The organism is Gluconacetobacter tumulicola (assembly GCF_014174215.1).
Classification (GTDB): Bacteria; Pseudomonadota; Alphaproteobacteria; order Acetobacterales; family Acetobacteraceae; genus Gluconacetobacter; species Gluconacetobacter tumulicola.
Window position 1 is genome coordinate 1 of record NZ_JABEQL010000011.1, and the last position, 112,682, is coordinate 112,682.

Annotated in this window: 109 protein-coding genes, 4 tRNA genes and 1 riboswitch (1 of these 114 running past the window's edge); of the genes, 45 read left to right on the forward strand and 68 right to left on the reverse strand. The window is 66.5% G+C overall.

Annotation, left to right across the window (positions count from 1 at the left end; genetic code table 11):
• Positions 1-196 precede the first annotated feature (196 nt).
• Together HLH29_RS09615 and HLH29_RS09620 are read right to left on the reverse strand one after the other, a co-directional pair.
• Positions 197-862, reverse strand: a complete 666-nt coding sequence (locus tag HLH29_RS09615) for a histidine phosphatase family protein (RefSeq protein WP_182966173.1) — start codon at positions 860-862, stop codon at positions 197-199.
• Positions 863-876: 14 nt separating this feature from the next.
• Positions 877-2,988: a hypothetical protein gene (locus HLH29_RS09620; RefSeq protein ID WP_182966175.1), complete on the reverse strand. Its 2,112-nt coding sequence runs from the start codon at positions 2,986-2,988 to the stop codon at positions 877-879.
• A gap of 191 nt (positions 2,989-3,179) precedes the next feature.
• On the opposite strand from HLH29_RS09620, the gene rfbA reads away from it, so the two are divergent.
• Positions 3,180-4,079: a glucose-1-phosphate thymidylyltransferase RfbA gene (rfbA, locus tag HLH29_RS09625; RefSeq protein WP_182966418.1), complete on the forward strand. Its 900-nt coding sequence runs from the start codon at positions 3,180-3,182 to the stop codon at positions 4,077-4,079.
• A 133-nt stretch (positions 4,080-4,212) separates the two neighbouring features.
• On the opposite strand, the gene HLH29_RS09630 is transcribed toward rfbA, so the two are convergent.
• The 3 genes from HLH29_RS09630 to HLH29_RS09640 form a co-directional block, all read right to left on the reverse strand.
• The gene (locus HLH29_RS09630) at positions 4,213-7,536 is read right to left on the reverse strand and encodes an efflux RND transporter permease subunit (protein WP_182966177.1); all 3,324 of its coding nucleotides are present in this window, start codon (positions 7,534-7,536) and stop codon (positions 4,213-4,215) included.
• A gap of 30 nt (positions 7,537-7,566) precedes the next feature.
• Positions 7,567-8,916, reverse strand: coding sequence for a purine-cytosine permease family protein (locus HLH29_RS09635; protein WP_246374073.1), 1,350 nt, complete (start codon positions 8,914-8,916; stop codon positions 7,567-7,569).
• A gap of 78 nt (positions 8,917-8,994) precedes the next feature.
• Positions 8,995-9,813, reverse strand: coding sequence for an SDR family NAD(P)-dependent oxidoreductase (locus HLH29_RS09640; protein WP_182966180.1), 819 nt, complete (start codon positions 9,811-9,813; stop codon positions 8,995-8,997).
• 101 nt (positions 9,814-9,914) lie between these two features.
• On the opposite strand from HLH29_RS09640, the gene gmk reads away from it, so the two are divergent.
• The 3 genes from gmk (at position 9,915) to HLH29_RS09655 (ending at position 12,850) form a co-directional block, all read left to right on the forward strand.
• The gene (gene gmk, locus HLH29_RS09645; RefSeq protein WP_182966182.1) at positions 9,915-10,577 is read left to right on the forward strand and encodes a guanylate kinase; all 663 of its coding nucleotides are present in this window, start codon (positions 9,915-9,917) and stop codon (positions 10,575-10,577) included.
• A gap of 79 nt (positions 10,578-10,656) precedes the next feature.
• Positions 10,657-12,180 (forward strand): replicative DNA helicase, encoded by a 1,524-nt coding sequence (locus HLH29_RS09650; RefSeq protein ID WP_408871959.1) that lies wholly within the window; start codon positions 10,657-10,659, stop codon positions 12,178-12,180.
• A 34-nt stretch (positions 12,181-12,214) separates the two neighbouring features.
• Positions 12,215-12,850, forward strand: a complete 636-nt coding sequence (locus HLH29_RS09655) for a LysE family translocator (RefSeq protein ID WP_246374075.1) — start codon at positions 12,215-12,217, stop codon at positions 12,848-12,850.
• A 41-nt stretch (positions 12,851-12,891) separates the two neighbouring features.
• Here HLH29_RS09655 and HLH29_RS09660 read toward each other — a convergent pair whose 3' ends face one another.
• From HLH29_RS09660 to HLH29_RS09670, 3 genes are all read right to left on the reverse strand, one after another.
• Complete coding sequence (locus HLH29_RS09660) at positions 12,892-15,525, reverse strand: HWE histidine kinase domain-containing protein (protein WP_182966186.1); 2,634 nt, start codon at positions 15,523-15,525, stop codon at positions 12,892-12,894.
• Positions 15,526-16,112: 587 nt separating this feature from the next.
• Entirely contained in the window at positions 16,113-16,460 is a 348-nt protein-coding gene (locus HLH29_RS09665) for a DUF3147 family protein (RefSeq protein ID WP_182966189.1), read from the reverse strand.
• Positions 16,461-16,580: 120 nt separating this feature from the next.
• Positions 16,581-16,657 (reverse strand) — tRNA-Arg (locus HLH29_RS09670).
• Between the two features lie 211 nt (positions 16,658-16,868).
• Between HLH29_RS09670 and HLH29_RS09675 the strand changes: the two genes are divergently transcribed.
• Entirely contained in the window at positions 16,869-17,756 is an 888-nt protein-coding gene (locus HLH29_RS09675) for a S1/P1 nuclease (protein WP_246374077.1), read from the forward strand.
• Between the two features lie 13 nt (positions 17,757-17,769).
• On the opposite strand, the gene HLH29_RS09680 is transcribed toward HLH29_RS09675, so the two are convergent.
• Together HLH29_RS09680 and HLH29_RS09685 are read right to left on the reverse strand one after the other, a co-directional pair.
• The gene (locus tag HLH29_RS09680; RefSeq protein ID WP_182966191.1) at positions 17,770-18,264 is read right to left on the reverse strand and encodes a PaaI family thioesterase; all 495 of its coding nucleotides are present in this window, start codon (positions 18,262-18,264) and stop codon (positions 17,770-17,772) included.
• A gap of 105 nt (positions 18,265-18,369) precedes the next feature.
• Positions 18,370-19,524, reverse strand: coding sequence for a serine hydrolase domain-containing protein (locus tag HLH29_RS09685; RefSeq protein WP_182966424.1), 1,155 nt, complete (start codon positions 19,522-19,524; stop codon positions 18,370-18,372).
• A gap of 113 nt (positions 19,525-19,637) precedes the next feature.
• Between HLH29_RS09685 and HLH29_RS09690 the strand changes: the two genes are divergently transcribed.
• The 7 genes from HLH29_RS09690 to HLH29_RS09720 all read left to right on the forward strand — a co-directional run bounded on the left by HLH29_RS09690 (position 19,638) and on the right by HLH29_RS09720 (position 27,540).
• Positions 19,638-19,844, forward strand: coding sequence for an entericidin A/B family lipoprotein (locus HLH29_RS09690; RefSeq protein WP_182966192.1), 207 nt, complete (start codon positions 19,638-19,640; stop codon positions 19,842-19,844).
• Between the two features lie 94 nt (positions 19,845-19,938).
• Positions 19,939-20,105: riboswitch (FMN riboswitch) on the forward strand.
• Between the two features lie 140 nt (positions 20,106-20,245).
• Positions 20,246-21,301, forward strand: coding sequence for a bifunctional diaminohydroxyphosphoribosylaminopyrimidine deaminase/5-amino-6-(5-phosphoribosylamino)uracil reductase RibD (gene ribD / locus HLH29_RS09695; RefSeq protein ID WP_338030211.1), 1,056 nt, complete (start codon positions 20,246-20,248; stop codon positions 21,299-21,301).
• Complete coding sequence (locus HLH29_RS09700) at positions 21,283-21,903, forward strand: riboflavin synthase (RefSeq protein ID WP_182966211.1); 621 nt, start codon at positions 21,283-21,285, stop codon at positions 21,901-21,903. The genes ribD and HLH29_RS09700 overlap by 19 nt, the downstream gene beginning before the upstream one ends.
• The gene (ribB, locus tag HLH29_RS09705) at positions 21,900-23,150 is read left to right on the forward strand and encodes a 3,4-dihydroxy-2-butanone-4-phosphate synthase (protein ID WP_408871960.1); all 1,251 of its coding nucleotides are present in this window, start codon (positions 21,900-21,902) and stop codon (positions 23,148-23,150) included. Before HLH29_RS09700 ends, ribB begins: the two co-directional genes overlap by 4 nt.
• 10 nt (positions 23,151-23,160) lie before the next feature.
• Positions 23,161-23,643 carry a 6,7-dimethyl-8-ribityllumazine synthase gene (gene ribH, locus HLH29_RS09710; protein ID WP_182966215.1) on the forward strand — a complete coding sequence of 161 codons (483 nt, stop codon included), beginning with the start codon at positions 23,161-23,163 and terminating at the stop codon, positions 23,641-23,643.
• Between the two features lie 68 nt (positions 23,644-23,711).
• Entirely contained in the window at positions 23,712-24,716 is a 1,005-nt protein-coding gene (locus HLH29_RS09715; RefSeq protein WP_182966224.1) for a lysylphosphatidylglycerol synthase domain-containing protein, read from the forward strand.
• Between the two features lie 229 nt (positions 24,717-24,945).
• Positions 24,946-27,540 (forward strand): MMPL family transporter, encoded by a 2,595-nt coding sequence (locus HLH29_RS09720; RefSeq protein ID WP_182966226.1) that lies wholly within the window; start codon positions 24,946-24,948, stop codon positions 27,538-27,540.
• A gap of 12 nt (positions 27,541-27,552) precedes the next feature.
• Here HLH29_RS09720 and HLH29_RS09725 read toward each other — a convergent pair whose 3' ends face one another.
• The 4 genes from HLH29_RS09725 to HLH29_RS09740 form a co-directional block, all read right to left on the reverse strand.
• Positions 27,553-27,873, reverse strand: coding sequence for a nucleotidyltransferase family protein (locus HLH29_RS09725; RefSeq protein ID WP_338030212.1), 321 nt, complete (start codon positions 27,871-27,873; stop codon positions 27,553-27,555).
• Positions 27,870-28,271 carry a nucleotidyltransferase substrate binding protein gene (locus HLH29_RS09730; RefSeq protein ID WP_182966228.1) on the reverse strand — a complete coding sequence of 134 codons (402 nt, stop codon included), beginning with the start codon at positions 28,269-28,271 and terminating at the stop codon, positions 27,870-27,872. The genes HLH29_RS09725 and HLH29_RS09730 overlap by 4 nt, the downstream gene beginning before the upstream one ends.
• Entirely contained in the window at positions 28,271-29,527 is a 1,257-nt protein-coding gene (locus HLH29_RS09735; RefSeq protein ID WP_182966230.1) for an NAD(P)/FAD-dependent oxidoreductase, read from the reverse strand. Before HLH29_RS09735 ends, HLH29_RS09730 begins: the two co-directional genes overlap by 1 nt.
• Before the next feature lie 101 nt (positions 29,528-29,628).
• Positions 29,629-29,871, reverse strand: coding sequence for a DUF3297 family protein (locus HLH29_RS09740; protein WP_182966232.1), 243 nt, complete (start codon positions 29,869-29,871; stop codon positions 29,629-29,631).
• Between the two features lie 198 nt (positions 29,872-30,069).
• On the opposite strand from HLH29_RS09740, the gene HLH29_RS09745 reads away from it, so the two are divergent.
• The 5 genes from HLH29_RS09745 (at position 30,070) to HLH29_RS09765 (ending at position 35,321) form a co-directional block, all read left to right on the forward strand.
• On the forward strand, positions 30,070-31,320 hold the full coding sequence (locus HLH29_RS09745) for a multidrug effflux MFS transporter (RefSeq protein WP_182966234.1): 1,251 nt from the start codon (positions 30,070-30,072) through the stop codon (positions 31,318-31,320).
• Between the two features lie 275 nt (positions 31,321-31,595).
• Positions 31,596-32,381 (forward strand): MlaE family lipid ABC transporter permease subunit, encoded by a 786-nt coding sequence (locus tag HLH29_RS09750; RefSeq protein ID WP_182966236.1) that lies wholly within the window; start codon positions 31,596-31,598, stop codon positions 32,379-32,381.
• Positions 32,378-33,169, forward strand: a complete 792-nt coding sequence (locus HLH29_RS09755; RefSeq protein WP_182966238.1) for an ABC transporter ATP-binding protein — start codon at positions 32,378-32,380, stop codon at positions 33,167-33,169. Before HLH29_RS09750 ends, HLH29_RS09755 begins: the two co-directional genes overlap by 4 nt.
• Positions 33,170-33,321: 152 nt before the next feature.
• Positions 33,322-34,725 carry a DNA repair protein RadA gene (gene radA, locus HLH29_RS09760; protein WP_182966240.1) on the forward strand — a complete coding sequence of 468 codons (1,404 nt, stop codon included), beginning with the start codon at positions 33,322-33,324 and terminating at the stop codon, positions 34,723-34,725.
• Entirely contained in the window at positions 34,722-35,321 is a 600-nt protein-coding gene (locus HLH29_RS09765; protein ID WP_182966242.1) for an IMPACT family protein, read from the forward strand. The genes radA and HLH29_RS09765 overlap by 4 nt, the downstream gene beginning before the upstream one ends.
• Positions 35,322-35,412: 91 nt before the next feature.
• Here HLH29_RS09765 and HLH29_RS09770 read toward each other — a convergent pair whose 3' ends face one another.
• From HLH29_RS09770 to HLH29_RS09785, 4 genes are all read right to left on the reverse strand, one after another.
• The gene (locus tag HLH29_RS09770) at positions 35,413-36,315 is read right to left on the reverse strand and encodes a DMT family transporter (protein WP_182966244.1); all 903 of its coding nucleotides are present in this window, start codon (positions 36,313-36,315) and stop codon (positions 35,413-35,415) included.
• Between the two features lie 105 nt (positions 36,316-36,420).
• On the reverse strand, positions 36,421-38,364 hold the full coding sequence (locus HLH29_RS09775) for a putative bifunctional diguanylate cyclase/phosphodiesterase (RefSeq protein ID WP_246374079.1): 1,944 nt from the start codon (positions 38,362-38,364) through the stop codon (positions 36,421-36,423).
• Between the two features lie 207 nt (positions 38,365-38,571).
• Entirely contained in the window at positions 38,572-39,453 is an 882-nt protein-coding gene (gene purU, locus HLH29_RS09780; protein WP_182966246.1) for a formyltetrahydrofolate deformylase, read from the reverse strand.
• A 69-nt stretch (positions 39,454-39,522) separates the two neighbouring features.
• Positions 39,523-39,786, reverse strand: a complete 264-nt coding sequence (locus HLH29_RS09785; protein ID WP_182966248.1) for a hypothetical protein — start codon at positions 39,784-39,786, stop codon at positions 39,523-39,525.
• Positions 39,787-39,937: 151 nt separating this feature from the next.
• Here HLH29_RS09785 and HLH29_RS09790 point away from each other — a divergent pair, with 151 nt between their 5' ends.
• Positions 39,938-40,426: a DUF2721 domain-containing protein gene (locus tag HLH29_RS09790; RefSeq protein ID WP_182966250.1), complete on the forward strand. Its 489-nt coding sequence runs from the start codon at positions 39,938-39,940 to the stop codon at positions 40,424-40,426.
• A gap of 320 nt (positions 40,427-40,746) precedes the next feature.
• A complete protein-coding gene (locus HLH29_RS19865) occupies positions 40,747-40,878 on the forward strand; it encodes a hypothetical protein (RefSeq protein ID WP_275943815.1) in 132 nt (43 codons plus the stop codon).
• A gap of 243 nt (positions 40,879-41,121) precedes the next feature.
• Here the strand turns inward: HLH29_RS19865 and HLH29_RS09795 are convergent, their stop codons facing one another.
• From HLH29_RS09795 to HLH29_RS09875, 17 genes are all read right to left on the reverse strand, one after another.
• Positions 41,122-42,078 (reverse strand): ABC transporter substrate-binding protein, encoded by a 957-nt coding sequence (locus HLH29_RS09795; RefSeq protein ID WP_182966252.1) that lies wholly within the window; start codon positions 42,076-42,078, stop codon positions 41,122-41,124.
• 147 nt (positions 42,079-42,225) lie between these two features.
• Positions 42,226-43,884 carry an ArnT family glycosyltransferase gene (locus HLH29_RS09800; RefSeq protein ID WP_182966254.1) on the reverse strand — a complete coding sequence of 553 codons (1,659 nt, stop codon included), beginning with the start codon at positions 43,882-43,884 and terminating at the stop codon, positions 42,226-42,228.
• Positions 43,885-44,057: 173 nt separating this feature from the next.
• Positions 44,058-44,765, reverse strand: a complete 708-nt coding sequence (locus HLH29_RS09805) for a glycosyltransferase family 2 protein (RefSeq protein ID WP_338030213.1) — start codon at positions 44,763-44,765, stop codon at positions 44,058-44,060.
• Between the two features lie 62 nt (positions 44,766-44,827).
• Entirely contained in the window at positions 44,828-45,322 is a 495-nt protein-coding gene (locus HLH29_RS09810) for a F0F1 ATP synthase subunit B family protein (protein ID WP_182966256.1), read from the reverse strand.
• Positions 45,323-45,353: 31 nt separating this feature from the next.
• Positions 45,354-45,965: a F0F1 ATP synthase subunit B family protein gene (locus HLH29_RS09815; protein ID WP_182966258.1), complete on the reverse strand. Its 612-nt coding sequence runs from the start codon at positions 45,963-45,965 to the stop codon at positions 45,354-45,356.
• A gap of 14 nt (positions 45,966-45,979) precedes the next feature.
• Entirely contained in the window at positions 45,980-46,204 is a 225-nt protein-coding gene (locus HLH29_RS09820) for an ATP synthase subunit C family protein (RefSeq protein ID WP_012224283.1), read from the reverse strand.
• A gap of 56 nt (positions 46,205-46,260) precedes the next feature.
• Positions 46,261-47,010, reverse strand: coding sequence for a F0F1 ATP synthase subunit A (locus HLH29_RS09825; protein ID WP_182966260.1), 750 nt, complete (start codon positions 47,008-47,010; stop codon positions 46,261-46,263).
• Between the two features lie 13 nt (positions 47,011-47,023).
• Positions 47,024-47,365 carry an AtpZ/AtpI family protein gene (locus HLH29_RS09830; protein WP_246374081.1) on the reverse strand — a complete coding sequence of 114 codons (342 nt, stop codon included), beginning with the start codon at positions 47,363-47,365 and terminating at the stop codon, positions 47,024-47,026.
• A gap of 215 nt (positions 47,366-47,580) precedes the next feature.
• Complete coding sequence (locus tag HLH29_RS09835; protein ID WP_182966262.1) at positions 47,581-48,297, reverse strand: hypothetical protein; 717 nt, start codon at positions 48,295-48,297, stop codon at positions 47,581-47,583.
• A 112-nt stretch (positions 48,298-48,409) separates the two neighbouring features.
• Positions 48,410-49,987 carry a bifunctional phosphoribosylaminoimidazolecarboxamide formyltransferase/IMP cyclohydrolase gene (purH, locus tag HLH29_RS09840; RefSeq protein WP_182966264.1) on the reverse strand — a complete coding sequence of 526 codons (1,578 nt, stop codon included), beginning with the start codon at positions 49,985-49,987 and terminating at the stop codon, positions 48,410-48,412.
• Between the two features lie 222 nt (positions 49,988-50,209).
• Complete coding sequence (locus HLH29_RS09845) at positions 50,210-51,007, reverse strand: aminotransferase class IV (protein ID WP_182966266.1); 798 nt, start codon at positions 51,005-51,007, stop codon at positions 50,210-50,212.
• Positions 51,004-52,371 (reverse strand): anthranilate synthase component I family protein, encoded by a 1,368-nt coding sequence (locus tag HLH29_RS09850; RefSeq protein WP_182966268.1) that lies wholly within the window; start codon positions 52,369-52,371, stop codon positions 51,004-51,006. Before HLH29_RS09850 ends, HLH29_RS09845 begins: the two co-directional genes overlap by 4 nt.
• A gap of 5 nt (positions 52,372-52,376) precedes the next feature.
• Positions 52,377-54,236, reverse strand: coding sequence for a phosphoenolpyruvate--protein phosphotransferase (gene ptsP, locus HLH29_RS09855; protein WP_182966270.1), 1,860 nt, complete (start codon positions 54,234-54,236; stop codon positions 52,377-52,379).
• Entirely contained in the window at positions 54,223-54,543 is a 321-nt protein-coding gene (locus HLH29_RS09860) for an HPr family phosphocarrier protein (RefSeq protein ID WP_182966272.1), read from the reverse strand. The genes ptsP and HLH29_RS09860 overlap by 14 nt, the downstream gene beginning before the upstream one ends.
• A 6-nt stretch (positions 54,544-54,549) precedes the next feature.
• Complete coding sequence (locus HLH29_RS09865; protein WP_182966274.1) at positions 54,550-55,002, reverse strand: PTS sugar transporter subunit IIA; 453 nt, start codon at positions 55,000-55,002, stop codon at positions 54,550-54,552.
• Positions 54,999-56,054, reverse strand: coding sequence for an RNase adapter RapZ (rapZ, locus tag HLH29_RS09870; protein WP_182966276.1), 1,056 nt, complete (start codon positions 56,052-56,054; stop codon positions 54,999-55,001). Before rapZ ends, HLH29_RS09865 begins: the two co-directional genes overlap by 4 nt.
• 129 nt (positions 56,055-56,183) lie before the next feature.
• On the reverse strand, positions 56,184-56,636 hold the full coding sequence (locus HLH29_RS09875; RefSeq protein WP_182966278.1) for an HPr kinase/phosphorylase: 453 nt from the start codon (positions 56,634-56,636) through the stop codon (positions 56,184-56,186).
• A gap of 183 nt (positions 56,637-56,819) precedes the next feature.
• Between HLH29_RS09875 and HLH29_RS09880 the strand changes: the two genes are divergently transcribed.
• Positions 56,820-57,053 (forward strand): RidA family protein, encoded by a 234-nt coding sequence (locus HLH29_RS09880; RefSeq protein ID WP_246374083.1) that lies wholly within the window; start codon positions 56,820-56,822, stop codon positions 57,051-57,053.
• A 6-nt stretch (positions 57,054-57,059) separates the two neighbouring features.
• Here the strand turns inward: HLH29_RS09880 and HLH29_RS09885 are convergent, their stop codons facing one another.
• From HLH29_RS09885 to HLH29_RS09900, 4 genes are all read right to left on the reverse strand, one after another.
• The gene (locus HLH29_RS09885; RefSeq protein ID WP_338029285.1) at positions 57,060-57,572 is read right to left on the reverse strand and encodes a UPF0262 family protein; all 513 of its coding nucleotides are present in this window, start codon (positions 57,570-57,572) and stop codon (positions 57,060-57,062) included.
• A 155-nt stretch (positions 57,573-57,727) separates the two neighbouring features.
• Positions 57,728-58,477 carry a fumarylacetoacetate hydrolase family protein gene (locus HLH29_RS09890; protein ID WP_182966282.1) on the reverse strand — a complete coding sequence of 250 codons (750 nt, stop codon included), beginning with the start codon at positions 58,475-58,477 and terminating at the stop codon, positions 57,728-57,730.
• Positions 58,478-58,529: 52 nt separating this feature from the next.
• Positions 58,530-58,961: a YjjA family protein gene (locus tag HLH29_RS09895; RefSeq protein ID WP_246374085.1), complete on the reverse strand. Its 432-nt coding sequence runs from the start codon at positions 58,959-58,961 to the stop codon at positions 58,530-58,532.
• Between the two features lie 102 nt (positions 58,962-59,063).
• Complete coding sequence (locus HLH29_RS09900) at positions 59,064-59,372, reverse strand: YggT family protein (protein WP_182966286.1); 309 nt, start codon at positions 59,370-59,372, stop codon at positions 59,064-59,066.
• A 127-nt stretch (positions 59,373-59,499) separates the two neighbouring features.
• On the opposite strand from HLH29_RS09900, the gene HLH29_RS09905 reads away from it, so the two are divergent.
• Both HLH29_RS09905 and HLH29_RS09910 read left to right on the forward strand, forming a co-directional pair.
• Positions 59,500-59,575, forward strand: a tRNA-Ala gene (locus HLH29_RS09905).
• A 191-nt stretch (positions 59,576-59,766) separates the two neighbouring features.
• On the forward strand, positions 59,767-60,111 hold the full coding sequence (locus HLH29_RS09910; RefSeq protein WP_182966288.1) for a hypothetical protein: 345 nt from the start codon (positions 59,767-59,769) through the stop codon (positions 60,109-60,111).
• Positions 60,112-60,342: 231 nt separating this feature from the next.
• On the opposite strand, the gene HLH29_RS09915 is transcribed toward HLH29_RS09910, so the two are convergent.
• The 5 genes from HLH29_RS09915 to hemE are packed head-to-tail and all read right to left on the reverse strand — an operon-like array spanning position 60,343 to position 64,163.
• Entirely contained in the window at positions 60,343-61,008 is a 666-nt protein-coding gene (locus tag HLH29_RS09915; RefSeq protein ID WP_182966290.1) for an SOS response-associated peptidase, read from the reverse strand.
• A 3-nt stretch (positions 61,009-61,011) separates the two neighbouring features.
• A complete protein-coding gene (locus HLH29_RS09920; protein WP_182966292.1) occupies positions 61,012-61,896 on the reverse strand; it encodes an aldose 1-epimerase family protein in 885 nt (294 codons plus the stop codon).
• A gap of 37 nt (positions 61,897-61,933) precedes the next feature.
• Complete coding sequence (hemJ, locus tag HLH29_RS09925) at positions 61,934-62,383, reverse strand: protoporphyrinogen oxidase HemJ (RefSeq protein WP_182966294.1); 450 nt, start codon at positions 62,381-62,383, stop codon at positions 61,934-61,936.
• Positions 62,380-63,099 (reverse strand): HAD family hydrolase, encoded by a 720-nt coding sequence (locus tag HLH29_RS09930; RefSeq protein WP_182966296.1) that lies wholly within the window; start codon positions 63,097-63,099, stop codon positions 62,380-62,382. Before HLH29_RS09930 ends, hemJ begins: the two co-directional genes overlap by 4 nt.
• Entirely contained in the window at positions 63,096-64,163 is a 1,068-nt protein-coding gene (gene hemE / locus HLH29_RS09935; RefSeq protein ID WP_182966298.1) for a uroporphyrinogen decarboxylase, read from the reverse strand. Before hemE ends, HLH29_RS09930 begins: the two co-directional genes overlap by 4 nt.
• Before the next feature lie 431 nt (positions 64,164-64,594).
• On the opposite strand from hemE, the gene HLH29_RS09940 reads away from it, so the two are divergent.
• Complete coding sequence (locus HLH29_RS09940; protein ID WP_182966300.1) at positions 64,595-65,233, forward strand: Maf family protein; 639 nt, start codon at positions 64,595-64,597, stop codon at positions 65,231-65,233.
• A gap of 248 nt (positions 65,234-65,481) precedes the next feature.
• Positions 65,482-65,557: transfer RNA gene (locus tag HLH29_RS09945), tRNA-Ala, on the forward strand.
• A 73-nt stretch (positions 65,558-65,630) separates the two neighbouring features.
• On the opposite strand, the gene HLH29_RS09950 is transcribed toward HLH29_RS09945, so the two are convergent.
• Together HLH29_RS09950 and HLH29_RS09955 are read right to left on the reverse strand one after the other, a co-directional pair.
• Positions 65,631-68,186, reverse strand: coding sequence for an FtsX-like permease family protein (locus tag HLH29_RS09950; protein ID WP_182966302.1), 2,556 nt, complete (start codon positions 68,184-68,186; stop codon positions 65,631-65,633).
• Positions 68,183-68,944, reverse strand: a complete 762-nt coding sequence (locus HLH29_RS09955; protein WP_182966304.1) for an ABC transporter ATP-binding protein — start codon at positions 68,942-68,944, stop codon at positions 68,183-68,185. The genes HLH29_RS09950 and HLH29_RS09955 overlap by 4 nt, the downstream gene beginning before the upstream one ends.
• Between HLH29_RS09955 and HLH29_RS09960 the strand changes: the two genes are divergently transcribed.
• Positions 68,943-69,629, forward strand: coding sequence for an arylesterase (locus HLH29_RS09960; protein WP_182966306.1), 687 nt, complete (start codon positions 68,943-68,945; stop codon positions 69,627-69,629). The genes HLH29_RS09955 and HLH29_RS09960 overlap by 2 nt on opposite strands.
• Before the next feature lie 169 nt (positions 69,630-69,798).
• On the opposite strand, the gene HLH29_RS09965 is transcribed toward HLH29_RS09960, so the two are convergent.
• The 6 genes from HLH29_RS09965 to mnmE all read right to left on the reverse strand — a co-directional run bounded on the left by HLH29_RS09965 (position 69,799) and on the right by mnmE (position 75,498).
• Positions 69,799-69,874 (reverse strand) — tRNA-Lys (locus HLH29_RS09965).
• Positions 69,875-69,959: 85 nt separating this feature from the next.
• A complete protein-coding gene (locus HLH29_RS09970) occupies positions 69,960-70,853 on the reverse strand; it encodes a ParB/RepB/Spo0J family partition protein (protein WP_182966308.1) in 894 nt (297 codons plus the stop codon).
• Complete coding sequence (locus tag HLH29_RS09975; protein WP_408871829.1) at positions 70,850-71,692, reverse strand: ParA family protein; 843 nt, start codon at positions 71,690-71,692, stop codon at positions 70,850-70,852. The genes HLH29_RS09970 and HLH29_RS09975 overlap by 4 nt, the downstream gene beginning before the upstream one ends.
• Positions 71,658-72,287, reverse strand: a complete 630-nt coding sequence (gene rsmG, locus HLH29_RS09980) for a 16S rRNA (guanine(527)-N(7))-methyltransferase RsmG (protein ID WP_246374107.1) — start codon at positions 72,285-72,287, stop codon at positions 71,658-71,660. The genes HLH29_RS09975 and rsmG overlap by 35 nt, the downstream gene beginning before the upstream one ends.
• On the reverse strand, positions 72,287-74,149 hold the full coding sequence (mnmG, locus tag HLH29_RS09985) for a tRNA uridine-5-carboxymethylaminomethyl(34) synthesis enzyme MnmG (protein ID WP_182966312.1): 1,863 nt from the start codon (positions 74,147-74,149) through the stop codon (positions 72,287-72,289). The genes rsmG and mnmG overlap by 1 nt, the downstream gene beginning before the upstream one ends.
• A gap of 14 nt (positions 74,150-74,163) precedes the next feature.
• Positions 74,164-75,498 (reverse strand): tRNA uridine-5-carboxymethylaminomethyl(34) synthesis GTPase MnmE, encoded by a 1,335-nt coding sequence (mnmE, locus tag HLH29_RS09990; protein ID WP_182966314.1) that lies wholly within the window; start codon positions 75,496-75,498, stop codon positions 74,164-74,166.
• Between the two features lie 132 nt (positions 75,499-75,630).
• Here mnmE and HLH29_RS09995 point away from each other — a divergent pair, with 132 nt between their 5' ends.
• Together HLH29_RS09995 and HLH29_RS10000 are read left to right on the forward strand one after the other, a co-directional pair.
• Positions 75,631-76,104, forward strand: a complete 474-nt coding sequence (locus tag HLH29_RS09995; protein WP_182966316.1) for a methylated-DNA--[protein]-cysteine S-methyltransferase — start codon at positions 75,631-75,633, stop codon at positions 76,102-76,104.
• Between the two features lie 35 nt (positions 76,105-76,139).
• Positions 76,140-77,111, forward strand: coding sequence for a quinone oxidoreductase family protein (locus HLH29_RS10000; RefSeq protein WP_182966318.1), 972 nt, complete (start codon positions 76,140-76,142; stop codon positions 77,109-77,111).
• Positions 77,112-77,314: 203 nt separating this feature from the next.
• Here the strand turns inward: HLH29_RS10000 and rho are convergent, their stop codons facing one another.
• A complete protein-coding gene (rho, locus tag HLH29_RS10005; protein ID WP_182966321.1) occupies positions 77,315-78,625 on the reverse strand; it encodes a transcription termination factor Rho in 1,311 nt (436 codons plus the stop codon).
• A 239-nt stretch (positions 78,626-78,864) separates the two neighbouring features.
• Positions 78,865-79,839 carry a magnesium/cobalt transporter CorA gene (gene corA / locus HLH29_RS10010; protein ID WP_182966323.1) on the reverse strand — a complete coding sequence of 325 codons (975 nt, stop codon included), beginning with the start codon at positions 79,837-79,839 and terminating at the stop codon, positions 78,865-78,867.
• Between the two features lie 168 nt (positions 79,840-80,007).
• Between corA and trpB the strand changes: the two genes are divergently transcribed.
• The 8 genes from trpB (at position 80,008) to HLH29_RS10050 (ending at position 87,702) form a co-directional block, all read left to right on the forward strand.
• Positions 80,008-81,261, forward strand: a complete 1,254-nt coding sequence (trpB, locus tag HLH29_RS10015) for a tryptophan synthase subunit beta (protein ID WP_338030214.1) — start codon at positions 80,008-80,010, stop codon at positions 81,259-81,261.
• On the forward strand, positions 81,258-82,085 hold the full coding sequence (trpA, locus tag HLH29_RS10020; protein ID WP_182966325.1) for a tryptophan synthase subunit alpha: 828 nt from the start codon (positions 81,258-81,260) through the stop codon (positions 82,083-82,085). The genes trpB and trpA overlap by 4 nt, the downstream gene beginning before the upstream one ends.
• Before the next feature lie 22 nt (positions 82,086-82,107).
• Positions 82,108-82,863, forward strand: coding sequence for a class I SAM-dependent methyltransferase (locus HLH29_RS10025; RefSeq protein WP_182966328.1), 756 nt, complete (start codon positions 82,108-82,110; stop codon positions 82,861-82,863).
• 119 nt (positions 82,864-82,982) lie between these two features.
• Complete coding sequence (gene accD, locus HLH29_RS10030; protein ID WP_182966330.1) at positions 82,983-83,858, forward strand: acetyl-CoA carboxylase, carboxyltransferase subunit beta; 876 nt, start codon at positions 82,983-82,985, stop codon at positions 83,856-83,858.
• A gap of 9 nt (positions 83,859-83,867) precedes the next feature.
• On the forward strand, positions 83,868-85,181 hold the full coding sequence (locus HLH29_RS10035; RefSeq protein WP_182966332.1) for a bifunctional folylpolyglutamate synthase/dihydrofolate synthase: 1,314 nt from the start codon (positions 83,868-83,870) through the stop codon (positions 85,179-85,181).
• Between the two features lie 143 nt (positions 85,182-85,324).
• A complete protein-coding gene (locus HLH29_RS10040; RefSeq protein ID WP_182966334.1) occupies positions 85,325-86,290 on the forward strand; it encodes a nucleoside hydrolase in 966 nt (321 codons plus the stop codon).
• Between the two features lie 73 nt (positions 86,291-86,363).
• Complete coding sequence (locus HLH29_RS10045; protein ID WP_182966336.1) at positions 86,364-86,822, forward strand: carboxymuconolactone decarboxylase family protein; 459 nt, start codon at positions 86,364-86,366, stop codon at positions 86,820-86,822.
• Positions 86,815-87,702 carry a sigma-70 family RNA polymerase sigma factor gene (locus tag HLH29_RS10050; protein ID WP_182966338.1) on the forward strand — a complete coding sequence of 296 codons (888 nt, stop codon included), beginning with the start codon at positions 86,815-86,817 and terminating at the stop codon, positions 87,700-87,702. The genes HLH29_RS10045 and HLH29_RS10050 overlap by 8 nt, the downstream gene beginning before the upstream one ends.
• A gap of 135 nt (positions 87,703-87,837) precedes the next feature.
• Here the strand turns inward: HLH29_RS10050 and HLH29_RS10055 are convergent, their stop codons facing one another.
• The 4 genes from HLH29_RS10055 to HLH29_RS10070 form a co-directional block, all read right to left on the reverse strand.
• Positions 87,838-88,350, reverse strand: a complete 513-nt coding sequence (locus HLH29_RS10055) for a peptide deformylase (RefSeq protein WP_182966341.1) — start codon at positions 88,348-88,350, stop codon at positions 87,838-87,840.
• A 17-nt stretch (positions 88,351-88,367) separates the two neighbouring features.
• Positions 88,368-89,366, reverse strand: a complete 999-nt coding sequence (locus HLH29_RS10060; protein WP_182966343.1) for an asparaginase — start codon at positions 89,364-89,366, stop codon at positions 88,368-88,370.
• Between the two features lie 19 nt (positions 89,367-89,385).
• Positions 89,386-90,108, reverse strand: coding sequence for a hypothetical protein (locus tag HLH29_RS10065; RefSeq protein WP_246374087.1), 723 nt, complete (start codon positions 90,106-90,108; stop codon positions 89,386-89,388).
• Between the two features lie 125 nt (positions 90,109-90,233).
• The gene (locus HLH29_RS10070) at positions 90,234-90,725 is read right to left on the reverse strand and encodes a transcriptional repressor (protein ID WP_182966347.1); all 492 of its coding nucleotides are present in this window, start codon (positions 90,723-90,725) and stop codon (positions 90,234-90,236) included.
• A gap of 170 nt (positions 90,726-90,895) precedes the next feature.
• Between HLH29_RS10070 and HLH29_RS10075 the strand changes: the two genes are divergently transcribed.
• Genes HLH29_RS10075 through HLH29_RS10085 form a run of 3 tightly spaced genes read left to right on the forward strand, consistent with a single transcriptional unit; the run spans position 90,896 to position 93,535 of the window.
• Entirely contained in the window at positions 90,896-91,819 is a 924-nt protein-coding gene (locus HLH29_RS10075; RefSeq protein WP_246374089.1) for a metal ABC transporter solute-binding protein, Zn/Mn family, read from the forward strand.
• On the forward strand, positions 91,816-92,661 hold the full coding sequence (locus tag HLH29_RS10080) for a metal ABC transporter ATP-binding protein (protein ID WP_246374090.1): 846 nt from the start codon (positions 91,816-91,818) through the stop codon (positions 92,659-92,661). Before HLH29_RS10075 ends, HLH29_RS10080 begins: the two co-directional genes overlap by 4 nt.
• 58 nt (positions 92,662-92,719) lie before the next feature.
• Complete coding sequence (locus HLH29_RS10085) at positions 92,720-93,535, forward strand: metal ABC transporter permease (RefSeq protein ID WP_182966349.1); 816 nt, start codon at positions 92,720-92,722, stop codon at positions 93,533-93,535.
• Positions 93,536-93,568: 33 nt separating this feature from the next.
• On the opposite strand, the gene HLH29_RS19870 is transcribed toward HLH29_RS10085, so the two are convergent.
• The gene (locus HLH29_RS19870) at positions 93,569-93,694 is read right to left on the reverse strand and encodes a hypothetical protein (protein WP_275944166.1); all 126 of its coding nucleotides are present in this window, start codon (positions 93,692-93,694) and stop codon (positions 93,569-93,571) included.
• Between the two features lie 37 nt (positions 93,695-93,731).
• A complete protein-coding gene (locus HLH29_RS10090) occupies positions 93,732-94,229 on the reverse strand; it encodes a flavin reductase (protein ID WP_182966351.1) in 498 nt (165 codons plus the stop codon).
• A 105-nt stretch (positions 94,230-94,334) separates the two neighbouring features.
• Here HLH29_RS10090 and HLH29_RS10095 point away from each other — a divergent pair, with 105 nt between their 5' ends.
• From HLH29_RS10095 to HLH29_RS10105, 3 genes are all read left to right on the forward strand, one after another.
• On the forward strand, positions 94,335-95,390 hold the full coding sequence (locus HLH29_RS10095) for an enoyl-CoA hydratase/isomerase family protein (RefSeq protein ID WP_182966353.1): 1,056 nt from the start codon (positions 94,335-94,337) through the stop codon (positions 95,388-95,390).
• Between the two features lie 69 nt (positions 95,391-95,459).
• Positions 95,460-96,878: a protein adenylyltransferase SelO gene (locus tag HLH29_RS10100; protein ID WP_182966355.1), complete on the forward strand. Its 1,419-nt coding sequence runs from the start codon at positions 95,460-95,462 to the stop codon at positions 96,876-96,878.
• A 101-nt stretch (positions 96,879-96,979) separates the two neighbouring features.
• The gene (locus HLH29_RS10105) at positions 96,980-98,428 is read left to right on the forward strand and encodes a sugar porter family MFS transporter (RefSeq protein ID WP_182966357.1); all 1,449 of its coding nucleotides are present in this window, start codon (positions 96,980-96,982) and stop codon (positions 98,426-98,428) included.
• 207 nt (positions 98,429-98,635) lie between these two features.
• Here HLH29_RS10105 and HLH29_RS10110 read toward each other — a convergent pair whose 3' ends face one another.
• Positions 98,636-99,154 carry an EamA family transporter gene (locus tag HLH29_RS10110; RefSeq protein ID WP_182966359.1) on the reverse strand — a complete coding sequence of 173 codons (519 nt, stop codon included), beginning with the start codon at positions 99,152-99,154 and terminating at the stop codon, positions 98,636-98,638.
• A 461-nt stretch (positions 99,155-99,615) separates the two neighbouring features.
• On the opposite strand from HLH29_RS10110, the gene HLH29_RS10115 reads away from it, so the two are divergent.
• On the forward strand, positions 99,616-99,903 hold the full coding sequence (locus HLH29_RS10115; RefSeq protein WP_182966361.1) for a hypothetical protein: 288 nt from the start codon (positions 99,616-99,618) through the stop codon (positions 99,901-99,903).
• 61 nt (positions 99,904-99,964) lie between these two features.
• Here the strand turns inward: HLH29_RS10115 and HLH29_RS10120 are convergent, their stop codons facing one another.
• Entirely contained in the window at positions 99,965-101,953 is a 1,989-nt protein-coding gene (locus tag HLH29_RS10120; RefSeq protein ID WP_182966363.1) for an alpha/beta hydrolase family protein, read from the reverse strand.
• A 100-nt stretch (positions 101,954-102,053) separates the two neighbouring features.
• On the opposite strand from HLH29_RS10120, the gene HLH29_RS10125 reads away from it, so the two are divergent.
• The 3 genes from HLH29_RS10125 (at position 102,054) to HLH29_RS10135 (ending at position 105,576) form a co-directional block, all read left to right on the forward strand.
• Positions 102,054-103,838 carry a DUF7168 domain-containing protein gene (locus HLH29_RS10125; RefSeq protein ID WP_182966365.1) on the forward strand — a complete coding sequence of 595 codons (1,785 nt, stop codon included), beginning with the start codon at positions 102,054-102,056 and terminating at the stop codon, positions 103,836-103,838.
• Between the two features lie 218 nt (positions 103,839-104,056).
• Positions 104,057-104,638 (forward strand): DedA family protein, encoded by a 582-nt coding sequence (locus tag HLH29_RS10130; RefSeq protein WP_182966445.1) that lies wholly within the window; start codon positions 104,057-104,059, stop codon positions 104,636-104,638.
• A complete protein-coding gene (locus tag HLH29_RS10135; protein WP_182966367.1) occupies positions 104,635-105,576 on the forward strand; it encodes an SDR family oxidoreductase in 942 nt (313 codons plus the stop codon). Before HLH29_RS10130 ends, HLH29_RS10135 begins: the two co-directional genes overlap by 4 nt.
• 117 nt (positions 105,577-105,693) lie before the next feature.
• Here the strand turns inward: HLH29_RS10135 and trmB are convergent, their stop codons facing one another.
• The 6 genes from trmB to HLH29_RS10165 all read right to left on the reverse strand — a co-directional run.
• The gene (gene trmB / locus HLH29_RS10140; protein ID WP_182966369.1) at positions 105,694-106,443 is read right to left on the reverse strand and encodes a class I SAM-dependent methyltransferase; all 750 of its coding nucleotides are present in this window, start codon (positions 106,441-106,443) and stop codon (positions 105,694-105,696) included.
• A 16-nt stretch (positions 106,444-106,459) separates the two neighbouring features.
• Positions 106,460-107,647, reverse strand: coding sequence for a methionine adenosyltransferase (gene metK, locus HLH29_RS10145; RefSeq protein ID WP_182966371.1), 1,188 nt, complete (start codon positions 107,645-107,647; stop codon positions 106,460-106,462).
• Positions 107,648-107,814: 167 nt separating this feature from the next.
• The gene (gene dapB, locus HLH29_RS10150) at positions 107,815-108,591 is read right to left on the reverse strand and encodes a 4-hydroxy-tetrahydrodipicolinate reductase (RefSeq protein WP_182966373.1); all 777 of its coding nucleotides are present in this window, start codon (positions 108,589-108,591) and stop codon (positions 107,815-107,817) included.
• 158 nt (positions 108,592-108,749) lie between these two features.
• The gene (gene dnaJ, locus HLH29_RS10155; RefSeq protein WP_182966447.1) at positions 108,750-109,874 is read right to left on the reverse strand and encodes a molecular chaperone DnaJ; all 1,125 of its coding nucleotides are present in this window, start codon (positions 109,872-109,874) and stop codon (positions 108,750-108,752) included.
• Positions 109,875-110,064: 190 nt separating this feature from the next.
• Positions 110,065-111,966 carry a molecular chaperone DnaK gene (dnaK, locus tag HLH29_RS10160; protein ID WP_182966375.1) on the reverse strand — a complete coding sequence of 634 codons (1,902 nt, stop codon included), beginning with the start codon at positions 111,964-111,966 and terminating at the stop codon, positions 110,065-110,067.
• Positions 111,967-112,168: 202 nt separating this feature from the next.
• A protein-coding gene (locus tag HLH29_RS10165; protein WP_182966377.1) for a nucleotide exchange factor GrpE crosses the window boundary here: on the reverse strand, positions 112,169-112,682 show its 3' portion. 116 nt of this gene lie beyond the right edge of the window; 514 of the gene's 630 nt are visible here — the last part of the coding sequence; the start codon falls outside the window, past its right edge; it ends in the stop codon at positions 112,169-112,171.

The following is a 112,682-nucleotide window of genomic DNA, read 5'->3' on the forward strand; positions in this document are numbered from 1 at the left end:
GCTTTCTTCATATCGCCCAGAAGGGCGTCCGCGTCCGACATAGTGCGGACCACGCGACCAGCCAGAACCTGGTCCAGAACATCGTCAGGGATCACCGGCTTCTTGCGTCGGGCCATGATGCTTCTCCTTCCTCAGCATCACACCAAACACACGAAATTCAGGATAGGCCCCCGATACCGCCATGCCGGTCAGGCTTTCACACGCCCGGCAGTTCGTTGACGGCCACGATGCGCCACGCTTCCGGAAAGCGCTCGATGATCGTGAGGGAAAGATTCTGGATCGAAAAATGCAGCGCGGTATCCGCATGCACGCGCAGCGCATGCGCCAGCGCCGCACGGATCGCCCCGCCATGGCTGACCACGACCATATTCCGGCCCTCATGCGCCGCCGCCATGCGGTCCATCGTCCCGCCCACACGGGCACAGACCTCCAGCATGCTCTCGCCGCCGGGCGGCCGTTCCGAGGCCGCGACCGACCAGAACAGATGCGGCGCCAGCTTCAACTGGTCCAGCAATTCATGATGCCGCAGCCCATGCCATTCACCCAGCGACTGCTCGGTAAATCCGGGCTCCACCGTCCAGTCCACCACGCCATATCCCGCGTCCTGAATGGTACGCGCGGTATGCTGCGTGCGCCCCAGCGGCGAGGTAAACCATTGCGCATTGCGCGGCAGGCGCGCGGCCAACGCCTCATACATGCCCCGCTGCGCCACCAGGCTGTCCGGGCACAGCGGCACATCCAGCGTGCCATATACCCGCATGCGGGCATTTTCCTCGACCACCGCATGACGGATCAGCCAGAAACGGGTGACACCATCCGTCAGCTTGGGGGTGTCGAGGAAATGACCGTGATTCTGGTTCATGCAAGCCGGTCCAATCAGGGCAAGGTGACGGGTACTCCGCTATCCATAGCCTGAAGCGGCGCGTAGGTCTGTACCGGGTCCGCCGCCGCCAGCGTCTCCCAATAGCGCAGGATCAGCCCGATCTTGGCCAGAACCCGCCGCGCATCGCCGATTTCCCGATCCATGCGCAGATCGGGCACCAGCCCGTCATGCGACGGCTCGCCCGAAACCAGCCGCGCCCCGGCCGACAGGCGCAGCGCCCCCGCCACCCCGCCACGCAGCATGGGATGCGGCAGCGGCACCGGCTGGCCGACATGGCACAGCAGCCCGGCCAGGGCACGATCCGCCCCCTCGGGCACCACCCGCGACAGGTCGGCATTCAGCCAGCGATAGAGCGCCCGCGCGGGCTCCAACGCCAGCGGCACGAAATCCTCGCCGGACGAGGCCAGCGGATCGCGCACGAAAAAGCTCAAAATGGTGCCCCGATCGTCCCACGCATCGGCCAAAGGCGGCCGCGCCGGATGCGGCACCGGCAGGCGCCGCAGGTCCGGGTCGCTATCGATCGCCGCTTCCAGCGCGGTCAGGAACCGCGCCAGCCGGGCCCGCACCACCGGGCGCGGAATCTCCCGCAGCGCCGTCATTTCGGCCAGCGCGGCATACCAGCGCAGCATCAGCCCCACATTCTCGCCCACCGGCAGCACCTGAGCCGCCGGTGCCTCCGGCCACGCGGCGCGATGGCAGTACTCCGCCAGACCGGCCGGCAGCCCCCCGCCGCGCAGCCGCGCAGCCACATTTTCCGGCAGCAGCAGCGCCCCGCAGAAAGGCGGCCCGGTGAAGAATTTGGAGCCGGTGATCATCACCATCCAGCCCCGGTCCAGATAGGCCCGCACCCGCACCGGGTCCAGCCGCGCCTGACAGGCATCCACCACGATATCGGGCACCGTCGCGCCGTCGGCACGGGCCGCATCGGCCAGCCGGTCCAGCATCTCCAGCCCCGGCGCCAGCAGCCCGGTCTTGGACAGGTCCAGCCGGTGCAGCAGCACATGCCGCCCCGCCTGCCAGCTCCGCCGGGCCAGTTCGATACAATCCCGGTCGATCTCGACATTCGTGCGCGCCGCACCATCCGGCCGGCGCAGGGGCACGGACAGCAGCAGCGTTTCCGCCGGAAACCCCGCGATCAGCCCGCCCTTTTCCACCTGCGCGCCCAGCGCTGTGTCATTCGCGAAATGGCAACCTTTTGCCGCTAACGGTACGCCGCTCCCGGTTTCCTCAGGGGCCAGAAGGATGTTGCTGACCGGATGTCCACCAGAACCCAGCATCGCCAGGGCCAGGGCATACAATTCGCAATCGGTCCCCGACGGCGCCAGGACGACGCCTTCGGCCCCGGTCATCCCGTAATGCTCCGCAATCCGACGGCGAACCTCCGCGACCATGCCCGCCCGGACCTCGGCCCCCTTCCCCGTCAGACCGCCCTGCACCAGCCGCACACGCGCCGCCTCGGCCCCCGCAAACCCGCGCTCGGACACCGAGGACGCGGTCGACGACGCATAGGTGACAGCCCACGGCCGCGGCCGGTGGGACGAGCCATAATGATTCAGCCCGGTCGCCGGGTCGATCGCCAGCCTGGCATCGCCGCCTTCGGCCATCAGCTTTTCCGCCGGCCCCAACAGCGGCCACAATGCCTCCAGCCGGACCGCCAGCCGGTCGAATGCCCCCTCCCCGGCACATTCCGGGGCAACCGGCGGCTGCAACGGCGCCAGCTCGCCCCAGATCTGCCGCAACCGGGCAATGCCCGGCGGATTGGCAGCCGCCATGTCGGCATGCCAGTCCGGTCCGGGCGCCCCCTCGGGCCCATCCAGTTCCGCGAACAGCGCGGCCGTCCGGGCCGCGCACAGCCCCGCCAGCACCGCATCCTCGGGCACGGCCTCGATCAGCCGGGCCAGTTCCAGCGCGTGACGCAGCACGACCGGCGCACAGGCAGGTGCCATCAGGCACGGCGCCCCCAGCACCACCATCCCGTCGGCCCGCACCACGAACGGCCCGGCCAGCGCCGTATCCAGCCCGATGCGCCGCCCACCCGCGATCACGCGCAGGTCGGGACGTTCGAGGACGCAGGCTAGGTCATGGGTCAATCGTTCGGCGAGCACGCAAAAATCCCTGTTGCCATCATCACTATGCGCGCAGGTCCCCGGCGCGGCAATCGCGTCACCGACCACCAGGAAAAGAGCGAACCATGCGGACCCCCGGATCGGAACCGACCCCGATGACCAACCTGTCGCACCTGCACCCCTATCGCGCGAACATCCCGGCGGCAAACGACCGCACGACCGAAACCGGGATGAAGGGCATCCTGCTGGCCGGTGGATCGGGCACGCGGCTGCACCCCATGACGCTGGCGACCAGCAAGCAGTTGCTGCCGGTCTATGACAAACCGATGATCTACTACCCGCTATCGACGCTGATGCTGGCCGGCATCCGCGACATCATGATCATCTCCACGCCCGACGACCTGCCGCAGTTCCAGCGCCTGCTGGGCGACGGGGCGCAATATGGCGTGCGCTTCAGCTACCGCGTCCAGCCCAGTCCCGACGGCATCGCCCAGGCCTTCCTGATCGCCGAGGACTGGCTGGCCGGCGCCCCCTGCGCCCTGGCGCTGGGCGACAACCTGATCTTCGCCGACCATCTCGGCACGCTGCTGCAAGGGGCAGCCAGGCGCGACAGCGGGGCGACGGTGTTCGCCTACCAGGTGCGCGACCCCGAACGCTATGGCGTGGTGACCTTCGACGCCGAAGGCCGCGCCAGCACCCTGGTCGAGAAACCCGCCCATCCGGCCTCGCACTGGGCGGTCACCGGCCTGTATTTCTACGATGCCCGCGTCAGCACCTTCGCCCGGCAGATCCGCCCCTCGCCTAGGGGCGAGCTGGAAATCACCGACCTGAACCGGATCTATCTCGAGGAAGGCTCGCTCCAGGTCGAAAAACTGGGAAGGGGCTGCGCGTGGCTCGATGCCGGCGTCCCCGACGCCCTGCTCCAGGCCGGCATGTTCGTGCAGACCATCCAGTCCCGGCAGGGCATGCTGGTCGGGTCACCCGCCGAAATCGCCTTTCGCATGGGCTTCATCGATTGCGACCAGTTGCGCGAGATCGCCCGCAGCGTGTTCAAGACCGAACTCGGCCGGCAATTGCAGGACATGGCCGGGCCAGCCGAACCGTCCACGCCCCTGCCGATCCCGGCATAGTCTTCGTTCTTTTTTGAAAAAAAAAGAACCAAAAAACTTTGATTCGTTCAGGCGTTTTTATGCTGGGCCACACGACGGCCCAAAACGAACAAAAGTCTTTTTGCTTCTTTTTCTTCAGAAAAAGAAGAACCTCTTATCCAACCGGCCGATCCCGCATATCAGCCGGCCGAATATGCCCCCGCCAGCGGCGCGAAGCCTGCCGCGTCACCCACGCCCGAATACGCTCCAGCAGCAGATACACGACCGGCGTGGTGTAGAGCGTCAGAAGCTGGCTCATCAGCAGCCCACCGACCACTGCAATGCCCAGCGGGCGGCGCAGCTCGATCCCGTAGCCGCCGCTGAGGATCAGCGGCACCGCCCCGAAGGCGGCGGCCAGCGTCGTCATCAGGATCGGGCGGAAACGCTTGGCGCAGGCCTCGCGGATCGCCTCCTCGGGCGACATGCTGCCGTCACGCTCGGCATGCAGCGCGAAATCCACCATCAGGATCGCGTTCTTCTTCACGATGCCCACCAGCAGGATCACCCCGATCATCGCGATCAGCGAGAATTCCTCACCCGTCACCCACAGCGCCAGCACCGCCCCCACAGCCGCCGACGGCAGGGTGGAAAGGATGGTCAGCGGATGCACATAGCTTTCGTACAGAATGCCCAGCGTGACATACATCGTCGCCAGCGCGGCCAGGAACACCAGCAACTCGTTGATCAGCGCGGTCTGGAATTGCGCTGCCTGGCCGGTAAAGCCGCCCTGGATCGACGCCGGCACATGCAGCCTCACCATCGCGGCACGGATTTCCGCCGTGGCCTCGTCCAGCGACCGCCCCTTGGCCAGGTTGAAGGAAATGGCACCGGAGACGAAGCCGTCACGATGCCCGACCGAGATCGAGGTCGGGCGTTCCCCGATCGCGGCCACCACCGGCAGCGGCACCATCGTCTCGATGCTGGACGACACGGCCGACCCGCTCGAGGCCCCGGCCCCGCCCGCCAGGCGGTTGGCGATGGCGTTGCGGAAGGATTGCTGGCTCAGCGACGTGGCCTTCGACGTGCTGCCCGTATCGGGCGTGGGCACGCGCACCGTGTTGGACGCCGTGCCGCCCCCGGCGGTCCCGCCCGAGGTCGAAACCCGGAACGCCTGCATGATGTCGGGCGACTGGCGATAGGGCGGCGCCACCTCCATCACCACATGATAGGTGGCCAGCGGGGTGGAAATGTTCGAGGCACTGCGCTGGCCATAGGCGTCGAACAGCGCCTGGCTGACCAGTTGCGGCGTCACCAGGTAGCGCGCAGCCGTATCGCGGGCGATGTCGACATGGGTCGCGACCGCATGGTCGGTCAGGTTGGTGGTGATGTCGGTCATCACCTTGCTGTCCTTCAGGGCATCGACGATGCGCGGCGTCCATTCATAGATCTGCTCGGCATTGTCGCTGCGCAGGACGTAGCGATAGGCACCCTGCTGCTGGCGGCCGCCACCACCGTTCACATCCCCGGCCGAGAACAGCGACAGCCGCACCCCCGCCAGGCCCTTCAGGCGCTCGCGCACGCGGGCAATCATCTCGTCCGGCCCGTCGCTGCGTTCGTGCTTGCCGATCAGCTGCGCGAAGGCCTGGCCCTCGACCCGCGTATCGCCCGAGAAGGCCGCCACCGATTCCGTATCCTTGTCGGCCATCATCGCGGCGCTGACGGCCCGGATCTTCTCGTCCATCTTCTGGAACGACCCGGATTCGTCACCCCGGAAAAAGCCGACGATCAGCGCGACATCCTCCTTGGGGATGATGTTCTTGGGCATCACGACGATAATGGCCACCGTCGCCACCAGGCTCAGCGGCAGGGTGGCCAGGATCAGCCACCGATGCCGCAGCGCGCGGTCCAGCGAGCGGACATAGGCGTTCAAAATCGCCTCGAACACCGCCTCGAACCCGTCCGACAGGCGGCGCAGGCCCCGCCGGAGCGCCGACGCATCGGCGGGCAGCGGCGCCCCATGGGCCACATCCAGCAACAGCCCGCACATCATCGGCGTCAGCGTGACCGACAGGAACAGCGAGACCGTGACGGCGGTGGCCAGCGTCATCGCGAATTCGAAGAAGATCTTGCCCGGCGTGCCTGGCATCAGCAGCAGCGGCAGGAACACCGCGACCAGGGCGATGGTGATCGACAGCACGGTAAAGGCGATCTCGCCCGAGCCCAGCAGCGCGGCCTCGTGGCGAGGCATCCCGTCTTCCATGTGGCGGGCGATGTTCTCCACCACCACGATCGCATCATCGACCACGAAGCCGGTGGCGATCGTCAGCGCCATCAGCGACAGCGTATCCAGCGAGAAGCCCAGCAGGTACATCACCGCCAGCGTACCCGCCAGCGAGATCGGGACCGTCACCGCCGGGATCAGGGTCGAACGCGGCGCGCGCAGGAACACCAGCACCACCCCCACCACCAGCAGCACCGAGATCAGCAGCGTGACCTGCGTGTCGGCCAGCGAGGCCCGGATGGTGATCGACCGGTCCATGCCCGGTATCAGCGTGATGCCCGACGGCAGGGCGGCCTGCATGCTGGGGATACGAGCCTGGATCTCGTCCATCACACGGATGACATTGGCGCCGGGCTGCGGCCGGATAACGGCCATGACCGCGCGATGCCCGCTGAAATAACCGCTCTGCCGCTCGTTCTCCACCCCATCGACGACCGAGGCAACATCGGCCAGCCGCACCGGCCGCCCGCCGCGGTACCCCACCACCAGGTCGCGATACTCCGCCGCGTGCCGGGCCTGGTCGTTGGTCGCGATCGTGTAGCGCTGCGGCCCGACATCGATATAGCCCTTGGGCGTGTTGGCATTGGCCGAGGCCAGGGCCGAACGGATATCCTCGAAGCCGATTCCGTATTTGAACAGCGGGTAGGGATTCATCTCCACCCGCACGGCCGGCGCCGAGCTGCCCGCGATCTCGATCCAGCCCACGCCCTTGATCTGCGACAGCATCGGCTGGAGATGCGTCTTCATGACATCGTACAGATCGGCCATCGGCCGGCTGTCCGACGTCAGCGCCATGATCATGATCGGATTGTCGGCCGGATTGGCCTTCCAGTATTGCGGCACCAGCTGCAGCGTGGTCGGCATGTCCTGCATCGCCGCGCGCAGTGCCGCCTGCACGTCGTTGGCCGCGCCGTCGATGTTCCGGCTGTCGTCGAAGGTCAGCAGGATGAAGGCTGTGCTGTCGGTCGAATCCGATTCGATCGAACTGATTCCGGCAATCTGGCCCAGCCGCCGTTCCAGCGGCGTGGTGACCGACGTCGCCATCTGCTGCGGCGAGGCCCCCGGCTGGGTCGCCACCACATAGATGACCGGCACCGAAATGTTCGGCAGATCCCCGACCGGCAGCGCGCGGTAGGCGAACAGGCCTGCAAGCACCAGCGCGAGCGCGATCAGCGTCGTCGTCACCGGGCGCAGAATGAAAGGACGGCAGGGATTCATACGGGGATGCGCATAGCGGATGACGACGGCCTATGCATCAGCTTTCCACCCCCGAGGCCGTGCCCCGCTCCGGCCGTACCACAACGCCGCGACGAAGAAGCCCACATAATAGCCGATATCGGCCCCGCCCAACCATCGGGCGACCGGACCGGTATAAAGTTGGCTGGTCGAGAAGAGCAGGATGGTCGCCACCGAAACGATCATGAAGATGCTCGCCCCGCGCGTCCAGCCCGGAGGAACCGGATGCACCGTACGGTCGCCGAAATACCAGTCCGCCAGCACGATTCCGATCCATGGCGCGATCCAGTACATCGTCACCACCAGATAATCGGTATAGAGCGCCGCATACCGCCCGGCCCCGGCCACCGCCAGCCCATAGCCCAGCAGGGCGGTGACGATAGCGGCCAGGACCCGGGGAATATGCACGCCGGCCGAAATCAGGCTGTAGCTGGCGGTATTGTCGTTGAAGGCATTGCCCGTGATCGAAGACAGGGCAATGACGGCCAGCACCATCGGCCCCAGCGGGCCCGCCGCGTGCTGCAGGCTGGCAATCACTGCCGTCGGCGACGGCTCGGCGATGCTGGCGGCCGTCAGCAGGCCCAGGATCTGGAACGGCACGGCAGACCCCAGCAACCCGGCCAGTGCCAGCCACACCACCCGCCTCGGCGGGGTCTCCGCCGGCAGGTAGCGCGTATAATCCGATGAATAGGACGCCCAGGACAGGTTGAAACTGGCCAGGATCGCCACCGCCAGCAGCATGGTCGCAAGCGCGGGCGGATGCGCCGCGTGCGGCAGCGCCACCCCATGCCAGGCCGATTGCAGCCCGATCACCGTAAAGGCCGCCAGCAATGCCGCGCCCAGATATTTCTGCAACGCCTGCACCATGTCGTGGCCATAGATGCTGGCCACCATCTGCAGCGCGGCCAGCACGCCCAGCGCCAGCCAGAAGGGCGGTGCGGCCCCGGCCACGATCGACAGGAACGCGATCAGCGCCGTGGCGGCGGGCACGTTGTTCACCGCGTCCCAGCCGACGCAGTAGATCCAGTTGAGAAAGGCCGGCGGGCGCACGCCCAGCCGCCCCAGCGCGCGGCGCGAGGCCTCCATCTGCGTCAGCCCCGTGGGCGGGCCGATCGCGGCGGCCAGCGCCACCGGCAGCGCGCCGACCACATTGCCGATCACGATCGCCAGCAGGCCGAAGCGGAAATCCAGCCCCAGCGAGACCAGCAACGCCCCCGTCACCCAGCCGCCGGGGCCGAGATTGGGCGAAAAATGGCTCCAGAACACCCGGTCGATGGGCATGGTCTTGCGTTCGGGCGCGACCGGGCGGGAAACGGCGGCAGCGCCAAGCTCCTCCATGGACGGGGGACGCAGAAAGGACATCGGCAACAGTCCGGACCCCCGATCATGATGACGCCGCGGCAATCGTGGCGTGAACCCACACCGGTGGCAAGCCGTCCGTCAGGACGACATGCCGCCCGTCTCGGGCATCGACCCGGCCTGGCCGGCCGGCTGGCGATTGTAATAGGCCTCGGCCCAGCGCGGCGGCAGCAGATCCATCAGCCGCGACCCGGCCACCAGCCACCACGGAAAGACGATCCGCCGCCGGCCGGCCGCGACCCCGCGCAGGATCGCGGCGGCGGCTTCATCGACCTCGGTCAGGCCCGGCATCGGAAAATCGTTGGCCGCCACCATCGGCGTGCGGACAAACCCGCAGCAGACGCTGGTCAGCAGAATCCCGTCACCTGCCACATTGCCCCCCGTCGCGACCATGAACCGGTCCACCGCCGCCTTCGACGCGCAATAGGACGGCGTGCCGGGAAACGAGACCAGCCCGGCGACCGAGGCAATGGCGCAGATCCGCCCGCGCACTCCCTGCCCGTCCGGCGCCTGCCCGCCCATCACCTCCAGCGCAGGCAGCACGGTGTTGATCACCCCACCCAGATTGACGTCCAGCATACGCCGGACCTGCCCCTCGGACTCGCGCGGCGCGCCGACGGAGCGCGGCGACGTGGAAGCCGTGATGCCGGCGCAGGCGAACACCAGATTCAGCGGCCCGGCATCGCCGATCCATGCCGCCATGCCCTCCGCGTCACGCACGTCCTGGCGCCGGGTCACCACCCGCGCGCCCCGTGCGGCACAGTCCCGCTCCACCGCCTCCAGCCGCCCCGCATCGCGCCCGCCCAGATGCAATACGGCGCCGGGGGCCGCCAGATGAAGGGCGATCGCCCGCCCGATGCCCGACGAGGCCCCGGTGATCAGAATCATGTCCCGTTTCATATTCGCCAGAATAGAGACTGCCTGATAAAAGACCGCAAATCCGTGCCCGGCCGGCGCGGAATCGTATCGGAACGGACGAGGATCAGGGGGATATGCCGACGATGACGCCCAGCAGGGAACGACACGGCCCGTCCGCCCGGCCGCATGTGGCGCGGCGCGGGGTCTGCCTGGTGATCTCGGCGCCCTCGGGTGCCGGAAAATCGACCATCGCCAACGCCCTGCGCGCGGCCGAGCCCCAGTTGCTGCATTCCGTGTCGGTCACCACCCGCCAGCCCCGTCCGGGCGAAAGCGACGGCGTGCATTATCATTTCCGCACCATGGAACAGTTCGAGCAGATGGCCGCGACCGGCGAACTGCTGGAATGGGCAACCGTGTTCGGCCGGGGCTACGGCACCCCGCGCGGCCCGGTCGAGGCCGCCCTGGCCGAAGGGCACGACATGGTCTTCGATATCGACTGGCAGGGCCACCGGCAGATCCGCGCGGCGCTGCCCCATGACGTGATCAGCCTGTTCGTGCTGCCGCCCTCGCTGGCGGAACTGGAACGGCGCCTGCACGGCCGCGCCTCGGACCACCCGGAAGAAATCGCAAAGCGCATGACGGCGGCACGCGACGAAATCGCCCATTGGCAGGAATTCGACCACGTCATCGTGAATTCCGACCTGGACCAGGCGATTGCCGAGGCCCGGTCGATCCTGGTGGCGGCCCGGCTCCAGACAGCACGCCAGAAGGGCCTCCCCGGCTTCGTCGCCAGTTTCGAAGGCTGAGTCTTTCGTCAACCATGCCGTCACGCATCGGTCCCTGTGTCATCACCCTCCTGTCTGCTAGGATGGACGCGTGAACCAGATCGATACCACCCAGACCGAGTCCCGCGCCGGGGACGGCTCCCTGCTGGGCCTGACCCAACGCCAGCCCCCCGCCAACATGCAGGCGGAACAGGCCCTGCTGGGCGCGCTGCTGACCAACAACCGCGCCTATGAGCGCGTGTCGGACTTCCTGACCGGCGCCCATTTCGCCGACGCGGTGAACGGCCGGATCTTCGATGCCATCGCGCGGCGGATCGAGGCCGGGCAACTGGCCGACCCGGTCACCCTGCGCGGCGAGTTCGAACATTCCGGCGTGCTGGAGCCGGTGGGCGGCATGGCCTATCTGGCCCGCCTGCTGACGGCGATGGTCGGCATCATCAATGCCGGCGATTACGGCCGGGTGATCCACGATGCCTGGGTCCGCCGCCAGCTGATCGAGATCGGCGAGGAGGTCGTGAACAACGCCTTCGGCGCCCGTCCGGAACTGGACGGCGTCGACCAGATCGCGGCGGGCGAAGAGGCGCTGTTCCGCCTGGCCACCGACAAGGGGCAGGATGGCGGCTTCACCAGCTTCGACCGTGCCCTGGCCGACGCGCTGGACGTGGCCGAAAAGGCCTTCCACCGCACCGGCGACGTGGTGGGCCTGACGACCGGCCTGCGCGACATGGACAAGAAGACCGGCGGCCTGCACCCGTCCGACCTGCTGATCCTGGCCGGGCGCCCCGCCATGGGCAAGACGGCGCTGGCGACCAAGATCGCCTTCAGCGCCGCCCGCGCCCTGATGCGCGAGGCCCAGGAGGCGCCGCCGGGCACCCAGACCAAGGGGTCGGTGGCAATCTTCTCGCTGGAAATGTCGGCCGAGCAGCTGGCCACCCGTATCCTGTCCGAACAGGCCAGCGTGTCGGGCGAACGTATCCGTCGGGGCGAAATCGGGCAGAGGGAATTCGACCGCTTCGTCCAGGTCACCCGCGAACTGGCGCAACTGCCGCTGCATATCGACGATACGCCCGCCATCTCGCTGTCGGCCATGCGCACGCGCTGCCGCCGGCTGGCCCGCACCAAGGGGCTGAGCCTGGTGGTGGTCGATTACCTCCAGCTGATGCGCCCCTCGGTGGGTACGCGGCCGGAAAGCCGCGTGCTGGAAATTTCCATGATCACCCAGGGGCTGAAGGCGATCGCCAAGGAACTGAGCGTACCGGTGATCGCGCTGTCCCAGCTCTCGCGCCAGGTCGAAAGCCGCGAGGACAAGCGGCCGATGCTGTCGGATCTGCGTGAATCGGGCTCGATCGAACAGGACGCCGACGCGGTGATGTTCGTCTATCGCGACCAGTATTACCTGCAACAGCGCCAGCCCAAGGAAACGGCCTACGATTCGACCGAAAAATACCAGACGGCGCTGGAAGACTGGCAACGCAAGATGGACCTGGCGCATAACCGGGCCGAACTGATCCTGGAAAAACAGCGTCACGGCCCCACCGGCACCGTGCATCTGTTCTTCGAGGGCGAATTCACCCGCTTCGGCGATCTCGATCTTGTTCATGAGGGCGGATACCCGCCTTCGTAACTCTCCGGCTCATCCCGCAATCGGCAAGATTTCCATGCAGACCATCACCATGTCCCTGGCCGCCTTTACGGTATCGGCGGCCGTTTTCACGATGTCACCCGGCCTGGACACGGCAACCGTCCTGCGCACCTCGACCATATCGGGGGCAAAAAGCGGGCTGGGCGCATCGCTGGGGATCACGGGCGGCCTGCTGGTCTGGGGCGTCAGCGCGGCATTCGGGCTGACGGCGCTGCTCGCGGCTTCGACGCTCGCCTTCAATATCGTGAAATGGGCCGGCGCCGCCTATCTGTTCTATCTCGGTATCGGCATGCTTCTGCGTCCGCGCACGGTTTTTTCGGGGGACGCCACCGAAGCAACCCGCAGACTGTCGCCCGCCGCCGGCTTCCGGCAGGGCTTCATGAGCAACATCCTCAACCCGAAGGTCGGGATTTTCTACATCACGTTCCTGCCCCAGTTCATTCCCCACGGCGTCAACGTGATTCTGTTCTCGCTGGTGCTGGCGGGCCTCCAGGTCGTCATGTCCATGTCCTGGCTGTCCCTGCTCGTCGCCCTGACGGTTCCGTTCAGCCACATTCTTTCACGCCCCGCCGTCGTCCGGCGGCTCGATCGCCTGACCGGCTGCATCTTCATGGGCTTCGGCCTCAAGCTGGCCCTGACCGACAGGCACTGAAAGAACGGACCGCCAGGTCTTTCTGCCGCCACGGTTTCCCGTCAGCCACCGCGACGCATCATTTTATCCAGGGCAGCGACAACGCTGGACATCGTATAGGGTTTCGCAAGGACCGAAACACCCGGAAAAGCTTCGATCGCCGATGACGCCGATCCGTAGCCGGTGGCGAACAGGAACGGAATCCCGCCTTCGGACAGGGCCCGCGCGACGGGCAGGGAACTCTCCCCGTCGATATTGACATCGAGAATGGCCAGATCGACCGCGTGATTGTTCAGGATATCGAAGGCATCCTGAAGCGTCGACGCAATGTGGACACGGGCCCCATGCTCCGTCCCCAGCACGTCTTCCAGCTCCATCGCGATGATGAATTCGTCTTCCAGGACAAGGATGCTCTGGTCTTTCAAGGTCGCGGGCCCCAATTCTTCATTCCGCTTTTCAGCAGAAAAAAGAGCGTCGGCGGGCAGACGTTCCACGATGGCGGCCAACGGAAGGCGAATATCCAGGCTCACCCCTTCCGGATCGAAATGGCGGGTCGCCGTTCCCTTGAGGTCATGGCTCACGGCACGGTCGATCAACAGGCTGCCGAAGCCCGACCGTTCGGGCGGCCGGACCGGTGGGCCACCCCGCTCCTGCCAGCGGATCGCGCAGCTATCGGAGAGCGCATCACGCTGCCATGTCACCTGCAGGTCGCCGGCAGGCACGGAAAGCGCCCCATATTTGACGGCATTGGTGGTCAGTTCGTGAAACAGCAGCGCGAGAAAGGTCAAGGCGCGTCCATTCAGCCGGATGTCGGGCCCGCCCACCGAGACCTGGTTCGTGCCGATGCGATAGGGCGCGAGTTCGATGGTCAGAAGATCCCACAACGACGTTCCGGCCGTGCCGCTGACAGCAAGATCATGGGCATTGGCAAAGGCATGGATGCGTTTCCCGATTGTCTCGCGATAGCTGGCGGCAGTGTCGCCCTCTTCCGGCAGGCGGGAGACAAGCGACCGAATGACGGCCAGAATGTTTCTGACGCGATGGTTCAATTCATCGTTCAGCATGCGCTGCATGGCTTCCGCCTGCGTGCGTTCCTGCAGCTTCTGCTGGCTGGCACGGGCGACGACTTCCATCAGCGCGGAACGGTACTGCGCGGCAAGTTCAAGATCGTCGGCCGTCCAGCTGGCGGAGCGGCCACGGACTTCCTCGGTCCAGATCTCGAAACCTCTGCGTGGAGGAAAGCGCGGCCCCCGAAAGGAGGGTTGACAGGTCCTGGCCGGGTCACCACCCCATTTGACGGTCTGGATGATCTCGCGACGAAAGAGGATCAGGCAATCCTCCTGCTCCGGCCACACGGGGATGATCATGGCGCCGCAGAGATCGGGCACGGTGGGTGTAAAGCCCGGACAGTCGCGGGTCAGGCAGTCGGTGTACCAGATCTGGTTGGTCGTGGCCGTTCCAGCATGCTCCAGAAGCATCCGGATATCGGCTTCCGGCAGGGCAAGTCCTGATACATACCACTGCCGATCCATCCAGAGGCCACTGCCGTCACAGGGCAGGAGCTTCAGCAGTTCAGGCAGGTGGCCATGGGTATAATGGGCAAGGCCCGCCGTACCCGAAGCGTCCCTGATGAGGCGGGAAAAGAACAGGTGCGCATCGCGTACCAGGCTGAGCCTCCGGGAACGGTTAAGGCCCATGATCTGCAGGGCGAGATATTCGCCAAGCATTTTCGCCGCGATCCGCTCCGCCATGAACATCCCACGCGGCGTGTAATGATGGCAGATAACCAGCCCCCACAGGGCGCCATCGACGATCAGCGAAAGGAACATGGAGGCCCGTACCCCCAGGTTGGCCAGATATTCGTAATGGACATGCGAAATGCCGCGCAGATGCATGAACGACATGTTCAGCGCTGCCAGTCCGGCCTCCTCGACCAGCGCAACGGAAGGGAGCAGCGCATCCCCGATGACACGGATCAGCAGCCATCTGTAGAGGTCCCGAGCCTGCACGGGCATGTCGCTGGCTGGAAAATGCTGTCCGAGAAAACTCTCCAGCCCGTCCTTCCGGTCTTCGGCCACGACCTGGCCCGACCAGTCCGGAGCGAAGCGGTAGATCATCACGCGGTCATAGTCGAACGCCTCGCGGAGCGCCGTGGCGGCATTTTCCAGAAGGGTCCGAACATCCGCCGGGTCGCGCAGGCATTCCAGGACCATGCGCTGCTGCGCGGCCAGATGCGCGTGAAGCCTTGCTGGCGCCGGCGCCTCGAACTCGATGACGATTTCGTCCCCCGTGCGGTGAACGGTAACGTCCCGGCGCAGGCCGGTCGGCAGTTCGACATCGAAGCAGATAGCCGGCCGGCCGACATGCTTGTAGAATGGCAGGCCCTGGATCGTGGCCTCGGCCGCCCCGACGCATTCCCCGAGGGACATGCCGATCCGAAGCGCCGGCAGATTCAGACCGACGGCCGCGTTTTCAGAGAAACGGGTCAGGCAATGCCCGGACTCGGAGAATGCCAGCAGACAGCCATTGGGCTGTATATGAGCCGGCAAATGGATAGGTTCGCAATCACAACCGGTCAGGTCCGCCTGGTGGCAGAAACGCCGATCGTCACCACTCTCCGTCATGAGGTGCTTCGCGGTTGCGCTCCGATGGGTGGCCGGCAGGTCCGGCCCGCCGCGTGCCCATCCGTTCGCCATCCCGATAGACCAGGGACCCTGTTGCCTGCCATCCGGCGTCCTCCCTCATACCCATCGCAACCCTACCGCCCCCACGACGTTTCCCCGATGCTGACGCCAGGCACTACATTCGTGACATTGGCGGAACTCATCGGTACCGCACCCCGGCCGGAACCTGAAGCCACGCCCAACGTGACCTGACCATGCATCTTGCCGTCGTCAGCCATGCCGGCAGACCCGTCCACGGAGGGGGCCCCATCCACGTGACGAAACAGGACAGCACGAGGGTCATCGTGCCGAGCAGCAGAATACGCGCAACCTGACAGCGCAAATGCGACCATGGCAACGACCGCAGCTCGTTTCATTATGGCACACATTTCTTTTCAGGGCGCCCTATTCCGCCACCATTTCCGGACACAAGCTCGGCGACAGATCATGCCGATTTCCAATACCCAGGATATTTATAGAGAACATTATAAATACCAACGATGCCGAACAGGGTCTGGTTGGCCGTATTATATTCTTTTTTAAAGAATAAAAATTTAAGGCGGTTCGCGAATTTTTTTCCTTTCTTCAGAAAGACAAGAAATCAGCGCAGCATTTCGTTCTTACAAGCCTATACTCATTCGTCCCGCGCACCATACGCTCAGTCCGTAAAGCAATACTGTAACACCGCATCCCACTGCCAGCGCGCCATAGAAAGGGATGCCATGCCGCATCATCCACGGAATCAGCAGAAACATCGGCAGCGACGGAATGACATACCAGAAGGTGGCACTGACATGGGCCTCCATCCGCACCGGGTCCCGGGTCTCCTGCCAGAGCCAGAGCATGCCCAATATCGAAATCAGCGGGAGTGACGCGATCAGGGCGCCGAAGCCAGGATACCGTCGCGCTACGGTCGAAACCACGGCAATGATGATGCCGGACAATGCCGCCTTGAGCACGAAGAACATCGGACTTCGCCCTTCTCCTGCCTCACGCATGCCGCGCCCTTCCCGAGCATAAGACCGGCGAAGCCCGCAAGAGTCCACCCCTCGAACACCGAGAACCAGGCATCTGATTTTTAAGGAGAATGGCGCACCCGAAAGGACTCGAACCTCTAACCCCCAGATTCGTAGTCTGGTGCTCTATCCAATTGAGCTACGGGTGCGTCGTGGGGCGCTGTTTAACCGAGAGGTCGGGAAACGACAACCCCCCTTGAGCGATTTTTTTCATCTCCATGACAAGAACCAGATGCGGTTCCAGAGGGCGAGCGGGCATGGCAGAGTACCGCCACCTTCCGGCGGTGGGCACCGGACGGGTGAAAGCTGCGAGGGGGAAGCATGGCCGACCGGGTGTGGAGAAACAGCAGGCGCGCGGGCATGGGCGTGATTGGGGCGGCTTCGCTGCTGCTGGGATTTCTGGCCATGCCGCAGAAAGCCGACGCATGGGGCATCGAGGGCCATCAGGTGATCGCGGCCCTGGCCTGGGATTACCTGACGCCCGCCAGCCGACACACCGTCGATACGATCCTGGCCAGCGACCATGACACCCTCACCGGCCCCGACCTGATGGCGCGCGCGGTCTGGGCGGATGTCTGGCGCCGCACGCATCCAGAAACCGGGGAGTGGCATTTCGTCGATATCGAGATCGAACATCCCGACCTGGCATCGGCCTGCCATGGTTTTCCCGCCTCCTCGGTGCCCGCCAGCGCCGGGCCGACAAAGGACTGCGTCATCGACCGTCTGGATGCCTTCGAACATGAACTCGCCGATCCGGCGACCAGCCCGGACGAACGCGCTCTGGCGCTGAAATATGTCGTTCATTTCGTGGCGGACATGCATCAGCCGCTGCATGCGGCCGACAATCACGACAAGGGCGGCAATTGCGTGCGTCTGGCGCTGGGCGGCCCACGCACCGTCAACCTGCACAGCTACTGGGACACGGTGGCGGTGTCCGAAGTCGATCCGAATGCGCAGCACCTGGCCGAGCAGCTGTTCCACGAAATCACGACCGGCCAGAAACAGGAATGGGAACAGGGCGATCCGAAGGCATGGGTCCTGGAGAGCTTCGAACTGGCCCGCGCTGACGCATACAGCCTCGGCTCACCTCCGGGATGCCAGCAGGACGCCGCCCCCATGGCCCTGCCGCCGGGATATGACGCCATGGCGCGCGGTGTCGTCACGGAACAGTTGAAGAAGGCGGGAGTCCGTCTGGCCCTGCTGCTCAATCGTGCGTTCGACCCCACGACGGTTACCGCCGCCCACTAAAGGCGGTGTCCCATTACAGAAGGGCGCGCAGGATCGCGCCCATGGAATTCGCGCTGTCGCGGGCGGGCGGGGTGCGGTGATAGACGGCACTGGCACGCGCGGCCGGGATGCCGTCCACCGTCACCAGCCCCTGCGCGAAGACCAGGCTGCGGGTAATGCGCAGCGTATCCGCCTGCAATTCTGCCCAGACCCCCCGGGCTACCGGCGCCATGAAATCCATCGTCAGCGACACGGTGGGCAGGAAATCGTCGCGCAGATCCTCCCGAAAGACGACCGCCAGCGCCAGGAAGATATCGCACACGGTCGCCAGCCGGCCGCCATGACAGAAACCCGCCCGATTGCAGCACGCAGCGGTCACACGAAAACCGCCAATCAGCGCGCCCGCTTCCTGAGCGACCAGAAAGCCACCGCTCGCGACATTGAAACCGCTGGCCAGGGAGTCTGGCAGGGGAACGAAGCCGGGAGGCGGCGGCAGGGTATCACCGGTCGGATCAGGAGGGGTCGTCATGCAGGTCCTGCCAGAATGAGCGGGGTGATGGTGAAAGAAGCCATCGGAATTCTCCATCGAGAGGGATGCCGGTAGAACCGGGATATGGTGTCGGGCGATCCGCTGTCAGAGCGCCAGCAGGGCGCGGGCGGCCTCGGTCGCAACATCGTGACGCAGGCGCACGATGCTGTGACCGCCCGACGGATGCACCCGGTTGGTGAGGATCAGCACAAAACTGTCGCCGTCGGGATCCATCCACAACGAGGTACCTGTGAAGCCGGTATGACCGAACGAACCTACGGGAAACACATCGCCCCGGGGCGAGGAATAGTGCGTGCGGATATCCCAGCCCAGTCCCCGCAAATCATCCTTGCCGGGCGGTTGCTGCGGCGTGGTCATCAGTACCAGGGTTTCGGGTTTCAGAGGGAAGGCGCTGGGGCGGCCACCACGGCGGTCCAGCAGGGCCTGGGCATAGATGGTCATGTCGGCGGCGTCGGAAAACAGCCCGGCATGGCCCGCCACACCGCCCATGCGCCGGGCCGTGGGGTCATGGACGATGCCGCGCAGCATCGCGCCATGTTCGTCGAACTGGGTGGGGGCAATGATGGGGTACCAGGCGGGGGGCGGGAGGAAGCGTGAGTGTGCCATCCCCAACGGAGAGAGGATGCGGGTCTGCTCATACTGGGCGAGGCTCTGATGTGACAGGTGCTCGACCAGCAGCCCCAGCGTGATGAAATTGATATCGCTGTAGACGAACCGCTCGCCGGCCGGATGGTCGGGGCGCGTGTCCATGACGCGGCGCACCGCCTCCGCCTTGCCCTGCCACGGCGTGGACAGGTCCAGGTCGGGCGGCAGGCCGGAATAATGGGTCAGCAGGTGGCGGATGGTGATGGCCGCCTTGCCCGCGCGCGCGAACGCCGGAAGGTAGCGGCAGACCGGATCGTCCAGTCGGAAGGCCCCGGCTTCGAAGAACTGCATGACGGCGACGCTGGTCAGCACCGGCTTGGTCAGCGACGCCATATCGTAGAGGGTCGTCTCGTCCAGTGGCTCGGCCTGCGGCGCCAGGGCGCGTTGCCCATAGGCGCGATGATGCACGACCATCCCGCGATGAGCGACCACCACCACCGCGCCCGGGGTCTGGCCCGCCGCGATCGCCCGGTCCACCAGCCGGTCGACCGCAGCGAACCGCCCGGATGGGGGGCTGGCGCAGCCGGCCGCGAGTCCTGCCCCGCCCACGGCCAGCATCGTCCGCAGGATCGTCCGTCGTCCGGAATGTCTCATCGTCTCGGCATGCTCCATCCGCCAGGGGGTTGCGGCCGGGCCGGAGAGCGATCGGGAACTCTCGGCCGTCACCTGGGTTTCTTGAGTAATATCAATCCATGAAGGAGGCTTCCATGGACCAGTCACATTTCCCCGCTTCCGGCATGGCCCGTACCGCCCTGCTGGTCGTCGCCATGCTGGGCCTGTCGGCCGGACTGTCGGCCTGCAATACGATGCGCGGTGCCGGGCAGGACGTCAGTTCGGTCGGGCATGACGTGTCGCGGGGGGCCAATGCGTCGCAGAAGGCGATAACCCGCTCGACCGGCGCGTCGGAACGATAACCGTCGGGCGGAGGCGCCCGCAGGCATGCCTCTTGCATTCCTGCGGGCCCTTGCCCAATACTGTCGATGTGCCGGTTCCTGTAGCCGGCTGAACTGACGTTCTCGGGGCGGGGTGAAAATCCCCACCGGCGGTAATTGCGCCCGGCCATCGTGCCGCGCATAAGCCCGCGAGCGCCCGTCTGGCCCTGTGGCCGGGCGGGGACAGCAGATCCGGTGTGATTCCGGAGCCGACGGTCATAGTCCGGATGAGAGAGAACGATGTCCGCAAGGCGCGCCATTCGTGGCGTGTCGTCGGGCTGGTGTGCCCCGGGTCCGTCCGCTGGATGGGACCATTGGTTTTGGCTATGTCTGCGGTCAATGCGGAATCTGATGGAGCGGGGCATGCCCCGCCCGGCCGATCTGTGCCTGCCGCCCTGCCCTGCCCTGTTGCGTGGCCGCTGATCGCGCGCGCCTTTCGCGCCGCGATCGACGAGGCCGCACGCTTCGTGGGCGCCACTGCCCCCAATCCCCCCGTCGGCTGCGCCATCCTCGACCGGCATGGCGACATCCTGACCGTCGCCGCCCACCATCGCGCGGGCATGCCGCATGCCGAAGCCCTGGCCCTGCGCCAATGTGCCGAACAGGGACTGATGGCGCGTGCCGCCATCGCGGTGGTGACGCTGGAACCCTGCAATCATACCGGCCGCACCGGCCCGTGTTCGGAAGCCATTCTGGCTTCGCCGATCCGCACCGTGTGGGTGGGCGTGGCCGACCCCAATCCGCGTGTCGCCGGCGGCGGCATCGACCGCCTGCGTGCCGGGGGATGTGCCGTGCATGTGCTGGAACCGGGTGCGGAACCGGCCGCCGCATGCCGGGCGCTGATCGCGCCGTTCGCCCACGGGTCACGCACCGGGCGGGCGTGGCTGACGGTCAAGCAGGCGGTGGATGCCTCCGGCTCCATGATCCCGCCCGCCGGGCAGACCACCTTTACATCGGATGCCGCGCTGACGCTGGCCCACCGGCTGCGGCGGGCGACCGACGCGATCGTGACCGGCAGTGGCACGGTGCTGGCCGACCGGCCGGGGCTGGATGTGCGCCGGGTGGCCGATCATGCGGGCCGCGCACCCCGGTTTCTGGTGGTCTGCGACCGCAACGGCCGGGTGCCGGCGGACTGGCACGCGAGCGCGGCCGCACGGGGATTCGACGTGCGGATCTGCGACGACATCACCCGACTGCCCGAGACGCTGGGCGCGGCAGGCGTGCTGTGGGCCCTGGTCGAGGCCGGGCCCGGCCTGCTGGCGGCGCTGCGCGCGGCGGGGCTGTGGGATGACTGGCTGACCATCGGGGTCGGCCCGGATGGGACCGAGCGGCTGGACGTGGCCGTTCGCACGGGGATGGACACGCCACTGCGCCTGTTCCCGGAACTGGCGGCGTCGCTGACGGCGCCTGAAGGGGAAGCATGTTTTCCGGCATCATAGAACATCTGGGCACCGTCACGCAGGCCCGGCGTGGCGACCGCGCGCTGCATGTCGCGATCGCGACCGGCATCGGCGACCTGTCGATGGGCGAGAGCATCGCGGTCAATGGCGTGTGTCTGACGGTCACCGCATTCGACGCGGCGGGGAATGCGTCCTTCTTCATCAGCATCGAGACGCTGGAGCGGACCAGCCTGGGCCGCCTGGCCGAGGGTGGGCGCGTGAACCTGGAACGTGCCGTGACCCCGGCCACCCGGCTGTCGGGCCATATCGTGCAGGGGCATGTGGACGGCACCGGGCGCCTGCTGTCGGTCGAAATGGCCGGCGAGGCGCGGCGGGTGGTCTTTGCCATTCCCATGACGCTGCGCCGCTATCTGGTCGAAAAGGGATCGATCACCCTGGACGGCATCAGCCTGACGCTGAACGAGATCGGCGCGACTGGCACGGCGGGCGCCGGGCCGGACGAATTTCCTGTGGCCCTGATGATCATCCCCCACACCTGGACCCATACCAGCCTGGGCACGCTCGCCCCCGGCGACACGGTGAATGTCGAGGTGGATGTGATCGCAAAATATGTGGAGACACTATGTCAGTACCGGTCATGAGCCCGACGCTGCGGACGGCGATCGAGGCGATCCGCGCGGGCGGCATGGTGATCCTTGTCGATGACGAGGATCGGGAAAACGAGGGCGACCTGGTGATGGCCGCCGATCTGGTCACGCCCGCCGCGATCAATTTCATGGTCACGCATGCGCGCGGACTGGTCTGCCTGCCGCTGGAGGCCGGACTGGTCGAGCGGCTTGGCCTGCCGATGATGACGCGGGTGAACACCAGCCCCCGCGAGACCGCCTTCACGGTCTCGATCGAGGCGCGCGAGGGCGTGGATACCGGCATTTCCGCCGCCGACCGGGCCCGGACCATCCAGGCGGCGGTGGCGCCGGATGCCGGCCCGGCCGACCTGGTTTCGCCCGGCCATATCTTTCCGCTGCGCGCGGTGCCCGGCGGGGTGCTGGTCCGCAATGGCCACACCGAGGCTTCGATCGAGCTGGCACGCCTGGCGGGCCGGGCGCCCGCCGCCGTGATCTGCGAGATCATGAACGAGGACGGGTCGATGGCGCGGATGTCCGACCTGCGCCCGTATGCCGAACGCCATCAGCTGCCGATCCTGTCGATCGCGGAACTGGTGGACTGGCTGCGGGAGCGCGAGGCCGCTGCTACCGCCACGTCGGAAGCGCGGATCGAGAAGGTGGCACAGGCCGCGCTGCCCAGCATCTATGGCGGCGAAGACCTGGTGATCCATGCCTTTCGCGCCGCTGACGGGACGGAACATGTCGCGTTGGTGAAGGGCGACCCCGGTCGGCACGGCGCCGTGCCGCTGGTGCGGCTGCATTCCGAATGCGTCACCGGCGATGCGCTGGGCTCGATGCGCTGCGATTGCGGCGCCCAGTTGCAGGGCGCGCTGGCGCGCATCGGCGCGGCCGAAAGCGGGGTGCTGCTGTATCTGCGCGGGCATGAAGGGCGGGGCATCGGCCTGGCCAACAAGATCCGCGCCTATGCCTTGCAGGATCGCGGGCTGGACACCGTGGATGCCAACCACCGGCTGGGCTTCGAAGCCGATGCGCGCGACTGGACGGCGGCCGGGGCGATCCTGCGCGCGCTGGGGGTGCGCACGCTGGACCTGATGACCAACAACCCGGCCAAGGTCACGGCAATGGAGCAGCATGGCTTTGCCGTCCGCGAGCGCCTGCCGCTGGAAATCGCGCCCAACCCCTTCAACCGCGCCTATCTGGATGCCAAGCGCACCCGCATGGGGCACCAGCTTTTTGCCGCGATCGACGCAGCAGCGGAGTAAGAAACGGACCATGAGCACCAACAAGCCCTCCACCTCGCCCGACCTCACCTTCGCCCGGCCGCCGCGCCTGGCGATCGTGGTCAGCCGCTTCAACGAGACGGTGACCCACGGCCTGCGCGACGGTGCGCTGGAATGGCTGGGCGAGCACGGCATCACCGTCGCGGACGAGGATGTGCTGTATGCCCCCGGCGCCTATGAACTGCCGCTGCTGGCCCAGACCCTGGCCCGCACCGGGCGGTACGAGGGGGTGGTCTGCCTGGGCTGCGTGATCAAGGGCGATACCGCCCATTTCGAATTCATCAGCCTGGGCGCCGCGGTGGGGCTGATGCAAGCCTCGCTGGCCACCGAAGTGCCGGTGGCGTTCGGCGTGCTGACCACCTACACCGATGAGCAGGCCTTTCTGCGGTCGCGCGACGACGAACACAACAAGGGGCGCGAGGCTGCGGCGGCCTGTGTGGAAAGTCTGGCCTTGATACGCAAAATCAAGGGCTGATACGCTATCCCCGCATGCCGGCGGAGGCCGGCACAGGGTCTGGCAGGGCCGGAACGCGGGGGCACGGGATGAAGCTGGTGACATTGGCCGCCGGGTTGTTCGGCATGGCGCTCACGCTCTGGCTGCTGTCCCGCTTCGGCGCGCATGCCATCCTGCATCTGGTCGTGGTCGGTGGCTGGGGAATCCTGGCCGCGATCGTGTTTCATGCCATTCAGGTCCTGCTCTCCGCCCGATCCTGGCAGATCATCGCCGGGCGGGATGAACCCCAACTGAAGCTGCGGGACTATGTGGCGCTGCGCTGCGTGCGCGAGGGCGTGAACAATCTGCTGCCGGTCGCCCAGGTGGGGGGCGAAGTGATCTCTGCCCGGCTGCTGGCGCGGCGCGGGCCCGGCCTGCGCCGGGCGGCGGCGGCAACGATCTGCGACCTGACGATCGAACTGCTGAGCCAGGTGATCTTTACCCTGCTGGGGCTGGGGCTGCTGCTGTGCCTGGCCAAGCGGTCGTCGGTGACGGACGAACTGGTGGAGAGCGCGGGCGTCGCGCTGCTGCTGGGGACGGTGTTCCTGGGCAGCCAGTGCCTGGGCGCGGTTTCGGTCGTCGAGCGGCTGCTGGTGCGCATTGCCGCCCATCTGGGCTGGACGGGGGTCGAGAGCATTCGCGGCCTGCATGGCGAGATCATGGGGCTGTACACGGCGCCGGGCCATGCGGTGCGGGCGGGTTTCGCCCAGCTTGTCGCCTGGTCGCTGGGGGCGGTCGAGGTGTGTCTGATCCTGCATTTCATCGGCCAGGATCGCTCACTTGCTCACGGTTTCGTGATTGAAAGCGTGGGACAGGCGGCCAAATCGGTGGGCTTTGCCGTGCCGGGCGCCCTGGGCGTGTCCGAAGGGGGATTTATCCTGGTCGGCAGCCTGTGCGGCCTGCCGCCGGCGGTTTCCATCGGATTGTCGCTGATCAAGCGGCTGCGCGAGATTGCCTGGGGCCTGCCGGCGCTGGCCGGCTGGCAGTGGATGGAAACCCACTGGCGGGGGCCGGCCCGCAAGCTGGACCATGGCGTCGGCCTGCCGGGCCATTGATGGTCCTGACGCGGCCCTGGGGCCACACCTTGCCTTAACCTGCTGTTTTTCTTCTGCCCTGAGGCTCTGGCGCGTTCCGAAACGACTTCACCTGCGTTGACGGGCAAGGCGGCATGCCGAACATGCGCCTTGCATCCGGCCGTCATCATGGGTCAAACGATCCCCCATCGCGTGGCATCGCCTTCGTTGCAGTCGCGCCGTCCGCATCTCAAGGGCTGAATTACGAATCATGCCGTCCATTCCGATCGGTCGCCTGGTGGCGGTCTGTGCCCGCCATGCCGTGTTCACACTGGTGCTGTTCGCGCTGCTGGCCGGGGGAGCGGTTCTGTGCAGCATGAAGCGGCTGGGGGTCACGACCGATACGGGGACGATGTTTTCGTCCACCCTGCCGTGGAAACAGCGGTCGGACGAGCTGGCGCGCCTGTTTCCCCAGAACCAGGACCAGATGGTGGCGGTCATCGACGCCGACCTGCCGGAAGAGGCGCAGGTTACGGCGCGGGAACTGGCCGAACGGCTGCGCCATGACACCAAACATTTCCTGTCGGTGACGATCCCGCAGGACGACCCCTATCTGGTGCGCAACGGGCTGCTGTTCCTGGACCAGAAGAGCCTGGCTTCGGTGCTGGATACGACCGTGACCGCGCAACCCTTCCTGGGCGGCCTGGCGGCCGACCCGTCGGGGCGCGGCCTGTTCGATGCGCTGTCGCTGATCGCACTGGGCGTGTCGCAGGGGCAGGCCGGCCTGAAGAGTTTCCAGCCGGCGCTGAATGGCTTTGCCAACACGCTGGAGCAGGCCGCCGACGGCACCCCCCAGCCTTTGTCGTGGGAGCGGATGCTGGCCGGCAGCCTGGCCGACCTGGCCGGCAAATATGTCTTCGTCGTGACCCGGCCGCACCTGGATTACGGCTCGTTCCAGCCAGGGGGTGAGGCCAGCGACGCGATGCGCCAGGCGATCGCCGGGCTGGAATTCGTGCGCTCGGGCCATGCGCGGGTCCATATCACCGGCGATGTGCAGATCAATGACGAGGAATTCGCCACCGTTGCCCAGGGCATGGTGGCGGGGCTCGTGGGGTCGCTGGTACTGGTCACGCTGTGGCTGTTCCTGGCGGTGCGCAGCTGGCGGATCATCGTGCCCATCGTCGTGACGCTGGTCGTGGGGCTGATCCTGACGACCGGTTTTGCCGCCCTGGCGGTCGGGACGCTGAACCTGATCTCGGTGGCCTTCGCAGTGCTGTTCGTGGGTATCGCGGTTGATTTCGCGATCCAGTTCTCGGTGCGATTCCGCGCCCAGCGCCTGCCCTCGGGCCAGATTCCACCGATCCGGACGGCGCTGGAACATACCGGCGAGGAAACCGGCCACCAGATCCTGGTGGCCGCCATGGCGACGATGGCCGGCTTCCTGGCCTTTACGCCCACCGCCTTTGTCGGGGTGGCGCAGCTGGGGCTGATCGCCGGTTTCGGCATGCTGATCGCCTTTATCTGCACCGTCACGCTGCTGCCGGCGCTGCTGCTGCTGTTCCATCCGCCGCTCGACCAGCAGGTGGCGGGCTTTGCCTTCGCGCGGCCGGCGGACCGCGCGGTGCGCGTCTATCGCACCCAGATCCTGAGCGTCTTCACCTTTCTGGCGGTGCTGGGGGCGGCCCTGATCCCGGTGCTGACCTTCGATGCCGACCCGCTGCATACCAAGGACCCGCATTCCGAGGGGATGCTGACCCTGAAGCTGCTGATGAAGGACCCGCAATCCTCGCCCTATGGCGCGGAGGTTCTGGTGCCCGACCTGAATCAGGCCCAGGCGCTGGCCGACCACCTGTCGCGCCTGCCGATGGTGGATGATGCGATGTGGCTGGGCACGCTGGTCCCTGCCGACCAGACGCCCAAGCTGGCGATGGTGCAGGATGCGGCGTCGATCCTGCTGCCGACGCTGGTGGTGCCCAACCCGCGCCCGGCGCCGGACGCCGCTGCCCTGCGCGCCTCGGCCGCCAAGGCGGCGCATGATCTGGGCGCCGTGCTGGACCGGCTGGACCCGCATGATCCGCTGCGCCGTATTCAGTCGGCGCTGGATCGGCTGTCGCACGCGCCGGACGAGCGGCTGATGGCGGCCAACACCGCGCTGGTCCGCTTCCTGCCCGCGCAACTCGACCAGTTGCGCCAGATGCTGGGCGCCCATGCCGTGACCCTGGATGACGTGCCGCCGTCGATCCGGCAGGACTATCTGCTGCCCGACGGCCGCGCTATCGTCTCGGTGCATCCCAAGGCGGGCATGGACAGCAATGCCGATCTGCGCCGCTACGTCACCGAAATCACCAGCGTGGCGCCCGATGCCGGCGGCCCGGCGGTGGAAGTGGTGGAAAGCGCCGCCACCATGGTCCGGGCCTTCGTCTTCGCCGCGCTGTCGGCCATCGGCATGATCGCCGTGATCCTGCTGGTGGCGCTGCGCCGCGTGCTGGACATGGCCCTGGTGCTGGCGCCGCTGCTGCTGTCGGCGCTGATGACGGTGATCCTGATCATCATGGTGCCGGAACAGCTCAATTTCGCGAACATCATCGCCCTGCCGTTGCTGCTGGGCGTGGGCGTGTCGTTCAACATCTATTTCGTCATGAACTGGCGCGCGGGCGTGCGGGCGCCGCTGTCCAGCCCCACGGCGCGGGCGGTGCTGTTCTCGGCCCTGACCACCAGCACCGCCTTCGGCTCGCTGGCGGCATCGCACCATCCGGGCACCGCCAGCATGGGAAGGCTGCTGCTGCTGTCGCTGGCCTGCACCCTGCTGGCCACGCTGATCTTCGTGCCGGCGCTGCTGCCCAAGCGGGCAATCGACGAGCGGTAGACGGGACGCCCCCTACGGCTTGGAATTCTTCTCCTTCAAGACCACGCATTCCCTTCCAACGATTCCCCGGAAGCCTTCGTCGGTCGATGCCCAGTCCAGCACATCGACCTTCCAAGGCAGGATCGAGTCGGTAAACGCTTCCTCCAGCCTGGCGCGCGTCGCCATAGGCAATGGTTCGTCGCCCATGACCGCCAGATCGAGATCGGAATAGAGCTTGGCCTTTCCGGTCACGCGCGACCCGAAAGCCCGCACCTCCCGTTCGGGCACGATCTCGTCCAATATCCGCATGACCACGGCCCGCTCGGCCGCCGACATGACGGGTTCCACCGTCACGGCGCGCGGTCCTTCAGCATGGCCAGAAGGAATCCCACCTCCTCGCTGAAAGTTGGAATGATCGCCACGACCTGCTTTGCAGACGCCTCGTTGTAAGTGTGGCTGGTCAGGTTCCGCATCTTGCGGAACACGCTCCATCCCGCCCAGGAACTCTTGAGGAGGCCTGCCTCGTTGGCGGAACGGATCAGGTCCGGAAAACCCATCCGGTCATATTCCTCGGGCGAGGCTGCGTTTTCTTCCAGGAACCGCTTCAGCGCCTTGTGGCTCAATTCATAGGTGAATTCGAAACGCTGAATCAGTCCGTCCCGCAACTGCTCGTCATCAGGATGCGCGACATGCCGCACCCAGCCTTCGTTCAGGCGAGCGAGCGCGCGTTCCAGAGGGAACAGATACAGCATCAGGCGTCCTTGACCGGCTTGTGCGGCAGTTGCACGTCGCGGCCGGTCAGCATCATGTTCCAGTAAAGCTGCGGGAACAGTTTCGTCTTGAGGAACCAGGCGAAGCGGCTGGGCTTGCGCTGGTCGTAATGGAAGCTGGGGGCCGGCACGCCGCCATAGAGGAATTCCGCCAGCACCACCCGCCCGTAGGACACGGTCAGCGGGCAGGCGCCATAGCCGTCATACGCCCCCGCCAGCGGGCGGCCGTCGAGCGAGGCCAGCAGGTTCTCGACCACCACCGGCGCCTGGGCGCGGGCGGCGGCGGCCGTCTTGGCATTGCTGGTGCCGATGACGTCGCCCAGGCCGAACACGGTGTCGAAACGGACATGACGCAGGGTGGTGGCATCGACATCCAGCCAGCCGGCTTCGTTGACCAGCGGGCTGGACTTGATGAAGTCCGGCGCGCTCTGCGGCGGGGTGACATGCAGCATGTCGAAGCTGCGCGTGACCATGCTGCTGCTGCCGTCGGGTGCGGTGACGGCGAAGGTCGCCACGCGCTTCGGCCCGTCGACCGCCACCAGATTATGCTTGAGATGCAGGTCGATGCCGTAATAGTCGATGGCATCCTGCAGCGACGGCACGAAATATTTCACGCCGAACAGCGCATCGCCTGCCACATCGAATTCCACCTTCATGCGGCTCAGCACGCCCTCGCGCCGCCAGTGGTCGGAGGCCAGATAGGCGATCTTCTGCGGTGCACCGGCGCATTTGATGGGCATGGGAGGCTGGGTGAACAGCGCCGTCCCGCCCTTGAGCGACTGGATGCAGGCCCAGGTATATTCGACCGTGTCGCGCGAATAATTGCTGCACACGCCGTTGCGGCCCAGCGTGTCCACCAGGCCGTCGATCTTGCCCCAATCCAGCTGCAGGCCGGGACAGACCACCAGGCGGCGATAACCGATACGCCGGCCGTCGGTCAGGGTGACGATATTCTCTTCCGGGGTGAAGGAGGCGACGGCCGCCCGCAGCCAGCGTACCCCCTTGGGGATCAGCCCGCCTTCCTGCCGCAGCGTGTCCTTGAGGGCCATGACGCCGGCCCCCACCAATGTCCATCCGGGCTGGTAGGCATGGGTGGTGGCGGGGTCGATGACCGCGATCGACAGGTTGGGCCGCGCACGACGCAGGCGCGCGGCGACGGTCAGGCCCGCCGCCCCACCGCCGACGATGACGACGGTAAAGCGGTCGCTGTCCGGAATATCCGTCTGGATCGGGGCCATGGATGTCTCCTTACGCTGGTATCCGTACGGAGGCCGATCCTAGTCTCTTGCCTGCGAAGTGCGTAGGCGAATTTCGGAGGTCAGCCGGACGGCTGGCAGGATCATTCCTTGTCCTTGAACCAGACTTCGACCGGGCCCTGGAGCTTGATCGTCATCGGGTTGCCGCGCCGGTCCGTCGTCCGGCCGACGGCCAGCCGCACCCAGCCCTCGCTGATGCAATATTCCTCGACATTCGTTTTCTCGACCCCCTTGAAGCGCACGCCGATCCCGCGTTCCAGCAGGGCTGCATTGTGGAACGGGCTTTCGGTATTGGCGGACAGGCGATCGGGGGGCGTATCACTCATCGGAGGGACCTTATGCGGAGTGGTTTACAGGCGCTGAGACAGCGGAGGTGACATAGCGGGTCGCGGCCGCCAATCCAACCGCCGGCGCGTGTCTGCCATGTCTCTGCGCGGCGTCACGTGTGCCGAATGCAATGGACATGCAGCGCGGAAACCGTGACATACGGTCCCCTTGCCATTCGGGTTCACGGCGCATTCCCCATGTCGTTTTCCAGTTCCTCCTCCTCCCTTGCCTATCGCCATCGCATTCCCGTCGGTTCGCTGCCCGCGTGGCTGGTGATCCTGCTGGGACTGGTGACGGCGATCGGACCGTTGGCGACCGACATGTACCTGCCGGCCTTTCCGGCGGTGGACAGCGAACTGGGCGGTGGCCCCGGATCGGCGCAGATCACGCTGGCGGCGTGGTTCGCGGGGTTGGCGATCGGGCAGTTCTCGCAGGGGCCGCTGTCGGACCGGCTGGGGCGGCGCGTGCCGCTGCTGGGCGGACTGACGCTGTTCAGCATCGCCTCGGCCGGCTGCGCGCTCTCGGCGGATTATCACATGTTCTGCATCTGGCGCTTTCTGGCGGCGCTGGGCGGATCGGCCGGCGTCGTGGTGCCGCGCGCGATCGTGCGCGACATCGCGACCGGCGCCCAGGGGGCGCGGATCATGGCCCAGCTGACCCTGGTGTTCGGCCTGATGCCGATCCTGGCGCCCAGCCTGGGCAGCCTGGTACTGTCGGTCGGCCACTGGCGCTGGATCTTCTGGTTCGCGACCCTCTATGGCGTGCTGGGCGTGGTGGCCATTGCCTGGACCCTGCCGGACACATTGCCGCGCGAGCGGCGCATCGCGCTGTCGGTCACGACCGTGCTGTGGCGCTATGTGGGCATCGCGCGGGAGCCGATGTTCCTCTCGGCGGCGCTGCTGCTGGGGTTCTCGGCCTTTGTGATGTTTGCCTACCTGGCCAGCGCGCCGATCCTGTTCGAACAGATCCTGTCCTTCACCCCGCAGCAATTCGGCCTGTTCTTCGGCATGAATGCCGCGCTGTTCATCGCCGGCGCCCAGATCAACGGCCGGCTGGTCCACCGGATCGCGCCGCATGTGCTGATGCAGCGCGGCGTGGTGGCGATCACGCTGTCGGGGGGGCTGTTCCTGATCCTGTCCATTGCCGGCCTTGCCGGACCGCGCCACCCGTTTCTGGTCTGCGCCATGATCGGGCTGATCACCGGCTCGCTGGGCTTCGTCAACCCAAATGCCACGGTGCTGGCCTTTACCCGGCATGGGCACCATGCCGGCAGCGCCTCGGCGCTGCTGGGCACCCTGCAATTCACCATCGGATCGCTGAGCGGCGTGCTGTTGGGCTATCTGCCGCTGGGCAGCGCCGTGCCGGTGGCCGCCACGATGACGGGTGGCATTGCCGGCATGCTGGCCTGCATGCTGTGGCACCGGCAGCACGCCGCCGCCGCGGAGTGACCGGCGCGTTTGAAGCGGAGGGCGATATATTGCATTGCACAATTTCCTTGACTCGGGCCGTCCTCACGATCATGAGATAGAGTCGAAGCAGTATTTGGTACGCGCTTCATGGACGTTTCCTCCCTAAACTACGGCGGCGCGCTTCGGTGCGCCGTTTTTTTTGGCGGTGCCTGCCTTGCCCTTCCTTTGACGCGCCGGCCCTGCCGCGCTACGGCAGAAGACATGATGGATCGATCCGCCCATGTTGTCCGGCCGGCCGGCCGGTTGCGCCACGCGTGAACGCCGTGCTCGATTTCATCGCGGCGCTGGGACGTGCCGCCTTGAACCTGGTCCGGACCGCCGGCGCCCTGACCCTGTTCGGCCTGACGGCCCTGTCGCATCTGGTCCGGCCGCCCTTCTACTGGCGGATCTTCTTTGGCGCGCTGATCGAGATCGGCTTCTTCTCGCTGCCGGTGGTGGCGCTGACGGCGCTGTTTTCGGGCGGGGTGATCGCGCTGCAATCCTATACCGGCTTCGCCCAGTATCATGCCCAGGGTGCGATCGCCGGCATCGTCGTGCTGGCCGTTACCCGTGAACTGGGGCCGGTGATGGCCGGGCTGATGGTGGCCGGACGGGTGGGGGCGGCGATGGCCGCCGAAATCGGCACCATGCGCGTGACCGACCAGATCGATGCCCTGACGACCCTGTCGACCAACCCGATGAAATATCTGGTCACGCCCCGGCTGCTGGCCGGCACGATCGCCCTGCCCTGCCTGGTCCTGGTGGCGGACATGCTGGGTGTGATGGGCGGTTTCATCGTATCGGTCGTCAAGCTCGATTTCTCGGCGCCGGCCTATATTGCCGCGACATTCGCGGCGGTGAAGACGATCGATGTCACCGTGGGGCTGGCCAAGGCGGCGGTGTTCGGCTTCCTGATCACGCTGATGGGTTGCTATCATGGCTATACCAGCCGTGGCGGCGCACAGGGCGTTGGGTCGGCCACCACCGCCGCCGTCGTAGCGGCGTCGATCCTGCTGCTGGCATCCGATTACCTCCTGACCGACGTGTTCTTCTCGCAATGATCCAATCCACGCCCAAGATCCGCATTCGCGGCCTGTGCAAGGCATTCGGGCCCAAGATCGTTCTCGACGGGATCGACCTCGACGTCATGCCCGGGACCTCGATGGTGATCATCGGCGGGTCGGGCAGCGGCAAGTCGGTCCTGCTGCGCTGCATTCTGGGCCTGATCCCGGCCGATGCCGGCACGATCGAGATCGACGGCGTGAACGTGCTGACGCTGCCGCCCCGGCGGCGCGAGGAAGTGATCGAGACGATCGGCATGCTGTTCCAGAACGGGGCCCTGTTCGACAGCCTGAGTGTCTGGGAGAATGTCGCCTTCGGCCTGCTGGCCGCCGGCCGGCGGCATGGCAGGCGCCCCAGTCGCGCCGAGGCCCGCGCCACCGCCGGCCGGATGCTGGAACAGGTGGGGCTGGACCCGTCGGTCGGCGCGCTGTCGCCGGCCGAACTCTCGGGCGGTATGCAGAAGCGCGTGGGTCTGGCCCGGGCCATTGCCGGCCAGCCCGATATCCTGTTCTTCGACGAGCCGACCACCGGGCTGGACCCGATCATGGGTGCTGTGATTGACGGGCTGATCGTCGATTGCGTGCGCAAGCTGGGATCGACCGCGATCGCGATCACGCACGACATGGCATCTGCCCAGCGCATCGGCGACCAGGCGGCCATGCTCTACAAGGGCAAGCTGATCTGGCAGGGGCCGGCAGCGTCGCTGCTGAACAGCGGCAACCCCATGGTGGACCAGTTTACCCATGGGCGGCGTGAAGGGCCGATCAGCATGGAGCTGCGGCGGTGAAGAGTTCTTCTTTTTCTGAAGGAAAAGAAGCAAAAAGACTTTTATCCGTTCAGGGGCATCGTATGTCCCCAGCGCGAGGCTGCTGAACGAATCAGAGTTTTTTGGTTCTTTTTTGCAAAAAAGAACAGACTTTCCTTCCTTCCGGAGTCACCGTGGCCCGCCGTCCCTCTGCCCATTATGTCTGCCAGTCCTGCGGCGCCGTCTTTCCCAAATGGGCTGGGCGGTGTGAAAGCTGCGGCGCATGGAACAGCATTGTCGAGGAGGCGGTGGAGCCTGCGGCCACCGGGGGCGCCGCGCCGCGTCGCGCCCGTGGGGCCAAGGTGGCGTTCGTCAGCCTGGCCGGCACCGCCGAGCCGCCGCCGCGCATCGGCACGCGGATGGCCGAACTGGACCGCGTGCTGGGCGGAGGGCTGGTGCCGGCCTCGGTCGTGCTGGTGGGCGGTGATCCGGGGATCGGCAAATCGACCCTGCTGTTGCAGGCGGCCTGTGCGCTGGCGGCCGCCGGCCGGCGGGTGAAATATATTTCGGGCGAAGAGGCAGTGGACCAGATCCGCCTGCGCGCGCGCCGGCTGGGGCTGGATGCGCCGGGGCTGGAGATTGCCGCCGCCATCAACGTGACCGACATTGCCGGCACGCTGGAAAGCGAACCCGACGTGGCGCTGGTCGTCATCGATTCCATCCAGACCATGTGGCTGGAATCGGTCGAAAGCGCGCCCGGTACGGTCAGCCAGGTGCGCGCCACCGCCTTCGAGCTGATCCGTCTGGCCAAGCAGCGGGGATTCAGCCTGATCCTGGTCGGGCATGTGACCAAGGAAGGCGCCCTGGCCGGCCCGCGCGTACTGGAGCACATGGTCGACGCGGTGATGTATTTCGAGGGCGATCGGGGCCACCAGTTCCGCATTCTGCGCGCGGCGAAGAACCGGTTCGGCGCGACGGACGAAATCGGGGTCTTCGCCATGACCGACCAGGGGCTGGTCGAGGTGCCGAACCCTTCCGCGCTGTTCCTGGCCGAACGGCGGGGGAATATCGCGGGGTCGGCGGTGTTTGCGGGGATCGAGGGCACGCGGCCGGTGCTGCTGGAAGTGCAGGCCCTGCTGTCGCCCAAATCGGGCGATTCCGCGCCGCGCCGCGCGGTGGTGGGTTGGGATACGTCGCGCCTGAACATGCTGCTGGCGGTGCTGGAAGCGCGGTGCGGGCTGAAGCTGCACGGCATGGACGTGCATCTGAACATCGCGGGCGGCCTGCGCGTGCTGGAACCGGCGGCCGATCTGGCCGTGGCGGCGGCGCTGGTGTCGGCCGCCACCGGCAAGCCGACCCATGCCGGCGCCGTCTATTTCGGCGAGATCGGGCTGTCGGGCGAAATCCGGCAGGTGGCGCAGGTCGATGCGCGGCTGAAGGAGGCCCAGAAGCTGGGATTCGATGCCGCCTTCCTGCCCCGGCGCATCGCGCGCGGCAATACGCGGCTGGTCGCGCCCGAAGGGCTGCACCTGAATGAAATCGGCCATCTGGGCGATCTGGTGGCCCTGTTTGGCGGCACGGACGGCGAGGAGGCATGAGCGCCGACGGCCTGGTGATGCTGGCCGAATCTGCCCGCCTGGAACGGGACGTGCGCAAGAGCCTGTTCCTGGCGCAGGCCGCGCCGGTCACGACACCGGCCGAAGCCCTGGCCTTTGTCCGCGCCGTGTCGGACCTGGATGCCACCCATAATTGCTGGGCCTATCGCATCGGGCAGGATTATCGCAGCGACGATGATGGCGAGCCCGGCGGCACGGCCGGCCGGCCGATCCTGCAGGTGATCGACGGGCAGGGTTTCGACAATACCATCGTGGTGGTCACGCGCTGGTTCGGCGGCATCAAGCTGGGTGCGGGCGGGCTGGTCCGCGCCTATGGCGGCACGGCGGCGGAATGCCTGCGCCTGGCGCCGCGCGTGCCGATCGTGCGGCGCACACGCCTGGTCTTTCATTGCGGCTTCAGTGATCTGGCACTGTTGCAGGCGCGCCTGCCATCGCTGGATGCGGTGGTGGAGGAAGAGGCGTTCGACGCGGAGGGCGCCAGGCTGGTGATTGCGGTGCCCGAAGGGGAAAGGGACACTGCAACCGCCCGGATTGCCGATCTGACGCGGGGGCAGTCGGTTCCTCGGGCGGTGGAGTGAAGGTCTCTTCTTTTTCTGAAGAAAAAGAAGCAAAAAGACTTTTATTCGTTTTGGGTCATTGCGTGTCCCTGGCGCCAAACTCCTGAACGAATCAGAGTTTTTTCGTTCTTTTATGCAAAAAAGAACGAAAGCTCTCCGGGTTCATCCGGGCAAAGGTCACGAGATTGCCCAGCAGGACCAGCCCAACCCCTAGCGTCATGCCCGATGTCCACTGCGTGCCCTCGAACAGGATCGAGATCAGCAGGGCCACGACGGGAGACAGGATGGTGGTGTAGGCCGCGCGATCGGCGCCGATGCGGTGGACCAGATGCAGATAGGCCAGGAAGGCGACGACCGATCCGGGCAGGGCGAGATAGAGCAGGGCCGCGATCCAGGCCGGATCGGTCGAGCCGGCCAGCGATTCCCCGCGGATCACCTGAAAGAGCCCCAGCACCGCGCAGCCCCAGAGCATGCCGCGAAAGACCGTGTTGGGCAGGTCCACCCCCGCCATCGCCACACGGCGCGACAGGATATTGCCGCAGGAGAACAGGAAGGTCCCCGTCAGCGCCAGGGCCGCGCCGGTTTGCGAAATGCCGCCCACGCCGCCCAGCCCGGTCAGGCATGCGACGCCGCCGATGGCGATACAGCCGCCGGCAAGGCTGCGGGCGCTGGGACGCAGGCGGAAGAACAGCCACTGGTTCAAGGTGTTGAACAGAGTCGCCACGCTGAAGATCACCGAGACGGTGCCGCTGGCCAGATACGTCTCGGACGCGTAGATCGCCAGGAAATTGCATGAGAACATGCACGCCCCCATCGGGGCCAGCCACAGATGCGTCCGCCATGCGACCGGGCGCAGCCGGCCGGACAGGAAGAGCCACGCGCCCATAGCCGCCGAAGCGATCAGGAACCGCCAGAAGATCGCCGTCCCCGGGACGGTAACGCCGACCTGCACATGGATGGCGAACCAGGTCGTGCCCCAGATCACCACGACACATAAAAACAGCAAGCCCAGCATGGGGTCCCCTCTCCGAAAAACTGTCATCCTGTCCGGGCGGCCATCATCGCCGCGCGGGGGTCATCATCGTGCTGGGGCGTGTCGGGACATGCGGGTCGCCGTCACTCACTGCGGCTGGTTGATCTTTTCGAGAAACGGCCCGATCTCGTCCGCCGGGCAGGGCCGGCTGATCAGGTAGCCCTGGATTTCGGAACAATTGACCCCCTTGAGGTAATCGAACTGTTCCTGCGTCTCGACGCCCTCGGCCGTGGCGACGACATTCAGGCTTCCGCACAGGCTGGTAATCGCCCGGACGATCGCCGCGCCGTCGCTGTCGCCCTTATGCAGGTCGTTGACGAAACTGCGGTCGATCTTGATCCGCGTGAAGGGCAGGCTGTGCAGGAAGCTGAGCGACGAATAGCCGGTTCCGAAATCGTCCAGCGCGATCTGTATCCCCTGCTCGCGCAGGCGATTCAGAACGCAGGCGGCCCGTGGTACGTCGTCGATCATCGCGGTTTCGGTGATTTCGAGCTCAAGGCGCGATGGCGGGCAGCCCGTGCGTTGCAGTGCCGTCTCCACATTGTCGACCAGGCCGTCATGACGGAACTGCGCCGCCGATACGTTGATCGAGACCATGATATTGTCCGGCCAGTTCATCGCCTGCCGGCATGCCGTCTCCAGCGTCCAGGCGCCGATTTCGTGCATCAGGCCCATCCGCTCGGCCACCGGGATGAAATCGTTGGGAGGGATGAGGCCCTGTTGCGGATGCCGCCAGCGGATCAGGGCTTCGACCCCGACGATGCGCCCGCTGCTGACATTGAGGAACGGCTGGTAGAATAATACGAATTCTTCTTTCGCCAGCGCGTGGTGCAGGTCGCGTTCCAGGTCCATGCGCCGCTGGCGCAGCGTGTCGAGTTCCGGATCGTAGAAACAGATCCCGTCATCGCTGCCGCCCTTGGCGCAATGGAGCGCGACATCGGCCTTTGCCATCAGCGTGTCGCGGTCGTCGCCATCGGTCGGGAAACGCACGACCCCGATCGCGACCCCCACCGTCACCTCATGCTTGAGGACTGACATGGGACGGGAGAGGACACTGCGCAGCATCCGGGCAAACCGGCGGATCGCCTGGTCTCCCTGTTCCGAACGAAAGATCAGCGCGAATTTGTTGCCCCTTATGTGGGCGGCGATATCACCGACCCCCACCGTGCGCCGGACCCGCAACGCGGTGATCCGCAGCAATTCGTCGCCCGCCGCGTGGCCCATCGAATCGTTGACGCGCTTGAAGCCGAACAAGTCGAAATAGAGCATTGCAAACGGTTCGGATGCCCGTTCGCACAGCGCGCCCAGTTGCAGGCGCAGCCCCTGGAGATTGGCCAGGCCCGTCAGGTCGTCATGCTGTTCCAGGAAGCGCGCGCGATTTTCCAGCCGCCGAAGATCGGTGACGTCCCGGCACAGCAACAGGAACCGCCCGTCCAGCAGCCCGATCCAGGACAGGGCCAATGTGCGGCCCAGCCGCAGGATTTCGGTCGACCAGCCTTCGGGCACGACGGGCCGCGCCGCCTCTGCCATGGTCCATTCCGCACGGCAGAGCGCGGCCAGGATCGTTCGGGCGGGCCCGCCCGGCTCCAGGATATCCTCCGCCAGACCGGCCAGCGCACCGAAGCGTGCATTGTAATATGACAGGCATTGATTGGCATCGAACAGCGCGACGCCGTCCGGCAGCGCGTCCAGTGTCGCCGGCAGGTCCGACTCCGCCTGGGCCACAGCGCCCGGATCGTCCTGCGAGATCGCGACCGTCACCGGCATATCGGACTCTGCCGCCGTGCCGGACAGGGCATGGCGGCGGACGCGGACACACAGATGCAGGCCATCCCGGCGGATGAACAGCCCCGCATGGCCGCCAGGCGCATGCGCGTCGGGGACCGGAGCGCGAGGGGTGACGAGGAACAGATCGGCAAAGGGGCTGCCGATGACATCGTCGGCCGCGTGGCCGGTCAGCCGCTCGGCGTCCCGCGTCCAGCCCGTGACGCGCTCCGCCGGGTCCAGAAGGCAGACGAAATGCTCAGACATGGGTGCGTATCCCCAGAACGGGGACCGCGACATCACGGCCTGTCACCCGATTCAGATCTCTATCGAGAAACAATTAAAAAACCCAAATCGTACGTGCATGCCCCAATGCCTTCCGCACCGTGTCGCGGCAATCGAACCCGGAAAACCACAACAAAAAAATGTTAAGAAAATATATCGTTTGCCTACCAATCTACGGTGGAAATGCGATCAGTCTCCGAACACAACCGTCTTGGTGCCATTCAGGATCACCCGGTCGTCCAGGTGGCAGCGCACGGCGCGCGAGAGGACCCGCCGTTCGATATCCCGCCCCTTGCGCACCAGGTCATCGGGCGTGTCGCTGTGGCTGACACGTTCGACATCCTGTTCGATGATCGGCCCTTCATCGAGGTCGGCCGTCACATAATGTGCCGTGGCGCCGATCAGTTTTACCCCGCGCGCATGCGCCTGATGATAGGGGCGCGCGCCCTTGAAGCCCGGCAGGAAGGAATGGTGGATATTGATGCACTGCCCTGACAGCCGGGCGGACAGCGAATCCGACAGCACCTGCATGTAGCGGGCCAGTACCACCAGTTCCGAATTGGTCCGCTGCACCAGGCTCCACAATTCTTCTTCCTGTTCTGCCTTGTTGTCGCGCGTGACCGGCAGATAGTGGAAGGGAATGTCGCCCATGTCGATATGGGCATAGGTCTCGCGCGGGTGATTCGCGACGATTGCCGTTGGAAGCATGGGCAGTTCGCCGATCCGCCAGCGATAGAGCAGGTCCACGAGGCAATGGTCGAATTTCGAGACCATCAGCAGGACCCGGCGGCGCACCGCGCGGTCATGCAGTGTCCAGTTCATGCGGAAACGCGATGCCACGGCATCCAGCCGCGCCCGCAGCCATTCGGTGCGCTCGGCATCGGCCCGGCCGGTGAAGACGACACGCATGAAGAACACGCCGGTTTCGGTATCATCGAACTGCTGGGCCTCGATGATATTGCCGTCGGCTTCATACAGGGTGGTGGCGATGGCCGCCACGATGCCCGGCCGGTTGGGGCAGGACAAGGTCAATGTCCAGGTCGCCGATTCCTGCCGCCCATGATCCGTCATGCCGGACAATCCACGAACAGCCGCTCCGAAAAACTCACGCGCGATACCATAGGCGTCGCCTGCCGGAACTCAAGCCCCCCGGCTGCGGTCCGCCGGGGGCCGCACCGCTTTCCACGCGGCATCGAGCGCATCGGCCATCGTATCGAACGGTGCGCTCCATCGCTCTGCCGGGCAGTCGGTGCTGCCCGCCTCGCCGATCGCGGCGCGCCAGCGCAGGGCCCCCGCTGCGCCCGGCAGGCGCTCGATGCGCACCATCCGATCCTCGGGGATGCGCGACAGCAGGCGGGCCAGGCGTCGTTCCGGCGTCATGGGTGTTGCGTAATTATGAGACATCGGCCTCTCTCCCGGCAGCGAGGCTGGCGCGTCCGGCAGCCCCGGGCAAGCGGTTTCGGTTGCATCCGGCGCCCCGACCGGTTTCAACACGCATTGTCCCCCGCCGTCCGCCCCCGACCACAGGCGCAGAAGCAGAGTAAAAGGAGTCTCCGTGTCCCCCTTCCCCGGAATCCTGCCCGACGAACCGATCGACAGCGTCGCCCACCTGATCCAGACCGCGCTGACACCGATCTTCATGCTGTCCGGAATCGGAACGCTGCTGAACCTGTTCAATACCCGGCTGGCCCGGGTGTCGGACCATATCGAAAAGGCCAACGAAACGCTGGAGACGACGAAGGCGCCGACGGGGCGCCGCCATCTGCGCCAGCATATCCGGCATCTGCACCGGCGCACCCTGCTGCTGGATGCATCGATCCTGCTGGGGGCCGTCGGCGGCGCGTCGACCTGCGGCGCTGCCTTCGTGCTGTTTCTGGGCAGTCTGCGGGATTCCTCGGTGGCGTCGTGGCTGGTGGTGATGTTCGGCATGGCGCTGGTCTGCACCGTCGGGGCGCTGGCCTCGTTCCTGTGCGACAGCCTGCTTGCCTGGCACGGCCTGCGCATGACCACATCGTGGGCACGATCCGCCCATCCGAAAGGCTGAATACCCGGCCTGACAGCAGCCCGATTTCCTCATTAAAAATGCAACAGGCTGCAAAATAGGCAAATTGCCTATTTTGCAGCCTTATTTGTCGAACTCCCTGGCTGCCCGTCCGTGCCCCGCACAAAAAATCACCAGAATTGACCCGATTCGTTTTTCTGACCCATCGAAATAAACAGCGCACTGTTTACGAAGTGAACAGAATATTCATCGTTCGGTTACTATGCGTTTTTTAGCCATCTGGTCTCATCTTCTTTTGTATTGCGAGCGGCCGAATTTCGGTGTTGGTTCCGCCCCAACACCAACCCATAGGATTTCGGATAATGTTTATTCAGGAAATTGGCAACCTCGTCGCCAGCTCGATGAACGTCGCGTCGTTCCTGCCGCTGGTCGCGTTTCTGCCGATCGTTGCCATGCTGATGGTGGCCACCGCCGTCGCCGACCGCGTCGCCTGATGCGGCGGCCACGGCGGCCGGTCCCTTTGTGACCCACACCGTGGCCTGCATGCCTGCCTGATGGCGGGCTTATGATCCGGCCTGTGCCGGATCCGGATGGTTGTCCATCCATCCGGCGTCATCCTCGACGCCGCACGCCCAGCCCTGGATGAGCGGCCCCCCGGCTGGCTCTGTCCTTGGGGCGGGCCGTCCCCTGACGAGAAGCCGCCGCACGCTCTCCGGATTTGCTCCGCCCGCCCGTTGTTATGGCGTGCTGTCGGTCGGGTCCATGGCGTAGGTGGACAGGTCCAGCGTGCGATGCACCACGCCCTGGGCGCGCAGGAAATCCATGAACGTCCGATAGCGCCGCCCGTCGAGCAGGGCCGGCTGCTTGCAGACGCGCGGCAGCGTCGCCGTCCAGGCGGCGCGGTTGAGGGGTGTGTCCAGCTCCGGATGATCATGCACCGCCTGCGCCTGGATCTCGTCCGGGTGGTTCAGCAGGGCGTTGGTGCCTTCCTCCAGCGCCTGCATGAACCGGACGATCTTCCCGTCACGGGCATGATCACGCGGGGCCAGGAAAATCAGTTCGTCATTCAGCGGAACGCCATGTTCCTCGGGGTAGAAGGCGACCGGATCGAACCCCTTCTGTCGCAGGTCGATCAGTTCATAGGTCCGGGTGGCACCGATCACCGCGTCGACGGAATGCGACATCAGGGCCTGTTCAAGCTGGAAATTGACGTTGACCTGTCGCACGTCGGACAGCGACAGGCCGACCGACCCCAGCATCGCCGCCAGCACCGCGTCATCGACCCCGGCCATCGAGATCCCGATCGTCTTGCCCTTCAGGTTTTTCAATGATGTCAGGCCGGGGGCCGCGATCAGCGTATCCAGCGGCGTGTCGATCAGCGTACCGACCCGCACCAGCGGAATGCCCTGGTCGGCCAGCATGCCGAGCTGGGTTTCGTACGAGACCGCGAGATCGGCCTGGCCTGCCGCCACCAGCCGCGCCGGTGATCCGGGGTCGGACGGTGCGATCAGGCGCACCTGCAGCCCGTGCCGGCGGAAGGCGCCGCTATAATCGGCGGCCAGCAGGGCCGCGTGATCGGCATTGAGGAACCAGTCGAGGATCACCGTCACCGTTTCCGGCGCGTCGGCCCGTGCCGCCGGCAGGCTGAGGAACAGAAGCGGCACCATCATCAGCAGGCGGGACAGGGAGGGCATGTACGTTGGTTCTCTCTTTCTTCTTTTTCTGAAGAAAAGAAGCAAAAAGACTTTTATCCGTTCAGGGACATCCTTTGCCGCAAGCACAAGGCTTCTGAACGAATCAAAGTTTTTTGGTTCTTTTTTTCAAAAAAGAACACTCTTCCTTCACGGCGGCGTCGGGCCGAACAGGCCGATATCAAGATGCTTTCCCGTCGAATAATTCAACCCGGACACCCGGCCGAATTCGATCACATCCAGCCCATCCGCGTGAAGGCGGTCGCGGAATGCCGGTTCATCCTTCCGGTCCACCAGCGCCAGGCCGCAGGCCCGGTTGTCGCGCAGCACGTCCGCCGCCTCCCTGGGGCCGACCAGGACGGTGTTCTGCCCCACGAGGAAAACCAGGCTGGGCTCGGAGAATGAGGGCGAGACGACCAGCGTATCGGGGCATGGCCGGTAATCGTCGACCAGGGCCGCCAGGCGGGGGCTGAGCCAGATTGTCTTCAGGGCCGGAATCACGGTCAGGAACAGGCCGACATGAATAATGATCGCCGCCGCCACCGCCGACATCGCGGCCTGCAGGGCCCGACCACGGAACAGGAGCCAGGAAGCGACCGCCAGCAGCGGCAATGCACCCACGGGCACCAGCAGCGAGGCCGGCACGACATCATGTTCCAGCCGCCAGAGCAGCACCGGCCCGGCGACGGACAGGGCGACGCCAACCGCCAGCCACAGCGCGCCGTACAGCGCCAGCCCCGCGCGCGCGAGGCGCGACGCGGGCCAGTGCCAGCGGTCTTGCGTCGTCAGGATGGCCGCCGCCGCCAGCAGGGCGATCGCCGGGTAGGTGGGCAGAACGTAGTGAGGCAACTTGGTCGCGATCGCCTCGAACACCAGCCAGTGCGGCACGATCCAGCAGAGCAGGAACCGCACCGGCGGCGCATGGCGCCGGGCCCAGATGAAGGGCAGCGCCATCACCGCGAAGATGGACCCCGGCCAGAAGGCCAGGGCGAAGACCGCCAGGTGATAGCCCGGCGGCAGGCCATGCGCCTGCTGCCCGCTGGCAACCTTGCCGAGGAAGTTGGTGCCGACCGAGCGCGAGAAGAAATCGCCATGGCTGACCACACCGATCGCGATGCACCAGGGCAGGACGATCGCCAGCATCACCAGCCATCCCCACGCGGGCCGCAACCGGCGCCACCAGTCGATGCGCCGCTCCACCAGTGCCAGGGCCAGCGGCGTACCGAAACCGGGGATCAGGACCACGGGCCCCTTCAGCATCAGGCCCGCCCCCAACGCCGCCCAATAGAGCAGGGCCGCCGAAACCGGCGTGTCCCGTTCGCGTTCGCGATCCAGATAGGCACGCAGCAGGCCGGCTTCGGCCAGCAGCACCGTCAGCAGCAGGGTGCTGTCGATGGTGGCCATGCGGCCTTCGGCCGTCATCAGGACTGACACCGCCAGCAGGGAAGCCGCCAGCAGCCCACTTGCCGGGCCGAACAAGGTAGCGCCGATCCATGCCGTCAGCACCACCGAGGCGGTGGCCGCCAACAGGGAGGGAATGCGATAGGCCCAGACCGCGCGCTGTTCCAGCGTGCCGGTGGCGGCCACCGAGGCGGCCTCCAGCCAGTAGATTCCAGCGGGTTGCAGGTAGCGCGGCTTGTCCTGGAAACGGACATCGATGAAATCGCCACTGCGCAGCATCTGCGCGCTGGCTTCCATATAACGGGGCTCGTCACGGTCCAGGGGCGGCAGGCTTGCCCGCCCGGGAAGCAGAAGCAGGAAGGCGCCCAGAGCGAGCAGAAGATAATGACGCACGGTCAGCCGTGTCATCCGGCACGTCTCCTCGGGAAGGATCGGGACAGGGAAGTGCCCGGTCGAGGGTGCCGGACCGCGCCGGTCACGGCACCGATTAGAGCCTGCTTCAAAAGCCCACTGATGAATGGGCGGAAGCAAGGCGCGAACCATGCGCAGGCTACCGCCGGCGGACCTGCTGAAACAGGTTCTTACCGTTCGGTGAGCTGGCGCGGCAACCGCGTGCGGTTGATCAGCCATATCACGCCGAGCAGATCCCGGATTCCGACCACCGCGCGATTCAGATTGGTGTATTTCGACGATCCGTGCAGCCGGTTGCGGTGGCGAACCGGCTGGCAGAGCAGCGGCGTGCCGTAATGACCGAACAGGGCCGGCAGAAAGCGATGCACGCCCTCGAATTGCGGCAGGCGCAGGAAGTCCGCGCGCCGGAACAGTTTCAGCGGCGCGCCGGTATCGGGGCACCCGTCCCGCAGCAGACGCCGACGCAATCCATTGGCAAAGCGTGTCGCCAGGCGCCGCGACAGCCTGTCCTGCCGGCGCAGGCGGACGCCCACCACCAGAGGCGCCGGCCCCGGAGCCTTCAGCGCCAGGTCCAGCATGCGGACGATTTCCATGGGATCGTCCTGCCCGTCACCATCGAGAGTGGCGACCCACTGACCGCGTGCGGCCTCGACGCCGGTGCGCAGGGCGGCGGATTTGCCGAGCCGGCGATCGTGGCTGAGAATACGCAATTCCGGCAGCACCCCTTCTGCCCGGGCCGCGACCAGGGCCTCGACCGTACCGTCGGTGCTACCGTCATCGACGAATATAATTTCGCAGGGAGGGAGTGCGCGCGCGGCCTCGGCCAGTTCGACACAGACCGGGCGGATATTTTCCACCTCGTTCAGAACCGCCGCCACAATGGACAGGAGCGGTTCGGAACGGTCAGGATTGGAGGGCGCGACCAGTAAACCGGTCCCGCTCAGGCGGCGCGATGCGACAGGGCGGCCGGCAGGTCGGCGATCGAACGGTCGACGATCTGCTGCCCGGTCTCGGCCGGCAGTGCCAGGGCCAGCGCGTCGCGCGTGGCCTGGACCGCCACGTCGATCGCAACCTGGCGGACCTCGCGCACCGCGCTGCGCTCGGAGGCGGCGATGCGGTCGCGCGCCATCTGCTCGCGCCGGGCGGCCACGGCTTCGGCCTCGCGCCGCGCATCCTCGGCAATCCTGCTGGCTTCGGCCAGCGAATGCTCGACCAGGGCGCGGGCCTCGGCCAGCGCGGCCTCACGCTCGCGCGTGGCATCCTCGAGCATCTGCTCGGCCTCGCGACGCAGGCGCGCGGCCTCGTCGAGGTCGGCGCGGATGCGCTCGGCCCGCGCGTCGAGGGCGGTGGCCAGCGGTGCCCAGATCTTCCTGCCGAACAGGACGAAGAAAAGGAAGAAGGCGACGGCCGTCCAGAAACGGGGTTCGTGCAGCATGGTCTTGAACCTGTTCCTTACTGTGTCGCGATCAGAGGCCGCGCGCCGTGGCGGCGTGATCGACCGTCCGGGCCACCACATCGGCGGGCACCGACGTACCAGTCACCTGGCGCACCAGCACCTGCGCTGTCTCGTCCGCGATCTGGCGCAGCGACCCGAGGGCCGCCGTCCGGGCGGCCGCAACGCGGGCTTCCGCCTCATGAATCTCGGTGGCCAGGCGGGCGTTCATGTCCTGGGTCTGCCGCAGGGCGGCGAGGCGCGCATCCTCGATCACCTTGTCGACATTCGCCTGGGCCTCGGCCATCGCGCTGCGACGGGCCTGGTGCAGTTCGTCCACCGCGCTATCGGCTTCGGCCTTGGCGCGACGGGCGATATCCAGATCGTTGTCGATCGTCTGGCGGCGGCTGGTCAGCACCGCTTCGACCTTCGGCAGCGCCGACCGGCTGAGCAGCAGGTACAGCACCAGGAAGATCACGGCGCCCCAGACCACCTGGCCGATGACGAGGGGGTTGGAGAAATCCAGCTGAGGCATGCCCACGGCCCGCGCGCCCGGCGCGGCCATTACCATCACGGGCAAGGCCAGCGCGAGCGGCGTCAGGAGAGACGCCACCCGGCGGATGCTTGAGGCCGCGGAACGTGCCACGTTGGTCTCCGGTCTCAGACGAACAGGATCAGGAAGGCGATCAGCAGGGCATACAGGGCCACGGCTTCCGTCAGGGCGAAGCCGAGCATGCCCAGGCCGAACACGTGCGGGCGCGCGGCGGGGTTGCGGGCGATGCTGCTGACCAGCGTGGAGAAGATGTTACCCAGGCCGATGCCGACGCCGGCGAGGGCGATAACGGCGATACCGGCACCAATTTCCCGGGCTGCAGCGATGTCCATAGCGAGGCTTTCCTTGTTTGGTTCAGGCGTTCAAAAGGGCTGGGGCGGCGCCGCGGTCAGTGCGCGACTGCCTCCCGCAGATAGATGCAGGTGAGGATCGCGAAGACATAGGCTTGCAGCGCACCCACCAGCAATTCGAGCGCCATCAGCGCGACATTGATGACCACGGGACCGACGGCGAGCGCATCGCCGATCAGTCCGAGCCCGGCCAGCATGATCGTGAAGGCGGCGAACATTTCCAGCATCACGTGACCGGCCACCATGTTGGCGAACAGACGGATCGACAGGCTCACGGGACGGGACAGGAACGAGAGGATTTCGATCGGCACCAGCAGCGGCGCCAGCGCGACCGGCGCGCCGGCGGGCATGAAATGCGCGAAGAATTTCGCGCCCTGCGCCTTCAGCGAAACGATCACCGACAGCACGAACACCATCAGCGCCAGCGCGACGGTGACGGCGACATGGCTGGTGAAGGCAAAGGAGAAGGGCAGCAGGCCCAGATAGTTGCCGGCCAGGATGAAGAAGAACAGCGTGAAGACGAACGGGAAGAACGCGCGCCCTTCCGGACCGATCGTATCCACGGCCATGTTGTAAATGAAATCATAGCAGATTTCGGCGGCGGCCTGCAGGCGTCCGGGCACTACGGCCTTGGGACGCATGCCGACATACAGGAACGCCAGCACCGCGACCGATGCCACGATCATCATGAGGGGCGACTGACTGAAACGCAGCGCCTCGCCCAAGCCACCCAGAACGGGATGGAGCTCGAACTGACCCAATGCGTCGATGGTGGATCCGGCCGCCAACTTCGTCTTCCCTCTACCGCTCCGGCCCCGCGTGCGGGCCCGGCTTGTCCTCCAGGGCATCCTGTGGCCTGACCAGACGCCAGACATTCAGTACGCCCGCGGCCCCGCCCAGCAACGAAAACAGGATCAGGAATACCGGGCGACAGCCCAGCCATCGATCAAGCCCCCATCCCATCGCGACCCCGACCGCCAGGCCCGCCACCATTTCGGTGCCGGCCCGCAGAACAGTGCCCACGGTGGTTATATCGCTGCCTTGCAACGCTGCCTCGGCTGCCCGGTCGGGATTGTTCCGATCCATGGCCTGCTTCAGGCGCCTGTCGAAGGCCTGACGGGAGCTGTCCGTTTCCTTACCCAATTTTTACACCTCCAGGCGGGTGCAGGCGCTAGCTAACGACGCGGCAGAAACCTGTCAAGCAAACGCTTTTGTTTCAGGACACGGAAAAGAGGCGCCCCTGGTCTGTCACGCGCGGAATGGGTGACAGTTCCCGGCATGCACGCCCCCAAGGGCACGGACGGCACCTTATAAATGCGAAAAACGAATATCAGAGACGCTATTTTTGCATAAATAACTTACGGATGAACGCTGCCGCCCGGGATTTCATCATAGGCCGCGCTGCCGGGGAAGGGGCCGGCCACCGGTGCCGCCGCCGGGGCGACATGGATGGTCTGCTCCATCGACGGGCCGATCTCGCGGGCGTCGATGGCGGTTCCCAGCGCGCTGGTACTGCCATTCCCGACCGCATGAAGGGTCTGGCCGGGCTTCAGCCAGGCGGTCAGCCGCGCCGCTTCGGCGGGGGCGAGATGAACCGTGCTGTAATCCTGCATGACCGCGCCCACCAGCCGACCGTGCAGGCTGTAGAGCGGCGCGCGCACCGTGCCGTCCACCACGATATCGGGCCCGGACGTGGTGACCGGCAGCCGGGCCGAGATCGTCTCGGCGTCCTCGACCGCACGGCCGCGCTGGTCCTCAATCTCGTAGGCGCGGACGATCGGCAGGTCGCGGCCGCGCAGGCCGCGCACCGAAATCTTCTCGCCCGGCTTGACCAGGCTGGCCACCGCCAGCCCGAGTTCGTGCGAACACAGGATTTCGGTGCCGTCGGTCAGGATCAGCCCGTCGATGTCGCCGCCCGGCATCGGCAGATAATGCGCCACCGTGCCGGTGATGACCGGCAGAGGGGAAAAATCATAGGCCGAGACCGGCTGGCTGGCCGCCATCGCCGGTCCGGCGATCAGGGCTGACAGGCCGGCCACCGCCGGAAGAAGGTGGGAATGCCGCAAACTCGCCATGCCTGCTCTCGTCTCTGCCTGATCGTCTTTGTCATATCGTCCCGGTACGGTTCGGCCGGGCTGGATACTGAAATCCATCCCGGTCGACGCGGCAATCCCCTGAGGGAGAGGATCAGTGCCGGAAGTGACGCATACCTGTGAACACCATGGCGATGCCGGCACGGTCGGCGGCGGCGATCACCTCGTCATCACGGATCGAGCCGCCGGGCTGGATCACTGCGGTGGCCCCTGCCGCGATCGCGGCCTCCAGCCCGTCGGCGAACGGGAAGAAGGCGTCGGACGCCACCACGCTGCCGGCCGTCAGCTTCTGGTCCAGGCCTGCGGCGCGTGACGCTTCCGCCCCCTTGATCGCGGCGATGCGCGCGGAGTCCACGCGGCTCATCTGTCCCGCGCCGATCCCAACCGTGGCCTGGTCCTTGGCGTAGATGATAGCGTTCGACTTCACATGCTTGCACACGCGGAAGGCGAAGGTGAGGTCCGCCATCTCGGCCTCGGTGGGGGCGCGCTGCGTCACCACCTTCAGTTCGCCGGGGACGATGCGGCCATTATCGCGCGTCTGGGCCAGGAAACCGCCGGCGACCGAGCGGATGATCACCCCGCCCTCGGCCGGGTCGGGCATCGCGCCGGTCAGCAGCAGGCGCAGGTTCTTCTTGCGGGCCAGGATCTCCCGCGCCTCGTCCGTTGCGTCGGGCGCCACGATCACCTCGGTAAAGATCGCGGCGATGCGTGCGGCGGCCTCGGCATCCAGCGTCCGGTTCAGGGCGACGATGCCGCCGAAGGCCGAGACCGGGTCGCAGCGCAGCGCCAGGTCCCATGCCGCCGACAGGCTGTCGGCGGTCGCGATGCCGCACGGATTGGCATGTTTGACGATCACCACCGCCGGCGCGTCGAATTCCGCCACCGCCTCGAATGCCGCATCGGTGTCGTTCAGGTTGTTGTAGGACAGGGCCTTGCCCTGGATCTGCCGCGCTGTAGCCACGCCGGGGCGCTTGCTGCCGTCGGCGTAGAAGGCTGCCTGCTGGTGCGGGTTCTCGCCATAGCGCAGGCTTTCGCGGCGCTGGCCCGCCACCGTCAGGCGCTCGGGCAGCGCATCGCCGCGCTGGGCCGCGAACCAGGCGGCGATCGCGGCGTCATAGGCGGCGGTGCGGGCATAGGCAGCACCCGCCAGCGCACGCCGGGCCTCCAGCGTGGTGCCGCCTTCCGACAGCGCCGCGATGATGGCGCCATATTGCGCGGGGTCGGTCAGCACCACGACGTGATCATGGTTCTTGGAGGCGGCGCGGATCAGCGCCGGACCGCCGATATCAATATTCTCGATGCAATCCTCGGCGCCGGCGCCGGAGGCCACCGTAGCCTCGAACGGGTAGAGATTCACCGCGACCAGGTCGATCGGCGCAATCCCGTGCTGTTCCATCTGCACGACGTGCGCCGGCAGGTCGCGACGGCCCAGGATGCCGCCATGGATCTGCGGCACCAGCGTCTTGACCCGGCCGTCGAGGATTTCCGGAAAGCCGGTATGGTCCGACACCTCGGTCACGGGCACCCCGGCCTCGCGCAACGTGCGGGCCGACCCGCCGGTCGAGAGGATCTCGGCCCCATGCGCCACCAGGGCGCGGGCGAGGTCGAGCAATCCCGTCTTGTCGGAAACGGAAATCAGGGCACGGCGGACCGGCACTGGCGTCTGGGTCATCGCGGGGGCGGCCTTTCAGGATGGGGCAGGCAGGAAAGCCGCGTCCTTAATCCAAGCGGGTCCTGGGGGGCAACAGATGTGTGGGCAGGGTCGTCGAGTCCACGGGGAAGCTCTTCTGTTCTTTTTTGAAAAAAAGAACCAAAAAACTTTGGATTTCTTAAGGGAAATCCTGCGGACATCGTTGGATGCCAAACGAACGAAAGTCTTTTTGCTTCTTTTTCTTCAGAAAAAGAAGAGGCCCTGCCGCACCGCCGCAACCCTGTCCAGCGCCATGACCAAAGGCGCGCCATCCAGACTGACCACCGGCCGCACCGACAGGCTGTTGACCAGAATCATGCCGCCGGACAGGTCGGCCGGCATCAGCGATGCTTCCTCGACCAGACCTGCCGCCAGCAGCACGGCCCGGGCGATGCCGGGCAGCGCACCGTCCTCGACCGGTGGGGTCAGCAGACGCCCGTCACGCAGGGCCAGCACGGTGCTGACGGTGCTTTCGGCCACCCGGCCGGCGCCGTTCAGCAGCAGTGCGTCATCGGCTCCGCGCTGTTCGGCTTCCAGCCGGGCCAGGATATTGGGCAGATAATTCAGGCTCTTGATCCGCGACAGGGGGGAATCCGCGTCGCGCCGGATGCGGGTGCTGATGATCAGGTGCGCCGGCCCTGGCGCGGGGGTGGCCGGAAAGGGCACGATCAGGAGCGTTGGTTGTGGGCGCGGGGGCGGCAGCAGGCCGCGCGGGCCGCAGCCGCGCGTCAGTGTCAGGCGCAGCGCGCCCTCGTCCAGCGCATTCCGGCGCACCACCTGGCCCAGCGCATCCTCGATCGCATCCAGATCGGGTGCCGGAAACATGAGCATCTCGGCGCCGCGCCGCAGCCGGTCGAGATGGCGGGGCAGATGGGCGATATGGCCGCCGGACACACGCATGGTCTCGAACAGCCCGTCGCCCAGCGTCAGGCCGCGATCGGCGGGGTCGATCCGTGCCTGGTGCCGCGGGACCAGCCGGCCGTCCAGCCACAGGACATTCATGGCGCAGGCTCGGCCGGACGATCGCCGAACAGGGCCAGCAGGGGGGCGATCTTCAGGCACATTTCCGCATATTCCCGCTGGGGGTCGGACAGAATCGTAATCCCGCCGCCCGCCGCCGCCACGATCGTATCGGGGGTCGCGGCCAGGGCACGGATGATGACTGAACTGTCCATGGCACCGTCGGTTCCGATGCGGAAGACGATCCCGCAATAGGGCCCGCGATCCGAAGCCTCCAATTCATCGATGAGCCGCATTGCCTGATGTTTCGGGGCGCCGGTCACCGATCCGGGCGGCAGGGAGGCACGCAGCAGGTCGATGGCATCCTGTCCTGGCGCCAGCGTTGCCGCGACCTCGGAGACCAGATGGTGGAGATGGGCGAAGGTTTCGACCGACAGCAGTTCCGGCACGCCGACGCTGCCGATCCGCGCCACGCGGCCCAGATCGTTGCGCATCAGGTCCACGATCATCAGGTTCTCCGCCCGCTCCTTGTCGTCGGCGGCCAGTTCCGCCCGCTGGATGTCATCCAGTTCCGGCGTGGTGCCGCGTGGACGGGTGCCCTTGATCGGCCTTGTGCGGGCCACCCGGTCGCGCCCCAGATGCACGAACCGCTCGGGCGAGGCCGACAGCAGGCTGAACCTGCCCCCACACGCCAGCCAGGCCCCGAACGGAGCCGGCGAGGCCCTGCGCAGCGCCCGGTAGATGTCGATATCGGCCAGATCCGGCGGCCGTCTGGCGACATGCCGGCCGGTAATATTGACCTGAAAGATCTCGCCGGCCGCGATCCGCTCCACTGCCGCTGCCACGGCGCCGGCATAGTGTCCCGGTGAGCGGTCGGGAACGAACATGGCGCGCGGCAGGGCTGCCGGCGGCGGGGCCGATGGCAGCGCGGCCCATTCGGCATGGAATGCGTCGAACAGCCCCTCAGCGTCCGCACGGATCGTCGCCAGATGCACCTGGTGGCGCACGCGATCAAACAGCACCGCGTGGTCATAAAGGGCCGCCGCCAGGTCCGGCCGGGTGGGATCGGCTGCATGGCGGGTCGCGATCCCTTCCGCCCATCGCCCCACGCCGTAGCCGGCGAAGCCGATCACCCCGCCGGCGAACGGCCATGGCCCGGCATCCGCGACCGGCGCCATAGCCAGCAGGTCGCGCAGCGCCGCGAGAGGATCGGTACCATCCCCGGTGCGCCAGTCCAGCACATGGACGGGATGGCGGCACAGGATGACCCAGCGCGCGCGGGGTCCGGACTCGCCACCACTGTCCAGGCAGGCCAGCCAGGGCTCGTCCCGCCATGCCCACAGCACATCGTCCGGGTCCTGCCAGGGCAGGCCCATGGTCCGGACGGTGCCAGCTGGCCGGTCCATCGCCTTCAGGTCCCGGCGGCGAAATCGTCGATCAGGCCCGTCACCTCGGCCACGTCCGAGGCTTCCATCACCCGGTGGGCCAGGCGGCGGCAATCCTCGAAGGACAGGGCGCGCACCACCTTCTTGACCCGGGGCACGGCCGAGGCCGTCATCGAGAATGAACGCAGGCCCAGCCCGATCAGCAGCGGCACCACCCGCGGGTCGCCCGCGATCTCACCGCAGAGCGAAATCGGGCGGTACTGGCGCAGCGCGGCCTCGGTCGCGGCCTGGATCAGGCGCAGCACGGCCGGATGAAGCGGGTGATAGAGCGGCGCGACCTCCGCCGAGCCCCGATCGACCGCGAGCGTGTACATCGTCAGGTCGTTGGTGCCGATGGCCAGGAATTCGGCTTCCTGCGCCAGCGCGTCGCCCATGATGGCCGCTGCCGGGGTTTCGACCATGATGCCCAGCGGCGGCAGGGTGTCGCCCAGTTGGACGCCCTTGCGGCGCAGACGGCGGGCCACGCGATGATAGATCTCCCGCGCCTCGCGCAGTTCGGGCACGACCGTCACCATCGGCAGCATCACCCGCACCGGTCCGGCGACGGAGGCCTTGAGGATCGCGGCGAACTGGGTTTCCAGCACGGCGGGATAGCGAAGCAGCAGGCGCAGCCCGCGCATCCCCAGCGCGGGATTGATGGTATCGCCTTCCTGGCTCAGCCCGGCGCGCTCCAGGGCTTCGCTATGCTTTTCGCCCCCCCAGTCCACGACGCGGATCGTGGTCGTGTCGCCCGCCATCGTGCCGATGATTTCGGCATAGATCGCCGCCTGCCGGTCTTCGTCCGGCATGGTTGCGGCATTCATGAACAGGAATTCGGTGCGCAGGAGGCCGATGCCCGAGGCCCCGGACTGGGCGATCAGCGGCAGTTCGGCCGGCAGTTCCAGATTGGCCTGCAATTGCAGCTTCTCGCCGCTGGACAGGCGGGCGGGCAGACGGCGCAGGCGGCCCAGCGCCTGGCGTTCGCGCGCATGGTCCGCCACCCCGCGCCGCGCGGCCTCCAGCGTCTCCGCGCTGGGATCGATCACCACGTGGCCGGTCGTGCCGTCCACCACCATAGTCGCGCCGTCGCGCGCATGGGCGGTCAGCCCATGCGCGGCCAGCACGGTGGGAATTCCGAGTGCGCGCAGCATGATGGCGGTGTGGTCGGTCGATCCGCCCTCCTCGGTCGCGACCGCGACGATGCGTGACGGATCGATCAGGGCCGCGTCGGCGGGGCGCAACTGCTCGGCCACCAGCACCGTACCCGCGGGCATCGCGCTGAAGGACCGGAAGGGCGTACGGCCCAGATTGCGCACCAGGCGCTGGCCGATTTCGCGAAACTCTCCGGCGCGGCGCTGGGCGGCGGCCGCGTCTTCGCCGCCGATTTCAGCCCCGTCGCGCAGCAGGGCCTGGGCCAGGCTTTCGGTCTCCTCGCGGACGGCCAGTTCGGCCGTGCGTCCGTCGCGGACGATGCGTTCGTGAATCCCGCGTTGCAGGCGCGACGGGCCGAGCATCCGGCGATAGACCTCGAGCAGAGACCCGATCTCGATCTGGCCGTCCTCGGGCAGGATCGCCAGCCGGTCGCGCAGCCGTTCGATCTGGCGCACCGAGCGTTCGATCGCTTCACCCAGCCGTTCCAGTTCATGCTCCGGATTGTCGGTGCGGGCGGCGGCATCGATATCCGGCGCGGGGCTTTCCAGCACCAGCATCACCGGACCAATGGCCATGCCCCGGACCGTGGCGTCACCACTCAGGCGGATTTCGGGCGGCGCGGTCGCGGGGGCCGCGCCGCGCGGGCGCCGCCGCCGGCGGGGTGAAGTCTGGTCGGGCCCGTCAGTCGTCTTCATGGAAGCCAGCCTCGATCAGAGCCATAAGGGCCTCGATCGCCGCATGGGCATCCCATCCGGTGGCCATCAGCGTCACGGATTCCCCGCGACCGGCGCCCAGCATCATCAGTCCCATGATCGAGCGCGCCGACACCGTCTGGTCGCCACGCCGGACCTCGACATTCGCGTCGAACTGTTCGGCCACCGTCACCAGACGGGCGGCCGCACGGGCATGCAGGCCACGGCGATTGACCATCGCGGCGGTTACGGACAGGACATTCGGGTCCTGGGGATCAAGCCCGCCAGAAGACGTGTCAGTGCCGGACATGTGTCCTCAGCCGACCGCCGCCCGCTGCTCGCCCAGCAGGCAGCTCCGGGCGCCGCCCAGACATTGCGGCGGCAGGTGCGAGGCGGTGGAGATGTATTTGCGCCCGGCGCCTTCGGCCAGATCGGCACATTCCTCGAGCGTATGGGCGTTGCGGATCTGCGCCAGCTTGACCAGCATGGGCACGTTGACGCCGGCCAGGACCTCGACCCGCGCATTCTCCATCATGGAAATAGCCAGGTTGGAGGGCGTGCTGCCGAACATGTCGGTCAGCAGCAGGACGCCGTCGCCCGTGTTGACGCCGGCAATCATCTTTTCCAGGTCCACGCGTCGCAACACCGGGTCATCCCCGGCCTCGACATTCAGCGTCGCGAGCTGTTCCTGCGGTCCGACCACATGCTCCATCGCGCGCCTGAGTGTCTCGCCCAACGCGCCATGGGTAACGAGGACCATACCGATCATGAAGAATATCGCCCTTCCACGACGTCCGTCACAGGCTCCTTCGGCCGGCTGGCCCATCGCCAACGATATCTGCCTTGCCGCGCCAGTTCGCGATGCATGACGATAACCGACCATGCACCCTGCTCGTCCGTCCCTGATGAAGGGAGATCGGACGGCGCCACACCAATGTCAATACGAGGCGCCTTCGCTGGCCTCTCGCATGTTCCCGCGCATTCCGCAAGACGTTCGGCCAGGGCCTCGACGATCGTGACCGAACGATGCCGGCCCCCGGAACAGCCGATGGCGATGGTGGCGTATTTCTTGCCCTCGCGCACGAAGCGGGGCAGCACCAGCCCCAGCATGGCGTCGATCTGCTCCAGAAAGTGCGGATAATCCGGGTCGGCGGCGACATAATCCGCCACCTCGGTATCCAGACCGGTCTTAGTCGCCAACTCGGTGACGTAATAGGGATTCCGCAGGAACCGGGCGTCGAACACCATGTCGGCCTCGCGCGGCAGGCCGGCGGGAAAGGCGAAGGACATCAATGCCACCGTCAGGCCGCCGCCGCGCCGGTCGCTACGGGGGGCGAACCGCGTCTCGACCACCTGCCGCAATTCCGGCGGCGGCAGGTCCGACGTGTCGATCACCATATCGGCCGCCGCGCGCAGGCGGGCGGTGAGTTCGATTTCGGCCTCGATCCCTTCCTTGACTGCGCCGCGCATCGCCAGCGGATGGCGGCGCCGGGTGGCGGTGTAGCGGCGCAGCAGCACGCTTTCCTCGGCGGTGGCGTAGATCAGCTCGGCCTGCAGGCCGGGATTGACGCGCAGGCGCCCCAGCGCAGCCATGACGGCCGCCGCGTCGAAACCCCGGGTGCGCGAGTCCACGCCGATCGCCACCGGCTGTTCGGCGCGGGTCACGATTTCATCCAACATGCCCAGCGGCGGATTGTCGATCACCTCGTATCCCAGATCCTCCAGGATACGCAGGATCGACGATTTTCCCGCCCCGGACAGGCCGGTGACCAGCAGGATGCGGCGCGGCGCGGGTGCTCCGTCGAGTGAAGAATCCGTCACGGGAAATCCTGGCTGAACAAGGGCCGGACACCTTCGGGCACGGGAGCGGCCTGGATATCAGGCGGGCTCACGACACCGTCCCCCAAGCATGGGACACTGAAAGAACCGACATGGGAAGAGGCGCGGGGATTACAATTGCTCGAAGGTTAAAATTTCGCAACGCCCCGCCAGACCGTCAAGAGCCAGGTTGATCCGCGCCACAGCCGAGGGCAATGCCGGGTCCAGCCGGATTTCCGGCAGGCCGGTCAAAGGATCGTGCGCCGCCGCGGGCAAGCGGTCGGGCCTGTCCTCCGGCCTGACCAGCCGCACGGCCAGGACCGCGCGGGCTTCCGCCACGAACGGCAGGCGGGCGATCCCCATACCCCGGACCTCGATCAACCCGGCTAGCGCCGGGGGGGCCGATGCCCGGTCGTCCTCCAGGACCACGCGATCATCCGCCACCAGATCGTAGCCGGAATCCACCAGCCGCAGCAGCAGATCCGACTTGCCGATGCCCGATGGCCCCAGCAGCAGCACGCCCTGCCGGTCGCGCGCCGCGCAACTGCCATGAACCTGAATCTTTGACGAGTGTAATTGTTCCATGTCCGTTAAAATGACGCCTCAGGGTTGAAATTCACCGTGAACAGAATATGACGTTTTCGTTATCGATGTCCGAAGTGGGAGATCACGCACGGCATGACGGACCACGAGATCCACGTTCGGCATTTGACCGGGATCGATCCGCGAGCAACGGGAAACCCGCCCGGCCTGACGGAGCAATGCCGCGTGGCCCTGGACCGTGGCGCCCGTGCCCTGGCGCGCGACGGATACCGGCTGGAGGATGTGACGCGCATCATCTTCCTGATGCATGACACGGACGGTTTCCCGTCCTGCTTTCCGCTGCTGCGTGACGCGTTCGGCACCGGCCGGCCCGGCACCACCCTGCGGCTGGTCACGGAATTCGACAGCCCCGGCACCCTGATTGAAATCGAACTCGTGGTCGACCCCGCGCAGGTCTGAGCGCTGTCAGCGCCGCTGCTGGAGAATACTGGCCAGCGTGAACAGGCGGCGGGCGGTTTCGTTATCCATGTCGATCTTGTCGCGCAGGCGTTCGACCATCAGCGCGGCGCCATCATTATGCAGGCCCCGCCGCCCCATATCGATCGCCCGGATGCGCATCGTGTTCCCTTCACGCACCGCTTCGTCGAAACTGTCGACCAGCAGGACGTAATCCTTGATCAGGCGGCGGAAGGGGGTGAGCGAGATCCGATAGATGCGCAGCGGCCTGTCGCGCGCATCGCGCACATCGAAGACGAGGCCGTTGGTCTGAACCGACAGATGCAGGATGAACGGCCCGATCAGCCCTTCGGGCAGGAAACGGGCCGTCTGCTGCAGGTCGGCAATCGCCTGGTTGACGTCGTTCTGCCGCGCCCGGCTGTTCGTCAGCGCGTTCTCGACATCTTCAAGCACGACGCGCGCCAGCACTGTGGAACCGGTCGGCCCGCCGTCATGCGGTGGGTTGTCGGGTAATGGATGCACCGCCTCCCCTTTCCCTTTACTGCCCCGGCTCGCTCCCGCGGGGCAAGAGCCATGGCCAGTGAAGCATATTACACATCGTGCGTGGCGCCGACACGAGGGGATCGCAGGATAACGTCCCTGTCCCCGCGCCCGGTTGCGCGTGTTTCAGATTCCAGTCAGCAGGTCAGCGAAAGCGAACCCAGATGGGCGAACGCGGCCCGCACCCGCGTGCCGGGCTCGACAAAGACGGTCCCGGAGGTCGAGCCTGTGGTGACGATGGTGCCGGCCGCCAGCCCACCGGCATAGCGGGCGGCATGCGATGCCAGCCACACCAGCATGCGGATCGGATCGCCGGCGGAATTGCCGCCGGCATGATCGACCGCCACGCGACCGTCGATCGTGAGCGTCACCCGCTCTTGCGTCGGCATCAAAGCGTGCCAGTCCGTCAGAGCCGGGCCGACGAACAGGGCACCGTGGCTCTGCTGATCAGCCAGATGATCGAACGCGGGCTGGCTACCCGGCGTGACGAAACGGGTATCGAGGATTTCGATGGCAGGGTGTACGGATTCGATCGCATCACGCACATCCTGCACCGTATATGGCGCCTCGTGCGGCGGCAGGGCGCGGCCAAAACGATAGGCGATCTCTGCCTCCACCCCGATCAGGCGGCACAGGCCGCGCGGCAGGACCGTCGCCGTATCGAACAGGGTCGCATCCAGGATCGGGGCGGTGGCCGGTTCGGAATCCGGCGAAGGGGCCCCGACCTTCCAGCCGGCAACCCTGCCCCCCAGAGCCCGGAGCGTCGCATGCTGAATGCGATAGGCCTCGTCTTCCGAGGAAACATGATAGCCGCCGGGAAGAGAATCCAGCGGAGACGCCCCGGCCCGGACCCGAAGGAAGGCTTCAGCCAGTTGTTCGACAGACACCGTTACGCCTGCCCCACCGCATGTCTGAAACGGGCCTTTCCGTCGCGACCGGTCACAGCAACGACTGAGACCGGCTGAGCACCATGTTGCAGACTTTCTGGGTCACCTGCTGCTTGACGCCCTGCCCCGCCGAAGCGAGCGAGAAGCTCTTGCCGTTGCCCGTATCCAGCAGCCCGCGCTGGCCGGCCTGATACGCGCTGTCGCCCTGGCCGCTGATCCCGGCCTTCTGCCCGAGGGCGCTCATGACCGGCGAGGCGGTGCTGGCTCCCAGGAAATTGTTCTGCACGCAATAGCCCAGCAGCCCGACCAGGTTGCTGGAACCGGCGGAGGACACCGATGGCAGGCCCATCGTCCCCATCATGCCCTGCCCCATGTCGGACATGCCGGGCATCGACGGCATCTGGGCGCGCGCCGACCGCGAGCCGGAAAGCGATACGGCCGCCATGATGGCCGCGAACGACAAGGCAACGAAGTGACGGTTCATGCACCACATCCTTTTTCTGGCTCTTTGCCGAATATAACCTGTCGATATGGCCAGAATATGAATGATGATGTCGTGACAAGCGAATAAAATCTGACACGCAAGTCAGAATCCCGAGTTGAACGCCATCGTGTAGTAAAGCTGCCTGATCAGCGGTGTCAGCACGTACTGGATCAGCAGCAGCAGCACCAGCGGGCTGAAATCCATATTGCCGGTGGCGGGCAGGATGCGGCGGATCGGCCGCAGCGCCGGCTCGGTCAGCCGATCCAGGAACCGGCCGATCGACCAGACCATCTGGCTGCGGGTATCCAGGACACCGAATGCGTACAGAAAGCTGAACACGCAGGAAATGATGACCACCCATGTATAGAGCCTGATGGCATTGAGCAGCAGGCCGAAGATAAGCGTGAGCAACGTGATGATCCCTGCATTGAACGGGCGATGAGTCTATCGAAGCCTACCGGAGCATACAACACCGGCCGGGACCAAACGCGCTTGACAAACATCCTGCACCCGCTATTTATCCACCCCGTCAGGCAGTGGGGCTGTAGCTCAGTTGGGAGAGCGCCTCGTTCGCAATGAGGAGGTCAGGGGTTCGATTCCCCTCAGCTCCACCACTTGCCTAGACAATCCCCTGATTCATCACTGAAAATTTCTCTGGCTGGATGCTGTTCGTCCTGCATGTCCAATCACGCATGCGGCCGTGTGCCCTGTGGTCGTTCACGCCCGGAGAGTCTCCGGTGCCCTATCCTCGCGCCGATCCGGTGCTACACAGGAGAGAACTGAGGACACACAGGGAGCCATTCGGGTGAAACGTGGATTTTTCAGCAAGGCCAACGCATTCGTGATCGCGGGAATGCTGGTGGTGGCAGCCCCTCGGGCCATCGCGGCCGGATCGTCGTCATGCCAGTCGCAAACCTGTCAGGCCGCCGCGAAAGACTGGCGGACGGTGCGCAACGGAACCGTCAATGCCGCGCAGGGCACGGCGCGGTGGAGCAGGAAGACCGGCACGAAGAGCTGGAACACGTTACGCAACGGCACGGTCGATGCCGCCCACGCCACGGGACAATGGACCGAAAAGACCAGCCGCAAGGTCGGTCATTGGGGATCGAACGCGGCGAAAGATACCAGGGATTTTTTTACGGGGCACTGACGGGGGAAGTCTGCCTGCGTGAAGAGCGCATCTTCTTTTTCTGAAGAAAAAGAAGCAAAAAGACTTTCATTCGTTCAGGGACATCGTATGTCCCCAACACAAGGCTCCTGAACGAGTTAAAGTTTTTTGGTTCTTTTTTTCAAAAAAGAACGACTACCGCTTCAATTTTCAAGAAAACAATTTCGTGAAATGACAATTTTCATAAAAAATGATCACTAGACAACAAGATTTTCAGACTTCGCCGTCGACCGGGTCCAGAAGATCCGGCCCGTCATGGCCTACCTTGTTGACCCGTGTGCCGACCCGCCACACCCGCAACATGTCGGCAGGTGCCGGGGTCAGCAATTGTTGTGCGATTGCGGGCGGGGCGCCGAACCATGCATCGCGATCCTGGTCCGCGATAAGAACGGGCATGCGTTCGTGAATCGGCCGGGTTGCCGCATTGGCCTGCGTGGTCACGATGGCGAAGCTGCGCAGGATATCGCCTTCATATTCCCAGGATTCCCAGATCGCGGCCAGGGCCAGGGGTTGGCCGTCGCGCCGGGCGAAGGCCCAGGGTTGCCGGGGGGATGGGCCGGATTGCCATTCGTAATAGGCCGTCGCGGGGACGAGGCAGCGGCGGGAGCGAAAGGCGGCGCGGAACATGCCGGACGTCGCGACGGTTTCCGCCCGCGCATTGATCGGCTGCCGGCCCATGTCGTGCGCCCAGTTGGGAACCAGCCCCCATAACAGCAGATCCAGCCGCAGGTCGAGACTGACCGGATGGCGGCGCACCACCGCCACGGGCTGGCGGGGCGCGATGTTCCATGAGGGCAGCCAGTCCGGCGCGGGGCCCGCGATATGGAAGGCCTGCCGCATCCGCTCCAGCGACAGGGTATTGGCGAACCGTCCGCACATCGTTCAGGTGGACGCGGAGCCCAAATCGACGGCAACCGACCATGCCCCATGCCATTCCTCGCCGGGACCGATATGCAGCAGGCCGGGCTTGTTTGTGAATTCGCCTGAAAAACCCAGGGGTGTCGCAAAACCGTACCAGGGTTCGATGCACAGGAAATCGGCACCCGGCTTGGTCCATAGTCCCAGTTCGCGAAACCCTTCCCAGGCCAGCGTCACGCCTGTTCCGTCCGGTGCGTGAAAGCTTACGCTGCGGCTGGCCGGGTCATCCATGATGACGGCGTCGTCGATGAACAGATCGTCGGATAAGGCGAGCGTCCGCCCGACGATCGGCGAGGGAAATGGCGTGGGCTGGAGCAGGCCGCCATCGATCCGCCGGATCGGCGCGGGTTCGGGCTGGTCGAAGATCAGCACATGGTCCTGCCTGGCCACGCCCTGGCGCTGTGGCCAGGCAAAGGCCGGATGCGCGCCCAGCGAGGCCGGCAGGATCTGAACCGGGTCGGGATTATGCAGCCGGTAGCGCACGTACAGCGTCGCGCCTTCGACCTGATAATCCAGCGCCAGTTCGAAACGGAACGGAAAAATCGTTCTGCTGTCAGCATCGTCGGTCAGGACCAGCGTGCATCCGTCAGGCCGGCGATCCTGCCATGCGAAAGCGCGATCACGCGCGAAACCGTGCTGGGTCAGGTGAAAGGGTCGGCCATCGATCCAGGCCGTATCGTCCGGCAGGCGGCCGACGATGGGAAACAGCACCGGAGAGCGTCGCGGCCAGGCCGGCAGCCCCGTCCACAGACGTTCCTGCCCTGCCCCGTCGACCAGAGACTGCAATTCCGCGCCGTGTCCGGCAACGCGGGCCCTCATCCGGTCCGAACCGAAGACATGATCCGTCATCGCATTTCCTCCGTAAGCCGGCCCGTGTGTTTGACGATCAGAACGGGCGGACAATCACCATGATCACCACAACAGCCATCAGGATGGTCGGAATTTCGTTCGCCGCACGATAGAAATTTTCCGGCCGCGTGTTTCTGTCTTCCGCGAAGTCGCGGCGCCAGCGCGCGCATGCGCCATGAAAGCCTGCCAGACCCAGCACCGAGACAATCTTGAGATACCACCAGCCGGCATGCCAATCGACAGTGCCGGGGGTCAGTACCAGCAGGGTGCCGAACAGAAAGGTGCTGATCATGGCCGGGTTCATGATCTGGCGCAGCAATTTGCGTTCCATCACCTTGAAGCGCGCGCTCTCGGCCGAACCGGGCGCGGCCTGGCAATGATAGACGAACAGGCGCGGCAGATAGAACATGCCCGACATCCACGCGATCAGCGACATCACGTGCAACGCCTTGAACCATGCCAGCCAGGGCAGGAATCCCAGGATCAAGACCGGGCTCCATAGGCTGCCTGGGCGGCCTGAATCCGCTCCAGGAAGGGGGCGAATTCCGACAGATGCCCGATCCGGAACAGGCCCGGCCAATCCGGTGCCGGCAGGTCGAGCGGACGCAGCAGCACGCAGGCCATCCCGGCGGCCCGCGCGGCGCTGGCGCCGGTATCGGTATCTTCCAGCACGACGCATTCGTCCGCCGGCACGCCTTCGGTTTCGGCCGCATGCAGATAGACGGCCGGATCGGGCTTCGGCTTGCCCATGTCGCGCGCCGAGTGGACCCGATCGGCCACGAACCGATCCAGGCCGGTACGGGCGAATTTCACGTCCATCTCGGCGATCGAGGAATTGGAACCGACCCGGACCGGCAGATCGAGCCCGATCACCGCTGTCAGCATATCGTGCGCGCCGTCGATGACGCGTGCCTCTTCACGCATCAGGTCGACCAGCTTGTATTGCACGATCGTCGCCCAGTCGTCGGGCAGCTTGCGGCCGGTCTCTGCCTCGGCTTCGACCTTGATGCGCGTCAGGGCCCGTCCGGCCAGACGCTGCACCGCTTCCTCGTCACCATAGTCCAGGCCGATCTGGCGCAGTTCCTGCGCCACCAGCCGACAGGACGGGCCCTCGCTGTCGATCAGCACGCCGTCGCAATCGAAAATCACCAGGCGGAGCCGCCCATCCGGACGAACGGCCTTGGGCAGCGCGTCCAGGCTCATGGCCCGACCTCCCGGACTGCCCGCACCAGTTCGCCCACATGCTCGGGCGGCGTTGCCGGCACCACCCCGTGGCCGAGATTGAAGACATGCGGCCGGCCCTTCATCGCGTCGCGGATGGCACGGGCTTCCTGCGTCATCGCATCGCCGCCCGCCAGCAGCAGCAGCGGATCGAGATTGCCCTGGAGCGCCATATTGTCGGGCAGCAGGCCGCGCATCGCATTCATGTCCGCGCCGGTATCCAGCGCGATGACCCGCACCCCGGTCTCCCGCGCATATTCCGTCGCCATCACCCCGGCCAGGCGCGGGAAACCGATCACGGGCACGCCGGGCCGGCGGGCATGGATTTCCTGCACGATGGCGCGGGTGGGCGCGATGACGTGGCGGCGGAACTGGCTGGGCGGCAGCAGGCCCGACCAGCTGTCGAACAGCATCACCGCCTCGGCCCCGGCATCGATCTGCGCCACCAGCATCTCGGCCGTCGCCTCGGTCAGGCGGGCCATCAGCCGGTCGAACAGCAGCGGGTCGGCATAGGCCATGCCGCGTGTGGCCTCGAACTCCCGCGATCCATGGCCTTCGACCATGTAGCACGCCACCGTGAACGGCGCGCCGGCAAAGCCCAGCAATGTGGTGCGGCCGCCCTGCGCGGCGCCGATCGTATCCGGGCCGTCCAGGATGCCGCGCAGGCGCGTCAGGGTTTCCATCACCGGTGCCGTCGCCTCGGGCACCCGCTTCGGGTCCAGCCGGTCGAGATCGGCCTGGCTGCGGATCGGCCCCAGCACCGGCCCGGTGCCGTGCACGAACTCCAGCGACTGGCCCATTGCCCAGGGCAGGATCAGGATGTCGGAAAACAGGATCGCCCCGTCCATGGCGTAGCGCCGGATCGGCTGTAGCGTGATCTCGGTCGCCAGATCGGGCGTCATGCAGCGGGTGATGAAATCCGCCTGATCGCGCAGGGCACGGAATTCCGGCAGGTAGCGGCCGGCCTGGCGCATCAGCCAGAGCGGCGGGGGCCACACGGCCTCGCCCTGTAGGACCCGCAGAAGGGGTTTGCCTGTATCCGTCATCGCCTGTCCGCCGTCACATCGTTCATCTCGGGACTATCCCGTACTTTTCTCGGGGATGACAGGACCGCACATCAAGGTCCGGTACGCCGTCACCAGATTTCCGGACCAACCTCTAAACATGAAATAAGAAGAAAGAAACGCTGAGGAGGTTAATAGGCCCTGTGGATGACGGGGTACCCGCATTTCCAAAAACGTACCCCGTCTTTCCCACAAGGTGTACAGTTCCATTCACACAGGGATTCATAAGGTTAGATGAGTTATCCCGAATGTGCCGACAAGGGGCTGTGTACAACCCACCGTGTCGGCGGCTGTGAGGGTTGTCCACGGTACTCGGTACGATCAAGAAGCGTCTGGAGTACTATCCCCATGTACCCCAGTACTCGTTCGGTCCGATCACAGGGTTTCTTTTTTTTAGTACGGAGAGCCGGCGCATGAGCGACTCGTCATTAGTACTAATCGCGACTCTTCTACAGGCCGAGTCGCCCCGGATAGTACTGGCCAGCCAGTCCACCACCCGGCGCAACCTGCTGGAACAGGCCGGAATCCGCGTCGAAACCCGCCCTGCCCGCATCGACGAAGCCACGGTGCGGGAATCGGCACGCGCCGAGGGCCTGTCGGCCGGCGACTGCGCGCTGCTGCTCGCCGAACTCAAGGCGCGGCGCATCCACGAGCCCGATTGCGTGGTGATCGGCGCCGACCAGATCCTGGAATGCGACGGCGTGTGGTTCGAGAAGCCCGCCGACCGCGCGGCGGCGCGGGCCCAGTTGCTGGACCTGCGCGGACGGGCACATGTGCTGCACAGCGCGGTGGTGGTGATGCGCGACGGGCAGGTAATCTGGCAGCATGTCGCCCGGCCGGAACTGACCATGCGGCGGTTTTCCGAATCCTTCCTCGATGCCTATCTGGATCTGGAAGGCGAAGCCGTCCTGGCCTCGGTCGGGGCCTATCGGCTGGAAGGACCGGGCATTCACCTGTTCGAACGGGTGACGGGCGAGCATACGGCCATTCTGGGGCTGCCTCTGCTGCCGCTGCTGGGGTTTCTGCGCCAGCATGGGGTGATTTTGACGTAGGGTTTCTGTTCTTTTTTGAAAAAAAGAACCAAAAAACTTTGATTCGTTCAGGAGCCTTGGGCTGGGGGGCACGCGATGTCCCTGAACGATCAGAAGTCTTTTTGCTTCTTTTTCTTCAGAAAAAGAAGGGAACTTCCCTTCCCCCGACATGGCGGAAAAAATCCACGGACAGGGCTTGCCAAGGAAACAGGGCACAGCTATACCCCGCCCACCCGCACGTCATCGCTGACGGCGCGGGCCGGTTGGACGGGGCCATAGCTCAGTTGGGAGAGCGCCTGAATGGCATTCAGGAGGTCGTCGGTTCGATTCCGATTGGCTCCACCAATCCCTTCCGGCCCATTTTTCAAGACAATCTGACCATGGCGCCGGGCTGAGAAAACGCAGCGTTTTCCTGGCGTTATCGTGTCCTGCCCCGCAAGGGCCTGAGCGCCCGGTTCCAGACCAGCATCGCGCACAGGCTCGTGGCTGCCAGAGTCCCGATCATCATGCCCCCCACCGCGGTCCAATCCGCCGTCCATGGCAGTTGCAGGACCTGGCGCATGACCAGCCAGGCGGCCGATGCGCCCAGCAGGATGGCCGAGATGCCGGCCGCGAGCCCCAGCAGCGTGAATTCGATCAGCCAGATCGTGCGGATCTGGCACGGCCCCGCGCCCACTGCCTGAAGGATGGCGGCATTGGCGACCCGCTGGCGCCAGCCGGCGGCCAGGGTCGCCGCCAGGACCAGCGCACCCGACGCCATGATGATCGAGGCCGCGACACTCAGCGCCGTGGCGATCTGCCCGGCCAGTGCGGTCAGCCGGGCCAGCACATCGGCGACGCGGATACCGGTCACGCCGGGCAGCGCATCCGTGATGGCGGCCAGCGTGGCCGCATCCTGATCGGCGCGGCCGTCGGTGGCCAGCGTGGCCACGAATGTATGGGGCGCGTGCGACAGCAGGCCCGGCGAGACGACGAACGCGAAATTGAGCTGGAGTGATCGCCAGGCGACACTGCGCAGGTTTGCAACCCGGACGTCGATCGCGCGGCCCAGCACGTTCAGCCGGATGGTGGAACCGACCCGCACGCCCCACCCCTGCGCCAGCCCGGCATCCAGCGACAGCAGGGGTGGCCCGTCATAATCGGCCGGCCACCATGTGCCTTCGGCCAGTCTGGTGCCGGGTGGCGGCGTTGCCGCCACGGTCAGCCCGTGATCGCCGCGCAGGGCCCAGCGCGTCTGCGGCGTGGCGTTGACCCGTTCGGCCGGCACGCCGTCGACCGCGACGACGCGCGTGCGCATCGAAGGCAGTTGCTGGACCGCGCGAACCGATGGCTGAGCCTTGGCCAGGCTGTCGAACCGGTCCAGATCGCCGGGCTGGATATCGATGAAATAGAACGCGGGGGCGTTATGCGGCATCTGGTCGCGTAACTGCGCCATCATCGCGCCCTCGGTCAGCAGGATGGCGGCCATGGCCGCCAGTCCGGCCCCCAGTGCGGTCACCATGCGCGTGGTCGTCGCATTGCGATGGGCAGACAGCGCCAGCGCCAGCCTCGGCACGCCCCGCGCCGTATCCAGACGCGCCAGCAGGGCGGACACCCCCCAGCGCAGTATCGTGCCGGCCAGGACCAGGATGCCGGCGGCGAACAGGACGACGGCAAGGAAGCCTGCGGCGAAGAGCGGACTGTCCGCCAGCCGGACAGTCAGCACCCCTGCCGGGATCACGCACAGGATCAATGCCGTGCCGACGCGCCAGGACCGCACGCGCATTGTTCCGCGCTGGATCTGTTCGAGGAACAGGGAGGCCGGGCTGATGGAGCAGGCGCGGGCCAGCGGCACGATCACCGACAGCAGGGCGACCAGCACGCCGAACAGGCCGGCCGTCAGCACGGGCAGAAGCGGCGGCACCATTGTCGTTTCGATCGGCAGCAGGCCGCTCAGCATGCGTGCGGCCAATGGCGGCAGCAACAGGGCGGGCACCATGCCGGCACCGATGCCGATACCGCACAGGGCGGCGATCTGAAGGCCGAATGTGCGCCGGATCAGCGGCCCCGAGGCGCCCAGGCAGCGCAGGATGGCAATCGTCCGTCCCCGTCCCTCCAGCCAGGCGGTGACGCCGGTCGAAACCCCCAGGCCGCCCAGCAGCAGGGCGCATAATCCGATCAGCGCCAGGAAGCGGGCCATCTGGTCCACGGTGCGGGTCAAGGCGGGGGCCGCATCGGCCTCGCCACGAATACGCCAGCCCTGGTCCGGGAAGCGGGCGGTGATCGCGGCGGCCAGTGCGTGGGCGCGGGCCGACCGCCCTGCCACCGGCCCATCCAGCGCCAGGCGCAGCGCGTGGTTGACCAAGGCGCCCGGCTGCATCAGTCCGGCTTCATCCAGGGCCGAGCGGGTGGTCATGACCGTGGGCGCCAGCGTCACCGTGCCGGCACCGTCCGGGATGCGGTCCAGGCTGCCGGCGACATGGAAGCGGGCGGTGCCGATCCGCACGAGCGTGCCGACCTTCAGCGCCAGCCGGTCGATCACCAGCGGGTCGGCCAGCAGGGCGGGCAGGCCGTGATCCAGCGCCAGGGCCCGATGAAGAGGAGCCTGCGGCGTGAGCGCGATTGTGCCGACCAGCGGATAGGAGTCATCGACCGCCGAGAGTTCGACCAGCATCCGGGCATCGGCCTGACCCGCACCGCGCGGCGCGTAGAGCATCGAGCGCATGCGTAGCACGCGCGACACCCGGGCCCCGTGCGCGGTCGCGAAATCGGCCAGTTCGGTGGGCAGCGGATCGCTGCTTTCGATCGACAGGTCGCCGCCCAGCAGGGTGCGCTGCTCGCCGGCGATGCCGTCGCGGATCATGTCGCGCAGGCCGCCCACCCCGCCGATGGTGGCCACCCCCAGCGCCAGGCAGGCCAGCACGATACGCATTCCGCCGATGCCGCCGCGCAGGTCGCGCCATGCCAGCCGGGCGGCCAGGCGCCACTGGCTCACGAGGTGGGCTCCCGCATCGGGTGGTCGGTGGTGACGTGTCCATCATCCACGCGCAGGCGGCGGTCGCAGCGTGCCGCCAGGGCCGGATCATGGGTGATCAGGACGAGCGTGGTGCCGTATCGCCGTTGCAGGCTGAACAGCAGGTCCATCACCGCCGCACCGGTGCGGCTGTCCAGATTGCCGGTCGGCTCGTCGGCCAGCAGCAGGCGCGGCCGGGCGACGAAGGCGCGGGCCAGCGCCACGCGCTGCTGTTCGCCGCCCGAGAGTTCGGCCGGCAGGTGATCCAGCCGGTGCCCCAGCCCCACCGCATCCAGTGCCGTGCGGGCGGCGGTGGCGCCGTCGGGGTGGCCGGCCAGTTCGAGCGGCACCAGCACGTTTTCCAGCGCCGTCATGGTGGGGATCAACTGGAAGGACTGGAAGACGATGCCCATCGTCTCGCGCCGGAAACGGGCCAATGCGTCTTCGTCCAAGTCGCCCAGCGTGGTGGCGGCGATGCGGATTGTTCCACGTGTCGGGCGCGCCAGGCCCGCCAGCAGCATCAGCAGCGATGTCTTGCCCGATCCGGAAGGTCCGATGATGCCCAGTGCCTCGCCTTCTGCCACACGCAGGTTGACCCCGTGCAGGATCGTCAATGCCCCCTGCCCGGCCTCGCCATCCCGGCGTGGATTGACCGCACTGGCACGGGCCGGCACTGTCAGCCACAGATCCTGTGCCTCGACCAGCGTCGTCCGTCCATTCGGGAGCCCGTCGCCGTCCATGCGTTTTCCTTCCCACAGCGTATGGTCCTGCCTGCACGCTACACGGCGCCGGCATGGGGTCCGAACGGTTTTTCCGCTTCTGCTGGCCTGTCTGTGGGCCGTCTCCGCCCCTCCCGGCCATGCGGCTGACCGCCCGGTGCGGATTCTGGCGCTGGGTGATTCCCTGACTGCCGGCTACGGGCTGGCGCATGCGGACGGCTTCGTGCCGCGCCTTCAGGCGGCGCTGGATGCGCGCGGCTATGCGATCACGATCCTGGACGGCGGCGTCTCGGGCGATACCAGCACCGATGCCCTGGCGCGGCTGGACTGGGCGCTGGGCGATAACCCTGACGCGGTGATCGTGGAACTGGGCGGCAATGACGGATTGCGCGGGCTGGACCCGGCACGGATGGAACAGAACCTGACGGCGATCCTGGATCGGCTGCAGCAGGCCCATCTGCCGGTTCTGCTGTCGGGCATGTATGCGCCGCCCAATATGGGGGCGGGTTACAGCCAGTCCTTCCGCGCCGTGTTCGAGCGTCTGTCGCACCGGCCCGGCATTCTGTGGGACCCGTTCTTCCTCGATGGGGTGGCGGCGCATCCGGAGCTGGAACAGGCGGATCATATCCATCCCAACCCGGCCGGGGTTGCCGTTATCGTGGCGCGGATGGTGCCTTTGGTGGAGCGGCTGGCGCGTCGGCCGTGAGGGGTTTCTGTTCTTTTTTGCAAAAAAGAACCAAAAAACTCTGATTCGTTCAGGAGTTTTGTGCTGGGGACAGACGATGGCCCAGAACGATCAAAAGTCTTTTTGCTTCTTTTTCTTCAGAAAAAGAAGGGAAGACGCTTCGTTTTGTCTGGGATTTCCGAAGGCTCCATGGTGGGCGCACAAGGACTCGAACCTTGGACCCGCTGATTAAGAGTCAGCTGCTCTACCAACTGAGCTATGCGCCCATGGAGTGTCCCTCTCGGGTGACGCGCTTCTAACAGCGTCAGGGGATGAGGGCAAGCGGTTTTATCGAAAAAATGTCCTGCATTCTCAGCCGTTCAGACGTGCAAGCACGGTATCGAACTGATCCAGCGACTGATAGAGGATGCGGATGGCCCCGCCGCGCCCGTCAAACGAGATCTGGACCTTCAGGCCCAGCCGGGCCGTGAGGTCGCGTTCCAGAACCTGGATTTCGGGGTTCTTGCGTTCGGTATTCTCGGCCGGAGCGGGCTTTGCGGACTGGCGGACGGCTTTCTGGACCAGGGCTTCGGTCTGGCGGACATTCAGCCCCTGCTCCAGCACCGTCTTCAGGGCCGCGACTGGGTCGGGGTGGCCCAGCAGCGCGCGGGCGTGGCCGGCTGTCAGCCGGCCGTCGCGCAGGGCGGCGCGCACCGGCTGCGGCAGGTTGAGAAGTCGCACCATGTTGGCGACATGCGAGCGCGACTTGCCCAGCGCGCCCGCCAGTTCTTCCTGCGTCAGGCCGTAATCCTGCAGCAGCCGTTGCAGGCCCTCGGCCTCTTCCACGGCGTTCAGGTCGGCGCGTTGCAGGTTCTCGACCAGGGCGGCAGCCATGGCGTCGCCGTCATCCAGCGCGCGGATATGGACCGGCACCTCGTGCAGGGCCGCCATCTGCGCCGCGCGCCAGCGGCGTTCGCCGGCGATGATCTGGTAATGGCCTGCGCGCTCGGGATGCGGGCGGACCAGGATCGGTTGCAGGATGCCGCGCGTGCGGATGGAATCCGCCAGCTCGGCCAGGGCCTCGGGCTCCATCACCTGGCGCGGCTGGAACGGTCCGGGCGCCAGCTGGTCCACCCCCAGCGTGCCGGTGCGGTCCTGCTCCGTCCGGCCCGAAACGCGGGCGATGGCGGCGGGGGCCTGGTCGCCCAGCAGGGCCGCGAGGCCCCGGCCGAGGCGCGGACGTGTCTGGTCTTTCTTGGTGCTCATGCCCGCGCCTTCTTCTTTCTGGGGGTCTTCAGGCCATTCCGGGCGATCACCTCGTCCGCCAGGGCCTGATAGGCCATGGCACCGCTGGACCGGCCATCATAGGCCATGACCGAGCGCCCGTGGCTCTGGGCCTCGGAGATGCGGATATTGCGCGGAATCAGCGTTTCCATCACCTGTTCGCCGAAGAAGCTGCGCGCGTCGGCGGCGACCAGTTCCGACAGGTTGTTGCGCCGGTCGTACATCGTCAGCACGATGCCCGCGACATGCAGGTCGGAATTGAAGGCCCGGCGCACCCGGTCGACGGTGCGGACCAGTTGGCTGATGCCTTCGAGCGCAAAGAATTCGCATTGCAGCGGCACGATCACACCGTCGGACGCCACCAGCGCGTTCAGCGTCAGCAACCCCAGGCTGGGGGGACAGTCGATCAGGATCACGTCGAAACCGCTGGCGGCACGGGTGATGGCGTCGCGCAGGCGGAACTCGCGCCGGTCCATCATCACCAGTTCCAGCTCGGCGCCAGCCAGTTCGGTATCGGCGGCGATGATCTTCAGGCCGGGAATTTCGGTGTCCTGGGCCAGGTCGGCCATCGCGACATCGTCCATCAGCAGGGCATAGGTGCCCTGTCGCCTTGCGTCGTAACCGACGCCCAGGCCAGTCGAGGCATTGCCCTGCGGATCGAGATCGACCAGCAGGACGGACAGGCCGCGTTCGGCCAGTCCGGCGGCCAGATTGATGGCCGTGGTTGTTTTACCCACGCCGCCTTTCTGGTTGGCGAGGGCAAGAATGCAGGAAGCGCGCGCGGCGTCAGGGGCCCGTTGCGCGTTCTGAGTGTCTGGCACGCGTGATTTCACCCAGTTTGAGAATGGTACCGTCCGCGTTGGTGCGGCTTGGCAATCGGGATACTGCCATGTGCCAGTCGGCGGCGGCCGAGGTCAACTCATCGTCGACATTTCTGCCTTTCAGGAACAGGCAAAACCCGTCGGGTGCCAGAAGGCGGCTGCTCCATTCCAGCAATTGCGGCAGGGCGGCCAGCGCGCGGGCGGTCACGACCTGCACCGGCGGGATGTCGACCTCTTCGATCCGTCGCGCCAGCACGGTGACGCGAGCACCCGCTGCCCGCGCGGACTCGCGCAGGAAGGCCGCCTTGCGCTGGTCGGATTCGATGAGCGTGACGTCGGCGTCGGTCGCGATTGCGATGATCAGGCCGGGGAACCCCCCGCCCGATCCCAGATCGGCCAGGCGCGCGCCGGGCGGGATCAGCGATGCCAGTTGCAGCGAGTCCGCGATATGGCGGTCCCATAGATGCGGCAGATCGCGGGGCGAGACCAGATTGATGCGACCGTTCCAGCGGGTCAGGATCTCGGCGAAACAGTCCAGTCGCGGACCGAGGTCGCCCGGCAGATCGGCGACGGTTTCGGGTTTCACGTGAAACATCATGCTACCTGCCTGATATGGGCCAGCAGTGCCATCAGCGCGGAGGGCGTGACACCGGGAATGCGCTGGGCGGCGCTGAAGCTGGCGGGTTTGGCCGAGGTCAGACGTTCCTGCATCTCGCTGCTCAGGCCGCCGATATGGCGGTAATCGAGATCGGGCGGCAGGGCGATGCGGGTTTCGGCCTCCAATTGCCGGATCTCGCGCGCCTGTCGGGCCAGATAGCCGCTATAGCGGGCTTCGGTTTCGACATGGCGGCGGACGCGTGGGGAAAGGTCCGCGAACCATGGGGTGACCCGCGCTACCTGGTCCGGCGTGGCGGCTGTGGCCAGCACGTCCAGCAATGTGCGCCGCCGCCCATCGGCGGAGACGGCGATGCCGGCCTGCTGCAAGCCGTCGGGCAGGAAGCTTTCCTGCGCGGCACGCTGTATTGCCGCATCGATGGCGGTGCGGTCGGCTTCGAACAGGCGCGTGCGCTCGGCACCTACGCAGCCCCAGTCGATACCCAGGCCGGTCAGGCGCAGATCGGCATTGTCGGCCCGCAGGCTGAGTCGATATTCCGAGCGCGAGGTGAACATCCGATAGGGTTCGGATACGCCCTGAGTGGTCAGATCGTCGATCATCACGCCCAGATAGGCGGTGCCACGATCGATGGTCACGCCCTGCCCGCCTCCGGCGCGGCGTGCCGCATTCAATCCGGCCAGGATTCCCTGTGCGCCGGCTTCCTCATATCCGGTCGTGCCATTGATCTGGCCGGCCAGGAACAGGCGCGGGAGTGCCGTCAGTTCCAGCGTCGGGCTCAGGGCGCGCGGATCGACATAATCATATTCCACGGCGTAGCCAGGCCGCACGATGCGGCAGCGTTCCAGGCCGGGGATGGAATGGATCATCTGCTCCTGGATGTCGGCCGGCAGGCTGGTCGAGATGCCGTTGGGATAGACCAGGTCTCCGCCCTCATTTCCCGGCAGCGCTTCGGGTTCGAGGAAGATCTGGTGGCTGTCGCGTTCGGCGAACCGGACCACCTTGTCTTCGATCGAGGGGCAGTAACGCGGGCCGCGCCCGGCAATGGCGCCGCCATAGACGGCCGAGAGATGCAGATGTTCGCGGATCAGCGCATGGGTCTGCGCCGTGGTGGCGGTGATCCGGCATGAGAGTTGCGGGTTGTCGATCGCGCCGGTCAGGCGGCTGAACGGTTCGGGTTCGGCATCGCCCTTGTCTTCGGCCAGGCTGTCCCAGTCGATCGTGCTGCGGTCCAGCCGGGCGGGCGTGCCGGTCTTCAGCCGGCCCATCGGCAGGCCCAGCGCCTGCAACCGTTCGCCCAGTGCCTGGGCCGGCGCTTCACCGACCCGGCCGGCCGGATGGCTGTCATGGCCGATATGGATCACGCCGCGCAGGAAGGTGCCGGCCGTCAGCACCACCGCGCCGGCCGCGATGCGGCGCCCGTCCTCGCACACCACGCCGGCCACCTGGCCAGCATCATCGACGATCAGATCGCCTGCCCCGCCTTCCGCGATGTCCAGATTCGCGGTCTCGGCCAGCAGGTCCTGGATGGCGCGCCGATAGAGCGAGCGGTCGGCCTGTGCGCGTGGGCCATGGACGGCCGGCCCCTTGGAGCGGTTCAGCAGCTTGAAATGAATCCCTGCCCGATCGGCGGCACGGCCCATCAGCCCGTCCAGCGCATCGATCTCGCGCACCAGGTGGCCCTTGCCGATGCCGCCGATCGCGGGGTTGCAGGACATGGCGCCGATCGTGTCCCGCCGATGCGTCAGCAACAGCGTGCGCGCGCCGCACCGGGCCGAAGCCGCCGCAGCCTCACACCCCGCATGCCCCCCGCCAATGACGATGACGTCGTATTCGCCAGCCACCCTTGCCTGCTCCCTCACTTGCCGATGCAGAACTGGCCGAAGACGGTATCCAGCAGATCCTCGACCCCGACCGCGCCGGTCAGGCGCCCCAGGGCGCGCATCGCTAGCCGCATCTCTTCGCCCCGCATCTCTGGCCAGTGCATATCCAGTGCGGCGGCCAGATGGCCAGCGCTTTCTTCAATCGCGGCGCGATGGCGTGCCCGCGTCAGCGGCGGCCCGGCTTGTGCCGCCGTCAGGGCACGGGCCCGATCGGCCAGTGAATTGGTCAGACTCTCGATCCCGATCCCTTCGCGCACGCTGATGGCGATGGCGTCAGGTGGACCTGCGGCCATGGGTTTCAGGTCAATCTTGTTGCGGACCAGAATGGCATTGGCGGGTAGATGGTCGGGTGGCGTGTCGCCGTCGAACATGCCGACCACGCAGTCCGCCTGTTTCACGTGAAACAGGGCGCGGCGCACGCCCTCGGCTTCGATCTCGTCCTCGGTCTCACGCAGGCCGGCAGTGTCGATCAGGGTCACGGGCACATCGCCCAATATCACCCGTACCTCGATCGCATCGCGGGTGGTGCCGGCGCGGGGCGAGACGATGGCCACGTCCCGTTCGGCCAGCCTGTTCAGCAGGCTGGACTTGCCGACATTGGGCGCGCCGACAATGGCAAACAGCAGGCCCCGCCGCAGGCGCTCGCCCCGCCCGCCATCATCCAGATGGGCGCGCATCTCGCCGGCCAGGCTGCGCAGTTCGTCCATCAGCGCCTGTTCTGTTTCGGGTGGCAGGTCCTCGTCGGGGAAATCGATCAGTGCTTCCTGATGGGCGAGCATTGTGCGCAGCCGTGTTGCCCATCCGTCATACAGGCGGCTCAGCGTGCCGTCGGCCTGCTCCAGCGCCTGGCGGCGCTGGGCTTCGGTTTCGGCGTCGATCAGGTCCGCGATGCCTTCGGCCTCGATCAGGTCCAGCCGGCCGCGCATGAAGGCGCGGCGGGTGAATTCGCCCGGCTCAGCCGGCCGGGCGCCGAGCGCCACCAGCGCGTCGGCCACGGCGGCGATCACGGCCGCCCCGGCATGCAGGTGTAGCTCCACGCTGTCCTCACCGGTATAGCTGCGCGGGCCGGGGAACCACAGCACCAGCGCCCGGTCCAGCAGGATGGGCGCGGCATCGCCCGCCCCGTGCCGCAATCCGCGCAGCGTGGCCCGGCGTGGTGTGGGCAGCGTGCCGCAGAGCCGGTGCAGGATCTCTCCGCATCCCGCACCGGTCAGGCGCATGACCGCGATGGCCGCGCGCCCTGCCCCGCTGGCCAGGGCAAAGATCGGCGCATCGGGTTCTGTCCGTGCCGGGGGCCGTTCGGAGGGCATCGTGTCTGTTCCTGTCGTCATGGGGCGTCTGCTCGCCGCTCTTACATGTCGCAACCTGTGGCGGAAGAGTACAGAATACCAGACAGTCCCGATATGGTGCGGGATCCAGGATCAAAGGGACGGACGACCGGTATGCCGCAGCTTTCGATGCACTCGCCCATCGGGGATCTGACCCTGACCGAGGAAGATGGCGCGATCGTCGCCCTGGATTGGGGCTGGGGCCGCGATCAGGACGAGACCCCGTTGCTGCGGCAGGCCTGCGATCGGCTCGACGCCTATTTCGATGGCGCGGCCGATGATTTCGCCGACCTGCCGCTGGCCCCGTATGGCACACCGTACCGCCAGGCCGTGTGGCAGGCGCTGCGCGCGATCCCGTTGGGCGAAACCCGCACCTATCGCGACCTGGCCCAGCAGGTCGGCGGTTCGCCCCGTTCCATCGGCCAGGCCAACGGGGCCAATCCGATTCCGATCCTGATCCCCTGCCATCGCGTTGTCTCCACCCAGGGGCTGGGCGGCTATTCCGGAGATGGCGGGTTGGCGGACAAGATCTATCTGCTGGAACTGGAGCGGGCCCCCATCCCCGCCCTGGCGGACGCGCACGCCTGATACGGCCGGACAGAACAGGAAGAGGGATACAGGCGATGTACAGGGCAATCCGCATCCACGGCTATGGCGGCCCCGAGGTTCTGCAACTGGAGACGCTGCCCACGCCCGTGCCCGGCCGGGGCGAGATCCTGATCCGGCAGGAGGCGATCGGCGTCAATTACATCGACATCTATTTCCGCACCGGCCTGTACAAGGTGCCCTCCCTGCCGGCCATTCTGGGGATGGAAGGTGCTGGTGTCGTCATGGCCGCCGGCGCGGGGGTGACCGATTTCGAGCCCGGTGACCGGGTGGCCTACCCCACGGCCCTGGGCGGTTATGGCGAATGCCGCACCATCGCCGCCGATCGTGTCGTGCCGTTGCCGCCGGATATCCCGTTCGATATCGCGGCAGGCTGCATGCTGCGCGGTCTGACGGCCCATATGCTGTTGCGCGAGGTCCATTCCGTCCAACCCGGTGAGACGATCCTGGTCCATGCGGCAGCCGGTGGCGTGGGGCTTCTGGTGTGCCAATGGGCGCGGCATATCGGCGCGCGGGTCATCGGCGTGGTGTCGACCGAGGAAAAGGGCGAACTGGCGCGGCAGAACGGTGCGGCGGATATCCTGATCGGGCATGACAATCTGGCCGCACGCGTGCGCAAGCTGACGGACGGCGCCATGGTGCCCGTGGTCTATGACAGCGTGGGCAAGGATACGTTCGTTGCCAGTCTTGATTGCCTCGCACCGCGTGGGCTGATGGTCAGCTACGGCAATGCGTCGGGCGAGGTCACGGGCATTTCGGTCGGCATGCTGGCCACGCGCGGCAGCCTGTATCTGACACGGCCGGGACTGACGACTTATCTTGCCCAGCGTTCAGCCCTGCTGGCGGGGGCCAAGGAATTGTTCGATTTGATCATCCAGGGGGTGCTGACGGTGCGGATCGGGCAGCGTTTTGCTCTTGCTGATGCGGGGGCGGCGCAGACGGCGCTGGAATCGCGGGCGACGACCGGGAGTACGATCCTGTTGCCTTGATGGGGGAAGAGTTCGTCTTTTTCTGAAGAAAAAGAAGCAAAAAGACTTTTATTCGTTTGAGGGCCGTTGTGGTGGACGGTCTTCGCCTCAGAACGAGATCCAAAAATTCAAAAGTTTTTTGGTTCTTTTTTTCAAAAAAGAACAGAAACATCCTCACAACAAAAAACAGGGACCGGAGCGATCCGGTCCCTGCTTCCTGGTCTTCAGGTATTCATCGCGTCGAAGAAATCCCTGTTGGTCTTGCTGTATTTCAGCTTGTCCAGCAGGAAGTCCATCGCGTCCATGGTGCCCATCGGCGCCAGGATGCGGCGCAGGACCCACATCTTCGACAGTTCCGAGCGTTCGACCAGCAATTCTTCCTTGCGGGTGCCGCTCTTGGTGATGTCGATGGCCGGGAAGGTGCGCTTGTCGGCCAGCTTGCGGTCGAGGATGAGTTCCGAGTTACCGGTGCCTTTGAATTCCTCGAAGATCACCTCGTCCATGCGGCTGCCGGTATCGATCAGCGCGGTGGCGATGATGGTCAGCGACCCGCCTTCCTCGATGTTGCGCGCCGCGCCGAAGAAGCGCTTGGGGCGCTGCAGGGCGTTGGCGTCCACACCACCGGTCAGCACCTTGCCCGATGACGGGACCACGGTGTTGTAGGCGCGCGCCAGGCGGGTGATGGAATCCAGCAGGATGACCACGTCACGCTTGTGCTCGACCAGCCGCTTGGCCTTCTCCAGCACCATTTCCGTCACCTGGACGTGCCGGGTCGCGGGCTCGTCGAAGGTCGAGGAGACGACCTCGCCGCGCACCGAACGCGCCATGTCGGTCACTTCCTCGGGCCGCTCGTCGATCAGCAGCACGATCAGGAAGACTTCCGGATGGTTGGCGGAAATGGACGAAGCGATGCTCTGCAGCATCACGGTCTTGCCGGTGCGCGGCGGCGCGACGATCAGCGCGCGCTGGCCCATGCCGATCGGCGAGACCAGGTCGATCACCCGCGGGGTGAAATCCTTGGTCTGGCCCTTGCCGCCTTTGCCGCCCTTGCCACCTTTTTCGGGCTCGCCACCTACTGCGTCGCTCTCGACTTCCATCTTCAGCCGGCGCTCGGGGTAGAGCGGCGTCAGATTGTCGAAATTGATGCGATGACGGACCGCCTCGGGCGGCTCGAAATTGATGGTGTTGACCTTCAGCAGCGCGAAATAGCGTTCACCGTCGCGCGGGGCGCGGATCTGCCCCTCGACCGTGTCGCCGGTCCGCAGGCCGAAGCGCCGCACCTGGCTGGGCGAGATATAGATATCGTCCGGCCCGGGCAGGTAATTGGCCTCGGGCGAGCGCAGGAAACCGAACCCGTCGGGCAGGATTTCCAGTGTCCCCTCGCCATGAATGGCCTGGTCGTTATCGGCGAGGGTCTTGAGGATGGCGAACATCATGTCCTGCTTGCGCAGGGACGATGCGTTCTCGATCTGCAGGCTTTCGGCGTACGCCAGAAGGTCCGCGGGGGGTTTGGCCTTGAGTTCGGCGAGATGCATTCAGGTTGCCTTGGATGGGCAGGTCATAGACGGGGGGGAAACGATCGGCCTGGAAGTGGCGCATCAGTGCGCCTGCCAGAAAAAACCGGATAAACCGGAAAAGTGGCCAGCAACGTTCCATACGGAGGGATCGTCCGGCAGACGAAAGCCCGCCGGCGACGGCCAAATCATAAGGAAATCGTCCCGAACGGTCAAGGCCGGGCGTCGGATCGCCGTCGGCAGGCATTGACGGGCAGGCTCTAGCGGCCTCGGGCCAGCCAGCCCCTCTGCCAGAACCACAGCAGCGGGATGATGATCGTCGCCGCCATCAGCGCCAGCGAATACCAGTAGCCGTATTTCCAGTTCAGCTCCGGAATATCGTGGAAATTCATGCCGTAGATCCCGGCGACCAGCGTGGGTGCGACCCCGATGAAGCTGACCACGGTCAGGATCTTCATGCCGTTGTTCTGCTCGATACTGATGAAGCCGAGCGTGGCATCCAGCAGGAATTGGACCTTGTTGGAGATCTGCGACACGAAATCGTTCAGCGACACGATGTCGCGCGCCACCGTGCTCATCCGGTCGCGCAGCTTTTCCGACAGATCGTGCTTCTTGTTCTCGCTGACGAAGATTGCGATCCGTTCCATGCCCAGCAGGCTGTCGCGCACCGACGATGCCAGGTCGCCCGACCGCCCCACCCGGCGCAGCAGCGACCGCAGCATCTGGTCGGCCCGGCCGGCCTGGCGCGGCTGGTCTGCCTGGAACACGTCGCGCGACAGTGTATCCAGCGACTGGCCCAGATGCTCCAGAATATCAGCCATGCGGTCGACCACCGCCTCCAGCAGCAGCACCGAGACCTCGTCCCCGCTGTAGGTCTCCTTGCTGGCGGTGATCTGCTTCGCGATCAGGTCGAATGACGAGAATTCGGTGAAGCGGATGGTCAGCAGCCGGTCACGCATCAGCACGAAGCCGACCGGCGAGACGAAGAAATCGTCCTGGATGCGCCGGACCAGCGGTGTCGACAGATAGACGGCGTCGTCTTCCATGAACAGGCGCGAGGAACTTTCGATTTCCTCCAGGTCGGCGCGGGTCGGGATGCGCTGGCCGGTAATCCTGGCCGCCAGGGCCTGTTCATCCGGCGTCGGGTCCAGCAGATCCAGCCAGGCAACGCCGGTGGCGTCGGCATCGGTGACGATCGGCCGAGTTACCTGACCGGGACAATGGGCAACAAACATGGATGTTGTCTTTCTCCGCTTCCCCGCCTGGCTTTCGTATCGGGGGGCCTACGCTGCCTGTCAATTCACCCGGGCGTCTTCTCCCGGGTGGAGACGAGGCTGGTAATTTTCCGCCATGCGGTCCAGAACACCCGATATCCTGCATCTATATCGGGTCCGGAGAACGACGTGAGCGCAGCAGATACCAGCGGAGCGGAACGCGGCGTGGCAGAGGCGCTGCCCAACAGCCTGCGTGCCGGGCCGGACCCGCGCGGCCGCTTCGGCATCTTCGGCGGCCGGTTCGTGGCCGAGACGCTCATGCCCCTGGTCCTGGAACTGGATGCGGCCTATGCGGCGGCCAAGGCCGACCCCGCCTTCCGCACGGAACTGGACTATTACCTGAAGGATTATGTGGGCCGCCCCAGCCCGCTCTGGTTCGCCCGCCGCCTGACCGAGGAACTGGGCGGCGCGCGCATCTACATGAAGCGCGAGGAGCTGAACCATACCGGCTCGCACAAGCTCAACAACGTCATGGGCCAGATCCTGCTGGCCCGCCGCATGGGCCGCAGCCGTATCGTGGCCGAGACCGGGGCCGGCCAGCATGGCGTTGCCACGGCCACGGTGTGTGCGCTGTTCGGGCTGAAATGCACCATCTACATGGGTGCCACCGACGTCGAGCGGCAGAAGCCCAACGTGTTCCGCATGCGCCTGCTGGGCGCCGAGATCGTGCCCGTGACCTCCGGCGCCGGCACGCTGAAGGATGCGATGAACGAGGCGATGCGCGACTGGGTGACCAATGTCCGCGACACCTATTTCCTCGTCGGCACCGTGGCCGGACCCCACCCTTACCCACAGATGGTCCGTGATTTCCAGTCCGTGATCGGGGAGGAAACCCGCGTCCAGATGCAGGAGGCCGAAGGGCGCCTGCCGGATGTGATCGTGGCTGCCATCGGTGGCGGGTCGAACGCGATGGGCATCTTCCATCCCTTCCTCGATGATCCGTCAGTGCGTCTGATCGGGGTCGAGGCCGCGGGCCGGGGGCTGGACAGCGGCGAGACCGCGGCGTCGATCCTGCGCGGCCGGCCGGGCGTGCTGCATGGCAACCGTACTTACCTGTTGCAAAATGAAGACGGGCAGATCGACGAGGCCCATTCGATCAGCGCCGGACTGGACTATCCCGGCATCGGGCCGGAACATTCCTGGCTGGCCGATATCGGGCGCGTGGAGTATGTCGGCGCGACCGATGACCAAGCGCTCGACGCCTTCCAGCTCTGCACGCGGACCGAGGGCATCATCCCGGCGCTGGAATCTGCCCATGCCCTGGCGCATGCGGCCGTCATTGCCCCCACGCTCAGCCCCGAGACGCTGCTGGTGGTGAATATCTCCGGCCGGGGGGACAAGGACATCTTCACCGTCGCCGCACATCTGGGAGTGACATTGTGAGCCGCATCGCCCGCCGCTTCGCTGCCCTGAAGGAACAGGGGCGCGGTGCCCTGATCCCGTACCTGCAGGCCTGCGACCCGGATTACGACACCTCTCTGGCGCTGCTGCGTGCCATGCCGGGAGCGGGGGCCGACCTGATCGAGATCGGCGTGCCGTTCAGCGATCCCAGCGCCGACGGCCCGACCATCCAACTGGCGGCACGGCGGGGGCTGAAGGCGGGGTCCAGCATGGTGCGCGTGCTGGAGATGGTGGCCCGCTTTCGCGAGGACGATGCCGACACGCCGATCATCCTGATGGGCTATCTGAACCCGATCGAGGCCTACGGCCATGCCCGCTTCTGTGCCGACGCCGCGCGTGCCGGGGTGGACGGGCTGATTGTTGTGGACATGCCGCCCGAGGAAGCCGACCTGCTGGATGGGCCGGCGGTGGAGGCCGGGCTGGACATCATCCGCCTGGTGGCGCCTACCACCGACGATGTGCGCCTGCCCGTGGTCTGCGGCCATGCCTCTGGCTTTATCTATTATGTCAGCATAACCGGCGTGACCGGCACGCGCACCGCCAGCAGCGACGAACTGGCGGCGGCCCTGCCGCGCCTGCGCGCCGCAACCGACCTGCCGGTGGCGATCGGCTTCGGTATCCGCTCGCCCGAACAGGCGGCCGCTGCCGTCCGTGCTGCCGATGCCGCCGTGGTGGCCTCGGCCCTGATCGCTACGCTGGAAGATTCGCTGGACGAACAGGGCCGCGCGACGCCCGACACCCTGCCGCGCGTACTGGCACAGCTTTCGGCGCTGGCTGAGGCCGTGCGCTCGGCACGGAAGGCGTGAGGGGGTTCTGCAGGATCGCACGATGACCCAGCCCTACGCCGCACAGCATTACGGCACCCGCGCGCCGGATTACGTGACCAGCGCCGTCCATGCCGAGGGAGCGGATCTGGAGGCGATCGAGCGGCTGGTCGCGGGCAAGGGATGGCGCCGCGTGCTGGATCTTGGCTGCGGCGGTGGCCATGTCAGTTACCGGCTGGCCCCGCATGTGGCGGAGGTCGTGGCCTGCGACTTGACCCAGCAGATGCTGGATGCCGTGACGCAGGAGGCGGCCCGGCGGGGCCTGTCGAATATCTCGACAGTGCGTGCCCCCGCCGAACATCTGCCATTCGAGGATGGCGGGTTCGACGCGGTGTTCTGCCGGTTCACGACCCATCACTGGAGCGACGCGGCTGCCGGACTGCGCGAGGCGCGGCGTGTGCTGGCACCCTCGGGTGTCGCCCTGTTCATCGACGTGACGGCCCCTGCATCCGCATTGGGCGATAGCTGGTTGCAGACGCTGGAACTGCTGCGTGACGTGTCGCATGTGCGTGACTATGCGGTCGCGGAATGGGCGGCCTTGCTGGCGGGGGCAGGCTTCGCCGTCCGGGAACTGGGCACGCATCGTCTGCGTATGGCATTCGCAAGCTGGGTGGCGCGGACGAAGACGCCGCCGGAGCGGGTTGCGGCGATCCGCTCGCTGCAGCAGGCGGCGCCGAAAGAGGTGATCCGGCAGTTCGGGGTGGAAGAAGACGGCAGCTTCATGCTGGATGTCGCGCGCTTCCTGGCTGAGCCGGCCTGAATTCTCCTCTTCACGCTTGCCTGCTGTAACCAGAGAACCATCTGGCCTTTCCGGGACCCTGATTGTAAGAAGGCGGGTTTCCGGGGGCCCATGTGCGCCTTGTGTGATGGAGTGATGTGATGAGCTGGCTGACCGATTACGTCCGCCCCAAGATCCGCGGTCTGCTCAAGCGCGAGGTGCCGGACAATCTGTGGACCAATTGCGAATCCTGCAGCCAGATGATCCTGGTGAAGGACCTGCGGAAGGGCCTGAATGTCTGCCCGCATTGCGGCCATCATATGCGCGCGACGGTGGCCGAGCGGTTTGCCTGGACGTTCGACGAGGGCGCCTGTACGCGGATCGACCTGCCCAAGGTGGTGGTCGATCCGCTCTCGTTCCGCGACCGCAAGCGCTATACCGACCGGCTGAAGGACGAGCGCGCGAAGTCGCAGCTGGACGAGTCCATGGCCGTGGCCCACGGCAAGATCGGCGGGCATGATGCGGTGGTGGCCGTGATGGCGTTCGAATTCATCGCCGGCACCATGGGGGCGGCGCTGGGCGAGGCCTTCGTGGCGGCGGCGCGGCTGGCGATCCTACAGAAGGCGCCGCTGGTCGTCTTTACCGCCTCGGGTGGCGCGCGCATGCAGGAGGGCATGATCAGCCTGATGCAGATGCCGCGCACCACGGTGGCGGTGCAGATGCTGCGCGATGCCGGCCTGCCCTATATCGTCGTGCTGACCAACCCCACCACCGGCGGCGTCACGGCGTCGTTCGCCATGCTGGGCGACGTGCAGATCAGCGAGCCCAATGCCCTGATCGGCTTCGCCGGCCCGCGCGTGATCGAGGATACGGTGCGCGAGAAGCTGCCCGAGGGCTTCCAGCGGGCGGAATATCTACTGGATCACGGCATGATCGACATGGTGACCAAGCGCGCCGACCTGCCGGCCATGCTGGGCCGCCTGATCGGCCTGCTGAATCATAGGCAGGGTGCAACGCCGCTCCGCCCGGCGGCCTGATCCACGCCGATGACGACCTCGCCCATGGCGCTGGGGCCGGAATTCGTCGGTCGTGCCGGCGCGGTGCTGGAGCGGCTCAACCAGCTCTATCCGGCCCTGATCGACCTTTCGCTGGGCCGGCTGGAAGCCTTGCTCGCGAGGCTGGGCCATCCGGAACAGCATCTGCCGCCGGTGATCCATGTCGCCGGCACCAATGGCAAGGGCAGTACCTGCGCCAATCTGCGCGCCATCGGCGAGGCGGCCGGCTGGCCGGTCCATGTCATGACCTCGCCGCATCTGGTGGATGTGACGGAACGATTCCGCGTTGCCGGCCGTATCGTCTCGACCGACGAACTGGTGGCGGTGCTGGAGGAGGTCGAGCGTGTCAATGACGGCGCGTCGATCACGGTATTCGAGGTTCTGACCGCCGCCGGCTTTGTCCTGTTCGCCCGCCATCCTGCCCGTCTGGCGGTGATCGAGGTCGGGCTGGGTGGCCGTTTCGACGCTACCAATGTGCTCGCACGGCCCGCCGCCTGCGCGATTGCGTCGATTTCGATGGATCACGAGGCTTTTCTGGGCAACAGCCTGGCCGCGATCGCTGCGGAGAAGGCCGGGATCATGAAGGCCGGCGTGCCGGCGGTGACCGGCTATCAGGCACCCGAGGTCATGGCGGTTCTGTGCGACCGGGCAACGGAATGCGGTGCGCGCCTGCTGGTGCGTGACGTGGACTGGGAGATCGCGCCGGTACCAGGCGGCCTGCGCTATGCGGATGCGCAGGGCGTGCTGGACCTGCCGGTGCCCGGTCTGCCGGGGCCGCATCAGGTGGATAATGCCGGGCTGGCGGTGGCGGCGCTGCGAGCCAGCGGGCTGGCGGTGCCGGATGCCGCCTGGGCAGGCATCGCCCGCACCGAATGGCCGGCCCGCCTGCAACGGCTGGACGGCGCGCTGGCTGCCCTGCTGCCGCCCGGCTGGGAACTGTGGCTGGATGGCGGGCATAATCCCGGTGCCGGCCATGCGTTGGCTGACATGCTGGCCGGCTGGTCCGATCGTCCGGTTCATCTGGTGGTCGGCATGAAGCAGACCAAGGATGCCACGGGCTTTCTCGCCCCCCTGCTGGAGCGGGCCGCCAGCGTCCAGGCGGTGGCCGAGCCCGGCCAGCATCTGGCATTGCCGGTCGAGGCGATCGTGGCGGCGTCTTCGGGCCGTGCCATCCCCGGCCTCACCGTGCGGGCCGCGCTGGCGCGTCTGGCCGAAGGGGCGGATGGTCCGGGGCGGGTGGTGATCTGCGGCAGCCTGTATCTGGCGGGAGTTGTCCTGGCGCAGGATGGCTGGGTCGCGCGTTGAGTTAAGGTCTTCTTTTTCTGAAGAAAAAGAAGCAAAAAGACTCTTATCCGTTCAGGAGCCTTGTGCTGGGAACATATGATGTCCCTGAACGAATCAGAGTTTTTGGTTCTTTTTGCAAAAAAGAACATCCTTGAGGGCCCCTCATGACACACCGGCACAAAGTCATCTTCGACACCGACCCTGGCGTGGACGACGCGATGGCGCTGTGTTTCATGACCCGGCGGCCGGAATTCGACCTGCTGGGCGTGACCACTGTGCATGGCAATCTGGATATCGACACCGTCACGCGCAATGCGCTGTGGCTGGCCGAGCGGCTGGGGCTGGATGTGCCGGTGGGCAAGGGCGCGGCCACGCCGCTGGTACGGCCGGCGGGGGCTGGGGTGCCGCATGTGCATGGACCGGGCGGGCTGGGCGACCTGACGCCGCCGGCGCAACTGGCCCGCGCGGTTGATCCGCGTCCTGCCTGGCAGGTGATCGTCGATCTGGTACGTGCCCATCCGCACGAGGTTACGCTGATCGCTATCGGGCCGCTGACCAATCTGGCGCTGGCCCTGCGGCACGATCCCGCCATTGCCGGGCTGGTGGCTGGCGTGAGTCTGATGGGCGGCGCGTTTGGCACGCATGGCCATGGCGGCAATGTGTCGCCGGTCGCCGAAGCCAATATCCTGTCGGACCCCGAGGCGGCGGATCTGGTGATGACCGCGCCATGGAAGGTCACTGTCCTGGGGCTGGACGTGACGCAGCAGGTGGTGATGGATGCCGCCTATCTGGATCGGCTGGCGGAGCGGGGCGGGCCGGATGGCGCTTTCCTGCGCGCGGTGTCGCGTTTTTATCAGGGCTTTCACGAGCGCTCGCGCGGGCTGGCCGGCATTTTTGCCCATGACAGCCTGGCGGTGATCCAGGTTCTGGCGCCGCATCTGTTCACCCTGCGGCATGGGCCGGTCCGGGTGGTGTGCGGTGGGCTGGCCGATGGGCAGACGATCCAGAAGCCGGTGGGCATGCCGGGGCCACCTGCTCCAGCTTGGGAGGACGCGCCGCCATGTGCTGTCGCGGTGGATGTCGATGTGGACGGCGTGCTGGCGCTGTATGCGGAGACGTTCATCGCATAAGGGGTCAGGGTGGCATGTCACAAACCCGTCTCCTGTTTCGTCTTATGGCAAACAGCTTACAGGGACGACGATCATGACCCCGCGACTGGACTATCTTGCGACCGCTCCCGCCCTTCTGGGCAAGATGCTGGAGCTTGAAGAGGCTCTCGCATCCTCGGGTCTCGACCTCACGTTGATCGAACTGGTCAAGATGCGGGTTTCGCAGATCAATGGCTGTGCCTTCTGCCTCGATATGCATGCCGCGATCATGAAGAAATCGGGCGAAGACATGCGGCGGGTCGTCCTGCTGCCGGCCTGGCGTGAAACCGCCTTCTATACGCCCCGGGAACGCGCGGCCCTGGCGTGGGCCGAGGCTTTGACGCTGGTGGCCGAGACGCATGCGCCGGACGCGGATTTCGATGCTCTGCGCGCGCATTTCACGGATCAGGAGATCGTCCAGCTTACGCTTGTCATCGGCATGATCAATCACTGGAACCGCATCGCCATCGGGTTCCGCGCCCAGCCGCGCCCGTCAGCGGGCCAGCATGGCTGACGTCGCCGAGACGACGGCCCGCTTTCTCGCGATCAGGCCGGACCTGATCGGCATTGCCTATCGTATGACCGGATCGCTGTCGGTCGCGGAGGATCTGGCGCAGGATGCATTCCTGCGCTGGCATGCCGCCGGACCCGACACGATCGATCATCCCCGCGCCTGGCTCACCCGGGTGGTGACGCGGCTCTGCCTGGACTGGCTGCGGTCTTCCGCGCACCGATACGAGCACTATGTCGGGCCATGGCTGCCGGAACCCGTTCTGGACACGCAGGATGCGCCCCAGATCCGGCTGCATGCGCATGAACAGGATCTGTCCATGGCATTCCTGTCCGCGCTTCAGGCCCTGTCGCCGGCCGAGCGCGCAGCCTTTATCCTGCACGATCTTTTCGAAATGCCGTTTGATGAACTGGCAGAGTTATTGCAGCGGAGCGAAGCCGCCTGCCGCCAGATGGCGTCTCGTGCCCGCAAACACCTCAGGCAGCCCGATATCCGACACCCTATGGGCCGGGAAGCCGGCCGGAAACTGACCGAGGCGTTTCTTCAGGCGTCCCGGCTGGGGGATGAAGCGGCCCTGCGCACCCTCTTGAGCCAGGATGTCCGCTTCGTGTCCGATGGCGGCGGCATTCGGCCCGCCGCACGGAAAATCATTGACGGAATCGAGAAAGTCAGCCGCCTGCTTATTGGTCTGGCCCGTAAGCGCCAGCATCGGGTTCCGCCGGTTCTGTATCGGGGGCCGATCAATGGGGAGCCGGGATTCGTCACCTTGGAGGATGATGGTCTGCCGCAGGTGACGACCCTGACATGTCGTGAGGGGCGCGTTAGTGCCGTTTATGTCGTGCGCAATCCTGACAAGTTGCGGCGGATTCTCGCGGGGTTATGATCTTTGTTCTTTTTTTTGGAAAAAAGAACCAAAAAACTTTTGATCTGTTCGGGAGTTTTTTGCCGGGCCATACGATGGCCCGAAACGAACGAAAGTCTTTTTGCTTCTTTTTCGGAAGACAAAAGAAGATCTTCTTTACCGCCTTTGTCCTGTGGCGCGCAGGATCTTCTCATAACGTGCCACCAGCCGATTGCGGCGCAGGGCGGAGAGGCGCTGGATCCAGAATATCCCGTCCAGCTGGTCGATTTCGTGCTGGTGGCAGATCGCGCGCAGGCCTTCGGACTCTTCGATATGCTCCTGGCCATCGAGATCCTGGTACCGTACGCGCACTTTGGCCGGGCGCTCGATCTGCTCGATGACGCCTGGCATGGAAACGCTGCCTTCCTCATGCCGGATTGTCTCGTCGGACGTCCAGATGATCTCCGGATTGATATAGGTCCGGGGCCCCGATGTGTCGCGCAGGTCCAGTACCACGACGCGCAGTGCCACGCCGATATGCGGCGCCGTGATGCCGATACCGGGGGCGGCGCGCATCGTGTCGAGCAGGTCGGCGGCCAGTGTGCGCAGCGCCGCGTCGAAGAGTGTAACCGGCTCCGCCGCCTGGCGCAGGCGCTGGTCCGGAAACATGACGATCGGGCGCGCGGCCATTCGGACGCCTCGTGGGATCAGATGAAGGTGGCGGCGCGGACGCGGCCGACCGTCATTCCGTTCCAGTTGCGGATATCGTGGGTCGCCAGATCGCGCAGCACCGTGTGGTCGCGGGTCTCCGGGCCCAGGAAGCGCGTCAGCAGGGCGGCCATCGCGACTTCGGCCGCGCGTGGGGCGCCGTCGTGGCATTTCACCGCGATGCCCAGCCCCTGCTCCGGCAGGCTGGCGGCCATGATGCCCTCCGCCCCCATCTTGCTGAACACGGCCGATCCCAGCGCCTGCATCAGCACGGTGTCGAAGCGCCCGCTGCCGCCGACCATGAAGGGGGCGCGGGCCACGGCGGTGCGCAGCCGTGCCGCCGCGCGCGCGCGTTCCGGGCCCAGACCGTGGCCGGTGCCGAAGCGTGCGAAGCCATGGGCCAGGGCGCGTAGCGGGATGGCGTAGGTGGGGATCGAACAGCCGTCGATGCCGCGATTGTCCTCTCCATGGGCGGCATCCGTCACGTCGGCCAGCGCCGCCGTGACCTCGCGCATGATCGGGTGGGCCGGCTGGATGTAGCCTGCCAGATCCTCGTCCCGGTCGCAGGCCAGGCAGACGAAGCCGGCATGCTTGCCGGAGCAATTATTATGCAGGGCGTTGGGCGCGCCGCCCGAGCGGGCCAGCGCGTGCGCGGCATCGGCATGGGTCGGCCAGTGGGTGCCGCATTCCAGGCAGGCGACGTCGCGGCCCACCCGGCCCAGCATCCGCGCCGCGACCGCGACATGGGCTGGCTCGCCGTTATGCGAGGCACAGGCCAGCGCCAGTTCCTCGTCGTCCAGGCCCAGCCGGTCGGCGGCGCCGCTTTCGACCAGCGGCAGGGCCAGGAAGGCCTTGACCGCCGAGCGCGGATAGGTCGGCTGCGCGATGTCGCCCAGCGCGAACAGCACGTCGCCATCGGCATCCACCACCACGGCGGTACCGGCATGGCGGGATTCGACGCGGCCGCCGCGTTCGATCTCGGCGATTGCTGTTTCCATGGGTGGGTGTCGTCCTCGGTCAGGTGTTGCCGGTCAGGAAGTAGCTCGGGCTGCCCGAACTGCGCGTCGAGTCCGGATCGTCCTCGATCAGATCGTCGATCATGAAGCGCTTCATGCGCAGCACGGCGATATCGGCTTCACTGGCATCATCGTCATCAGCCACCAGGGACAGCCAGTAGGGCACGCCGCCCCGCTCAGTCAGCAGCAGAGGATGGCGGCGGCTCATGGCCAGGCCGTCGCGCAGCATGGCGTCGGCATTCTCTTCCGTCGTGATGTGGTACAGATAGCTGTCGGCGGGGTCGGACGCCTGAAGCCCGCGAAAATGGACGCGCGCCAGTTGCAGGGTCTCGGCATCCAGATGCGTGACCTGTCGCCGGGGTGGCGCAGGTTCGGCCTTTGGCGGAGCGGCAGGCGGCGGGCTGGCGGCGACCGATGCGAACAAATCGTTCTGTCCGGCGTCTGCCGTGTCGCGCACCGGGCGCGGTGCGCGGGGCCGGCGGGTCGCGGGCTGTGTGGCGGCGCGGGGTGCTGGTGCGGGCAGCGGCAGTTCGGCGGTATCCGGGAGGATGCGTGCCATGTCGAAATTCCGTCGCAGGATGGCTACGGGGTCAGGGTCGGGCAGGGCTTCGGCCATGATCTGCCGGCCGCGCCGCCGCCAGAACAGCATCAGGGCCCGGGCACCATCTTTCGCCGCGATCCGCGCGCGCGGCCGCCCCTGCATATCGTCTATCCGGAAGATCATGCGTTCCGAATTCCGGGTCGTCAGGCCGGTCGGCCTGACCCTGTAACCGTTTCTCACCATAATCCTCAGTCGTGCCGTTCGCCGTGAAGTCTGAAGTCGGCCGTCATTGGTGGCCGGTCCGCGCCTTATGCCGTCGCAACGTCGCGGCAGGCGGCGCACAGGCCCTCTGCCTCGACGGTCGAATGGCGCACCGTGAAGCCGATATGCCGTGTGGCATCGATCAGCGCATGCAGGATGCCGTGATCGTCCAGTTCGGTCACCTGGCCGCAGCCGGTACAGATCAGAAATTGCGCCGCATGAGGATGGCCTGCCTCGGTATGGCTGCCATCCAGCGCATGCGTGCAGCCCACGAAAGCCGACAGGCGCTCGATCTTGTGGATCAGCCCCTCTTCCAGCAGAAAATCCAGTGCGCGGTAGACCGTGGGCGGGGCGGCGCCCTTCTTGTCGGCGCGCAATCCGTCCAGCAGGTCATAGGCGCCGACCGGGCGCGCGGCCTCCAGCACCAGGCCCAGCACCTGGCGCCGCAGATCGGTCAGCCGTGAACCATGCGCGGCGCACAAGCGCTCGGCATTATCCAGCCGTGTCTCGGTCCTTTCGGCGAAACTCGTTCCCGCCATACCTGCCGCGCCATGCCCCCGATCTGTTCAGAGATGCCGCCCGAGCGGCTCCCTGGTTTCCATACGCCGGAAAGCGCGTTATATGAAGGCTTCAAATATGTTACATTATAACGTATTTTGACCTGCCAACCCTCCTGCTGACGGCCTGTCGCGTGTCTGCTGACCTTATATTGCCACTTCGTCTCGCCCGGTCGGGCCTGGTTCGCCTGGTCTGCGCCTGGCTGATGGCTGTCATGCTGGCGGCATCGGTGGGGCGGTCGGCCCGTGCCGACAGCCCGATTGCCGTTGTTGCCGCCGAAGCGGTCTGGGGCGATATCGCGCGCCAGGTCGGGGGGCCCGATGTCGCCGTGAGCAGCATCCTGACCAATCCCGCCACCGACCCGCATGCGTTCGAGGCCAGTCCGATGGATGGGCGGCGGCTGGGCATGGCGCAAATCGTGATTGCCAATGGCGGGGGATATGACGGCTGGATCGATCGGCTGATGGAGGGGGGCGGTAGCGCCGACCGGCCGGTCGTGCTGACCGTCGCGGCACTGGTCGGCTGGCGGGACGGCGACAACGCCCATTTCTGGTACGACCTGTCGATGGTGCGCGCCGTCGCGACGGCATTCGCCGCCGATTGCGGCGCGATCCGCCCCGATCGCCGTGCGGCGCTGCAGGCGCGCCTGCAACAGTTTCTGGACACGCTGGTGCCGCTTCAGCAGCGGATCGCGCTGCTGAGGGAGCGGTATCATGGGGTGCCGGTGGCCGCGTCCGAACCGATCTTCGGCCTGATGACACGGCAGATCGGTCTGACGATGCATGATGCGGACTTCCAGCGTGCGGTCATGAACGGCACCGATCCCGGTCCCGCGGAGGTTGCCGGGTTCGAACAGGACCTGGCGGCGCGGCGGGTGCGGGTCCTGATCCTGAACGAACAGACGACCGGCCCGGCCACCGAACGGCTGGACCATCTGGCGCGGGGGGCGGGCATTGCCGTGCTGCGGGTCGGCGAAAGCCTGCCGCCGGGCACGCGCTATCAGGAATGGATCGGCGGGGTGCTGGACCGTCTGGAACAGGCCCTCGCCCAAGGATCGGCCCGGGGGCCCGCATGAGCGGTCATGACGGCCATGGGTGCTGCGGCGGACCGCCCGCGCCGGCATCCCCTGCCATGCCGCCGGTCGACATGGCGCATGTCACGCTGCGCATCGGCGACCGCATTATCCTGTCCGATGTCGGGCTGGCGGTGCCTGCCGGGGCTTTCGTCGGCATGCTGGGGCCGAACGGCGCGGGCAAGAGCAGCCTGATCCGCGCCATTCTGGGCGTGGTGCCGGTGGCGGCCGGGCGGATTTCGGTCTTCGGCCGGCCGGTGGGGCGGGGCAATCACGATATCGGCTATCTGCCGCAATTCCCGGCCCGCTCGGCGCCGCGCCTGGACGGGCGCAGCTTCATTGCCGCCGCCCTGCATGGCGAACGCTGGGGCCTGCCCTGCGACTGGCGCCCCGGCCGGCATCGCCGCCATGATGCGATGGAAATCGACCGGGTGCTGGATCTGGTGGGGGCCATGCATCTGGCGCGCCGGCCGATCGACCATCTTTCGGGCGGCGAACGCCAGCGGCTGCTGCTGGCGCAGGCCCTGCTGGGGCGGCCCCGCCTGCTGCTGCTGGACGAACCGCTGGCCAGCCTCGACCCCCATCGCGCGCGGGAAGTCGTGGCGCTGGTGGATACGATCCGCCGCCAGCTCGGCATCGCGGTGCTGTTTTCCACCCATGATCTCAACCCGCTGCTGGGGGTGATGGACCGGGTGCTGTATGTGGGGCGCGGGGCGGCGCGACTGGGCACGGTGGATGAGGTCGTGACCGGCCCGGTGCTGAGTGCCCTGTATGGCATGCCGGTCGAGGTGATCCGGGCGAACGGGCGCATCTTTGTCGTTGCTGACGGGGCGGTGCAGTCGTGAGCGGGCGGTGGCGCTTCTTCTTTTCTGTTTTTCTGTCCGGAACCGGTAGCATCCGATCATGTTCGCCTTCGAATTCATGCGCCATGCCTTTGCCGCGACGGGTATCGTTGCGATCCTCTCCGGGCTGGTCGGTTATTTCATGGTGCTGCGGGGCGAGAGCTTTGCCGGCCACGCGCTGTCGCATGTCGGCTTTGCGGGGGCGACCGGCGCGCTGCTGGTGGGCATGCCGCCCTTCTGGGGGCTGATGGGCGCCACGGTCCTGGCCGGGGTGGCCATGGGGCTGGGTGGGCGCGGCACCACCCAGGGGCGGGATGTCACCATCGGGCTGGTCCTGTCCTGCATGCTGGGTTGCGGCCTTCTGTTCCTGCACTTCCTGACCACATCGGCCACCCGCGCCACGGCGTTGCTGTTCGGCAACGTGCTGGGGGTGGACCGGTCGATGCTGGGGTGGTTGCTGGTGCTGGGTGTGGGCTGCGTGCTGGCCATGGCGGCGCTGTCGCGGCCGTTGCTGTTCGCCAGCCTCCAGCCCGAGACGGCGGAGGCCCGTGGCGTAAAGCTGCGCATGGTATCCACCATCTTCCTTGCCATCGTCGCGGTCGTGACGGCGGAATGCGTGCAGATTACCGGTGTGCTGCTGGTCTTCGCGCTGATGGTCGGGCCGGCGGCGACGGCGCAGCGTCTGACGGCCACGCCGGGATGGGGGATCGTACTGTCGGTCCTGCTGGCGATCGGGGCGGGCTGGGGCGGACTGGCCCTGTCCTGGTGGACCGATTGCCCGGCCTCGTTCTGGATCAGCGCGCTGAGTACGGGTTTTTATCTGGCCGCCGGCGTCTGGCGCTTCACCGGGCGGCGTGAAAGCATCGATGCGGCCTGATGATCCTGCACGACGGGCCGAGGAACGGGCGGTTCAGGACGGCAGGGACCAGCACCACCATGCCATCAGGGCCAGCACGGTGCCCAGCCCGGCATGCAGGGCAAGCAGCATCCGGCCGTCAATGACCGGCGGGTGTTCCAGGCGGCGGCGTGAAGGCATCGCGCGTGTCTCCGGACAGTGGGATCGGCAATCGGGGTCAGTGGTCGTGGCCGCCATGCGGCACGACGTGATAGGTGCGGTTGAAATAGACCAGGCCCCCCATCGGCGCGCCGATGCGGATGGCCTCGACCACACCGAACATGACGCTGTGGGTGCCGACCTCGACAATCCGGTCGATCCGGCAGTCGAAGGAGGCCACGGCCTCTTCCAATGCCGGCGCGCCGGTTACCATCGTCGTCCAGTGGCCGACCGTGAACCGCTCGTACATGTCCAGCGGTCCGGCGAAGGTGCCTGAAATGTCGCGCTGGCCGGCGGACAGGACATTGATGCAGATCGGCCCGCCGGTATGAAAGGCATCGCGCGCGCGTGATGCGCGGTTCATGCACACCAGCAGCGTGGGCGGGGCGTCGCTGACGGAACAGACGGCCGAAGCGGTGAAGCCCACCGGGTCGTCCAGCGTGCCGGTCGTGACCACATTCACTGCCGCGCCCAGCCGCGCCATCGCGTCCCGATAGGTCTGGGAGTCCACACTCATGCCCGCGCCCTTCCTGCCGTCGTCCATTCCTGTAGGGGCGACATCTTCATCATTGACCGTTCTGGCATAGTATCACGACAGGGAAAACGGAAGGAACTCATCATCATGCAGGCCGACGCGACGGACGATACGCTGCTGGTCTCCCGCCAGGGCCGCCTGGGGCGGCTGACGGTCAATCGCCCCAAGGCGCTGAATGCGCTGGATATCACGCTCTATCGCGGGATTGCCGCGGCGCTTGCCGCATGGCGGGATGACCCGGCGGTCGAGACGGTGCTGATCGACAGTACCAGCCCCCGGGCGTTCTCGGCCGGCGGGGACCTGCGGGCCCTTTATACCCTGGCGCGCGACGCGGGGCCCGATGCGGCGGCGCAGGTGTTCCGTGCGGGCTATCGGCTGGTTTCGGTCCTGGCGGGGTATCCCAAGCCGGTGGTGTCGTTCATGGACGGGATCACGATGGGGGGTGGGGTCGGGCTGGGTGCGCATGTCCGTCACCGGATCGTGACCGAACGCAGCGTGCTGGCCATGCCCGAGGTCGCGATCGGGCTGACGCCCGATGCGGGCGGGTCTTACCTGCTGTCCCGCGCGCCGGGGCTGTACGGGTTGCGCCTGGCCCTGACCGGTGGCCGGATGCAGGGCGGGCAGGCCGTGGTCGCGGGCTTTGCCGATCGGATGCTGGCGGCGTCGGACCTGCCGGAGCTTGCGGCCGCCCTCGCCCGGCGGCCGGCGGGTGAGGTGGTGGATCTGGCCCCTGCCGTCCCGCGCCCGGTTCAGGAGGAACTGGCGGCGATCAACGCACTCTATGACGCGCCGGACCTGGGGACGATCCGCGACCGGCTGGCGTGCAGCGCCGAGCCGTGGGCGGCCGAAGACCGCGAGGCGATGGAGCAGGCCTCGCCCCTGTCGCTGCTTGTCACGTTCCGCGCCTGGCATGCCGCGCGCCGCCTGCCGGACCTGAACACGGTGCTGGAGCAGGAATATCGCCTGGTCGGCAACCTGATCCGCCTGCCCGATTTCACCGAGGGCGTGCGGGCCAAGATCGTCGACAAGGACAACGCGCCACGCTGGCTGGCGGGTGAGGCGCTGGGCGATGCGGCGATCGAGGCCTGTTTCGCCCCCCGCCCCGATACGCTGGACCTGCCCGTCTTTCCCGAACCGGCGTGACCGCGCGCCGTTTTCTCTCCGCGCCCTTTCGGGCAATCGCCCCCCGCCCTCGATCCGAGGTTTCGACCCATGCCGTTCTCTGCCGCCTATCATCCCGCCCGTGAGCATCTGACGCTGGGGGATGCGTTCTACGACCCGGTGGAAGCGGCGCGCTTTCCCGAACATATCCTGCGCTTCCGCAACCAGGACGCGGCGGCGCGGATCGGGCTGGATACGCTGACCGACGCGGAATGGATCGATCATCTGGGGCGCTTCGTCCCGCTGCCCGACGGGCTGCCGACGCCGCTGGCGCTGCGCTATCACGGGCATCAGTTCCGCCAGTACAATCCCGACCTGGGCGATGGGCGGGGCTTCCTGTTCGCGCAGATGCGGGACGCGCGCGACGGCAGGCTGCTGGACATTGGTACCAAGGGCAGCGGCCGCACGCCGTGGTCGCGCGGCGGGGACGGGCGCCTGACCCTGAAGGGCGGGGTGCGCGAGATCCTGGCCAGTGAAATGCTGGACGCGCTGGGCGTGAACACCTCGCGGACGCTGAGCGTGATCGAGACCGGAGAGCGGCTGCAGCGTGGGGACGAGCCGTCGCCCACCCGGTCATGCGTGCTGGCGCGGCTGAGCCATTCGCACATCCGTGTGGGAACTTTCCAGCGCCTTGCCGCGCTGGAAGACCGGGCCAGCCTGACGCGGCTGGTGGACTATGTCATGGCCACCTACTTCCCCGACACTCATGGCGGGGACAATGCGGCGACGTCGCTGTTCGACATTGCCTGCACCCGCATCGCGCGTCTGGCGGCCCAGTGGATGGGGGCGGGATTTGTGCATGGTGTGCTGAATACGGACAATATCAACATCACGGGCGAAAGCTTCGATTACGGCCCGTGGCGCTTCCTGCCCCGATACGACCCTTCGTTCGTCGCAGCCTATTTCGACCAGTCGGGCCTGTATGCATTCGGGCGCCAGCCCGAGGCCGCGCTGTGGACCCTGGCGCGCCTGGCGGAATGCCTGATTCCCCTGACGGAAATCGAAGATCTTCAGAAGATCTTCGACGATTTCCCGGATCGTTATGAAGTGGAGATGAATGGCGTCATCGTGAAACGCCTTGGTTTGTCACCGCTTTCCAGAAATGATGACCGCGAACTGTCGGCGGAGACATGGACGTTTCTGGAACGATCGGGAATAGGATTTGAAAATTTGTTCTTCGACTGGTATGGTGGAACACAGAGCAGGCATCGGGCGCTCAACGGGCCCAATGCCCATTTCTATGCGGGTGCGGAGTTCGAGCCGCTGCGTCGGCAGATCGATGCCTATTCCCCGCGACCGGATCTGGATCTTTCCAGTCCGTATTTTTCCCGATCCGTCCCCTGCACCATGCTGATCGACGCAGTGGAGCGGATATGGCAGCCGATTGCAGACCAGGATGACTGGAGCATGCTCAATGACACGCTCGCGTCGATCCGGGACATGAAGGCTGCCCTTTCGCCTGCCGCCTGACGGCGGCACGGTTCGGGATACCGGCATGGCAATCCGGCCATCCGGGGGCGTCTGTGGAGCAAGGAGTTCCAGGGCAGATCTTTCCGAACACGGAGAACGGAATGCAGAATTTCTCACCGCAAGCGACAAGCCTGGCCCATGTGTCCGAATATGAGATTTCGGATAACGCGCGGCTGACCCTCTGGCTCGCAGCCGCCGTGGCCGCCATATGTGGCGGCCTCTACGGCTACGACACCGGCATCATTTCGGGTGCCTTGCTGCTGATCACGCGGGATTTTCATCTGAGCAGCACGGCGCAGGAGTTCGTGGCCTCGGCGATCCTGGCCGGCGCCGTGATCGGTGCCGTGGGCACCGGCTGGCTGTCCGAACGGTTCGGCCGCCGCACCACCGTCATGATCGTCACTGCCGTCTTCGTGACGGGGGCGCTGGCCTGTTCGATGGCGCCCGATGTCGGCACGCTGATCGCGGCCCGTATCTATCTGGGCCTCGGCGTCGGCGGATCGACGCAGGTGGTGCCGATGTATATCTCGGAACTGGCGCCGGCGGCAAAGCGCGGGCGGCTGGTCACGCTGTTCAACGTGGCGATCGGGATCGGCATCTTTCTTGCCAATATCGTCGGTTTTGCGATGCGCGATGCGTGGGGATGGCGGCCGATGATCGCGATTGCCGCCGGTCCGGCGCTGGTCGTGTTCATTGCCATGTTCTTCCTGCCGCGCAGCCCGCGCTGGACGGCGGAGAACCGGGGATTGAAGGCTGCAATCCGCGAACTGATCAAGGTTCGCACGAGTCATCGTGAGATCCATAAGGAAATTAAGAAGATTCACGAAGCTGCCGAAAATGTTTCCGACGATCAGCGGGGATGGCGCGGTCTTTCCCAGCCCTGGGTGCGGCCGGCCCTGATCGCGGCGTTCGGTGTGGCGTTCTTCACCCAGTGCGGCGGATTGGAGATGATGATCTATTACGCCCCCACCTTCCTGTCGGATGCCGGGTTCGGCCATTCGGCGGCGCTGCTGGCCAGCGTGGGTGTGGCGGTCGTCTATCTGGCGATGACGCTGACCGGCTCGCTGGTCGTCGATCGGGTCGGCCGTCGGCGGCTGATGCTGATCATGGGGCCGGGTTCGGTCCTCAGCCTGATCGGGCTGGGGCTGATGTTCATGCTTCATCCCGACAAGGGCAGTGTCGGCAGCTGGATGATCATCGCCTTCCTGCTGCTGTTCATGATGTTCAATTCGGGTGGCATTCAGGTCGTCGGCTGGCTGCTGGGGGCCGAGATGTTCCCGCTGCCGATGCGCGGCACCGCCACCAGCCTGCATGCCGCCACCCTGTGGGGCAGCAACCTGCTGGTGACCAGCACGGCGCTGACACTGGTGCAGACGATCTCGCTGGGCGGGACGATGTGGTTCTATGCCGGGGTCAACCTGGCATCGGTCCTGTTCGTCTATTTCCTGGTTCCGGAAACGCGCGGTGCCTCGCTTGAGGATATCGAGAAGGCGCTGCAGGAAGGGCGCTTCCGGCCGCGTCGGGGACAGACGGCCATCGTGGAGCAATAGCGGCATCATGCCACGGTGGCCGGGTCGGATGGAGCGGGGCGTCATGCCTTGCGGCCATTCCACCCCGTCTCCGTAGGGCATCGACGCAGACTCGCCGGTAGCAAGGCCGGCGTTGCGTTCGATCGATGGCCGGGTGCGAGACTATCGGGAGTATCCGGCGAAGATCTGCGAACGGCCGGCATGCCCTGATCAGACGATGTGCGACGCTCAACCCGCCTTCTTTCTCAGTCCGGCAACGACCAGGCCGAGCAGCCTGAGGAAAACGGCGGTGAGTGCTGCGATCTGTGCTCCTGTCACGCTTTCGCCGAGCAGCGCCGAGGCCAGCACCATCGTCACCGCCGGAGATGGAACCGTGATGGAGCTTGCGACGGAAACGTCGATATGGCGCATCGCGTTGAACCAGACGATCAGTTCCAGATAATAGGCGAGGCCCATGGCGATCGCGAAGACCTGGAACCGTCCGTCGAACGCGGCGCTGAAGGTCGGGCCGCTTCCGTCGATGGCGAGCGTCAGCGGAAACAGCAGGGCCACGGACACGGCGAGCCGGGACACCGTGACCTGATGGGGCGTGACCTGGGTGCTGGCCAGCGCCTCGCGGAGGATGACGTGGGCGATGCTCCAGAGGGCTGGAACCGCCAGGGCCAGCACGAACCACGGGGATAGCCCGTCGGGTCGCCAGGTTCCTTTCGTGGCCAGAAAATAGGGCGCGGCCAGCACCAGCAGCATGAAAGCGCATTCGCTCCGGCTTTTGCGGCGGCCGAGGCCATGGCTTCCAGCCCCGCTGCGAAGAGCGGATAGGCTTGCAGGGCGATTGCGGCATTGACCGGGCCTGCCTTCTCGAAGGCGAGTACGTAGAGCCAGGTCGACAGGCCGAACAATGCTCCGGTGAACAGCATGACGGGGAGCGACCGTGTTTTCTTCGGCGACGGCGACGTGTCGGAGAACGGACCCCGTTCTTCCGATCGCCATTCGCGAATGAAGAGCGGCAGCGAGAACAGAAATTGCCAGACCGACAGCCAGAAGGCGAAGGCGAGCGCGTGGGTTCCGTAGGCCGGCCGCTGGCGATGATCGGCATCACACATGTCGTCATGGATGCCGCCGCCGCTGATGAACGAGGTCGCTTCGCGCTGGATCGAAGACGGAACGGTTGAACAATTGAAGGCAAGCCAGCGCACGCATGCCGCGCGATGGCGCGCGAGGCGCTGGCGGATGTCGCGTGGCATACCGATACCTGCGGATCGCATCTGTGGCTGCCGCTTCCCGGCCATTGGCAGGCCGACGCCTTCGCGGCGGCGGCTGCGCGCGCGGACGTCCTGGTGACGTCGGCTGGTGCCTTCCTTGTGCCCGGCCATCATGCGCCCGCAGCCGTGCGGCTCTGTCTCAGCCATGAGGCGCTGGATGGGCGGGTAGAATGGGGGTTGGGAATCCTCGCGGGTCTTCTGGAGGCCGGTTGTCCCGAAATCCATCCGGTCTGATACCAGCTTGCCACTGATTTGATCGTGAACGGGTGTCCCAAGAGCAACGCCCCTGGCTTGTTCACATGCCGGAAAGCACCACACGTTCCGTCACATCCGGTACGGTAAACCCGAAGATCCGGCCGTAAAAATCCAGTTCCAGTTCCAGCGCGCGGCGTACCGTCTCCTCGCGCCGGAAGCCGTGGGCTTCGCCTTCGAACGTATAATGCGCGCAAGGCACCCCGCCGGAGGCCAGTGCGTCGGCCATGGCCTGGGCTTGGGCGGGGGGGACGACCGCGTCGGCGAGGCCGTGCAGGAACAGGACCGGCGTGCGGATGGCGTCGGCCTGGGTCAGGGGCGAGCGGGCCAGATAGGTGGCTTCGGCCTCGGGCCAGGGGCCGACCAGGCTGTCGAGATAGCGGGATTCGAATTTATGGGTTTCCTGCGCCAGGGCGCGCAGGTCGGTGACGCCGTACAGGCTGGCGCCGGCGGCGAACAGGTCGGACCCCGCCAGGGCCAGCAGCACGGTCAGGCCGCCGGCGCTGCTGCCGCGAATGGCGATGCGGGCGGGGTCGACGCGGCCGGTCGCGACCAGATGGCGGCAGGCGGCGATGCAGTCTTCCACGTCCGCCACGCCCCACTGCCCTTCCAACTGGCGGCGATAGGCGCGGCCGAAGCCGGTCGAGCCGCGATAATTGACGTCGACCACCGCGAAGCCCCTACTGGTCCACCATTGGACCTTGAAGGCGAAGGCGCTGGCGGCGCGGCCGGTTGGGCCGCCATGGGCCATGACGATCAGCGGCGGCTTTTCATCTGCGGGGCCGCGGAAGCGGCTGTTGGCGGGGGGATAGAAGAAGGCGTGGCCGGTATGCCGCCCGTCGGACGAGGGAAAGTCGGGCATGGGGAAGCGGATCGTTTCGGCGCGGGCGATGTCGCCGGGGGCGAGGTCCAGCGTGGTGGCGGCGCGCAGCACGCGTGACGGCGCGCCCATGCGGCCATGGCGTACGGCGGGTGCGCCGTCCGGTGGGGTGTCGAGCCATGCCAGCGAGCCGTCGGCCAGCATTGTCGGGCATTGGGCGGGATGGCCCAGCGCCACCGGGCGGGCGACCGGTCCGGTGAGATGCAGGGTGCGGGCCTCGCCATGTTCGATGGCGATGGCCAGGATGGTGCCGTCGGGGAGAGGCTGGTAGCTGCGCAGGCCGAAGACCCAGTGCGGCAGGCCGATTTCGGCCTCCATCGGCGCGATGGCTTCCGGCGCTCCGTCCGGCACGGCCCAGCGTGTCAGGTTCCACCAGCCGTCATGGTCGGAGGCGGCCAGTAGCGTCGCGGGGCCGGCCCAGGCCGGTTCGATGACGGAGGCGCCGTCATCGGCCAGTGTGCAGATGTCGGCCAGTGCGGTGCCGGCATCGTCCGATGTCAGCCGGCCCAGGCGCAGCCGGGTGGCATCCCACGGCATGGCGGGGTGGTCCCACTCGATCCAGGCCAGCCAGGCGCCGTCGGGCGACGGGCGGGGGGAACTGAGGAAATCGGGGCCGGAGACCAGCACCCGGCCGGCCTGCGTCGCCGGGTCGGCCTCGCCGTCGGTGGCGAAGGCGACCAGGGTGGAGACCGGTTCGCCGGGTGCGCGATGGTCCTCGCGCACGCAGAACAGCGTGGTGCCGTCGGGCGAGAAGGCAAAATCGGCGAAGCGCAGGCCGGGCACCGTGCCGAGGGCGCGGGGAGCCGTGCCGGGCGTGACGATCCAGACGCTGCCGTCCGGCCGGTGGCTGAAGGCGATGCGGCCGCCGGCCGCGACATAGGCGCCGCCGCCATATTCATGGGCGCGCGTGCCGATATCGAACGGCGCGGGCGTGATGTCGCGGATGCCGTCGGTGCCGGTCCAGCGCACCAGAACGGTTCGTCCGGCTTCGGCCGGGCGTGTCTCCAGCCAGTAGACCGCCTCGCCGTCGGCCTGCACGCTGCCCAGCCCCAGGGTCTTGCCGGCCACCAATGCCGCCGTCACGGGAGATGGCCATGTGCCGTAGGGGCGGATGGCGGGTTCGGGGCCGGTCCCGGCGGTCGGGTCGGTCATGCGGTACTCCTGTTCCGGGTGCCGGTGGCCGGCAGGCTTTCTCTTCCCGCCACACACCCATAAGTTGACGACACGGAGCCCCAAGAGAACACGAGCGACAATGACGCAGCAACGGCACATCGGCGGACGAGCGAAGAACGGTACGGACGGGTCCTCGGCCGGTCCGGGATGGCTGGACGAGCAACTCTCCGAAGTGCAGGACGAGGCGATCCGCTGTCTCGCGCCCGGCAGGATCGACGACCTGATCGAGGGCTGGATTCCCGACGCACGGTCGGCCACCGACCTGCCGCCCGACGCCGCGCTGGCGCGCATGACGCTGGCCCTGGCCATGGCCACGACGCTGGCGCTGTTCACCCAATCGGGCAGCGGCCAGACCGCTTTCGATCGTCTCGCCCGGCAGCGCCGCGTCGCCGCGCATCATCTGCCCGTAATGGATGCCCTGCGCCGGACGCGCTTTCGCGTCGTCAGGGTGGAGGTGCCGCACGGGGAGAACGCGGCGGATGTCCGGGACGTGGCGTCCGGCGAGGTGTTGCGGATCGTGGACGAGGGCGTCATGCCGGAGACGGCCGGTCTTCGCCTTGCCGTATGGGTCGTTCCGGACAATGGCGGGGGAAATCGGTTCACCGGCCCCGTGGTTCCGCTCGACGATGACGCGTTCGCCGTCGTCGAGGGCTTTATCCGTCCCGGCCGTTCCGGCCTGGTCAATCCCCTGCGCTGCGCGGAGGCTGTCTATCGTCATGTCGTCCGCAATGGTCCCATGCATGTGCCGGGCTTCGATGGCGAGGTGGACGCTCTCTTCGCGGACGACGACGATCTCGCCATCCTCGCAGGGGAATGGTCGCGTGCCGACGGGGCGCGCGATCCGGAGGACGTCCTGTTCGTGCGCGCGCAAAGCGATCCCGATACGGTCGTCGGCGTGATGATCGCGATCGTCGGGGCCCGGTTGGCGGGCCGCGACCGGCTGGCTGGCGCGTGGGAGGAGATCGCCCGCCTCCAGATCGAGACGATCGACCGGCGTGTGCGGATTTCGCCTTCCGCCCTCACGCTCGAAGCCCTGGACAGCTTCGTGGCGCGGCTGATGGCGACGGGTGAGATTCCATCGTCGGTCCGGCAGGTTTTCATCGAGATGCGGCATGTCGTCGCCCGGCCGGGAAAAGACCGCCCCGCGGATGGTCGCGCCGATCTGGATGCCCTGATCGCCCGTATTCAGGCGCTGCGCGCCCGGACCGTGGAACGGGGCTGCACCGAGGAGGAGGCCCTGGCCGCCGCCGCGAAGGTCGCGGAATTGCTGGACCGCCACGGTCTCAGCCTGAGCGAGCTGGATGTCCGCAACCAGGCCTGCGAGAGCGCGATCGTGGAGACGACGCGCAAGCGCGCGGGGCCGCTCGACGACTGCATCCCCTCGATCGCGGCGTTCTTCGATTCCCGCGTCTGGGGCGAGACGAACGAACGGGGCATGTTGCGCTATGTGTTCTTCGGCCTGCCCGCCGATGTCGCGGCCGCCTGTTATCTTTACGAACTCGTGGAACGGGCGTTCGAGACGGAGGGCGCGCTGTTCAAGGCCGGCGAGACCTACCGCGCCATGCCGTCGACGCTGCGGCGTACGGCCACGCATTCGTTCCAGCATGGCCTGGCCCACGGCATCATGGAAAAGCTGCGCATGCTCCGCGAATCCAGGGAAACCGCCCTGCGGGGAGGCGCGTCGGGGCGCGATCTCGTCGTCCTGAAAGCCGGTGTCGTTGATGAGGAAATGGCGGCGCTCGGACTGCGCCTGCGTGCGCGGACGCGCTCGGGAGGCCGGCGCGTGCTGCGGGACGTCTATGATCACGGCCACCAGACGGGGCTGGATTTCGACTATCGGCCCGGCCTCGGCAGAGCCGGGTGAAGGTCCTGTCGCCGATGGGGCGCCGGCGTAGCTTGGGCGGGCATGTGGCAGAAGGAGCGATGGCGCGGCGCGGGGGCTCTTCCGCTTCTTGACTTGACAGCGCGCCGACCAGGCGGTTCCTCACCCTCTTGGCCTCACTGGACGGGTCTGGTCCGCTGCTTCATTCCTTCGAATCTCTTTTCGTGCAGTATGGTTATGGCGTGATCGCGGTCATCGTCATGCTGGAGAGCATGGGGCTGCCCCTGCCGGCCGAGACGCTGATCATTTCCTCGGCACTCTATTGTGCCGCGACGCATCGGCTGGAGATCGGCTGGGTGGCGGCGGCGGCGATTGCCGGGGCCATCATGGGCGACAATTTCGGCTATCTGATCGGCCATAGTTTCGGCCATCGGCTGCTGGAGCGCCATGGCGGCAAGGTGAGGCTGAACGAGCGGCGCCTGCTGCTGGGGCGCTATCTGTTCCGCCGCCATGGCGGCAAGGTGGTGTTCTTCGGCCGCTTCATCGCCATCCTGCGCGTCTTCGTCGCCCTGCTGGCGGGGGCGAACCGGATGCCGTGGCATACGTTCCTGTTTTTCAATGCGTTGGGCGGTATCGGCTGGGCCGGCGGCTATGCGCTGGGGGCGTATTATCTGGGGCATGAGGTGCTCAACCTCTCTGGCCCGGTCGGGCTGGCGCTGGGAGGCGTCGCCACGCTCGTCCTGGGGGGCAGCTTCCTTTTCCTGAAGAAGAACGAACTGCGCCTGACCGAGGAGGCGACCCGTGCCGCCGAGCGGGAACAGAAAGGGGAATCCGTGCCATGAGCGCGAAATGGACCATCGACAGGGCACCGGACCTGACGGGCCGTACCGCCGTCGTGACCGGGGCGACGGGTGGCCTGGGCTACGAGACCGCGCTGGGTCTGGCGTCGCGCGGGGCGACCGTGCTGCTGACGGGGCGCGATCCGGCGCGCGGTGCGCGGGCGGTGGCGTCCCTGCGCCAGCAGGTGGCGGATGCGCGGGCGGAGTTTCTGCCGCTCGACCTGGCCTGCCTGCGGTCGGTCGCCGATTTCGCGCGCGGCCTGGCGGAACGGACCGACACCCTCGACATTCTGGTGAACAATGCCGGGGTGATGGCCGCGCCCCGCCGACAGGAGACGGCGGATGGGTTCGAAATGCAGTTCGGCACCAATTATCTGGGCCATTTCGCCCTGACCGGCCGTCTGCGCCCCCTGCTGCTGCGCGCGGCGGGTGGCGGACGGGTGGTCAGCGTCGCCAGTCTGGCGGCATGGCAGGGGCATATGGTCTTCGACGATCTTCAGGGCCGGCATCGCTACACGCCCTTCAGCGCCTATCAGCAGAGCAAGCTGGCCAACCTGATCTTCGCGCTGGAACTCAGCCGCGTGGCGCAATCCGCCGGCTGGCGCCTGCATTCCATCGCCGCCCATCCCGGCTGGGCGCGGACCGACATCGCCGTCAGCCGTTCCTCGGCGCCGCAGGGCATCGCCGAACGGCTGATGCGCCGCCTCGTCCGCGTGGGGTTTCGCTATCTGGGCCAGTCGGCCGAGGCCGGGGCGCGGCCGATCCTGTTCGCCGCCACGGCGCCCGATGCGCGGGATGGCGGCTATTACGGCCCCGGCGGACGGGGCGAGCGGCGCGGCCGGGTGACGGAGGCGCGCATTCCGCCACAGGCCCTCAGCCTGTCGGTGGCGCGGCGTCTGTGGAGTGTTTCGGAGCGCCTGACAGGGGTTGCGCTGTCCTGATCTCGGGGGCTTTGCCCCCGAACCCCCACCAAAGGGCAGTCGCCCTTTGGAAACCCGATCATTTGGTGCGTTTCCAAAGGCTCAGCCTTTGGCGGGGTGCGGGGCAGAGCCCCGCTCTTACCGGCGGATGAAGGTCCAGTACAGCGGCTGGCGGCCCGCTTTCAGGGCCTTGGCCTCGTAGCGCGTGGGCGGCCAGCCTTCGGGGCGGGTGGTGGCCGGCGGCGCGATGTCGAACAGGTCCTGCGCGCCCATGACCTCTTCGACCCAGGCCTGGTAGGTCGGGTCGTCGCTGGCGACGCGCCAGATCGCGCCTTGCTTCAGCGCGCGGGCGACCAGGGCGATATTGGCCGGGTGGACGAAGCGCCGCTTGGCGTGCCGGGCCTTGGGCCAGGGATCGGGGAACATCAGGAACATGCGGTCGAGCGACCGTTCGGGGAGCGCACGCAGGAGGATGCGTGCGTCTTCGTCCCAGATCCGCAGCAGGTCGGGGACCGGGGCCGTGGCCTCCTGATCGTCGGGCACCAGGCGCGACAGCAGGGAACACAGGCCGTTTTCGAAGACTTCGCTGGCGATGTAGCCGATATCGGGGTGGGCTTCGTGCTGCGCCAGCGAATGTTCGCCGCCGCCGAAGCCGACCTCCAGCCAGATTTCGGCCGGTACGCGGCCGAAGGCGCGCGCGGGATCGTCCAGAAGGCTCTGGTCGAGGCGCAGGCGGGGCAGGGTTTCGTCCAGCAGGCGCTGCTGGCGCGGCCGCAGCGGATGGCCGCGCTGGCGGCCATAGAGCCGGTCGGGTGACGCCTTGACGGAAACCGTGGGCGTCCCTGCCTCGTCAGCCGAGGCAGGGGTTTTCGTTTCGGATACCGTCACGGGGTCCCCGGTGTGATCAGCGGTTGAACGCACCACGCAGCGCGTCCACCAGATCGGTCTGTTCCCACGTGAAATTGTCGCGGGCGGCGTCGGGCGTGCGGCCGAAATGACCGTAGGCCGAGGTTTCGGTATAGATCGGACGGTTCAGGCGCAGATGCTTGCGGATGCCGCGCGGCGTCAGGTTCATGACTTCGCGCAGCACGCGGCCCAGCTTTTCCTCGTCCACGTCGCGGCCGGTGCCGTCCAGGTCGACATAGACCGAGAGCGGGTGCGACACGCCGATGGCGTAGGAAATCTGCAGCGTGCAGCGATCGGCCAGGCCGGCCGCGACCACGTTCTTGGCCAGGTAGCGGCAGGCATAGGCCGCCGAGCGGTCGACCTTCGTCGGGTCCTTGCCCGAGAACGCGCCGCCGCCATGCGGGGCCGCGCCGCCGTAGGTGTCGACGATGATCTTGCGCCCGGTCAGGCCGCAATCGCCATCGGGACCGCCGACGACGAACACGCCGGTCGGGTTGGCGTAGAATTCGTCATCCGGGCACATCCAGCCTTCCGGCAGCACGTCCACCACGATCTCGCGCAGGGCCTCGCGGATCGCGGTCTGGCTGGCGCCTTCGTCATGCTGGGTCGAAATGACGACCGAGGTGGCACCCACCGGGCGGCCGTCGACATAGCGCAGCGTGACCTGGCTCTTGGCGTCGGGCTGCAGGTTGGCCACGCGCGCGTCGCCGGCCTTACGCAGGTCGCGGATGCGATGCAGGATGGCATGGGAATAGAACAGCGGCGCCGGCATCAGCGTCTCGGTCTCGCGGGTGGCGAAGCCGAACATGATGCCCTGGTCGCCCGCGCCTTCGTCCTTGTCGCCGGCGCTGTCGACGCCGACGGCGATGTCGGCGGACTGCGCGTGCAGGTAGGATTCGATCGTCGCGTTCTTCCACGAGAAGCCGGACTGGTCATAGCCGATGTCGCGGATCGCGGCGCGCGCGCCTTCGATCAGGGCCTCGGTGGTGACGGAGGCCGGGCCACGGACTTCGCCGGCCAGGACCACGCGATTGGTGGTGACCAGGGTCTCGCACGCAACACGGGATTCGCCATCGGCCGCCAGATAGGCGTCCAGCACCGTATCGCTGATCCGGTCGGCAACCTTGTCGGGATGGCCTTCGGATACCGATTCCGATGTGAACAGAAAATCACCTTTGTTACGCATGATGGTCCTGTCTGTCTCGTACGGGGATAGGGAACGACACCGCCACGCATGCGGGGTCCGGGCGGGTCCGTTTGGCCGAGTACCTACAAATCGTCAAGTATTTTTGCGGGATACCACGTTCCCGCAAGGGAATTGCCGTGACGGATCGTTTCGGGACGCGAAACTGTTCAGTGAAGCCCCAGAACGTCTTCCATGCTGTACAGCCCCGGCGGGCGACCCCGCAGCCACAGTGCGGCCCGCACCGCGCCGGTGGCGAAGACGCGCCGGTCGAAGGCGCGATGTGTCAGGGCGATCTGTTCGCCGGCCGAGGTGAAGGTCAGCGTATGTTCCCCCACGATCTGTCCGCCGCGCAGGGATGCGAAACCGATCGCGTCGGCCTGGCGGGGGCCGGTATGGCCGGTGCGTCCGGATTCCATATGGCTGGGCAGGTCGATGCCCCGCCCGTCGGCCACTGCCTGGCCGATCACGAGTGCGGTGCCGGATGGTGCGTCGACTTTCTGCCGGTGGTGCATTTCCAGGATTTCGGCGTCATAGACCGCGGAGGGCAGCACTTCGGCCATCTGGCGTGCCAGGCGCGTGACCAGGGTGACGCCCGGTGAGTAATTCGCGGCCTGGACGACGGGGATGGTGCGGGCGGCCGTGGCGACTTCCTCCTGGTCGATGTCCGACAGGCCGGTCGTGCCCAGCACCCAGGCCACCCCCGCTTTCGCCAGGGCGGCGGCGTGCGTGCGGACGGTGACGGCATGGGTGAAGTCGATCACCGCATCGCACAGCGGGGCCAGATCGTCGAGCGTGGCGAACAGGCCCTCGGACCTGTCGGCATGCGGGTCGCGGCTGGTGCCGCCAGCCAGGGTGGCGCCGGCCGCCGTGACCTCTTCGCGCAGGAGGCGCCCGACGCGCCCGTTGATGCCGGCGATGCCGATCCGCATCCTGTCTGTCGTCATGTCATGAGTCCGGAAAACGGGTGGCGGCGCGACCGGGGGATCGCGCCGCCTGGATTATCCATGGTGCGAGTTGGGGGGATCACCATGGATAAGCGGATTTTCTACCCCCAACCAAAAGGGCGTTCAACAGCGCGTATCGTCGGCGGCGCCGCCGATCGTCAGAGCTTGCCTTCGAAGAAATCGCGGACCTTGCTGAAGAAGCCCGTATTCTCCGGATTGGCGCGCGCGTGGTCGTCGGCCTCGGCCTCGAACTCCTCCAGCAATTCGCGCTGGCGCTTGGTCAGGTGGTGCGGTGTCTCGACCGAAACCTGGATATACATATCCCCCCGCGCGGAGGAGCGCAGGACCGAGAACCCCTTGCCGCGCAGGCGGAAATTCTCGCCGGTCTGAGTGCCGGCGGGCACCTTCACCTTGGCGCGGGACCCGTCGACGACCGGGACCTCGACCTCGGTGCCCAGGGCGGCCTGGGTCATGCGCAGCGGCACCCGGCAATAGATGTTCGCCCCGTCGCGCTGGAAGATCGGGTGCGGTTCGACCGCAATATGCACATACAGGTCGCCCGGCTGGGCACCCTTGCCGCCGGCCTCGCCCTCGCCCGACAGGCGGATGCGCGTGCCGTCCTCGACCCCGGCCGGGATCGCGATTTCCAGCGTCCGGTCGCGCTCGACCGTGCCGGTGCCGCGGCAGGCGGTGCAGGGGTTGCGCACCACCTTGCCCGCGCCATGGCAGGTCGGGCAGGCGCGCTCGACCAGGAAGAAACCCTGCTGCGCGCGCACCTTGCCCGCGCCGTGGCAGGTCGGGCAGGTTTCGGCCCCCTGGTCGCGGTCGGCAGATCCGGTGCCGTCGCAGGATTCACACGCCACGCGCGTCGGCACCGTGATGGGCTTCTTGACGCCCGAAAATGCCTCGGTGAAGGAAATCGAGATCTGGACCTGGATGTCGCTGCCCGACCGGCGGCCGCCGCGGCGGCCGCCCATCATGTCGCCGAACATCTGCTCGAAGATGTCGCCCAGCCCGCCGCCAAAATCGAAGCCGCCGGCGCCGGGGCCGCCGCCCTCGAACGCCGCATGGCCGAACCGGTCGTAGGCGGCGCGCTTCTGGTCGTCCTTCAGGACATCGTAGGCTTCGCTGATGTCCTTGAACCGGGCCTCGGCCGACGCGTCGCCGGGATTGCGGTCCGGATGGTACTGCATGGCCAGCCTGCGATACGCCTTCTTCACCTCGTCGCCATTCGCATCGCGGGAGACTTCAAGTACGGCGTAGTAATCAAGCTTGGTGGCCATCATGGTCCTCATTGGCGGGACCGCTTCGCGACAGACCGGAGCATCGTTGCGCCGGCCGGAATGCGGCCCTGTCAGTCATGTAATGGAAAAGCGCCCACCTTCAGGGAAGGGGGCGCCTCGCTTGGGCAGGGCGCCGGCCCGAAGGCCGGCGCATGCCGCGCGGTAAACGCCGGCCTGTCTGGCCGACTGCTTACTTCTTGTCTTCCACGTCTTCGAAGTCGGCGTCGACGACCTTTTCGCCGTTCGGCCCGGTGGCACCGGCAGCGCCCGCCCCGGCGGCGCCGGCCTGCTCGGCCTTGTAGACGGCCTCGCCGATCTTCATCGCGGCCTTCGACAGCGTCTCGGACGCGCTGTTCAGCGCCGCCGCGTCGCTGCCTTCCAGGGCCTTGCGGACCGCGGCGACGGCGGCTTCGGCTTCGGCCTTGTCGGCGGCGGGAACCTTGTCACCGGCTTCGGCCAGCGACTTCTCGACCTGATGCGCCAGGCTTTCGGCCTGGTTGCGGGCCTCGACCAGTTCCTTCTTGGCCTTGTCGGCCGCGGCATTCGCCTCGGCGTCCTTGACCATCTTCTCGATGTCGGACTCGGACAGACCGCCCGAGGCCTGGATCTTGATCTGCTGTTCCTTGCCGTTCGCCTTGTCCTTGGCCGACACGGAGACGATGCCGTTGGCGTCGATGTCGAACGTTACCTCGATCTGCGGCACGCCGCGCGGGGCGGGGGCGATGCCGGTCAGGTCGAAATTGCCCAGCAGCTTGTTGTCGGCCGCCATTTCGCGTTCGCCCTGATAGACCTTGATGGTCACGGCGCCCTGATTGTCTTCGGCGGTCGAGAAGGTCTGGCTCTTCTTGGTCGGGATCGTGGTGTTGCGGTCGATCAGGCGGGTGAACACGCCACCCAGCGTCTCGATGCCCAGCGACAGCGGGGTCACGTCCAGCAGCAGCACGTCCTTGACGTCGCCCTTCAGCACCGCGCCCTGCACCGCGGCGCCGATGGCCACGACTTCATCAGGGTTCACGTTGCGGGCCGGCTCCTTGCCGAAGAACTGCTTCACCGCCTCGATGACCTTGGGCATGCGGGTCATGCCGCCGACCAGGATCACTTCCTCGATTTCCGCGGCCGAGACCGACGCATCCTTCAGGGCGGCGCGGCAGGGCTCCAGCGTGCGCTGGATCAGGTCGTCGACCAGGCTTTCCAGCTTGGCGCGGCTCAGCTTCAGCACCAGATGCTTCGGGCCCGAGGCATCGGCGGTGATGAAGGGCAGGTTGATCTCGGTCTCCTTGGAGGAGGACAGCTCGATCTTCGCCTTTTCCGCCGCTTCCTTCAGGCGCTGCAGGGCCAGCTTGTCGGCGCGCAGGTCGATGCCCTGCTCGCGCTTGAACTCGTCGGCCAGGTAGCTGATGATCCGCGCGTCGAAATCCTCGCCGCCCAGGAAGGTGTCGCCGTTGGTCGACTTCACCTCGATCACGCCGTCCGAGATCTCGAGCACCGACACGTCGAACGTGCCGCCGCCGAGGTCATAGACCGCGATCGTGCCGCTGTTCTTCTTCTGCAGGCCGTAAGCCAGGGCTGCGGCCGTCGGCTCGTTGATGATGCGCAGGACTTCCAGGCCCGCGATGCGGCCGGCATCCTTGGTCGCCTGGCGCTGCGCGTCGTTGAAGTAGGCCGGAACCGTGATCACGGCCTGCGTCACCGTCTCGCCCAGATAGGACTCGGCGGTTTCCTTCATCTTGCCCAGCACGAAGGCGGCGATCTGCGAGGGGGCGTATTTCTTGCCCTGCGCCTCGACCCACGCGTCGCCATTGTCGCCGGAGACGATGTTGTAGGGGACCAGACCCTTGTCCTTGGTGACGGTCGGGTCGTCATAGCGGCGGCCGATCAGGCGCTTGACCGCGTACAGCGTGTTGGACGGGTTGGTCACCGCCTGGCGCTTCGCGGCCTGGCCGACCAGCATTTCGCCGCTGTCGGTAAAGGCGACCATCGACGGGGTGGTGCGTGCGCCTTCGCTGTTCTCGATGACGCGGGTCTCGTCCCCCTCGCGGATCGCGACGCACGAATTGGTCGTGCCGAGGTCGATGCCGATAACCTTGCTCATGTATCTTCTCTCCTGTCAGCGGTCCGGACCGGCCCGAAGCACCGGAATGGACCCTAGAAAATCTGCCGTGTGGCGGAACGACTGGACTGTTTTACCACATCCGCACATGCCGCCATGGCTGTGTTCAGCATGTATTCAGCCATGGCGTTCGTTTCAAGAGGGCGCCGTCGCCGGACGGCGGCCGCCCTCCTGCCTGACGGTTTCAGCCCGCCGGCTTGTCCGCCGCCGGAGTGGCGCCCTTGGAGACGACGACCATCGCCGGCTTCAGCAGGCGGCCATGCAGCGTCCAGGCCGGTGTCCAGGCCTGGATCACGGTGCCATGCGCATGCTCGTCGCTATGCTGTTCGGCCATCGCCTGGTGATGGTTGGCGTTGAACGGATGCCCGGCCGGATCGGTGGCGGAGATGCCATTGCGCTCCAGGATGCCCAGGAACGACCGTTCGGTGCTCTCGATCCCCTCGCGCATGCGGGTGATCAGCGCATCCTCGCCTTCGGTGGCGGGGGGCAGGCTGCCCAGGGCGCGCTTCAGGTTTTCCGCGGCCTCGACGACGTCGCGGGCGAATTTCTGCGTGGCATATTGCCGCGCATCTTCCACCTCGCGCCTGGTGCGGGTGCGCAGGTTCTGCATCTCCGCCTCGGAGCGCAGCCATTTCTCGCGCATGTCCTCCAGTGCTGTTTCCAGCTCCTGGACGCGGGGGTGGGTGGCCTCGGCCTGG

What these genes read in the sequence shown, in the direction of transcription:
- HLH29_RS09615 (WP_182966173.1), bottom strand. Translation starts at nt 862, where the DNA reads ATGAACCAGAATCACGGTCATTTCCTCGACACCCCCAAGCTGACGGAT.
- rfbA (WP_182966418.1), top strand. Translation starts at nt 3,180, where the DNA reads ATGAAGGGCATCCTGCTGGCCGGTGGATCGGGCACGCGGCTGCACCCC.
- HLH29_RS09630 (WP_182966177.1), bottom strand. Translation starts at nt 7,536, where the DNA reads ATGAATCCCTGCCGTCCTTTCATTCTGCGCCCGGTGACGACGACGCTG.
- HLH29_RS09635 (WP_246374073.1), bottom strand. Translation starts at nt 8,916, where the DNA reads ATGTCCTTTCTGCGTCCCCCGTCCATGGAGGAGCTTGGCGCTGCCGCC.
- HLH29_RS09640 (WP_182966180.1), bottom strand. Translation starts at nt 9,813, where the DNA reads ATGAAACGGGACATGATTCTGATCACCGGGGCCTCGTCGGGCATCGGG.
- gmk (WP_182966182.1), top strand. Translation starts at nt 9,915, where the DNA reads ATGACGCCCAGCAGGGAACGACACGGCCCGTCCGCCCGGCCGCATGTG.
- HLH29_RS09655 (WP_246374075.1), top strand. Translation starts at nt 12,215, where the DNA reads ATGCAGACCATCACCATGTCCCTGGCCGCCTTTACGGTATCGGCGGCC.
- HLH29_RS09660 (WP_182966186.1), bottom strand. Translation starts at nt 15,525, where the DNA reads ATGGCGAACGGATGGGCACGCGGCGGGCCGGACCTGCCGGCCACCCAT.
- HLH29_RS09665 (WP_182966189.1), bottom strand. Translation starts at nt 16,460, where the DNA reads ATGTTCTTCGTGCTCAAGGCGGCATTGTCCGGCATCATCATTGCCGTG.
- HLH29_RS09675 (WP_246374077.1), top strand. Translation starts at nt 16,869, where the DNA reads ATGGGCGTGATTGGGGCGGCTTCGCTGCTGCTGGGATTTCTGGCCATG.
- HLH29_RS09680 (WP_182966191.1), bottom strand. Translation starts at nt 18,264, where the DNA reads ATGACGACCCCTCCTGATCCGACCGGTGATACCCTGCCGCCGCCTCCC.
- HLH29_RS09685 (WP_182966424.1), bottom strand. Translation starts at nt 19,524, where the DNA reads ATGAGACATTCCGGACGACGGACGATCCTGCGGACGATGCTGGCCGTG.
- HLH29_RS09690 (WP_182966192.1), top strand. Translation starts at nt 19,638, where the DNA reads ATGGACCAGTCACATTTCCCCGCTTCCGGCATGGCCCGTACCGCCCTG.
- HLH29_RS09700 (WP_182966211.1), top strand. Translation starts at nt 21,283, where the DNA reads ATGTTTTCCGGCATCATAGAACATCTGGGCACCGTCACGCAGGCCCGG.
- ribB (WP_408871960.1), top strand. Translation starts at nt 21,900, where the DNA reads ATGAGCCCGACGCTGCGGACGGCGATCGAGGCGATCCGCGCGGGCGGC.
- ribH (WP_182966215.1), top strand. Translation starts at nt 23,161, where the DNA reads ATGAGCACCAACAAGCCCTCCACCTCGCCCGACCTCACCTTCGCCCGG.
- HLH29_RS09715 (WP_182966224.1), top strand. Translation starts at nt 23,712, where the DNA reads ATGAAGCTGGTGACATTGGCCGCCGGGTTGTTCGGCATGGCGCTCACG.
- HLH29_RS09720 (WP_182966226.1), top strand. Translation starts at nt 24,946, where the DNA reads ATGCCGTCCATTCCGATCGGTCGCCTGGTGGCGGTCTGTGCCCGCCAT.
- HLH29_RS09730 (WP_182966228.1), bottom strand. Translation starts at nt 28,271, where the DNA reads ATGCTGTATCTGTTCCCTCTGGAACGCGCGCTCGCTCGCCTGAACGAA.
- HLH29_RS09735 (WP_182966230.1), bottom strand. Translation starts at nt 29,527, where the DNA reads ATGGCCCCGATCCAGACGGATATTCCGGACAGCGACCGCTTTACCGTC.
- HLH29_RS09740 (WP_182966232.1), bottom strand. Translation starts at nt 29,871, where the DNA reads ATGAGTGATACGCCCCCCGATCGCCTGTCCGCCAATACCGAAAGCCCG.
- HLH29_RS09745 (WP_182966234.1), top strand. Translation starts at nt 30,070, where the DNA reads ATGTCGTTTTCCAGTTCCTCCTCCTCCCTTGCCTATCGCCATCGCATT.
- HLH29_RS09755 (WP_182966238.1), top strand. Translation starts at nt 32,378, where the DNA reads ATGATCCAATCCACGCCCAAGATCCGCATTCGCGGCCTGTGCAAGGCA.
- HLH29_RS09765 (WP_182966242.1), top strand. Translation starts at nt 34,722, where the DNA reads ATGAGCGCCGACGGCCTGGTGATGCTGGCCGAATCTGCCCGCCTGGAA.
- HLH29_RS09770 (WP_182966244.1), bottom strand. Translation starts at nt 36,315, where the DNA reads ATGCTGGGCTTGCTGTTTTTATGTGTCGTGGTGATCTGGGGCACGACC.
- HLH29_RS09775 (WP_246374079.1), bottom strand. Translation starts at nt 38,364, where the DNA reads ATGTCTGAGCATTTCGTCTGCCTTCTGGACCCGGCGGAGCGCGTCACG.
- purU (WP_182966246.1), bottom strand. Translation starts at nt 39,453, where the DNA reads ATGACGGATCATGGGCGGCAGGAATCGGCGACCTGGACATTGACCTTG.
- HLH29_RS09785 (WP_182966248.1), bottom strand. Translation starts at nt 39,786, where the DNA reads ATGTCTCATAATTACGCAACACCCATGACGCCGGAACGACGCCTGGCC.
- HLH29_RS19865 (WP_275943815.1), top strand. Translation starts at nt 40,747, where the DNA reads ATGTTTATTCAGGAAATTGGCAACCTCGTCGCCAGCTCGATGAACGTC.
- HLH29_RS09795 (WP_182966252.1), bottom strand. Translation starts at nt 42,078, where the DNA reads ATGCCCTCCCTGTCCCGCCTGCTGATGATGGTGCCGCTTCTGTTCCTC.
- HLH29_RS09800 (WP_182966254.1), bottom strand. Translation starts at nt 43,884, where the DNA reads ATGACACGGCTGACCGTGCGTCATTATCTTCTGCTCGCTCTGGGCGCC.
- HLH29_RS09810 (WP_182966256.1), bottom strand. Translation starts at nt 45,322, where the DNA reads ATGCTGCACGAACCCCGTTTCTGGACGGCCGTCGCCTTCTTCCTTTTC.
- HLH29_RS09820 (WP_012224283.1), bottom strand. Translation starts at nt 46,204, where the DNA reads ATGGACATCGCTGCAGCCCGGGAAATTGGTGCCGGTATCGCCGTTATC.
- HLH29_RS09835 (WP_182966262.1), bottom strand. Translation starts at nt 48,297, where the DNA reads ATGGCGAGTTTGCGGCATTCCCACCTTCTTCCGGCGGTGGCCGGCCTG.
- purH (WP_182966264.1), bottom strand. Translation starts at nt 49,987, where the DNA reads ATGACCCAGACGCCAGTGCCGGTCCGCCGTGCCCTGATTTCCGTTTCC.
- HLH29_RS09845 (WP_182966266.1), bottom strand. Translation starts at nt 51,007, where the DNA reads ATGAATGTCCTGTGGCTGGACGGCCGGCTGGTCCCGCGGCACCAGGCA.
- HLH29_RS09850 (WP_182966268.1), bottom strand. Translation starts at nt 52,371, where the DNA reads ATGGACCGGCCAGCTGGCACCGTCCGGACCATGGGCCTGCCCTGGCAG.
- ptsP (WP_182966270.1), bottom strand. Translation starts at nt 54,236, where the DNA reads ATGAAGACGACTGACGGGCCCGACCAGACTTCACCCCGCCGGCGGCGG.
- HLH29_RS09860 (WP_182966272.1), bottom strand. Translation starts at nt 54,543, where the DNA reads ATGTCCGGCACTGACACGTCTTCTGGCGGGCTTGATCCCCAGGACCCG.
- HLH29_RS09865 (WP_182966274.1), bottom strand. Translation starts at nt 55,002, where the DNA reads ATGATCGGTATGGTCCTCGTTACCCATGGCGCGTTGGGCGAGACACTC.
- HLH29_RS09875 (WP_182966278.1), bottom strand. Translation starts at nt 56,636, where the DNA reads ATGGAACAATTACACTCGTCAAAGATTCAGGTTCATGGCAGTTGCGCG.
- HLH29_RS09895 (WP_246374085.1), bottom strand. Translation starts at nt 58,961, where the DNA reads ATGAACCGTCACTTCGTTGCCTTGTCGTTCGCGGCCATCATGGCGGCC.
- HLH29_RS09915 (WP_182966290.1), bottom strand. Translation starts at nt 61,008, where the DNA reads ATGTGCGGACGGTTCGCCAATACCCTGTCGCTGGAGCGGATGCGGCAG.
- HLH29_RS09920 (WP_182966292.1), bottom strand. Translation starts at nt 61,896, where the DNA reads ATGACGGATCATGTCTTCGGTTCGGACCGGATGAGGGCCCGCGTTGCC.
- HLH29_RS09930 (WP_182966296.1), bottom strand. Translation starts at nt 63,099, where the DNA reads ATGAGCCTGGACGCGCTGCCCAAGGCCGTTCGTCCGGATGGGCGGCTC.
- hemE (WP_182966298.1), bottom strand. Translation starts at nt 64,163, where the DNA reads ATGACGGATACAGGCAAACCCCTTCTGCGGGTCCTACAGGGCGAGGCC.
- HLH29_RS09940 (WP_182966300.1), top strand. Translation starts at nt 64,595, where the DNA reads ATGAGCGACTCGTCATTAGTACTAATCGCGACTCTTCTACAGGCCGAG.
- HLH29_RS09960 (WP_182966306.1), top strand. Translation starts at nt 68,943, where the DNA reads ATGCGTTTTCCTTCCCACAGCGTATGGTCCTGCCTGCACGCTACACGG.
- HLH29_RS09955 (WP_182966304.1), bottom strand. Translation starts at nt 68,944, where the DNA reads ATGGACGGCGACGGGCTCCCGAATGGACGGACGACGCTGGTCGAGGCA.
- HLH29_RS09970 (WP_182966308.1), bottom strand. Translation starts at nt 70,853, where the DNA reads ATGAGCACCAAGAAAGACCAGACACGTCCGCGCCTCGGCCGGGGCCTC.
- rsmG (WP_246374107.1), bottom strand. Translation starts at nt 72,287, where the DNA reads ATGTTTCACGTGAAACCCGAAACCGTCGCCGATCTGCCGGGCGACCTC.
- mnmE (WP_182966314.1), bottom strand. Translation starts at nt 75,498, where the DNA reads ATGCCCTCCGAACGGCCCCCGGCACGGACAGAACCCGATGCGCCGATC.
- HLH29_RS09995 (WP_182966316.1), top strand. Translation starts at nt 75,631, where the DNA reads ATGCCGCAGCTTTCGATGCACTCGCCCATCGGGGATCTGACCCTGACC.
- HLH29_RS10000 (WP_182966318.1), top strand. Translation starts at nt 76,140, where the DNA reads ATGTACAGGGCAATCCGCATCCACGGCTATGGCGGCCCCGAGGTTCTG.
- rho (WP_182966321.1), bottom strand. Translation starts at nt 78,625, where the DNA reads ATGCATCTCGCCGAACTCAAGGCCAAACCCCCCGCGGACCTTCTGGCG.
- corA (WP_182966323.1), bottom strand. Translation starts at nt 79,839, where the DNA reads ATGTTTGTTGCCCATTGTCCCGGTCAGGTAACTCGGCCGATCGTCACC.
- HLH29_RS10025 (WP_182966328.1), top strand. Translation starts at nt 82,108, where the DNA reads ATGACCCAGCCCTACGCCGCACAGCATTACGGCACCCGCGCGCCGGAT.
- accD (WP_182966330.1), top strand. Translation starts at nt 82,983, where the DNA reads ATGAGCTGGCTGACCGATTACGTCCGCCCCAAGATCCGCGGTCTGCTC.
- HLH29_RS10035 (WP_182966332.1), top strand. Translation starts at nt 83,868, where the DNA reads ATGACGACCTCGCCCATGGCGCTGGGGCCGGAATTCGTCGGTCGTGCC.
- HLH29_RS10040 (WP_182966334.1), top strand. Translation starts at nt 85,325, where the DNA reads ATGACACACCGGCACAAAGTCATCTTCGACACCGACCCTGGCGTGGAC.
- HLH29_RS10045 (WP_182966336.1), top strand. Translation starts at nt 86,364, where the DNA reads ATGACCCCGCGACTGGACTATCTTGCGACCGCTCCCGCCCTTCTGGGC.
- HLH29_RS10050 (WP_182966338.1), top strand. Translation starts at nt 86,815, where the DNA reads ATGGCTGACGTCGCCGAGACGACGGCCCGCTTTCTCGCGATCAGGCCG.
- HLH29_RS10055 (WP_182966341.1), bottom strand. Translation starts at nt 88,350, where the DNA reads ATGGCCGCGCGCCCGATCGTCATGTTTCCGGACCAGCGCCTGCGCCAG.
- HLH29_RS10060 (WP_182966343.1), bottom strand. Translation starts at nt 89,366, where the DNA reads ATGGAAACAGCAATCGCCGAGATCGAACGCGGCGGCCGCGTCGAATCC.
- HLH29_RS10065 (WP_246374087.1), bottom strand. Translation starts at nt 90,108, where the DNA reads ATGATCTTCCGGATAGACGATATGCAGGGGCGGCCGCGCGCGCGGATC.
- HLH29_RS10070 (WP_182966347.1), bottom strand. Translation starts at nt 90,725, where the DNA reads ATGGCGGGAACGAGTTTCGCCGAAAGGACCGAGACACGGCTGGATAAT.
- HLH29_RS10080 (WP_246374090.1), top strand. Translation starts at nt 91,816, where the DNA reads ATGAGCGGTCATGACGGCCATGGGTGCTGCGGCGGACCGCCCGCGCCG.
- HLH29_RS10085 (WP_182966349.1), top strand. Translation starts at nt 92,720, where the DNA reads ATGTTCGCCTTCGAATTCATGCGCCATGCCTTTGCCGCGACGGGTATC.
- HLH29_RS19870 (WP_275944166.1), bottom strand. Translation starts at nt 93,694, where the DNA reads ATGCCTTCACGCCGCCGCCTGGAACACCCGCCGGTCATTGACGGCCGG.
- HLH29_RS10090 (WP_182966351.1), bottom strand. Translation starts at nt 94,229, where the DNA reads ATGAGTGTGGACTCCCAGACCTATCGGGACGCGATGGCGCGGCTGGGC.
- HLH29_RS10095 (WP_182966353.1), top strand. Translation starts at nt 94,335, where the DNA reads ATGCAGGCCGACGCGACGGACGATACGCTGCTGGTCTCCCGCCAGGGC.
- HLH29_RS10100 (WP_182966355.1), top strand. Translation starts at nt 95,460, where the DNA reads ATGCCGTTCTCTGCCGCCTATCATCCCGCCCGTGAGCATCTGACGCTG.
- HLH29_RS10105 (WP_182966357.1), top strand. Translation starts at nt 96,980, where the DNA reads ATGCAGAATTTCTCACCGCAAGCGACAAGCCTGGCCCATGTGTCCGAA.
- HLH29_RS10110 (WP_182966359.1), bottom strand. Translation starts at nt 99,154, where the DNA reads ATGCTGCTGGTGCTGGCCGCGCCCTATTTTCTGGCCACGAAAGGAACC.
- HLH29_RS10115 (WP_182966361.1), top strand. Translation starts at nt 99,616, where the DNA reads ATGGCGCGCGAGGCGCTGGCGGATGTCGCGTGGCATACCGATACCTGC.
- HLH29_RS10120 (WP_182966363.1), bottom strand. Translation starts at nt 101,953, where the DNA reads ATGACCGACCCGACCGCCGGGACCGGCCCCGAACCCGCCATCCGCCCC.
- HLH29_RS10125 (WP_182966365.1), top strand. Translation starts at nt 102,054, where the DNA reads ATGACGCAGCAACGGCACATCGGCGGACGAGCGAAGAACGGTACGGAC.
- HLH29_RS10130 (WP_182966445.1), top strand. Translation starts at nt 104,057, where the DNA reads ATGCTGGAGAGCATGGGGCTGCCCCTGCCGGCCGAGACGCTGATCATT.
- HLH29_RS10135 (WP_182966367.1), top strand. Translation starts at nt 104,635, where the DNA reads ATGAGCGCGAAATGGACCATCGACAGGGCACCGGACCTGACGGGCCGT.
- metK (WP_182966371.1), bottom strand. Translation starts at nt 107,647, where the DNA reads ATGCGTAACAAAGGTGATTTTCTGTTCACATCGGAATCGGTATCCGAA.
- dapB (WP_182966373.1), bottom strand. Translation starts at nt 108,591, where the DNA reads ATGACGACAGACAGGATGCGGATCGGCATCGCCGGCATCAACGGGCGC.
- dnaJ (WP_182966447.1), bottom strand. Translation starts at nt 109,874, where the DNA reads ATGGCCACCAAGCTTGATTACTACGCCGTACTTGAAGTCTCCCGCGAT.
- dnaK (WP_182966375.1), bottom strand. Translation starts at nt 111,966, where the DNA reads ATGAGCAAGGTTATCGGCATCGACCTCGGCACGACCAATTCGTGCGTC.